Origin of the sequence: Bacteroides sp. NSJ-39, from assembly GCF_014287315.1 — a bacterium.
GTDB lineage: Bacteria > Bacteroidota > Bacteroidia > Bacteroidales > Bacteroidaceae > Bacteroides > Bacteroides finegoldii.
Genome location: NZ_JACOOB010000001.1, coordinates 402448 through 517790, shown reverse-complemented (window position 1 = coordinate 517790; position 115343 = coordinate 402448). Strand labels below are relative to the sequence as shown.

Below are 115343 nucleotides of genomic sequence, written 5' to 3'. Positions count from 1 at the left end.
GGAAAGTTGTATGTACGTTCTGGTCAGTCCTCCGTAGCGGGCGGTCGAAAGGCTGGGAACGGCACCTATCACCCTATATCCCGTCACCCGCAGGGTGCGGCTGGCGTCACGCAGTGTTCTGTCAAGCAATTCTACCAATACCAGCAAAGCTATGATAATCACGAAGATGGCAACACAGGCTGCTATGACGATCTGTTTCCGGTTGGTTGAGTTGGCTCCGATCGGATAGGTAGGCTCATTGAGGACTTTCAGCGTGGCGGAGGTCATCTCCAGATTCTTTTTCCTCAATAAAGCTTCGTTGTAACTTTGCAGGACGGTCAGGTAGCTGCGTTCCGTGAAGTTGATGCTACGTTCTTTCTGCTTGATGGTGGTACCCACAGGTGCGAAGAATACGTAACGGTTGTTCAAGTCGCGACGGGCGCTTTGTACGATTTTCAGTTCGGCTTTCGCCTTCTCGTAGAGCAATGTCTGTTCCAGCCATTGGTCGATGATATTGGTGCGCGACGCACCTTCTTTGGTATATTTGTGACCTACGTATGAGGTGGTCAGGGCGTTCAGTTCTTGTTTAAGCTCGTTCAACCGCTTTTTGTCTCCTTCCAGCGAATGGAGGTCTTTCTTGTTGGAATCGGTCATTGCTTCGGCTTCCGATATCTTGCCGGTGATGTTGGAGGCTTCGCGCAGCTTGTCTACGAATTCCATGTTTCTCAGTACTTGCCTGGCGTTGCTGTCCATGTGTTTTTCCAACTCTTTGAGCATGGACGCGGTGCTGTTGAATGCGAAAAGCGCATCCTGTTCTCTCAGCTCGAATTCCTTGCTGATGGCGGCTATTTCCTTGGTCTCGTCGAGGTAGTTGATAATGCGTTTTTGTACATTATACTTCGTCAGGTCTTCTTCTTCCGCCCTCAGTTGCTTGCCGATACGTTTCAGCTCTTCTTCGAAATACTTGATCACTTTGTCCGTCTCTCCGTAACGGATACGGCGGTATTCCTCGACAAACTCGTGCATCAGGATACTTACGGTGTTGTAGGCGATGCCCGGATCACCGGAAGTATAGCTGATGTCCAGCAGGTCACTGGTGAGGCGGCGCTGTACCTTTACGTTTTTCAGAGCACTGTAGCTGTAATAGGGATGGGAATAATAAAAGAGCCCGTAGATGTAATTGTCCTTGTGCGGGCGCATATATGCTTCCAGATTGGCTACTGTCTTATCTTCGCTCGATTTGTCGATCAGTTTCAGTATCTCGTCTCCCGGAGGGCTGTTTTTCAGATGGTTGTATGTGTAGTTGTAGCTGGCAGGGGTGATTCCGTCATTCTCTTTTTCAGGATTTCCTTTGATCAGTATGCGGGCGAACAATCGCAGACTGACTCTTTTCAGCGTACTTTCGGCCTGCATGATACTGATGAGGTTGTCCATGGAGTTCTGCACGGTTGCCCAATCGGTGCGTTTGTCACTTTCGAGGTTGTAGCCCGAAGCGACTCCTGTGTAAAGGGTTGCTTTCACATCATACCCGCCTCGCATATGGCGTGTGTAATAAATGACCAGTAATGTGAAGAGAGTGGTCCCTATCAGTATCAGCCAACGATGCCGAAATAGGGTCCGTATGATGGAAATGATGAGATTCATATCTTAGTCTTTTATTTTCGTATAATGGGCGTGCGTGAAATAATTTCAAGCATCATGAGACTCTTGGTTAACTCGAACTTGCTCTTCTCATATGCTTCACGGGCTTGCGACTGCCTTTCCTTGTCTGTCGCCAAGTCGGTGGATTCGATGGTTCCGTTAGCAAAATTCTTTTCGGAAATCTCATATTGCACGTTCGCCAGCACCAGACCCTCGCTTCGCATCTGAAGGACTTTGATCTGTGATGTGGCCATCGCGTACATTTCGATTATGTTCTTCTTGATCTCATCGTATTTGATTTCCCGCTCAAGCTCCGCGCTCTTCAGATTGAGCTTCTGACGGCTGACACGCGCCTTGAGGTCAAACAGGTCGTCCAATGGGATGCTGACTCCCGCTCCTACCGTATATCCGTTCTGGGCTTGGGTGGAGTAGGTGGGGTATGGCTCTACGTAAACGTCTGTATAGGTGGATTCATTGCCGAAAGTACCGTATTGGTAGCTTCCCCGCAGACTGAAGAATCCGAGAAATGCACGCTTTTCTTTCGCCAGCAGCTTGCGCTCTACCGCCGCTTTGACATCTGCCATCTCATAGATGGGATTGTCTTTGGCATTTTCAAACAGGACGGAGAGTGGGGGAAGAGTGATATTGCTGTAATCTTCTTCGCTTAATTGAGTATAATCACTGACCTCTTGCGCAACGATCGGTGTGTTGGAGGTGAATAAAAGGAGTAATCCTAAACAGCTATATATAATTTGTTTCATAAAATAACCCTGTTATTTGCTTCTGCTGTGTTCTGTTGTGACATAGCTTGCGCAAATATAAGGATTAATTTCATTTATGGACAGTCTTTTGTTGTCAATTTTGCATTCTTTCTTGTTAATTTGTGCTAGAAGGACCCTGACATTGGAACTAGAAGGCCTCCGTCACGTTGAACTAGAAGGCCTCCGTCATGTTGAAATAGAACAAATTCTGCTTGTTCACCATGTCTCTTCCCAAGTCGAGACGAACGTTCATGCGGGGCTGGACTTCAATACGCAGGCCGACTCCGAGATTAGGCAGGACGCCTTCTATCTTTCCCGGTGTGGGTCCCATGAATCCGCAGCCTCCCCAAGCCACATATCCTATGTGGCTCAACATCTTTTTGATCCATGTGCTTTTGTCTGTATTTATCATCTGGCGGTATTCAGCCATCATTACATGAGAGGACTTGTCGCGGAACTGTCCCATGTAATAGCCGCGAAGGTCGAAAGGGGTTCCGCTCAATACATATTTCGTCAAAGGAACGTCTCCGAATGCGTTTTTGCTCTGTACGGTCCAGGCGAGAACTTTCCGTTTTCCGACCGTTTTGTATTGACGGTAGTCTATCTCCAGACGGTAAAAATTGTCGTCACCTCCGAAAGCTTTGCTGTACATCATCCCCCGAAAGTCGAGGTAAGTGCCCCGATAGGCATTGGCGGGCACATCGCGTGTGTCGTAGGTCAGCAGGAATCCGAGTCCCGAACTGAAATTGGTGTATCCATGCTCCGTACCGCCTGCTGCGATATACGACGGTTGCTCAATCATTCCCGCCGCCGGTTTGGTAATCTTGTCGTAGTTCAAGTCAACCTGAGGACCTGCGAAGAGATCGCTTTCCCCCAACCGGAACAGAAACCACGGATTCACCTGAATACCGCTGTATCGGTATTCACTCGTATCTTCCCCTCGCGGATAGTCCTTGTTTGTGTTATATCCGATACCGTAGAAGTTTTCGATGGTGTTTTTGTAGGAGAAAGTGCCGAATATGCGGAAACGGTCGCCTTTGAAGAAGAGTTGCGGCTTTGTCATGAGATTGAGCCCTCCGTTGAATATCAACGCGATGGACATGGGTACGACGGAACGTCTCTGGGTGGTGTCGCTCGGATTCATCCGGAACGTCATCAACGCGCTACCGCCCACCAGAAAACCGAAATCGGGTGTGTAGCTGGGACCTCCCAGAATGTTGTAATGCAAATTCCGCTTCGCCACACGCTGGCGGCGTAACTCGCGTTTGGTATCTTTTACCGTCCTTGTACTGTCTGTCTGTGCCAGCATGACACCGATAGGCAACAACGCCATCCATATACCTATTATATATTTCTTCATCTTGTAGAGCTCCGGCTGTTTCATATTCTTTCTTAATTTCAGGATACAAAGAAAACGCTTTTATTCTGATTAGTTTTCATATTCATAGATAATAAATGTAAATTCGCTCTTTTTCTTTGCTTTCGGGAGAAAAGAAAGATGGGGTACGTGTGCGAACACGAAGATAATTACGGAAAAATCTCCGTAATTACTCCCTTTTTTCCTCCCGAATCCCAATCTTATTTATTACTTTTGCGGCAAATTTATGAAACCATTATTTTATATAGCATGGCAAATGTAATAAAGTTACGCAAAGGCCTTGACATAAACCTGAAAGGTAAAGCTGCTGAAACGTACACAACAGTGAAGGAGCCGGGTTTTTACGCCCTCGTGCCCGATGATTTTCCTGGTGTGACACCGAAGGTGGTCGTAAAGGAACAGGAATATGTGATGGCCGGTGGACCCTTGTTTATCGACAAGTATCATCCTGAAATTAAATTTGTTTCGCCCGTGAGCGGCGTAGTGACGAGTGTAGAGCGTGGAGCTCGTCGTAAGGTGTTGAACATCGTGGTAGAAGCTGCTACTGAGCAGGACTACGAGGAATTTGGCAAGAAGAATGTGGCAACGATGGATGCGGAGGCTGTAAAGAACGCTTTGCTGGAAGCCGGTCTTTTCGCATTTATCAGACAACGTCCTTATGACATTATCGCAGATCCGACGGTGACTCCGAAAGGTATCTTCGTTTCTGCTTTCGATACCAACCCGCTGGCACCCGATTTTGAGTTTGCGCTGAAAGGTGAAGAAGCAAATTTCCAGACAGGACTCGATGCGCTCGCCAAACTGGCAAAAACTTATCTGAGTATCAGCGTGAAACAGAATGCTGCCGCTCTGACACAGGTCAAGAACGTTACAATCACCGCATTCGACGGACCGAACCCCGCCGGTAACGTGGGCGTTCAGATCAACCATCTCGACCCTGTCTCTAAGGGAGAAACGGTATGGACTATTGATCCGCAAGCTGTTATCTTCATCGGCCGTCTTTTCAATACCGGTCGTGTGGATTTCACCCGTACGGTGGCAGTGACAGGTTCCGAAGTGCTGAAACCTGCTTACTGCAAACTTCAGGTAGGGGCGCTGCTCACCAACGTGTTTGCCGGCAATGTCACTAAGGACAAGGACTTGCGCTATATCAGCGGTAATGTGCTGACTGGAAAGCAAGTGTCTCCGAACGGATTCTTGGGAGCGTTCCATAGCCAGTTGACGGTGATTCCCGAAGGGGATGATATTCATGAAATGCTCGGATGGATCATGCCGCGTTTCAATCAGTTCAGCGCCAACCGCTCATATTTCAGTTGGCTGATGGGCAAGAAGGAGTATACATTGGATGCCCGCGTGAAAGGTGGCGAACGCCATATGATCATGTCCGGTGAGTACGACAAGGTATTACCGATGGATATCCTGCCCGAATTTCTGATTAAGGCTATCATCGCCGGTGATATCGACCGTATGGAAGCGCTTGGTATCTACGAAGTAGCACCCGAAGATTTCGCTCTCTGCGAATTCGTCTGCTCTTCGAAGATGGAGCTGCAACGCATCGTTCGTGCCGGACTCGATATGCTGCGAGCTGAAATGGCATAATCGCCCGACTGTCGGCAAATAGTAAATTGTAAATAGTAAAATAGTAAATATATTAATGAAAGCGTTAAGAAATTATCTCGATAAGATAAAGCCGAACTTTGAAGAAGGCGGCAAATTCCACGCATTCCAGTCGGTGTTCGACGGCTTCGAAACATTCCTGTTCGTGCCCAGCAAGACTGCGAAAACGGGAACGCACATACACGACGCGATCGATAGCAAACGCATCATGTCGATTGTGGTTATTTCGTTAATACCGGCTCTCTTGTTCGGTATGTACAACGTAGGTTATCAGCATTTCACTCACACGGGCGCTACCGGTGGTTTCTTTGAGATGTTTATCTACGGATTCCTGGCAGTGTTGCCGAAAATTATCGTATCATACGTGGTAGGTCTGGGTATTGAGTTCGTTGTGGCTCAATGGAAGAAGGAGGAGATTCAGGAAGGATTCCTCGTTTCCGGTATCCTGATCCCGATGATCGTTCCGGTGGACTGTCCGCTGTGGATTCTTGCCGTAGCTACCGCATTCTCTGTGATCTTCGCAAAAGAGGTTTTCGGTGGTACAGGTATGAATATCTTTAATGTGGCATTGATCACTCGCGCATTCCTGTTCTTCGCATATCCGACCAAGATGTCCGGTGATGCCGTTTGGGTATCGGGCGACAGTATCTTCGGTTTGGGACAGACGGTGGATGGATTGACGGTTGCCACTCCGCTCGGTGTGGCCGCTACGACAGGCGCTGCTCCTGAGTTCAGTATGGACATGGTGACAGGGCTGATTCCCGGTTCGATCGGTGAAACCAGTGTGATCGCTATTCTGATTGGTGCGGTTATCTTGCTTTGGACAGGCGTTGCTAGTTGGAAGACAATGATTTCCGTATTTGTAGGTGGCGCGTTCATGGCATGGGTATTCAACGCGATCGGCATGGAAGGCAATGCTATGGCAAATATGCCGTGGTACGAACATCTTGTGCTCGGCGGTTTCTGTTTCGGTGCCGTATTTATGGCTACCGACCCCGTAACGTCCGCACGTACTGAAAAAGGCAAGTATATCTTCGGATTCCTCATCGGTGTGATGGCTGTTGTCATCCGTGTGCTGAATCCGGGTTATCCGGAAGGTATGATGCTCGCCATCCTGTTGATGAACATCTTCGCTCCGTTGATCGACTACTGTGTGGTACAGGGCAATATCAGCCGTCGTGAAAAACGTGCTATCAAGTCTAACCAATAAATACCGAATGAAAATGAATACAAATAGTAACAGTTATACTATCATTTATGCTTCGGTAATGGTTATTATCGTTGCATTCCTTCTGGCATTCGTCAGCTCTTCGCTGAAGGCTACGCAAGACAAGAATGTACAGTTGGATACGAAGAAGCAGATTCTTGCCGCATTGAATATTAAGAATGTGGAGGATGCGGATGCTGAATATAAGAAATATGTGAAAGGCGATATGCTGATGAACGTTGACGGTACGTTGACCGAAAACACAGGAGACTTCGTTACGAACTACGAGAAAGAAGCGAAAGAGGAAAAACGTCTTCATGTGTTTGTTTGCGAAGTGGACGGACAGACGAAATATGTAGTTCCTGTTTACGGTGCAGGTCTTTGGGGCGCTATCTGGGGATATGTCGCACTGAATGAGGATAAGGATACTGTATACGGTACTTACTTCTCTCATGCGAGTGAGACTCCGGGTCTGGGCGCTGAGATCGCTACCGACTGGTTCCAACAGGAATTTGTAGGTAAGAAAACATTGGAGAATGGTACTGTTGCCTTAAGCGTGGTGAAACACGGCAAGGTAGAGAAAGCCGACTATCAGGTGGACGGTATCTCCGGTGGTACAATCACTTCGGTAGGTGTGGACACTATGCTGAAAGAGTGTTTGAAAGAGTACGTGAATTTTTTAACTAAATAATAAGGAGGAGAAAATAGAATATGGGACAATTGTTTTCAAAGAAGAATAAAGAAGTATTCTCTGCTCCGTTGGGAATAGATAACCCGGTAACCGTACAGGTGCTCGGTATCTGTTCCGCACTTGCCGTTACCGCAAAACTGGAGCCTGCTATTGTAATGGGACTTTCGGTTACGGTTATTACGGCGTTTTCTAACGTGGTGATTTCATTGTTGCGCAAAACCATTCCTAACCGTATCCGTATCATCGTTCAGTTGGTTGTGGTAGCTGCGTTGGTGACTATCGTAAGTGAGATTCTGAAAGCATTTGCATACGATGTAAGCGTGCAGCTTTCTGTATATGTAGGTCTGATCATTACCAACTGTATCCTGATGGGACGCCTGGAAGCATTTGCCATGCAGAACGGCCCGTGGGAATCTTTCCTGGATGGTGTAGGTAACGGATTGGGTTACGCCAAGATTCTTGTTATCGTCGCGTTCTTCCGCGAACTGCTGGGTTCGGGAACATTGCTCGGTTTCAACATCTTGAACTACGAGCCTATTCAGAAAATCGGATACGTGAACAACGGTCTGATGTTGATGCCTCCGATGGCGCTGATTATCGTCGCTTGCATTATCTGGTACCAACGTTCACGTCACAAAGAACTGCAGGAAGAAAGTAATTAATTCTTCATTCTTAATTCTTAATTAAAAGATATGGAACATTTATTAAGCTTATTCGTCCGCTCTATCTTTGTGGACAACATGATATTCGCGTTCTTCTTGGGTATGTGTTCATACCTGGCTGTATCGAAGAATGTGAAGACTGCCGTAGGACTGGGTATCGCCGTGACTTTCGTGTTGCTGGTGACGCTTCCGGTCAACTATCTGTTGCAGACTAAGGTGCTGGCTGCCAACGCTATTATCGAAGGTGTCGACCTTAGTTTCTTGAGTTTTATTCTTTTCATTGCCGTTATTGCCGGTATCGTGCAATTGGTGGAGATGGTGGTGGAACGTTTCAGCCCTTCGCTCTACGCTTCATTGGGTATCTTCCTCCCGCTGATTGCCGTTAACTGTGCTATCATGGGTGCTTCTCTGTTTATGCAACAACGTATCAACCTAGGTCCGAGCGATCCGAAATATATCGGTGACATCTGGGATGCTATCTCATACGCGCTGGGTTCGGGTATCGGTTGGTTGCTGGCTATCGTTGGTCTGGCTGCTATCCGTGAAAAGATGGCTTACTCTGATGTGCCTGCTCCGTTGAAGGGCTTGGGTATCACATTTATCACAGTAGGTCTGATGGCAATCGCATTTATGTGTTTCTCTGGTTTGAACATCTAAAAAGAAAGGAATAAGACAATGGATATGAATTTAATATTAGCGAGCATTGGGGTATTCCTTGTGGTTATTCTCTTGCTTGTGGTTATCCTGTTGGTTGCCAAGAACTTCCTGGTGCCTTCAGGTGACGTGAAACTGACAATTAATGGCGAAAAGGAACTGGAGGTGGCTTCCGGCTCTACTTTGCTGAATACGCTGTCTGTGAATGGTATATTCCTGTCATCCGCTTGTGGTGGTAAGGGGTCTTGCGGACAGTGCAAATGCCAGGTGCTCGAAGGTGGTGGAGAGATCCTTCCTTCGGAAATTCCTCACTTCAGCCGCAAACAGCAGCAAGATCATTGGCGTCTGGGCTGCCAGGTGAAAGTGAAAGGGGATATGTCTATCAAGATTGATGAGTCTATACTTGGCGTAAAAGAGTGGGAGTGCGAGGTTATCTCCAACAAGAACGTGGCTACATTTATCAAAGAGTTTATCGTTGCTTTGCCTAAGGGCGAACACATGGACTTTATTCCGGGTTCTTACGCGCAGATCAAGATTCCTAAATTCTCAATGGACTATGACAAGGATATTGATAAGAGTCTGATCGGTGACGAATACTTGCCTGCATGGGAGAAATTCGGCCTGATGGGATTGAAATGTAGAAATGACGAAGAGACGATTCGTGCCTATTCTATGGCGAACTATCCTGCCGAAGGTGACCGTATCATGTTGACAGTACGTATCGCTACTCCTCCGTTCAAACCGAAAGATCAGGGACCTGGATTTATGGATGTGATGCCGGGTATCGCTTCTTCTTATATCTTTACCCTGAAACCGGGTGACAAGGTAATCATGAGTGGTCCTTACGGAGACTTCCACCCGATCTTCAATTCCGACAAGGAAATGATGTGGATCGGTGGTGGTGCCGGTATGGCTCCGTTGCGTGCGCAAATCATGCACTTGACGAAGACGTTGCATACTACCGACCGCAAGATGTCTTACTTCTATGGTGCCCGTGCCTTGAACGAAGTGTTCTACTTGGAAGACTTCCTGCAAATCGAAAAGGATTTCCCGAACTTCTCATTCCATCTGGCACTTGACCGTCCGGATCCTGCTGCCGACGCCGCAGGTGTGAAGTATACCCCGGGATTCGTTCATAATGTGATTTATGAAACTTACTTGAAGAATCACGAAGCTCCTGAAGATATTGAATACTATATGTGTGGTCCTGGCCCGATGTCGAAAGCCGTTGAGAAAATGCTCGACGATCTCGGTGTTCCGGCACAGAACTTGATGTTCGATAACTTCGGAGGATAGTATCTGAGAAGTGTCAAACCGGTCGGCAGGACGATCGGCGGATAATATAAGACAGAGCGGGAAATCTGAAAAAGCCGATGTGCTTCTCAGATTTCCCGCTTCTTTTTCGTATCTTTGTCGCCATGTTAGAGAAAAATGAAATTATACAGTCAGCCCTTCACAACCTGAAGATTGAAGAGTTGAATCCGATGCAGGAAGCGTCACTGGAACAGGCTACCGGAAGGAAAGACGTTATCTTGTTGTCGCCGACCGGCTCGGGAAAGACACTTGCCTATTTGTTGCCTTTATTGCTCACACTGAAACCTGGCAATGACAATGTACAGGTTTTGATTCTGGTTCCTTCACGTGAGCTGGCTCTGCAGATTGATAGTGTATTTAAGGCAATGGGAACTGCTTGGAAGACCTGTTGTTGCTATGGCGGACATCCTATCGCGGAAGAAAAGAAGAGTATATCAGGCAATCATCCCGCTATTATTATCGGTACTCCGGGACGTATTACCGACCATCTGTCTAAAGGAAATTTCAATCCCGAAACGATTGAAACTTTGATCATCGATGAATTCGATAAATCATTAGAATTCGGTTTCCATGATGAGATGGCGGAGATTATCACGCAACTGCCCGGACTGAAAAAGCGGATGTTGCTTTCTGCAACCGACGCAGAAGAGATCCCGGAATTTACAGGGCTGAACCGTACAGTCAGACTGAACTTCTTGCCGGACGCTGCCGACGAACAGGAGTCCCGTTTGAAATTGATGAAAGTATTTTCTCCGGCAAAAGATAAAGTTGATACTTTATACAATCTGCTTTGCACATTGGGAAGCAGTTCGAGCATTGTTTTCTGCAATCATCGGGATGCGGTGGATCGTGTGCAAAAACTGCTGGCAGATAAGAAACTGTTTGCCGAGCGTTTTCATGGCGGTATGGAACAACCGGATCGTGAGCGGGCATTATATAAGTTCCGTAACGGCAGTTGCCACGTGTTGATATCTACCGACTTGGCTGCCCGTGGACTGGATATTCCGGAGATTGAGCACATCATCCACTATCACTTGCCCGTGAATGAGGAAGCCTTTACGCATCGGAACGGGCGTACGGCACGTTGGGACGCTACCGGAACTTCTTATTTGATTCTTCATGCCGAAGAGAAACTCCCTGCCTATATCCCGGAAGATATGGAAACCGTCGCACTGCCGGAAAATCCACCCCGTCCGCCCAAATCTGTTTGGAGTACTATATATATAGGTAAGGGCAAGAAGGAAAAACTAAGCAAAATGGACATTGCCGGATTCTTGTATAAGAAAGGTAATCTGACTCGTGAAGATGTAGGAGCGATAGATGTGAAAGAGCATTATGCTTTTGTCGCTGTCCGGCGTGCAAAGGTCAAACAACTCCTGAATCTGATTCAAGGCGAGAAGATAAAAGGTATGAAAACCATTATTGAGGAGGCAAAGTAGGATAGGTTGACATCTACGGATAACAATATGGTGTATATATCCTGTATAAACCAATAAAAAGAAAGGAAAATCTGCTTTAAAACAGTATTTTTATAAGGAAAGATTTGTGCGGCGGAAATAAATTCGTAAATTCGCAAGGTCAAAAGACAAAAGTAACGAAATTGTTAAACCAAAAACAAACTTCAAATGAAAAAGCATAATTTCAATGCAGGACCTTCCATTCTTCCGCGTGAGGTGATAGAGGATACAGCGAAGGCTATTTTAGATTTCAACGGCTCTGGTCTCTCTTTGATGGAAATCAGCCACCGCGCCAAAGACTTCCAACCTGTGGTTGACGAAGCAGAGGCATTATTCAAGGAATTACTTAATATCCCCGAAGGCTATTCGGTACTGTTCCTGGGTGGAGGTGCTAGTATGGAGTTCTGCATGGTTCCTTATAACTTCCTGGAAAAAAAGGCTGCTTATCTGAACACAGGCGTATGGGCTAAAAAAGCGATGAAAGAAGCTAAAGGATTTGGTGAAGTTGTAGAAGTTGCTTCCTCTGCTGAAGCTACATATACTTATATCCCCAAAGACTATACAATCCCGGCAGATGCAGATTATTTCCACATTACTACTAACAACACCATTTACGGTACGGAATTAAAGAAAGATCTTGATTCTCCGGTTCCTATGGTTGCCGATATGTCTTCTGACATTTTCTCACGTCCGATCGACGTTTCCAAATATATCTGTATTTATGGTGGTGCACAGAAGAACCTGGCTCCTGCCGGTGTGACATTCGTAATTGTGAAGAATGACGCTGTGGGAAAAGTTTCCCGCTACATCCCGACAATGTTGAATTATCAGACTCACATTGATGGCGGTTCTATGTTCAATACTCCTCCTGTTGTGCCTATCTACGCTGCATTGCTGACTTTGCGCTGGATCAAAGCACAGGGTGGTGTGAAAGAAATGGAACGTCGTGCTATCGAAAAAGCTGATATGTTGTATGCAGAAATCGACCGTAACAAAATGTTCGTGGGTACTGCCGCTAAGGAAGACCGTTCACGCATGAATATCTGTTTCGTAATGGCTCCCGAATACAAAGACCTCGAAGCCGACTTCTTGAAGTTTGCTACTGAAAAAGGTATGGTAGGTATCAAGGGACACCGTTCGGTAGGTGGTTTCCGCGCATCTTGCTATAACGCTATGCCGAAAGAAAGCGTGCAGGCATTGATCGATTGTATGCAGGAATTTGAGAAACTTCATTAATATATTATTTTCACCACAGATTACACGGATTGGCACAGATTTCTAAGGTTCTATAATCTGTGGAAATCTGCGTAATCTGTGGTGAGCCTTTATAAATAGAATCAGAATATGAAAGTACTTGTAGCTACTGAGAAACCGTTTGCTAAAGTGGCAGTAGACGGTATTCGTAAAGAAATAGAAGCAGCCGGATACGAGCTTGCTTTACTTGAGAAATATACAGATAAAGCCCAGTTGCTGGATGCAGTGAAAGATGCGAATGCCATTATTATCCGTAGTGATATCATTGACGCGGAAGTGCTTGATGCCGCTAAAGAACTGAAGATTGTAGTTCGTGCCGGTGCTGGCTACGATAACGTGGATTTGGCCGCTGCCACTGCCCACAATGTATGTGTGATGAACACTCCGGGACAGAACTCGAATGCTGTTGCCGAACTGGCTTTGGGTATGATGGTATATGCTGTCCGCAACTTCTACAACGGTACTTCCGGTACAGAATTGATGGGTAAGAAACTGGGTATTCACGCTTATGGAAACGTAGGCCGTAACGTAGCCCGCATTGCCAAAGGTTTTGGAATGGAAGTGTATGCTTACGATGCATTCTGCCCGAAAGAAGTAATCGAGAAAGACGGTGTGAAAGCGCTGGATTCTGCAGAAGAACTCTATAAGACTTGCCAAGTAGTGTCATTGCATATCCCTGCAACTGCCGAAACGAAGAATTCTATCAATTATGCTCTGTTGAAGGACATGCCGAAAGGTGCGATGTTGGTCAATACTGCCCGTAAGGAAGTTATCAATGAGGCTGAGCTGATTAAATTGATGGAGGAACGTGCCGACTTCAAATATATCACAGATATTATGCCTGCCGCTAATGCGGAATTTGCAGAGAAGTTTGCCGGACGTTATTTCTCTACTCCGAAGAAGATGGGAGCGCAGACGGCCGAAGCCAATATCAATGCCGGTATTGCTGCCGCTAAACAGATTGTAGGCTTCTTGAAGGACGGTTGCGAAAAATTCCGTGTGAATAAATAATATTTCATAGAAATAAATAGTATATTTGAGCCACAGATTTTAAATAAGTCTGTGGCTTTTATTTTTTACATCTAAAATACTAATATCATGGCAATAATTAAACCTTTTAAGGGCATTCGTCCTCCGCAAGACCTGGTAGAGCAGGTCGCTTCACGTCCTTACGACGTATTGAACTCCGAAGAGGCCCGCGTAGAAGCGGAAGGTAACGAAAAGTCTCTTTATCATATCATTAAACCGGAGATTGATTTCCCGATAGGTACAGACGAGCATGATGAGCGTGTGTATGCCAAAGCTGCAGAAAATTTCCAACTGTTCCAGGATAAAGGCTGGTTGGTGCAGGATGGCAAGGAAAACTATTATATTTACGCCCAGACCATGAACGGGAAAACCCAATACGGATTGGTAGTCGGCGCATACGTTCCCGATTATATGAATGGGGTGATTAAAAAGCATGAACTTACCCGCCGTGACAAAGAGGAAGACCGTATGAAGCACGTTCGTGTGAATAATGCCAACATCGAGCCTGTTTTCTTCGCTTATCCTGATAATGACAAGTTGGATGCAATCATCAAGAAGTATACGGCAGAAAAACCTGTCTACGACTTCATCGCTCCGGGTGACGGCTTCGGTCATACTTTCTGGATTGTTGACCGGGAGGAAGACATTGCCCTTATTACCGAAGAATTTGCTAAAATGCCGGCTCTTTATATTGCCGACGGTCATCATCGTTCTGCCGCCGCCGCATTGGTCGGTGCAGAAAAGGCGAAACAGAATCCTAACCATCGTGGCGACGAAGAGTACAACTACTTTATGGCTGTCTGTTTCCCTGCCAACCAACTGACCATTATAGATTACAATCGTGTAGTGAAAGATCTTAACGGGTTGACTCCCGGACAATTCCTTGATGCGTTAGGCAAAAACTTTATCGTAGAAGAAAAAGGGACAGATATCTACAAGCCTTCCGGTTTGCATAATTTCTCTCTTTATCTGGATAGCAAATGGTACAGCTTGACAGCTAAAGCAGGCACATATAATGACAATGATCCTATCGGTGTGCTGGACGTTACTATCTCTTCCAATTTGATTTTAGATGAGATTTTGGGAATCAAGGATTTACGCTCGGATAAACGCATCGACTTTGTGGGGGGTATCCGTGGCTTGGGAGAGCTCAAGAAGCGTGTGGATAGCGGTGAAATGAAAGTGGCTTTGGCGCTTTATCCCGTATCCATGAAACAGTTGATGGACATTGCCGATACTGGTAATATCATGCCGCCGAAAACCACTTGGTTTGAACCCAAACTCCGTTCGGGACTTGTGATTCATAAGTTGGATTAATAACTGTCATCTTATAACAAGAGCTGATATCTTATAAAATTGAGCGGTCGATCTGTTGCAATCATACGGTTAATTGCGTCAGACCGACCGCTTGTTTCGATGAAAAAGAGCGGTTGTTTATAGCGAAACGACTGCTCCTTTGTGTCACATTAACCGTATATTTGTGGCAAACGTATCATTTAATATTTCCAAACGACAGATGGTATTTTCCGTGTAAAGCCGTATCTTTGCAACATGACTGCTGAAGATACTTATAAAACCATCTCCGAACCCTCTGAAGGTATTTATACGGAAAAGCGAAGCAAGTTTATCGCTATCGCTCTTCCTGTGCGTAGCCTTGATGAAATAAAGGCGCATCTTGAAACGTATCAGAAGAAATACTATGATGCGCGCCATGTGTGTTATGCCTATATGCTCGGAGCAGCACGCAAGGATTTTCGGGCCAATGATAACGGAGAGCCTTCGGGCACTGCGGGAAAACCGATTCTCGGACAAATCAATTCGAACGAGTTGACAGATATATTGATCATTGTAGTCCGTTATTTCGGTGGAATCAAGTTGGGCACAAGCGGATTGATTGTAGCTTACAAGGCTGCTGCTGCCGAAGCCATTGCTGCCGCTACAATCATAGAAAAAACGGTGGACGAGGAAGTGACTGTTATGTTTGAGTATCCTTTTATGAATGATATAATGCGTATCGTGAAGGAAGAAGAACCGGAAATACTCAATCAGTCGTATGATATGGATTGCAGTATGACATTGCGCATTCGTCGTTCGATGATGGCGAAACTGCGTGCCCGGCTGGAAAAGGTAGAAACGGCTCGGATTTTGGATGAAGAAGAAAATCATTGAATGGAAAAGTGCCAGTTAATATACTGAAAGTAGAATAGGAGAGAAAGAGAAATTGAACCGGATGAGAAAGAAATACTACATGATATCGAGATTACTTTTGGTTTTTCTTGTGTGGAACGGTGTACAAGCCTATGCACAGGAAGCTCAAAAGTTCGCTCCCAACAACATTCCTGTTCCTTGGTATTCGCAGAAAATAGCGGGATACCCTTATTCGCATTGTTCTCTGGCTTCCTCGTTAATGGTCTTTGATTATTTTAAAGGGATGACAGCTGATACGCAACGCACAGCTCAGGATGCAGAACAGAAACTGATTGAATATCAGCGGAATTACTTTCTGAAAAAGCGTGCTCCTTTCCGTCGTCGCACTTCGATAGGGCAAGGAGGATACTATTCTTTTGAAATTGATTCTTTGGCACGCTATTATGAAAACATGATAAGTGCCGAACATTTCCAGCAGAAAGATTATCGGATATTGAAAGATTATATCGATCGTGGTATACCTGTGCTTGTGAATGTGAGATATACAGGTGCGGTTCGTGGTTTGCGTCCCGGTCCGAGAGGACATTGGATGGTACTTCGCGGTATTGATGACAAATATGTGTGGGTGAATGATCCCGGACGTTCACCGGAGATGCGGAGCAAAGGGGAAAACATCTGTTATCCTATTAAGAAACAGCCGGGCAATCCTTCTTATTTTGATGGTTGCTGGACGGGACGATTTATCGTAGTCACTCCCGGAGAATGGATACGGAACTCCCTGTTTGCACAAGTCGGCAAGCTCCCTCCGTTGGAAGAGGTGACTTATATCCTTCCTCCGGTTGTGCCGTCTGCAATTTTGCCGCAGGTTATCAATCAGTAGGAGTTGCTTATAGCCTATATATAATAAGGAAGATAGCAGTCGCAGAGATAGGATAAAATTAGATTAAGATAAAAACAGTTGTAGCAAAATAAAGAAAAAATATATGGCATTCGAAGCAACTAAAAAAGAATGGTGTGAACTTTATACTTTCTTCCGTTTGTTGGCGGACGGGAGAGTAGCGTTAGGCACGGCGGAAGCAAAGACAGGAGATATATTCTGGCCTGTTGCAATGATTCAGAGGGAAGAGCACGACGGGACACGTCGGTATTATATTGAGGAAGAGACGATTCGCATAGAAGGGGAAACAGGAGTTAAAACTATGTCTCGTGAAGATTTCGGTATCGTAGCGGACTTGATACTGAAAGCGGTTAAATCCTCTTCGGAAAACGATGTGACCTCTCCGGATGGGGTAGAGGAGTTTCTGGATGAAGCGGCTATCTTCGACTTGGAGGCAAAAACGGAGGATCGCACCGATTTCTCTATTGCATTCTGGCATTCGGAAGCGCCTTTGAGAGGATTTAATGTCCGTTCGCGGTTGAGTGCCATGAATCCATTGTTGGATGGAGGGCGTGCGGCGAATCTTAAGCTGGAGCAGACCGGGATTAAATTTGCCACTCCGACAGTAAACAAGATCAATGCTTTGCCGGAGAGCCCTAATGAAGTTGCCGAGCGTATGATGATGATCGAACGTTTGGGAGGAGTACTTAAATATTCGGATGTGGCCGACCGTGTATTTCGTAGCAATCTTTTGATGATTGATTTGCATTTCCCGCGTGTACTGACAGAGATGGTTCGTATTATGCACCTTGACGGCATATCGCGTGTGAGTGAGTTGACGGAGATTATCAAACAAATGAATCCGCTGAAGATCAAGGATGAGCTGATAAACAAGCATAAGTTCTATGAATTTAAAATAAAGCAATTTCTGATGGCACTGGCATTGGGAATGCGTCCTGCAAAGATTTATACCGGGCTGGATTCGGCAGTGGAAGGTATTCTGCTGGTAGATGGTAATGGAGATGTGCTTTGCTACCATAAATCCGAGAAACAAGTGATGGAAGATTTCTTGTTTCTGAATACTCGCTTCGAAAAAGGATCTTTGGAGAAGGATAAATACGGATTTTTGGAGAGGGAGAATGGGGTCTATTATTTCAAACTAAACGCAAAGATCGGATTGGTCAAACGGTAGGAAAAAGTACAAAGTATTGAGACTGTCAAACTAATAATGATGATATACTTATATAAAACACTTGTCGCCCATGAAAACAAATGAAGTTTTAGAAAACATCAAGGCGCGCCGTAGCGTGCGTGCTTATACGGAGCAACAAGTTCCGGAAGAAGATTTGCGGACAATCCTGGAGGCTGCAACGTATGCTCCGAGTGGAATGCATTTGGAAACATGGCATTTCACTGCTATTCAGAATGTCAGTAAACTGGCAGAACTAAATGAACGCATAAAAGGAGCTTTTGCTAAAAGTGATGATGTCCGTTTGCAGGAACGTGCCCGCAATAAGGCTTATTGCTGTTACTATCATGCCCCGACTTTGGTAATCGTTTCTAACGAACCTACTCAATGGTGGGCGGGTATGGATTGCGCTTGTGCAATAGAGAATATGTTTTTGGCTGCACAGTCTTTAGGTATCGGCTCTTGTTGGATCAATCAGTTAGGTACGACTTGTGATGATCCCGGAGTACGTGAATTTATCACTGCATTGGGAGTACCGGTTAGTCATAAAGTATACGGCTGTGTCGCGTTAGGATATGGCGATCCGAAGATTTCAATGAAAGAGAAGAAGGTAAAAGCGGATACCGTAACTATTGTTAAGTAGAAATCATACTTTCAGATTTACACTTGGACTTATCTTCTATGTCACAAAGCATAAGCCTTGGGGAAATCAATGTTTCTCCAAGGCTTCAGTTTGTTTGCCCCCTTGGCTTATAGAAATAAGCCCACGCCTCAAGGAATGTGAGCCCCGGGCTTACTCAAAGGTATCATAGCGAGTGGGTAGCAACTTACGGTCTCCCAATGTGTTGTCTACACGTGCTACATTTGCCCAGAATTTATTATCGCGTACACTCTCTATCGGATAAGCTGCCTTCTCACGTGTGTAGGAATGTTCCCAACAGTCATTCACAACCTCGTATTCCGGATGCGGCGCGTTAGCCAATACATTATCGTTCTTGTCCGCTTCGCCATTCTTCACTTCCTGAATCTCTTTCCAGATATTCAGCATGACAGCTACGAAGTTATCCAATTCCGCCAAACTCTCGCTTTCCGTAGGTTCAATCATCAATGTGCCGTGAACAGGGAATGAGAGGGTAGGGGCATGATAACCGTAGTCCATCAAACGCTTGGCGATGTCATTTTCGGAGATACCTGTCTCTTCGTACACTTTGCGGCATTCCAGAATCATCTCATGACCAACAAAACCATTTGCTCCACGATAGACAATGCCGTATGTATCTTTCAGACAGGCAGCCAGATAGTTGGCGTTCAAGATCGCTATTTTTGTAGCTTGGGTGAGTCCTTCCGTACCCATCATCCGGATATATCCGTATGTAATGGGGAGAATACCCGCACTACCGAACGGAGCGGACGATACCTGATTCTGTGTATTGCCGAAGATACCGTGTCCGGGCAGGAAAGGAACCAGATGTTCCGCTACACAGATAGGACCTACTCCCGGACCTCCGCCACCGTGTGGTGAGGCGAATGTCTTATGAAGATTCAAGTGGCAGACATCCGCACCGATGAATCCCGGATTAGTCAATCCCACTTGCGCGTTCATATTGGCTCCATCCATATATACTTGCGCTCCGCAAGCATGGATAATGTCGCAGATCTCTTTTATTTCCGTTTCAAATATACCGTGGGTGGAGGGATAAGTGATCATCAGCGCAGCCAATTCCTCCTTGTTCTCTTCGGCTTTGGTACGTAAGTCATCCATCTTCACATTTCCGTGCTCGTCGCACGCGCAGGTGATTGTTGTAAATCCCGCCTGGATAGCCGATGCAGGATTCGTTCCATGAGCCGATGCGGGTATCAATATCTTGTTCCGGTGTCCTTGACCTATACTTTCCAGATAGGCACGAATAACGCGAAGGCCCGTATATTCTCCCGCAGCCCCCGAATTCGGTTGTAGGCTGACACCGGCGAAGCCGGTAATAATCTTCAAGTCGTCACTCAAATTCCTTATAAGTTCACGATACCCTTCCGCCTGGTCTTCCGGAACTAACGGATGCATTCCCATAAACTCGGAACGGCTTAAAGGCAACATTTCTGCGGCTGCATTCAGCTTCATGGTGCATGATCCGAGAGAGATCATGGATTGCGCCAATGAGATATCCTTTCGATCCAAGCGTTTGATATAACGCATCATTTCCGTTTCCGTATGATATTTTCTGAACACTTCATGGGTAAGGAAAGGAGTCGTACGTTTCAAGGCTTTGCTGATCGTACTTCTTTCCGGGATGTCGTCTACCTTCTGATAGTCCTTTCCGGAGGCAATGGCGAAAATGGAAAGCAGCACATTAACGGCTGCAATGTCCGTTGTTTCGTCAATACTGAAACCTACGTCTCCGTTCTCGTAATACCTCAGATTAACTTCCTTGCTAAGAGCAATCGTGCGAATCTGTTGTGCGGAAACGTGTTCGGGCAATTCAAAACGCAGTGTGTCGAAATATTGTGCATTTACTTGCGTGTAACCGAATTTCTTCAGTTGCTTGTCGAGAAACACTGTGATACTGTGGATGCGGGAGGCAATGGTCGAAATTCCTTCCTGTCCGTGGTAGACTGCATAGAAGCCTGCCATTGTGGCCAGCAGAGCCTGTGCCGTGCATATATTTGAGGTCGCTTTTTCACGTTTGATGTGCTGTTCGCGAGTCTGCAATGCCATCCGGTAACAGAGTTTTCCATATTTATCTTTAGACCATCCGATGATTCGTCCCGGCATATTCCGCTTATACTCATCCCGTGTGGCGAAGTAGGCTGCAGACGGACCGCCATAGAACATGGGCGTACCTAAACGTTGCGTTGTTCCAAACACGATGTCCGCTCCCCATTCTCCCGGAGGAGTCAGCAGGGCAAGGCTCAGAATATCGGCAGCAACAGCCACTTTGCATTCTGCCGTATGCGCTTTCTCTGTGAATGCGGCATAGTCTTCCACATTTCCGTTGGAATTGGGATATTGCAAGAGGCAGGCGAATATTTCCGGTGAAGGTTCGAACTCTTTATATTTGCCGACACGCAGTTCGATACCTTGAGGAACGGCACGTGTTGTCATAACAGCCAATGTCTGCGGGAAAATATTTTCGTCCACAAAGACTACATTGGCGCCGGACTTTTGTTGTGCGCGTGAGCGGAGGGCATACATCATACTTACGGCTTCGGCAGCGGCAGTACCTTCGTCGAGCAATGAGCAGTTGGCTAGCGGCATGGCGGTGAGGTCACATACGGCAGTCTGAAAGTTCATCAGTGCTTCCAGACGTCCCTGTGATACTTCCGTCTGATAAGGAGTATAAGAGGTGTACCACACCGGATTCTCGAATACATTCCGTTGAATGACGGCAGGAGTAATCGTATTATACCAACCCAATCCAATATAGGTCGTATAAAGTTTGTTTTTACCAGCCAATGTGGCTATGTGTTTTCCAAATTCGTATTCCGTCAACGGACTAGTCAATGCAAGCGGTTCTTTCAGCCGGATATTGGCAGGAATTGTTTTGTCAATAAGTTCGTCTAATGATTCTACACCAATCTTGCGAAGCATTACGGCTGTGTCTTGTTCATTGATGCCGATGTGACGGCTAGCTAACAAATCGGTTTTCATAATTTGTGGGGGATTATATTTTATCTAAAAAAAGGGTTTTCTGCTTTTTCCATTCCGATGGTCGTAGGAGCACCGTGTCCCGGATATACGACGGTTTCGTTAGGGAGTACGAACAGACGGCTGCAAATGTGCTCTATCAGTTCGTCGAAGTTACCTCCTGTAAGGTCTGCACGTCCGATACTGCCTTGAAACAGGACATCACCGGAAAACATACAGTTCTCTTCTTTGCAATAGTACACCAGACTGCCGGGAGAATGGCCGGGCACATGGATTGCTTCCAGTTGGGTATGTCCGAAGGTGATAATATCTCCATCATGCAAGTATTTGCCCAATGGCACAGGGGCTTCCTGCAACTGAAAACCAAACATCCTACTTTGCTTCGGTGCTTCGTCGATCCAATATTCATCCGCTTTGTTTGCTTCTGCCGACAGACCGAACTCTTTGAGCATGAACGGGTTTCCGAAAATGTGATCCAAGTGTAGATGAGTATTCAGCAGATGTTTCACGTTCAGTTCATTTGATAGAATGAATTTTTTTAGTACCTGCTTTTCTTCTTCGTAAAAGCAGCCCGGATCGATTACAACCGCTTCCTTTGTTTCATCCCATAAAACATAACAGTTTACGGGAAACATATTAAACTCAAATCTCTTTATTTTCATGGTTCTCTATGATTTATCTTATCTATCAAGCATATAGTTTCTAAATCGGAACATATACTACTTTTTTGGTTTCAAAGAACTCTTCCTTAAAGTTGTCACTTAGGTTGTGAATGACCGTCTTATGTTTGAAAGGCATTGTTTCGTGTTCCAGCTCACCGCCTTTAAGGCAGATCAATCCGTTTGGCAACGCATTCTGCTGTTTGGAAGAAATGTTTTTCTTGATAATCTTTATCAGATCCGCCAGAGGCATGACTGCACGGCTGACAACGAAATCGAACATTCTCTTCTCTTCTTCGGCACGGGCATGGCGGAAAGTGACATTTTTCAATCCGATGGCATTTGCCACTTCAGTGGCTACGCGCACTTTCTTACCGATACTGTCAACCAGATGAAATTGGGTTTCCGGAAATAATATTGCTAAAGGAATGCCCGGAAAACCTCCGCCCGTACCTAAATCCATAACACTGGTGCCGGGACGGAATTGAATTACTTTTGCAATGCCTAACGAATGGAGCACATGATGTTCATATAAATTCTCGATATCCTTACGGGAGATAACGTTGATTTTTGAATTCCAGTCGATGTAGAGGTCATATAGAGCTGCAAATTGTTTACGCTGCTCTTCTGTCAGATCAGGAAAATATTTCAGTATGATTTCCACTGCTGTTTCGTTTTTTATGAAGTTTAATCTTTTAGTTCTCCCAGAATCGGGTTACTGCCTAATAAATGCTCCATCATCGGGAACGGCACGGTCACTTTCACAGGACCCATAGCGTATGGAGTGATATCGTAGACATTGTAATAGAAAGTTACCCCTTCTTTGCTTAAATAGAAATTTTCGGTTGGAGTGATGTCTCCGGTAGAAGCATAGCCCATGTCTTCCAATGCTTCGTGAGTCGTCACTTTATTATCAGCCATGAGCTGGTTCCATATTAAGTCGGTCAGCGCATCTTTATATTCTCCTACGAAGATGTCATCGAGACGGAGCGGACGCATCAGTGTGAGGTCCATATTCAGATAGGTAGTCATGTAAATGCCGTGTGCGCCTCCGGTATATTCGTTATAGTCGATGCGATATACAAGCAAGTCCTTTTCATATAGTTGTACATGGCTTTCTATACCTTTATAATATGAATACCAGGCACCGATGGTGGATTCGTCCTCTTTGTCTTTTTCGTCTTCGGCATACATCGGTTCCAGATCACGGCGATATTCGTTGACATAATTCTCTGTATATTGCTTTATAACCTCCTCCGGCTTTTCTCCGATATACTTGTCGCCGAAACAAGCGGATATGAAATAGGCATTCAGACTGTCTTTCAGCATATCATCCGTTGACTTGTCGGAATAGGTGAAATTGATGATGATGTTACATGCCGGTTTGGCTGTATCATTAAAGAGGTGTACCGTCTCATTTACCCGGATACTATCGAACTGTAACGCACCAGTGTTTTTGTTCATCTTGTCATGACAAGAAAAGAAAAAGCCGCTTACTGAAAGTATAATAGCAAGCAAACTGACATATTGTTTTTTCATACTCGTTTTTTCTATAAATTCTACATTTGTTCTATCATTCACTATTGACAAATATAGATGAAATTCATGAATCGGACGAATAAAAACAGAAAAATATTCAGGTATTCGCTCTTTCGGTAAGCTGCTTTTCTTGTAGAGTGCGGGAATTAGGCTTAGTGGTTGCAGACTTTACTTATGTCTACTGTAAACCCATTTTCTACCGGCATGAATTTTCCTTTCTTCTTCAGAAATTCGATGAGGGTATCCACATCCATATCTTCTGCCGAACAGGCATAGAAATGTTGTTGCTCACCGAACTTTTGAATGATTGCTTCCCGTAATGATGCTTCCGAGTAGCTATTGCCTTCCATCATGCGGAGGATTTCATGAGCATGTAATTGTTCCATAATCTTTTTTCTGCAAAGATAAGGCAGAGATTGCCCGGAGGTTGTAACATATGTGACAATGTTATATTAATATTCATTGAAAATTGAAAATAACCATTTCGCCATGTGTCCCTATTCTGAAGGGTGGTCCCCATAGAGACAATCCGGAAGATACATATATATACGTGTTTCCCCATTGGCGATAACCGTGGCTTTGCTCGAATATATAATCAGTCACCCAATTGATAGGCCATGTTTGTCCGTGGTGTGTATGCCCGCTGAATTGCAAGTCGATGCCGGCAGCTTCCGTTTCTTTCAGGTTAAAAGGTTGATGATCCAATAATATACCGGTACACGGGGCAAAAGGATATATCGGAATACGTTTTAATTTAGCTAGGAATAGTGAGTAAAAACAGGAAATAGCGAACAAAGAAACTTGAAAAAGAAAAAAAGAGAGGTAATCAAAAGACTGATAAGAAGTAATTGAACAAATACCTGTGTTAGCTTGTTTCTATAAATAAACAATGGTTCTTTCCCGACTCCTTTTAAGGAGTCGGGAAAGGCGTAAACTATAATTATATGGGTAACACAATAAAGAAGGCATTTCCTGTACTTAATATGCACTGTGCAGGATGTGCTAATAATGTAGAAAAAACAGTGAAAAAAATGCCGGGAGTTATCGAGGCTTCCGTTAATTTTGCTACCAATACGTTGACCGTTTCTTATGAGAAGGATCAGCTGACTCCCGGAGAAATCCGTGCGGCTGTGCTTGCGGCAGGTTATGACCTGATTGTGGAAGAAGCCCACAGGGAGGAACGCCGGGAAGAGGAGCAGCATAAACGCTACACTCGTTTGACGTGGAAAGTGATTGGGGCTTGGATTTTGGTAGTACCGTTGCTGGTATTTTCCATGATACTGATGCATGTACCATACTCTAATGAGATTCAGATGGTACTTGCTATCCCTGTCATGGTCTTTTTCGGAGGTGGTTTCTTTACCGGGGCTTGGAAACAGGCTAAACTGGGACGGAGCAATATGGATACACTGGTTGCACTTAGTACTTCCATTGCTTTTCTGTTCAGTCTGTTCAATACGTTCTTCCCCGAATTTTGGTATGCTCGTGGATTGGAACCGCACGTCTATTATGAGGCTTCTGCGGTGATTATCGCTTTCGTTCTTACCGGAAAATTGATGGAGGAGCGTGCTAAAGGCAATACCTCGACTGCTATTCGCAAGTTGATGGGAATGCAGCCTAAAGTTGCCCGGGTTCTGCGCAATGGAGCGGAAGAGGAGATTCTGATCGAGAACCTCCAGATAGGTGATATGGTTGTTGTACGTCCGGGAGAACAGATACCGGTGGACGGTCAGCTTTCCGAAGGCGATTCGTATGTTGACGAAAGTATGATTAGTGGTGAACCGGTTCCGGTAGAAAAGAAGAAAGGCGATAAAGTCTTGGCAGGAACGATCAACCAGCGTGGATCGTTCATCATATATGCCACACAGGTAGGTAGTGAAACGGTGCTTGCCCGCATCATTTCCATGGTGCAGGAAGCACAGGGCAGCAAAGCTCCCGTGCAACGTATTGTCGACCGCATTACCGGAATTTTCGTACCTGTCGTGTTGGGGATTGCTATCCTGACATTTGTTTTATGGGTTGCCATCGGTGGCAGTGAATATATCTCTTATGGTATTCTGTCGGCTGTTTCTGTCCTTGTCATTGCTTGTCCGTGTGCTTTGGGACTTGCTACGCCTACTGCATTGATGGTGGGAATAGGCAAAGCTGCCAGCCAGCATATTCTGATTAAAGACGCGGTAGCTTTGGAACAAATGCGTAAAGTGGATGTCGTTGTACTGGATAAAACCGGGACATTGACCGAAGGACACCCTACTGCTACCGGATGGTTATGGGCACAATCGCAGGAACCTCATTTCAAAGATGTGCTTTTAGCTGCGGAAATGAGATCGGAACATCCGCTTGCCGGTGCTATCGTGTCTGCTCTTCAGAACGAGGAGAAGGTAAAACCCGCTGCATTGGACAGCTTCGAGAGTATTACGGGAAAAGGAATCAAGGTCTCTTATGAGGGAGATACCTATTGGGTAGGTAGTCATAAACTCCTAAAAGATTTCAGTGCGACAGTAAATGATGTGATGGCTGAAATGCTGGTTCGCTATGAATCGGATGGCAATGGTATCATCTACTTTGGACGTGAAAATGAATTATTGGCTATCATTGCTGTTTCTGACCCGATAAAGGCTACTTCTGCCGAAGCGGTAAAAGAACTGAAACGTCAAGGTATTGACATCTGTATGTTGACGGGTGACGGGCAGCGGACGGCATTAGCTGTTTCTTCCCGTTTAGGGATTGAACGTTTTGTCGCTGACGCTTTGCCGGACGATAAGGCCGAGTTTGTGCGTGAGCTTCAAATGCAGGGAAAGAAAGTCGCTATGGTAGGAGATGGTGTCAACGATTCGCAGGCTTTGGCACTGGCTGACGTGAGCATTGCCATGGGGAAAGGAACTGATATTGCTATGGACGTAGCTATGGTAACTTTGATGACATCGGATTTATTGCTGCTTCCTAAAGCTTTTCAGTTGTCAAAGCAGACAGTCAAACTGATTCATCAGAATCTTTTCTGGGCGTTTATTTATAATCTGATCGGCATTCCTATTGCCGCCGGTATCTTGTTTCCATTGAACGGTTTGTTATTGAATCCGATGTTGGCAAGTGCTGCAATGGCCTTCTCCAGTGTGAGTGTAGTGCTCAATTCATTGAGCTTGGGAAGAAAATGAGTAAGCGACTGTAAAAAGAAAACAAACTGTAAGTAAATAATAAACGGTGAATACTTTACGGATCATGCGCAAACTTGTTCACCGTTCGTTTTTGGGGATTCGTTGTTTATAATTTTATCCTCTTATCGCTCTTCACAGGAATTATCTGTTTCTGAATTCTAGTGGTGTCATTCCTACGTACCGCCTGAAATACTTGCCAAAGAATGAGGCGCTGGGGAAATTTAGAGAATAAGCTATCTCTTGAATAGTCATATTAGTTCCTTTCAGTTTCGCTTTGGCGTCCATGACCACAATATACGCAATGGTATCCAACACGCTTTTGCCTGTCACTTGTTTTACGGTTGTACTTAGATGTTGAAGCGATATTCCTAGTTTATCTGCATAGAATTGTGCACGACGTTCATCTTTATAATTCTCGGTGATGGCTTGAATCAATTCCCGGCAAATTTCCTTTTTACGGTTCGAACTATTGTTTTCACCCGGAAATTTACGATATATCAACCGTATGCTTGTCAAGATAGTCTGAAGAGATAATTCAACCAATTCAGAATCCATTTCAAAGTTTTCATTACAACTGACACGCGATAATAGAGCAAAATAGTCTTTCAGATAGCTGGCTACTTCTTCATTGAGAGGGATTACCGGCTGTTCTATCAGTTTTGGATATTCATTACCGATGTTTTTCATCAGATTGATTCGTTCGGCACAATAGGCGGAGAAACCGGCAAAGCAGAGGCATACTTTTTCTGTTTTCTCCCGAAATTGGATGATTGTTCCCGGTAACAATGTTATCAGGTCATTAGGACGAATTTCATAATCAAGCAGATTGATGGAGGCTTTCATCGAACCTTCGGTGCAGATGGCAACAATACATGCCTGCAACCGACACGATTGCTTATAAATATTGAGAATGTCTTCCGTAACATTCGTCCATGCTAATACTTCGGTAGGCAAGTCTACCTGTGGGAAGTCCATTTTCATAGTTGTGTTTGTTATATTTACAGTGCAAAAGTACATATTTTCTTTTTATTTCTTACCTTTGTTTTTATGAAAACAACTTTTATCGATTGGAATTTAATACCGTATGCCGAAGCATGGCAACGGCAGGCGGAGTGGTTTGACGGTGTAGTTCGGGCAAAAGCCCAGAGTGAAGTCTATGAGAACCTCATTATTATGTGTGAGCATCCGCACGTTTATACATTGGGGCGCAGTGGAAAAGAAAATAATATGTTGCTGAGTGATGAGCAACTGAAGGCGATTGGCGCTACTCTTTATCATATAGATCGGGGAGGGGACATCACTTATCATGGTCCCGGACAGTTGGTGTGTTATCCGATATTGAATTTGGATGAATTTGCATTAGGACTAAAGGAATATGTTCATTTGTTGGAAGAAGCGGTGATACGTGTATGTGCATCTTATGACATTGAAGCGGGGAGGTTGGAGAAAGCTACAGGCGTATGGTTGGAAGGTGATACCCCTCGCGCCCGTAAGATTTGTGCGATAGGAGTAAGGAGCAGTCATTATGTTACAATGCACGGGTTGGCATTGAATGTAAATACGGATTTACGGTATTTCAGTTATATTCACCCTTGCGGGTTTATTGATAAAGGCGTCACTTCTCTTCGTCAGGAATTGAAACGTGAGATACCTATGGACGAAGTGAAGCAGCGCCTTGAAAATGAATTTAGAAAACTACTCCGAATCCCAGTTGCCAAGTTTGGTGCATAAGGCAATCCTTATCGGCCAGTGCATAAGAGAAATCGACGCGCATTGGCCAGAAATTAATTCCACAACCCAGCGTACCATAGTTACCTATTCCTTTATCATTGTCTCCGAAATGATATCCTGCGCGGACTACTCCATATTTCAGGAAGTTATATTCGGCTCCTATTCCTGCTTGCAAATGCCGGATTTCGGAAGGAAGAAGATAGTTGAAGTCAAGTGCTACTTGCAAACGATTCTCCACGCTGAATGGAAGGTCGACACTACCTCCCAATCCCAATCGTGCAGGCAATTTCTGACCATCCAGCTTTTTGCCCAAGTTGGCGGCTTGGAAACCGATAGACCAAGAAGCCATTCCATCCAGAAGATCCGTATTCCGATAATAGGTGGCACCAAAGTCAAGAGCGACACTGCTCTTGCTATCTGCTTCCTTTGCTACTTTTTCTTGCAGATATCTGAATGTCAATGACAGTGATAAGTTCTTGGCTACATTCCTGAAGTAGGCAGCTTCCAAATCCCATATACGGGGACGGTAATCCATTATTTTAGGATCCTTGAAGTGGCGGAATCCCAAAGCAAATCCATGAATACCTTCTCTTCCGATCCGATAGAAAAGAGATGCGCTGTGCAGCGCACAGTCCTTGTTGATATCAGCGTATGAATAACTAGCGCCCATTGCTTCCTGTGAGAAAGCGATTGTAGAGGCGTTATGAAAGATAGCTGTGCTACCGTTATCGGTGATAGCTAATCCTGTACCTGCCATACCTGCCGATTGGGCATCCGGAGTAAGTTCCAGAAAGTTGGCATTTGCCATTTCTTGTGCTCCCAGCAAAGCGGGGAATAAGCACGAGGCTAGAAGGAAATGTTTAACTCGTTTCATAATTCGTTATTTTTTTAGTGAGACATTCGGACAACACGTATACCTGTCCACGATTTATTATTGTTAAGCATATGATTGAGGGGATCATCACTGACAACTACTTTTCCTAGTGTAGAGGAAGCATGTAGCAGATGCAGTTTCCCTTTTATATATTGCGCTATCCCAACGTGAGCAATGTCCAGTCCGGGAAGTTTCGTTGTGATGGCGATAATATCTCCGTCCATAATCCAGGATAATCCATTTTCCGGTAATTCGCTTTTCGGCAGCCAATGTACGATTTTCCCGGATAATGCTTTCTCGTATTCGGTCATTCGGGTTACGTTTTCCGGAGAATTGGCTAGCTTTTTATATAGTTTTGGGTGAGCGGACATATAAGAGAGGCTTAATTGGAGAGTTTGTACGCTGTTCTCTGCCGTCACATCCGTAAGGAATCCTTGACGGATACCATTCTCGATCCAATCGGAGGTGTAATGCAAACGGGAAGGATATCCGTCGATAATTCCATCTCTGTAGCGTATCTTTTGCAGGTTCTCAGTAAAAGAAGAGCCGAGAGCTTGCGCCAGTGTGTATTCTACAAAAGTGAGGCAATCCACTGCATCGGTCCGGATAACCAACTCTTCTTCTCCATCCCGGTCTAGCGTATTGGCCACATATTTGGTTCCCAAATAAGACTTTCCTATTTGCAGCATCGTTCGAGAGTCCTGCGGAGTAAGCTCCGCAGGCTGTTGTTGGGCAAAAGTCATTGCACTTATAAACGATACTATGACGGATAAAAGTCTCCTCATGTTTGCTTATTTAATTTTCATTGAGGCTTTGATAAAATAGAGAATCAGTAGGGCGTATGCTCCTAATGCCAACACTTCCGACCAAGTATTGTTCAGCCATGCTTCGTTCACCAAGTTGATTCCACCGAAGCGCATCGCGGCACTGATAACTCCCATTAATGCGCCACCGGCAATGAAACCGGAAGCCAGCAATGTTCCTTTTTCTCCTCTTTCCGTATTGATAGTCGAATCTTTGCTGCGGCTGGTCACAAACCAATTGACAGCTCCGCCTACAACCAACGGCACATTCAGTTCCAATGGAATAAACATACCTAGTGCGAAAGCTAATGCAGGAATCTTGCAAAGAGTCAGAATAATCGCTAAGACAGCACCGATGCCATATAATAACCAGGGTGCGCCTACACCACTCATCAACGGTTCGATAACAGCAGCCATCGCATTTGCCTGTGGAGCAGCTAATGCTCCGCTCGTAAATCCATATGTCTTATTCAGGATAATCATTACACCGCCTACAGTTGCAGCCGATACAATTGTTCCCAAGAACTTCCAGGTCTCCTGTTTGGCAGGAGTACTTCCCAGCCAATAACCGATTTTCAAGTCGGTAATGAAACCTCCGGCCATTGAAAGCGCAGTACATACCACACCGCCCATCACTAATGCTGCAACCATGCCTGAAGGGCCTTTCAGTCCTACGGCTACCATCACTACAGAAGCCAGAATCAGTGTCATCAATGTCATACCCGATACGGGATTTGTACCGACAATTGCAATCGCATTGGCGGCTACCGTAGTGAACAGGAAAGAAATGCCGGCAACTAGAAGAATCGCTACCAATGTGTGTAGCAGATTTCCTTGCATTACATCAAAGTAGAAAAACAGTACGATGAGTATCAAAGTGATGATAGAACCGATTGCAATAATCTTCATCGAGAGATCCCGTTGTGTACGGATGATGTTTTTCTCTACATTGCCTTTACCGCCCATCTCTTTGGCAGCCAGCCCAACTGCGCTTTTAATGATTCCCCATGAACGGATGATACCAATGACACCTGCCATAGCAATACCGCCGATACCAATGCTCTTAGCGTAATATTTGAATATTTCTTCCGGACTCATCATTCCTACAGTGGATGTAATCTCCGGATTCCATGCATTCAGCACACTGTCTCCCCAAATAGCGGACATTCCCGGAATGATAATCCACCATACAGCCAATGAACCGGCGCAGATGATGGAAGCATATTTTAATCCGACTATATAACCTAATCCCAATACGGCAGCTCCGGTATTTACCTTGAATATCAGTTTGGCTTTTTCCGCCAGCATTTCTCCGGCACTGCACACACGGGTCGTAAAATTCTCATTCCACCAACCGAATGTGGCTACGATAAAGTCATATAGTCCACCAATCATTCCCGCTATCAGCAAGGGTTTGGCTTGGCTTCCGCCTTTTTCTCCGGAGATCAATACCTGTGTGGTAGCTGTCGCTTCAGGGAAAGGGTATTTGCCATGCATATCACTTACGAAATATTTCCGGAAAGGAATCAGGAACAGAATTCCCAGTACACCACCCAGCAGGGAACTGATGAATACCTGCATGAAGGTAACTGTCATCTCTGGATATTTTGCCTGAAGGATATAAAGAGCAGGAAGTGTGAAGATCGCTCCGGCCACAATCACTCCGGAACAAGCTCCGATAGACTGGATAATAACATTTTCTCCTAACGCATTTTTTCTTTTGGCAGCTCCGGAGACTCCTACAGCAATAATGGCGATAGGAATAGCCGCCTCGAATACTTGGCCTACCTTTAATCCCAGATAGGCTGCGGCGGCTGAGAAGAGGATTGCCATAGCAATACCCCATGCTACCGACCAGAAGTTAACTTCCGGATAGTTTTTTGAGGGACTCATCAACGGGTTGTATACTTCCCCCGGTTTCAATTCTCTAAACGCATTCTCGGGCAACCCGGTGAATTTGTCTTCTTCTTGTTTCATAGTTTTATAATTTGCTAATGTGTCAATTTACGTTTCCGTCTTCAAAGTAAACAAAAAAAAAGGAGAACCGAAAGATTCTCCTTTATGTAATAGCCTAAAATTTTTTATTTAGCGTCTTTTGCTACCATATCGCCCTCAATATACAATCTTACCATCTCTGTTTTGGCGTTGGTACGCAAAGTGATTGATTTCTTGAAATGTCCCGGATATTTGCCTGTTCCGTTATAAGTCACTTTGATTGTACCTTTTTTGCCCGGCATGATAGGTTCTTTCGTATATTCGGGTACAGTACATCCGCATGAAGCTACCGCCTGGTGGATTACCAAAGGAGCGTCACCGATATTAGTAAAGGTAAATGTACAACTAACTACCGGACTGTTTTCTGAGAACTTGCCGAAGTCGTGAGTTGTTTTGTCAAACTTAATATCTGCATTGGTTTGAGCAAATGCAAAACTTACCCCCATTACTAACAAAGTCATAAAAAAAAGTATCTTTTTCATTTTTCCTTCTCTTTTTTGATTACAAGTGCCAAAGGTAATGCTTTTTCCCTTAAAATATACTTTATAGAGTGCGAAATAGTATTAAACGGCTTGTATTTGCTATTTGGCAAGCTCGAATCCAAGCATCATTCCGTCATAGTTATCGGCCAGAGAACTAACGGTTTTGAGTGCGGTACTGTTGCTTTTACTACCGATAAACGCCATTAATTTTAGCAATTTATCCGAGTTGAATAACAATTCCAGTGAATTAGAACTGCAATTCACTTTAGCGTGCAGGTTCAGCAATCGCAAATATTTCAAGTCCACTTGTTTGGTGGAAGCATTGTAGGAGTAAGTTCCTTTCAATGTTTTCTTTCCCACTGTGCTGGTGAAAGTACTGTCTGCATTGAACGTGAAACTCATTTGCCCGTCCTTAATGCCAATCTTGCTCAACTGCTCGTTCAACTTGTTTTCCGCCATTGTCGCTGCGGCTGCACCTCCTGCTTTCATCAGCAGATTATCCGATTCGAACTCGATGGCTGAGCTTTTGTAACTCCATGTTCCGGCCATGTCGATCGTCTCAGTGTTTCCTGTAATGGCGTTCACAACTTTTGAGATGTTGTCCTTATTCAATAAGTCCGCCCATGATTGTGCCCGGCTGTTAGTTGCCGTCAGCATAAATACCACCATCAAGGTAGCAGATAAAAAATTCTTCTTCATTTTCATTTTATATTGAGATCTTTGTTTATGCTTTCTATATAATCAAGTATTTCTGTCCGTCCGGTGCGGCTTTCCGAAGAAGAAATAAAGTAGGGAGGGAGTTCTTCCCATTGTTTGCTCAGTTCACGGAGATAAGCATTGATATTCATCTTCAATCGTCCGGCTTTCAGTTTATCGGCTTTGGTGAAAATGATAGAAAAAGGAATGCCGTTTTCACCCAGCCATTCCATGAATTCGAGATCAATCTTTTGAGGTTCCAAGCGACTGTCTATTAATAAAAAAAGGTTTGTCATCTGCTCCCGTTCAAGAATATAATCCTCGATTATCGTGCGTATCTGGTCTTTCCCTTTCTGACCGCGACGGGCATAGCCATATCCCGGAAGATCGACAAGATACCAGTTTTTATTAATCAGGAAATGGTTGATAAGCATAGTTTTTCCCGGAGTGGCAGAAGTCATAGCCAATCCCTTGCGGGCGGTCAACATATTGATAAGACTCGATTTTCCTACATTAGAACGACCGATGAAAGCATATTCGGGAAAAGTGCCTGCCGGACATTTCTTCACGTCTGTGTTGCTAATCACAAATTCTGCGCTTGTTATTTCCATTTTCTAGTCATTTGTTTCTTTGACATCAATATTAGCCCTGCAAAGGTAAGTGTTCCATTTAACATTAGCAATTCATAACCGAATTTATATCCGGTTTCTTTTCCAATCCACCAATCGGCGAGGTAACAGAGTAGGGGTGAAAGGATAGCTATCAACGGAACCCACCGATCGTTGGTTTGTCTGCGGGTAAAAAGTCCGAAAGCAAACATTCCTAATAAGGGACCGTAAGTATAAGAGGCGATGATATAGATCGCGTCAATTACACTTTTATTGTTTAGAGTTTCTACGAGGCAGATGAAGAAAGCCAGTAAGACTGAAAGCGATAAATGTACCTTATTCCTTTTACGGCGTGCCGTTTCTTCACTGTCTTTTTCCGTATTCAGCAAATCCACGCATACGCTGGTTGTCATGGCCGTCAGTGCGGAGTCCGAGTTGCTGAAAGCGGCTGCGATAATACCGATTGTAAAAAGTATCAGAACGGGTTGTCCCAGATAGCCTTGCGCTGCAAACATGGGTAAAATATCATCATTCATAGCAGGTAATGCCAATTGCATTTGTCCGGCTAATGTAATCAGTAATATTCCCAGACACAAGAATAGAAAGTTTAGCGGAATAAATGAGAATCCGTAACAATACATATTCTTCTGTGCTTCGCGAAGATTACGGCAAGACAGATTCTTTTGCATCATGTCTTGATCGAGTCCGGTCATTACAATCACGATGAAGATACCGCTAAAGAACTGTTTAAAGAAATTTTGCCGGGATACCCAATCATCCATGACAAAAATTCTGCTGTGTTCATTGTGCTGAATGGTCTGGATAATGCCGTTAAAATCCAGTCCTAACTCTTGAATTGTAAAATAGATAATAAAAATCAGTGCTGCTATCAGACAGAAAGTCTGCAAAGTGTCTGTCCATACAATCGTTTTTATTCCGCTTTTGTGGGTATACACCCATACTAAGGCAACCGATCCGACAGCGATTATCCAAAAGGGAATATGCATCTCCTGAAATACATAAGTGTGGAGAATGAGACAAACCAGATAGAGTTTGGCTGCCGTCCCCAACATACGCGACAATAAAAAGAAAAACGAGCCGGTACGATAGGCGCGCGTTCCGATGCGTGTGCCGAGATAGCCGTATATACTTGTCAAGTTGAGTTTATAGTATAAGGGAAGCAATATATGCGCTACCACCATATATCCGAAGAAAAAGCCGAATACCGTCTGCATATATGTCATATCCATGCCACGCACCATGCCGGGAACAGAAACGAAGGTCACTCCGGAAATAGAGGCGCCGATCATGCCAAAAGAAACCACATACCAAGGAGATTTATTCTCTCCCTTGAAGAACGCTGCATTCGATCCGCCTTTATATCCGGTGATACGGGCTATTAATAATAATACCGCAAAGTAGCATATTATAGTGACAAGTATCATCATATCGACTGCAAAGGTAGTGTTTTTTGTAGGTATTATAACAATAATCTGTATCTTTGCGCCAAAATATCGATAGAACCGTAATTATTATCTATGAATCAACAATATCCTTCCATATTACTCGAAAAGGCGGTCGGTGAATTTTCCAAGTTGCCGGGTATAGGACGTAAAACGGCCATGAGGCTTGTTTTGCATCTGCTTCGTCAGGATACGGCCACCGTAGAGGCTTTCGGAAATTCCATCATGACATTGAAACGAGAGGTGAAGTACTGTAAGGTATGTCATAACATATCTGATACTGAAATTTGCCAGATCTGCGCCAATCCACAACGGGATGCTTCCACTATTTGCGTAGTGGAGAATATCCGCGACGTGATGGCGGTAGAAGCAACCCAGCAATATCGGGGGCTCTATCATGTTTTAGGAGGAGTCATTTCTCCAATGGACGGAGTGGGACCGAGCGACCTTCAGATTGAAAGTCTGGTGCGGCGGGTATCCGAAGGAGGAATTAAGGAGGTAATTCTGGCTTTGAGCACAACGATGGAAGGAGATACTACCAATTTCTATATCTATCGTAAATTGGATAGACTAGGGGTTAAACTGAGTGTGATTGCGCGTGGCATATCCGTTGGAGATGAATTGGAATATGCCGATGAAGTAACTTTGGGACGTAGTATTGTGAACCGGACTCTTTTCACCGGAACTGTATAGTTTAATATTTAGAAATTTAGAACGAACATGGAAGAACAGATAAAACGTGCTGTCAGGAATTTGAATATAGGTTATGTTTTCTTTTGGGTATTTCCGGCTTTTCTGCTTGGAGCAGGGGAGTTCGATCTCTTGCCCGTAGGAAATCTGGTAGATAATGTACAGGCTACTTATTATTTTGAGACTATCGGCATTCTGTTGACGGCACTTTGCGTACCTCTTTCTTTGAAGCTATTCAGCTTGGTGCTCAAAAAGAAAATAGACAATATGACTATCACGCTAGCACTGAAACGTTATGTGCAATGGAGCATTGTCCGATTGGGAATACTTGAAGTCGCCATTGTAGCCAACATCCTATGTTACTATTTGACATTAAGCAGTACCGGCAATCTTTGTATGCTCATTGGCTTGACGGCTTCTCTTTTCTGTCTGCCCAGTGAGAAAAGATTGCGTAACGAACTTCACATCACAAAAGACTAAAGCGCATGAAACAATCTTATCTGACAAACGAGCGCATCTATCTTCGTGCAGTAGAGCCGGAAGATATGGATATTATGTACGAGATGGAGAATGATCCTTCTATGTGGGATATCAGCAATTTCACAGTCCCTTATTCCCGTTATGTACTGCGCCAATATATAGAAGGCTCACAATGTGATGTCTTTGCAGACAAGCAATTACGCTTGATGATTGTGAGTAAATCCGATCATGACATACTAGGCACTATTGATATTACTGATTTTGTTCCGCTCCATTCGCGTGGAGAGGTCGGTATTGCCGTGCATAAAGACTATCGTCGGCAAGGCTATGCAACCGATGCGCTGAAGCTACTTTGCGAATATGCTTTCGGTTTTCTGTCCTTGAAGCAGCTCTATGCACACGTGGCAGTGGACAACGAGGTCTGTCTGAAACTATTTGCATCGTGTGGCTTTACCCAATGCGGACTCTTAAAGAACTGGTTACAGGTAGAGGGATGCTATAAAGATGCCGTACTTCTTCAATGTCTGAATCCCCGAAAATAACTGAATTCCTATAAGATAGGTGATGAAAGCCTAAATGTCAGTTCAGCGTAGGCACTTGTGGGAAACGTGACCACGTTTCATACTTGCTGCCTAGCTTTTCCAAAGCCTCTTTCCACATATCTTTGGTGTCGTTTCTCATCAGATATGAGTTCTCTTCTTCGGATACCAGCCATGTGTTTTCCTTTATCTCACTATGTAACTGATTGCTTTCCCAACCGGAATATCCCAAGAAAAAGCGGATACATTCACTCACTTTATTCCCTTGCAATATATATTTCTTTATTTCTTCAAAATCACCGTTTAGGAAAAGCCCCTTACTGACAGGGATAGAACCGGGAATTTTCTCTAGAGTATGGAGGTAGAATAAAGTATCAGTCGCTACAGGACCACCCTTGTAGAGAGGTATTTCATCCAAATACTTAAATTCCATGATAACATCGTTGAGAAGCAGTGGCAATTGTTTATTGATGACCAATCCCATAGTTCCTTCCTCCGTATGATCGACCAGTAGAATTACGGATCTGCCAAACGTCGCATCGCGTAAAAAAGGTTCGGATATCAAAATCTTTCCTCTTGACGGCAACACATTATTCGATTGAATCTTAAATATGTCCAGGTCGATATTCATGCCCCTAAATTAATAAAAAAAACGGAAATAACGATAGTTATTCCGTTTTTTTTGATTTAGCAGGGTGCTTTTATGAATATCTTACCGCAAACGTCAGGCTACCGGATGATTTTCTGCAAATAATCTCATTCTTTCATCAAGTTGTGCATATTGATGGTCTTTAATAAAAGAGGTACACGCGCGCAAACCTTCCTGATGGCTTCCGGTAGTCACTAATGAGATAGCGCTTACACCGTAGTACATCAGCTCCTTGGCAAGCTCACCGCTAGTCATTCCCGGATATCCGATTGTGAAATAAAATCCGTCTGCAATAGGATCACCCAAGTCATTGTCATATACCAAATGGAACCCGTGATGCAGGAAGATATCTTTCAACTTCTTCGCTCTTTCACCATATATTTTCACTTCATTGAGGAAATTGTATTGTCCTTCATTAGCTGCTTTCAGCATGGCAGCCATAGCGAACTGTGCAGAATGACTCGTCCCGGAAGAAAGTGCATAGAGCACCCGATGAATGAAGACGGTCCCGAAAGTTCCGCCGCCGTACCGTTTTGTCAGTCCCGGATAACTTCTGTGATATAACTTGTCGGAAATACAACTTACACCGATACGTTGTCCGGCATAGCTGAACGCTTTCGAACCGGAAATCAACAAGACATAATTATCCGTATAATGAGCTACCGACGGCTGGTAAGGAGCCTGATACGGCTTGCTCAAATCCTGACGGAAGTCCATTGCGAAATAGGCCAGATCTTCCAGTACAATCACATCATATTGTGTAGCCAGTTCACCGATAATCCTCAACTCTTCATCTTTCAAGCAGATCCAACTAGGATTATTGGGATTTGAGTAGATGATTGCAGATATATTGCCTTTCTTCAAATAACTCTCCAATTTTTCTTTCAATTTGTCGCCTCGGTAATCGTATACATCGAATGTCTCGTATTTCTGCCCCATCACAACCAACTGCTGCTTCTGCACCGGAAAACCGGGATCGATAAACAGAATCGTATCTTTCTTTTCATCACATTGGCTGCAAGTGAGGAAAGAAGCGAATGTGCCTTGCATAGAACCGGTAACAGGCACACAGCCTTCCGGGCTTAAATCCACATTAATAAATGCCTTGATAAAGTTAGAAGCCTCCTTTTTCAATTCGGGCAGTCCGTTAATGTCCGGATATAGGCTGGCTATCCCTTTTTGTAGCGCTTCAACCTCTGCTTTCACCCCAACGGCAGAAGGAGGAAGTCCCGGAACACCCATTTCCATCTTAATAAACTCAACCCCTGATGCGGCTTCCGCTTTTGAAGCAATAGCTTTCACTTCACGAATGGTTGCCTTAGAAAAATCGACAATTTGAAACTCATTTATTGTTTCATCAATCAGATGTCGTTCAATTGGTGTATTTTTCATTCTATTTTCTATTTTATGTAATAGCTGCAAATGTACACGATAATTCTTAATAAACCCACTTTTTCAGAAAAAAGATATGAAAGCTATTGTAGGTTTCAAAAAAATATCTACCTTTGCATCCGCAATCAAGAGGATTGTGATTGTCAAATGATATTTTGGTGCGTTAGTTCAGTTGGTTAGAATACATGCCTGTCACGCATGGGGTCACGGGTTCGAGTCCCGTACGCACCGCAATAAATACTGATTATCAGTAAATTACAAAAACACGCCCGATTTTACCCCCCCCCGTAAGTAAAATCGGGTGTTTTGTTTTACTTATCTCGCCATTTGTTTGAAACAAGATAATCTATGACTTCTTGGCATAAGTATAAATCTTGCAAGAACCATTTGTCGTCTTCGGTTTTAACCCAAACTTTTGCATATTTTTCTCCTTTGTCAGATGTATGTATTCCCGCATAAGAATTTTCTCCGCAAGAAAGTGACTTATAAATATACTTTTCGCCTATATGTTTTTCATCCGGTGTTTTGATTGATACGGAATAATTGTTTTTGCCATAGAGAAAACTTTTCTTGAGTGTCAGTGTTAAATCTCCGTTGTTTTCCTGGCAAGAGTAAACATTCCAATATAATTCTCCCTCTCCATCCAATGCATTTGAATAAAAGTCTATAATAAATCCGTTACCTTTATAGATAGTGGTGACATCGTCTGTTGCTTTATCTACAGGGTCGCAATAAGCATCGGGGGCGGCATAGAAACCGATGTACATTTGAGTAGTTTGTTCATCGTATAAGTTATGCTTCTTCAGCTTTGCCATAGCTTCTGAAGATGCGTGGAAGAATTGATACATATTATTGATATACGTACTGTCCTTCAAGTAATCTGTTTTTTGGTCAAAATAAGATTCCACTCCTTTCCAACCTTGAAAATGGTTTAAAAAGCTATCACGTGCCATTGTTAATATGGAGTGGTTGATTTCAATAAATTGCTCCTTGTTCAGCCTTTTATTTTTAATGATGTCTTCTCGCATACGCACGATGTCATTGCTTATATTCATTTTAGATCGTAGGCTGTTTTGTAAGTTACTTAATGCAGTGACAATTTCTTCCGGAATTTTTGCTTCTTCTTTTTTGACATCATCATCCGCAAATAACATCATCATTCCGCTTACAATTCCAAAAATAGAAGTTGGATTATTAGCAAGGGAAATCAGTTCTTCACTTTTTTCCTTTAACACTTGCTGCAACTCTTGTTTGGCTGAAATGACCCATTCATCGTTAATATTGATGGTGGAAATTTCTTTAGATAGTTGCCTGCACCCCCGTATTCCGGTTTCCAAATCATTGACAAATTCAATAACGGTGGTTCCTTCCGGATACCAATAGTCATAAATGTCAATGGATAACACCCAATTGTATTGCTCTATCATGCTGATTGTATTGTCAAAATAGGCATGGTACTCTTTTTGCATTTCAACTTTGGCTTCTTCAACCGGATCGGGCGTACAAGATAACAACAAGCATAGCATAGCCATGCTTATGAGCTGGAATTTACAGATATGGTTCATCATATTATTATAGATATGTGGATATGTATTCTTGCATATTAAAATCAGAAAGCGAGGTATAACCCACTCTGGAAAGGTGTCGAGGATTTCCGTTTTTAGTCAATGTCCCTACATTTTTCCATTGAGGATTATTGGGAGCAAGCATATCAATGATTTCTTTAAGACACCTTTTCAGATAGGGGCGCAAATTAATAGTATCACCAAATCCAAGTAATACGATGGGCTCTTTCATATCGCCTACAGACAGGCGGATTGCTTCCAAATTTTTGCGTTGCAATTCTTCATCAATCTCTTTGTCCAAGCTTCTCGGATTGGTACAGCGTTGTGGGTAGAGATTTAGCATGATAAAGCCGTCAAAGCCATTCCGCTCTGCAAACCCCATTACTTTTGTGATTGTCAAATCGGCAATTTGTTCGTTAGCAGTACTTGGATTTACACCAAATACGACTAACTTTCTATTACCTTCTTTAGTTAGCGAAAAGCGAAACTCATTCGCATTTCCTTTCATTGTTACATTTTCGTACTTCATGACAGTAATCTTTATTTAGGATAAAAATTTTGATTAACGTAATTGAAAATAGAAAGTTATTGTCCCCACTTGATTGTCTGTACCGTCTATGGCATTGAAACGAGCCTTTTGGGCGGCTTCCATTGCTGCATTACGCAAGTCGGTACTCGGTGTATTCGTTCGAGCATTAATGCTGGCAGCTATTACATAGCCGGCAGGATTTACGGTGATATCAACAACAACGCGCCCTTCTTCTGTTACATTGCAACTTGGGAGTGGCAATCCTCCTACCAATGAACGCCTGGAAAGATCAAAAGCACCATAGCCACCTCTTCCTTTTCCTTCTACATTATTTATTGGGCGTGGTAATGCTCCTTCTGCTGATGAGCCCTTACTAAAAGCCTCTTGTATTCTATGTCGTATTGCATTTTCCGCATCGCTAACAGAAGATTTTTGTCCTATTTCATAATCATATCTGTTCCAACGGCTATGTCCACGACTAACCTCTCCTTCTATTGTTTCTAAATTATCTATAATAATGGAATGTAAATCAATTTTAATTGCACCTTCAGCAATGTCTCCGGTTGTTATGTCTTCACGATAACATTTCCGGCAAACCCCATGTTCGTATGTTGCGTGGAAGACATATATACTGTCGTCATCTTCTTTAAAAGTCCAATCACCATCCATGTAGCCATTCTCGTCAAACTGTCCACTAAAAGAACCCCTATAATGAGATAATCTGTTCCAAGTATAACCAATGTCTGTCCCTTTTGCAGAACCTACAAATTTTCCATCCTTAATGGTTAAAAGAAGCGCACGAATATTATTACCTCCCCTGATGAATTGATACATACCATCCAAAACTCCATCTTTATATGATAATTTCAGGGATTGCTTATATCCTTCGTAAATCCATTGTCCATTCTTTTTATTATTCTTGAATTGTCCAGCAATTTTACAATGAGGAGCAGTATAAACAAAGTCTCCTTCATAAATTCGTCCTCCCGCAGGATTGTCATTGTATGAATAAGTCGCAGTTCCTTTTTGATACTTGCCGGAATAAGTCTTTAGAGACTGGGCAATAGATACATTCCATACACTTAAGAATGTAATTAAAAATAAAATGTTTAATTTCATTATTGCTTATAAATTAGATTTCCCCCAGTTCCAAAAGGAGATTTATATACAGAAAAAGCGTGGAACTGCATGCCACGTCTTAGATGAAGGTCGTAGGAAAATACCTTGAGTACAGATATGGATATAGCAGCCCACGCCTATAGCGTGAGAACCACTATGCTACCCTTGTACTCTTTGAAAGTTTCCTACGTTTTCATCTACAAGATAAGCATAACGCTTCTAAAAATTCTAATATGTCTTGGAAAGAACACACTCAATCCAATGCAAAAATATGAGAAACAGCTGAATAAATAAAACCAAAGCCCCTTATTTTTTTATTACGCTTTACATTCTCAAGGCACATTCTCCACGATTGGTACGCCGTTCTTCTTCCGGCTCTCCAAAGAAAAGATGATGTTTCTCTTGATATTCATATTCGGGTGTAATTAAATTAACGTGAGTTCGATATAAGAATAAATATATTTCACTTATAATTAGAAACATAGCGATAAAAGTATTAAATTTATAGTGCTGAATTATAACATTTAAACGATTACCGCTATGTTTCCAGAGTCTAAAGTTACAGAGATTTATTGTATGGCCGATGATTTTTGCAAGGAATTTACATTTCAACAGGAAAAATATATGATTAAGGATAAGAAGACCAGGCATCGTAACAACCCCAACCGTATGAGTGATGCTGAGATTATGGTTATTCTCATCCTGTTTCACTCCGGTGGTTTCCGCTGTTTCAAGCATTACTATAAGGAATATGTCTGTAAACATCTGAAACACCTTTTTCCGCGTCAGGTTTCTTATAACCGTTTTATGGAACTGGAGAAGGAAGTACTGCTTCCACTGACTATCTTCATCAAGAAAGTCCTGCTGGGAACCTGTACCGGCATCAGTTTTGTTGACTCTACTCCTTTACGTATATGCCGTAACCAAAGAATCTTGATTCATAAGACATTTGAAGGGTTTGCCGAGCGTGGAAGATGTTCAATGAGATGGTTCTTCGGATTCAAGTTGCATCTGATAATCAATGACAAGGGTGAGATCCTCAATTTCATGTTCACGCCTGGAAACGTGGATGACCGGGAACCGTTGAAGCAAGGTAAGTTTCTGGAGAACATCAAAGGAAAACTATGTGCAGACAAGGGATATATCGGTCAGGCTCTGTTTGAGAACCTTTTCCTGAATGGCATACAGCTTGTCACTAAAGTTAAAAACAATATGAGGAATTCACTGATGAGTATTGCCGACAAGATTTTGCTCAGAAAAAGAGCCCTGATCGAAACAGTCAATGACGAATTGAAGAACATTGCGCAGATAGAACACTCCAGACATCGTTCATTCAATAACTTTATAGCCAACTCCTTGTCGGCTATCGCGCCATACTGTTTTTTTTGAAAAGAAGCCCGCCATTGACGTAAATTTTGTCAATGACGGACAACTGTCTATTTTCTAATTTTATTTCGAACTCACGTTAAATTAACACCCAAATATACACCCAATTATTGAGATGGCAAAAGATTTTGAGTGATATTTTACGATATACACTAATCACAACAAGCTGTTTATTAGTAGATAGTTACGAGTTTGTGATGTTTTGTAAAATTGTAGGTTAAAGTCCCGTACGCACCGCTTCTCAAGAAAGCAAAATTAGGAAAAACTCTGATTCTCAACGGAATTAGGGCTTTTTTGTTTGTTTGAGGTGAAGCAGAATATAGCGTTTCTACGAAGTATGTCAGGTGCAAATTCAGGGTCTTTTTTAAGGCCATATAAAAAGCCCCTGGCACACATCATACTTCATTGATTTTCATATTTTTGAGTAGGATTTGTCTGACAAACAGCCATTGGTTAAAACCAACCCCACAAAGGGCGCAAACAAGAAGCGTTACCAAATCTTTCGGCAATACTTTCTCCTTTGGTATGAAAAAAAGATACGAGCCAAGACATCATGCAGGCGAAGCCCGCCCGCATGATAGTGATTGCTTCCGGAGGAATATTAGATGTCAACAAATATTTGAAGACAGGCATACTAATGCCGAATAAAATATTGGCTGTCAATATCAGGATATGTCCTTTCATTTTTGAGATTACCAAATATTGAGATGTATTCTGTCCTTTATCCGAATTTCTTTCTGTTTACAGATATGCGCATTCTCCGCTGCATAGCCAATGGCAAGAAAACAAGTGAACTCATATTCTTCGGGAGCATTAACAAGGTGTTTTACATATTCCGGTTCGTTGCTGATGGGAATACGAAACGCACATGCCAGTCCTTCTGCAGTTGCTGCCAGTAAGATGTTTTCTACTGCCGCCCATGCCGAAGCGAAATAATTAAGTGAACTTTGGTCTGTCGGGTGACACAGAGAACATTCCTTTTGTCGGAAAAACGGTAGAACAAGGCAATTACTTTGCATAAGCATACGTTGTTGTTTGGGTAACGCATCAACAAACATAGCATATCCGTCTTTGTCCATTACGCCTGCGGCAGCTTCAAGTCCGGCCTGTTGAATGTTTTTGGTGTTTTCTGCCACTGGCGATATAAGTCGGGCAATGTTTTCCTGCCCTCTCACGACAATGAACTCAAACTGTCGCAGATGGTCGTTGGTCGGAGCTTTAAAGGCTGCCGATAATACTTTTTCCAACACTTCATCCGTTACTTCCTTATCGGAAAAGTCGCGGATGGTTCTTCTTTTCTCTAATACTTGATAGAAATCCATAACAATACATTTTAATAGTTATACTTGTTGTTTTCGGCAGCAAAGTTATAGCTGTTTATTGTTGAATATTTGTGTTATTATATCATATAATTGTCGTATATTTGTATTAAACCAATTTATATAGTAATATGGAAGAAATAATTATCCCTTATGAATTGCCCGAAGCGGAAAATCACTCATTCTTCTTTATAGACCAACGAGTTGAAACTCATATAGAAGCCAAATTACATCAGCACGACGCATGGGAGTTATATTATGTGTTACATGGATATGGAACCCGAATGGCAGGTGATACGTTACAATCTTTTTCGGCAGGAGATGTGGCATTGATACCACCATCCATGCATCATTATTGGGAATATACGCCTTTATCGGCAGACAATGACGGATGTATTCATTACTTGATGGTTGCTTTTAACCACTCCCTTGTAGTGAGGTGCATGGAGATATTTCCCGAATTGCGAAACCGCTTAGCAGGTCTTAAATTTCCTGTTAATGCATTAAAGTTTGGATTGGAAAGTTCTCGTATCATTCGCAAAATATTATCGCAAATGAACAATATGGACGAATTGGGGCGATTATGCGAAATGTTCCGCTTATTACCTATCATATTCACTTCATCCGACCATACGCTTGCAGGTAAACCTATAAATATAGAACGTGATGTAAGACGTATGCAGCAAATTTGTTCCTATGTGATGGCTCATTATGTTCATACCATTTCTTTAGATGATATTTCCGCTGAAGTGGGTATGAACCGTTCTGCGTTTTGTTCATACTTCAAACGCTGCAAAGGAATGACATTCTCACAATTTGTTACCCAATATCGCTTGAATACAGCTTGCGAACTTCTAAAACGCTCGCAAAAGCAGATTTCTGAAATCTGTTTTGCAGTAGGATTTAATGATGTTCCACATTTTAATCGGATTTTTAAAAAATTAAAAGGAGTAACGCCACAAGAATACAGAAAACAAGATTGCTTAGCAAAAGATATTTTAGACTGACAATCAATAACTATTTCATTTGTTGTAAACGCCTGCATTACAGTATAATAAACTGCAATGCAATAGTAGTGGCAAAACTATAATAGGAAATTTCCTACATACAAAATGGGTCTTATAGATATTTAAGTTTTATAGAAATGAATAATCAGAAATTTAAAGAAAAATTCATCTTCCGTACGCACCGCTTCTCAACCAATAAAAAATCCCTCTGATTCATTGAGAATCAGAGGGATTTTTTATTACTCTCTTCTATTATTCTTTATTTCCGTTATACCCCCATTTTACATAAATGGCTCCCCAAGCGAATCCGGCTCCAAATGCTGTGAAAATCAGGTTATCTCCCTTTTTGAACTTATTCTCAAAGTCCCAGAGGCAGAGCGGAAGTGTACCGGCACTTGTGTTGCCATACCGTTCGATGTTCACCATGACTTTCTCCGGCGGTATTCCCAGCCGTTGTGTGACTGCCGCGATAATGCGTTGATTAGCTTGATGGGGAATCACCCAATCGATCTCCTCCTTGCTAAGATGATTCCTTTCGATCAGAGCCTCGCAAGCATCGGACATATTGGCTACTGCATATTTGAACACGGTGCGTCCTTCCTGATAAATATAATGCATCTTGTTATCCAACGTATAGTAGGAGGGAGGACATACCGAACCACCTGCTTTTATATGTAAGAAAGGCAACCCTTTACCATCCGTTCTCAATACCGCGTCCATGATCCCCACATTCTCCGTTGTTGCCTCCAACATGACAGCACCACCACCGTCACCGAAGATAGGACAAGTAGCACGATCAGTATAATCTATGATGGACGACATCTTCTCGGCTCCTATTACGATTACCTTCTTATAGTTTCCCGAACGGATAAAATTAGCCCCCGTCTCCAATGCATATAAGAATCCGCTGCACACAGCCTGCATATCGAAGGCAAAAGCATTTTTCAATCCCAACCTTTCGCATACGATTGAGGCGGTTGAAGGGAAGCGATAGTCAGGTGTGGTGGTAGCGGCGATAACCAGATCGATGTCGTCCGGATTGGCTTTTGTGCGTTGTATCAACTGTTTGGCCGCTTTACGCGCTATGTATGAAGTACCGAGTCCCTCTTCTTTTAAGATACGCCTTTCCTTAATGCCGATACGTCCCATAATCCATTCGTCGGTGGTATCCACCATCTTGGAAATTTCATCATTGGTCAGGATGTAATCGGGCACATATCCCCCGACTCCTGTAATTACTGCGTTTATACTCTCCATTGTTTTAAATTGATTTTGCTGTTTTTTTTTAGAATGAGGTAATTAATCCCAAATGATAAATGCGGGCGCAAATATATAGAAAAGAGAATAAAATCCAATAACTGTCTATGTCACAGCCACCTTTTTAAATAATAAAAAGGAATATTATGCCAAATTTTTCCAAAAGCGATAAACGTTTTCTTGTGTTTGCAGGAAGATGTGCGTGGACGGTTTTTAGTAATAAGTAAAAAGTTTTTTGAATTCTTTATTGAGTCTGTATTTTTTTATCTATCTTTGCGGCAAAATTATCCGGTAGCTCTTTGGGCGACGGGGTGATCTTTATAAATAATGAAACTTACTTCTGAACGCGTAACGACTAAGGTTTTACCTGCACATGTGACAGGTAACGGCGTAGCCTTGTCTAAAAAGCGTTGGTTGGTTGCTCAAGTTCGTATTTATCACGAGAAAAAGACAAGCGAGCGGCTAACAAAAATGGGCATAGAAAACTATGTTCCGGTTCAAAGAAAGACCCATCTGTGGAGTGATCGTCGCAAGCAGATCGATCACATCGTAATTCCGATGAAAATATTTGTACGTGTTGATGCACAAGAACAGAAAGACGTTCTTATGCTATCGGCCGTCAGCCGTTATATGGTGCTTCATGGTGAGAGCGCTCCGGCTGTTATACCCGATACCCAAATGGAGAAGTTCAAATTCATGTTAGACTATTCGGAGGAAGCGGTCAATATGAGTAATACTCCATTGAGTCCGGGTGAAAAAGTACGTGTCATAAAAGGCCCGTTGAGAGGACTGGAAGGTGAGCTGGTTACTTTGAACGGGAAGACAAAAATTGCCGTCCGGCTGGATATGCTCGGATGTGCCAGTGTCGATATGCCTGTGGGATATATCGAACGGGTGGTGTAGTAATTTATTAATTGGGGTATATATGAAGAACTTATGTGAGCGCTCTGCCGCATAAGTTTGTAACAATCAATGTAATTTTATTGGGGAAATCATGATTATTGCTTATCTAGCAGGCATATTCTTACTATCCATACTGCTTGCCACTGTAATTATTCCGCGTATTTTATTCATCTCCTACAAGAAACGTCTTTTTGATGTTCCTGATAGCCGGAAAGTCCATAAAACTCCGATCCCTCGTCTGGGCGGTCTTTCTTTTCTTCCTGTCATCCTGATAGCCTTATGTTCTGTCACGGGGATCCGTTATTATACCTATCATCCGGTCGATATGCTATGGGCTTCCGATCTGTTCATACAATATTTATTCTTAATAGTAGGCCTCACCCTTTTGTACCTGGTAGGAGTTGCCGACGACCTTGTCGGAGTAGGCTACCGCTATAAGTTTGTCATACAGATTCTGGCAGCTCTTCTTTTCCCGTTGTCCGGTTTGTGGATTAACGATTTGGGCGGATTGCTGGGACTGCATGAGATACCGGCTTATATCGGAATGCCATTGACAGTCTTTCTTACTGTATACATCACGAATGCCATCAATCTGATTGACGGTATCGACGGTCTGGCTTCCGGTCTGAGCTGCATTGCACTGGGACTGCTTATTATCGTTTGTGCGCTCGTCGGCCAATGGACTCATGCTTTTCTGGCGGCAGCGACATTGGGAGTCGTCATTACCTTCTATTATTATAATGTATTCAGCGTTTCCGGCAGGAAACTATTCATGGGCGATGCAGGAAGTCTGACGTTAGGTTATATACTCAGCTTTCTAGTCCTGCATTTCTGGCAGAAGACACAGCTTTGGGACCCGTTTACGATGAACCTGAATATGGTGACCGTCTCCACACTGCTGATTCCCCTGCTCGATGTCGTGCGTGTGTTCTATTCCCGTGTCAGTGAGGGACGCAATCCCTTTACACCGGACAAGAACCACATCCACCATCGCCTGTTGCGTACAGGCATGAAAGTACGTACCGTGATGATAACCCTGCTCATGCTGTCACTGTTTTTCGTTGTCTCCAACTTTATATTATCATTCTATATCAATACCACTTTCATGCTTTTACTGGATTTGGCTTTCTGGCTGACTACTCATTTCATCATCCGTTATTTCATCATGAAACATGAAACTGCCACAGGCAGGAAATGGTATAAGACATATCGGAATTTCTTTTGGTAATCAAACACATACTTACTTTATACATACATCAACAAATAATGAAAAAGATAAACTTCGGACTTTTATTATTTATCCTACTGACAGGAACTTCCTGCATCTCTTCCAAGAAGATGATCTACCTGCAAGGAGTTGATTCATTGGCAAATCCCGCTCAGGTGATACAGCAGGACTATGAATTACGTATCAAACCGGACGACCAGCTCTATATCATGGTGAGCAGTAAGGAACCGGAACTGCTTGCTCCCTTTGCCAATACGCAGATACTAGGCTCATCCACATCCGGTGGAGGCACGAATATCCAGGAAACCACCGGAGTCCAGGTAGACAAGAACGGAAAGATAGACGTACCTGTTTTGGGTGAGATACAGGCAGCGGGACTGACCCGTCTCCAATTGGCGGACGAAATCAAAAAACGTCTGGAAGAAGGACAATACATCAAAGACCCCGCTGTGAGTGTCCGCATCAAAGGACTGAAAATATCGGTAATGGGCGAGGTAAGCAATCCCGGCGTGCATGAGATGGCTGGCGACCGCATCACACTGCTCGAAGCGCTTAGCATGGCAGGCGACCTGACACCCACGGCCAAACGTACCAATATCCTCGTACTTCGTGAAGAAGAAGGGAAAAGACACACCTATACGGTCGATCTTACTTCCGGTCGGGATGTACTTGAGTCTCCCTGTTATTATCTTCAGCAGAACGATGTGGTATATGTAGAACCCAACAAATCCATCAACGTGAAAGGAAGCTCCGCATTGTCATATTTGGGAGCGGGAGCAAGTATCATTTCCGTATTAGCCTCCATTGTATCCCTGATTGTCGTACTAAGCAAGTAAAAAGAAAATATGGAATATATTCAGGAAAACGAGAGAACACTCAAGAAAGACGAAGGAGGAATCAATCTTCGTGATGTCGTCGAACTGATCATAGCCAACTGGTACTGGTTTGTCCTGTCCGTTTTAGTATGCGTGGGATCAGCTTATTTTTATGTACTGACCATTCAGCCGGTCTATCAGCGCCAGGCAGTGATGTTGGTGAAAGATAAAGAAAAATCCGCTTCGGACATGTCCGCCATGCTCGAAGTGAGCGGAGGCATAACAGGAACCAGTGTCGATAATGAAATCTATATCCTGCGTTCCCACCAGTTGCTTCGTGAAGTAGTCAATCGCCTTCATCTGGACGTGGGTTATGCCAAAGACGGCATACTGCGTGACGCTCCCCTTTATGCGGAATCACCGGTAGAAGTTCATTTTATCGACCCTTACAATCAGCCAGTGTCATTCAATATTACTCCCCTCAACACGACAAAGTTCCGTATATCCGACTGGAAAGTGGCGGGAGAAAAGGGCCGAATGCAGGAGCAGGACCTAACGTACAATGACACCATCCGGACAGAAGCGGGAAGAATCGTCGTGCAGTTGCGCCCGGAAAACTTGTCCGCCTATCTTTCCCAACCGATATCAGTCAGCCGTATCAGTCCGGAGATAGCAACAAACATTTACCAGTCCAAGATAGCGACCTCATTGGCAGGCGAACGCACCACGTTGGTACAGATAACCTGTTCCGATACCAATATATCCCGTGCCGACGCTATTCTGGCCGCTTTGGTGAAAGTATACAGCGAGACGATCATAGAAGATAAAAACCGCATTGCGGCCAACACAGCTAAATTCATTGACGAACGTATCTCCATTATCAGCCGTGAACTAAGTGACGTAGAAGAAGACCTCACCGATTTCAAGCAACGCAATCAGATTGTAGATATGAGTGCCAATGCCACGCAATACTTGGCTGAGAGCAGTAAAATAAAAGAAGAAAGCGCACAATTGGAGACAGAGTTGTCTATTGCGCGGTCCATCAAGACCTACCTGGCGGATGTTACCCGCAAAGACCAGCTGATTCCGAACGTGACAGGAGTGGGAGATGTCAGTATGCAGAGCCAGATTACCGCCTATAACGAACTTATGTTGCAACGCAACCGCCTGAAAGAAAGTTCGGGCGAGAAGAATCCCGTAGTTCAGGCAGCGGATAAGAATCTGGAAGGAATGCGTGCGACAATTTCAGGCTCTATGGACAATTATATGAAAACCTTGCGTCTTCGTCTGGATAAGGCAAAAGCAGTGGAGAACCGCCTGGCGTCAAGCATTCAGGCAGTACCCAAGCAGGAAAAGATGGCGTTGAGCATTATGCGCCAGCAATCTATTAAAGAGACCCTCTATACCTTCCTGCTCAACAAACGTGAAGAGAACGCCTTGCAACTGGCCATTACCGAAGCCAATATCCGGGTGGTTGAAGAACCTTTCGGCTCCTATTCACCGGTATCTCCCGCACGTTCTTCCATACTGGCTGCTGCCTTTATAGTAGGGCTGCTGATACCATTGGGAGTACAGGTCATCATCCTGCTGTTGAACACATCCGTCCGCGGACGTAAGGATATTGAAGAATACACTACCATTCCGATTGTCGGTGAGATTCCGGCACGCAAAGATTCGGAAGGAGACGATGCGATTGTAGTAAGTGACAGCAGAAACGACCGTATCTCCGAAGCTTTCCGTATGCTCCGTGTCGATCTGAACTTCATAGCGAAAGAAGCCCGTGTCCTGATGTTCACCTCTACCTTGTCCGGCGAAGGAAAATCATTTGTCTCCCGCAATCTGGCGGTTGCTTTAGCCATTTCCGGAAAGAAAGTCATATTACTCGACACAGACCTGCGCAAACACACTCAAAGTAAATTGGCGGGAGTAAACAGGAAAGAAGGGTTAAGCACCTATCTGTCCGGTCTGAATTCAAATCCGGACACTCTGATAACCGTCGGAGCTTTCCATCCTCAAGTCGATACCATCTTTGCGGGAATCATTCCTCCCAATCCGGCAGAACTGCTGATGAATGAACGTTTTGATCAGCTGATCGACGAACTGAAGAAACGGTATGATTACATCATCTTGGATAATGTCCCCGCTTTGGTGGTGGCAGATGCGGCCATCGTCAGCCGTGTGACAGATCTCACAATCTATGTCATTCGTGACGGAGTGTTAGACCGCCGTTACTTGCCCGAACTGGAACGCCTGCACCAGGACGGCAAATTCAAGAATATGTGTATCGTCTTGAATGACAGTCAGGTAGAAAAGAAGAAGTACGGCTACGGGCAAGGTTATGGATATGGCTACGGTTATGGCTACGGCTATGGACATATAAGTGGATATTATTCAGAGGAAAATAAAGATAAAAAGTAGATAAAGTTAGGAAATCCAAGAAAGAATTAGTTCTTTTGTAGGACGAAACGATAGCTATATAAAATGAGGTTAATACAGTTTACATATAGAGGAGACGATTGGAGGTTAGCTTTGCCTGTTAATTTGCAGGAAGTCAATCTGTTGGTTGGCAAAAATGCGGTAGGCAAATCTAAGACTGTTCGTGCTTTGGGGAATGTGTTGCTTTATTTGATGCAGTTGTCCGAACGAATTTCTGTATCAGATATATTCCGGTGTAAGCTTCTTTTTGAAGACAAGGACGGTTTTATTAGCTATGAGTTTCAGCTGAGCAAGTCAAATGTTGTTTACGAGTCACTGACAGCAAATGGTGAAACCCGGTTGTACCGGAATGAGAGTGAGACTCATTTATGTGGTGAACCCATTAATCCTCCTTCCAACAAACTCACGCTTCATGTTCGTCGTGATGTATTGCAATATCCATTCATTGAAAAGATAATGCTATGGGCGGAACATGCATGTGGATTGTGTTTCAATGAGATAGAAATAGGTGGCGACAATGATATGCCTTTTTATATATTAGGTCAGAGACAGACTCTTTTTGAAATGGTAAAGTCCCTGCCCGAAGAATCAATTCAGCAAGTTGTCAGTCAGGCACATGGTCTTGGTTATCCTATTCTGCAAATCGAACTGTTGGAGCATGGAAGTAATCTGAAAATGGTATTGTTCCACGAAGAAAATGTGAAGAGTCCGATTTTTGGTTCATTGATGTCCAAAGGAATGTATCGTGCTCTCTATCTTCTTATCTATGCGCAATATATGTCTGTTCGTGAATATCCTTCTTTATTGTTGATTGATGATTTGTGTGAAGGACTCGATTATGAACGTTCAACAAAGTTGGGTAAATACCTTTTTGATTTCTGTGCAAAGCATGATATACAGTTGATAGCTACATCTAATGATACATTTCTGATGGATGTAGTCGATTTGAAATATTGGAATATACTTCAGCGTGAAGGAAGTGAAGTCACTTCCATTGATATCATAAAGAATCCGGAACTGTTCAACGATTTTGCATTTACAGGTCTGAGCAATTTTGATTTCTTTTCTTCCGATTATATTGCTCGGAAGATGAAAGGGCATAATGAATAAACGTAAAGTTGCCGTATTTGTAGAAGGACAGGCAGAATATGTCTTTGTCCGTAATTTTTTGTGCAGATGGTACGATTATGATTCTACTCTTTTGGGAATAGAATGTTTTTCTCTTCGTTCCGATCGTTATAATTCAGAACCATACCCATTTGGTGATCGTAAAAGCGTCAATTACTATCAGATAGTAAATGTAGGCAATGACAGGAGTGTACTCAGCAAAATGTTGAAAGAAGCTCCTCGTTTGCAAAATGCCGGTTTTCATCAAATCATAGGATTAAGTGATATGTACAGCGATCTTTATCATGTACAAACAAAGGAAAGATGCATTGATGTTGCTGTGAATCAGAAATTGATAGATGAATGTCAAAATAGCCTTAATGCGTCTTCACAGAGGGATTTATTAAGTTATCATTTTGCTATAATGGAGGTTGAAGCATGGATCTTAGGGATGTATCAGTTTCTTCAACAGATTGATTCAAGTCTGACTCCGCAATTCATCATGTCAAGATTACAAATTGATATTACTGCCGATCCGGAAATATCCTTTTATCATCCGGCTAAAGTCCTGGATGAGATATATCGTCTGGCAGGGAGACAATACGGTAAACACCTTAACGAAATAGCTTCCATAACTTCGCAGTTCAGTAAAGATGATTATGCCCGTTTGCTTGCATCCGGTCATTGCAAATCATTTAACGAATTTATAAAAGACCTTGTTGCTGAATAGCGAACCAACTATCAATTATATTTTTATTTATGTCACAAGAATCTCGCGTAAGGAAATCCTTGCTTAACGCGCGTGTCAATCTTATTTTTTATTTCCTGACTCTAGCATTATCTTTCTTTTCTCGAAAGATATTTCTTGATACATTAGGAGCGGATTTTGTCGGATTGACAGGCACATTGCAAAATCTGTTAGGTTTCCTCAATCTGGCAGAATTGGGTATTGGCAGTGCTATTGGTTACGTACTTTATAAGCCGTTATTCGATCACGATGAAACAAAGATCAATGAAATTATTTCTGTATTTGGCTACTTATACCGTTGGATAGGAAAAATTATATTGATAGCCGGATGTATATTGGCTTGTTTTCTTCCGCTTATATTCCCCAATACAGAGTTTGATTTAGGACTTATTTTCTTTGCTTATTTTTCTTTTCTCGCTTCTTCTTTAATTGGTTACTTTGCTAACTATAAACAGACTTTGTTGGGAGCTGACCAGAAGAATTATGTAGTTACTGCTTATTTTCAGACGGCCGCTATTATAAAAACAATCATTCAAATGGCTTTAGCCTATTATACAGGGAACTACTATTTGTGGGTGATTGTTGAACTCTCTTTTGGTATTATTTATTCCTTTATATTGAATTGGAAAATAAATCAGGTATATCCGTGGTTGAAATCAGAAGTCAGTCAGGGAAGGATTCTTTTTAAGAAGTATCCGGAGGTGATGAAATACACGAAGCAATTGTTTGTACATAAGATTAGTGCTTTTGTGCAGTTTCAAATTTCTCCTTTTTTAATATATTTATTTGTTTCATTACAAACTGTAGCTTTCTACGGTAACTATACTTTGATTATTGATAAGATGAACCAACTGCTGAATAATTTATTTGGAAGTGTAAGTGCTGGTATTGGAAATTTGATTGCAGAAGGAAACTCTCAAAAAGTGATACAAATCTTTTGGGAATTAATGGCAATGCGTTTTTTTATTGTTGGAATCGCAATTTTTGGTTTTTATCAGTTAATGTCTCCGTTTATATTATTGTGGTTAGGGGAAGAATATGTGCTTCCCAAATCAATCTTGATTCTTTTAATAATTAATTTCTTTATCAGTCTATCTAAAGGAACTGATTCTTTTTTATATGGCTATGGATTATTTAATGATACTTGGGCTCCGGTTTCAGAATCCATAATTTATATTATTGTAGCTTTAATTGGCGGGTATTATTGTGGATTGATAGGAGTGATCTGGGGTAGTACAATAAGTCTTTTTATTATAGTAGGTATGTGGAAACCTTACTTTCTATTTGTAAAAGGGTTTAAACAGAATGTGTGTTTGTATTGGGTGGAATGGATTAAATACGTAGCAATACTTGTAGTATCAATTACTTTATGTACAGAAGTTATTCAAAAGGATGTTAGTATCCGGACAACTTCTTGGTTTGATTTTATTCAAGATTCTCTACTGATTATGTTTCTGTTTTCGACAACATATGCCATATTTATGTATGTACTATCTAAAAGTTTTCGTCATATTTTAAAGCGTTTATTGTTTAAACAAAATTTTTGAAAGAATGATTCCTAAAGTTATACATTATTGCTGGTTTAGTGGAGATAAAAAATCTCGTTTTATAAAAAGATGCATAAAAAGTTGGAAAAAATGTATGCCAGACTATCAAATAAAATGTTGGGATGCTAATAGCTTTGATTTTGATAGTGTTCCATTTGTTAAACAAGCATATGATGAGAAGAAATGGGCTTTTGTGGCTGACTATGTAAGACTGTATGCATTGTATACGGAAGGAGGAGTATATTTGGATAGTGATGTGAAAACATTTAAATCTTTTAATACTTTTCTTCATAATGATTTTTTTATAGGAACAGAACCATTACCGAACAATTGTGTTGAATTGGAATCTGCAATAATGGGTGCTATTAAAGGACATCCCTATGTAAAAGAGTGTCTTGATTATTATAGACAAATTAATTTTAGGAAAGAAAACGGACAAATTATTGCTAGTTGTCCAATGATAATGACATTAATCGCAGAAAAATATGGTTACGTGGCAAAAGATGAAAGTCAATTGTTAGATGCCAATATACAAGTTTATTCTCGTGATTATTTTGGTCATTTATGGGGTACCAATCCAGGAAAATTGTATGCAATACATTATTTTAATGCTTCTTGGTTAGAAAATAAGCATGGCTGGTTGTATCGTTATTGTAAAGAAAACGATTTCATGAAATTCTATTTAATGATTAGCAAATGTTTGAGGAAATTCAAAATGAAGAAATATTAGAAGTACATCTTGTATGAATATATATTCGCAAGAGTGCATTAGACGAAGAAGTTTTTATATCCTCAAATAGATAATAGTAAATACATACAATGTGGGCATACGAGACGGTATCCAGTTCTTCATAAAGAATATTAAGAATTCCTATAAAAAAGTTGTGTTGCTAAGACTAGAATGAGAATGTTCGTATGAAAAGTTTATCGGGAGTGATGGAAGAATCTTTCTCAAATAAACGTTATGGAAATATTCAATTTTGTATGATAGATGGATTAAAATTACTATAAGATGAAGAAATTGTCAATAATAACAATAAATTATAATAATGCTCAAGGGCTGGAGAGGACCATAAAAAGTGTTGCCTGTCAATATTGTAAAAGTGATATTGAATACATTGTGGTTGATGGAGGAAGCACAGATGGGAGCTTGGAAGTAATAAAAAAATTAGAAAGAGAGATAGACTATTACATCAGTGAGCCTGATAAAGGTATTTATAATGCAATGAATAAAGGAATTAAATTTTCTCATGGAGAATTTTGCTTGTTTCTTAATTCTGGAGATTGTTTATTATCCTCTACCTCTATTAGTCAAGTATTTCCATTAATTCCTAGAAATATAGATATATTTTCTTTCAAAAATCCTAATTTGAAACATTCATGGTGCTTTCAAGAAAATGCTATATCATTTTACTATGTATACAGGTATAGTCTTTGGCATAGTAATACTTTTATCAAAAGAGAGCTTTTAGTTAGATTAGGGGGGTATAACGAATCTTTTAGAATTGTATCTGATTGGGAATTCTTTTTAAAGGCTTTATTTATTGAGGGTTGTACTATTGCTTTTTTTTCAACTCAAATAGCGCAGAATGAACCGGATGGAATATCGGCTCATGAGATGAAATTACATATGGCAGAACGCAAAAAAGTAACAGATATGTATTTCTCGGGAATTTCGATAGACTGCATGGAACTTGCAAAATACAAGAATTCGAGATTGATATCTTTATATGATAGAATAATAAAGGTAATCAAGTGTGTTTAACATATTATTATAATATTGGTTTAGTGAAAATCCTTCAAGTAGCTTCTGGTAATTTCTTTTCTACATATGGTGGTGGACAGGTTTATGTAAAAAATATTGTTGATGAAATGATGCGTCAACAGTGCTCCTTAATTATATTTTCTTTTTTAGATGATAGTAATGGAATTGAAAAGAGAAATTACAGAGGTATTGATTTATACGAAATAAAGAATGTTGAAAGGAGCGAACTACAACAATTGATACAAGCTATCCAACCTGATATCATTCATGCTCATAGTCAGAAAGCTTTAATGTGTACCATTGGACAAGCCTTGCATATACCTGTTATTGTAACGTCCCATCATGGTGGAATAGTTTGTCCTGCGGGAACATTGTTAAACTTCAAGGACGAAATTTGTAATGTTTCAGTATCTCATACAAACTGCCTGCCATGTGTATTACGGAATATTCGGAGTGGGAAGTATTGGTATCCATTTATGAAACAGTTATCAATGGAGCAATATATTTCTTTAGGGGAGAAATTGCAGGCTAAGCCTTTTATCCCTTTTATTACCCCTATTGGACAGTCTGCGTTATATATAAATTGTAAACAAAAAGAATGGCAAAGCATTGTAGAAGGATGTACCCGCATGATAGCTCCTTGTCATGCAATTAAAGAAGCGATGATACGCAATGGGTTGGATAAAAAAAAGATTATAGTAATTCCACACGGTATTCCTCTACCTTCCAATGTCTCTTCTCTCTCTTCTATCGGAAATGAGTGTGTTAAGTTTTTCTATGTAGGACGTATTTGTTATGTAAAAGGTATTCATGTCTTACTGCAAGCTTTTAACAGCTTGCAGCAAGATAACGTGGAATTACATTTGATAGGTGGTGCGGGTAATAAGGGAGAACGCAGATATATGGCTCAATTACAGAGAAAATATAAAAAAGATTCCCGTATTATTTGGCATGGAAAAGTTGAACCAGAACAAGTGTTTGATGAGATAAAAAATCTGCATGTTTTAGTATTACCCTCTATTTGTTTAGAAATCTTTGGGTTAAATATCTCCGAATCATTAGCTATGGGAAAACCTGTGTTAGCAACAAGATGCGGAGGTGCGGAAATGCAAATTGAAGATGGAGTGAACGGATGGTTGGTGGAGCCTAATGATGCGAAAGCCTTAAAAGCTAAGATGGAAGATATCATCAATGACGTTTCAATTATTCCTTCAATGGAGATGTCAGGAAGAAAAAGTGTAATATCCATTGAAGAACATTGCAAGATTTTAGTAAACTTATATAAAGAGAGTAAATTGTGAAAAAGAAGAAACTTCTCATTGATGTAAATTCCATAGTTCCTTATTATGTGTCAGGCAAGGTAAATGGCATAGGGCGTACTACATTGGAATTGCTACAAGCATTGGCAGATATAGATAATTTACCTTTTGAGATAGAACTGTATTCACAAAACATGAAAGGCATTGGTGGACGTAATACAGGATTACATTTTGAATGTTCTCATTTCTATTTACCACATCGGGAGAAATGGAATAAAATTCTGACAAAGTTTCCAATACGCGAATGGTTCACCGGATATGATATAATGCACATACCTCACAACTTTGAATATGTGCATTGTCCGGAAAAATGTATAGTAACATTGCATGATGCATTATTTATGCATATCCAGGAAAAAGCTTTCTCACATGAAAAAATGAAAGAAATTGTTCCTCCTTTTATTAATCAATGTAAACATATTATTACTTGCTCGGAATATTCAAAAAGGGATATTGTAGAAACAATGAAAGTTGATCCTCAGAAGATATCTGTCATTTATTGGGGGGTGAAACATGAAATATTTTTCCCTATGCAGGTATCCAAAGAAATACTAGTAAATGAATTGCCATTTCCTTTACGTAATACTGGCTATTTCCTGAGTGTATCATGTAATAATGAGAGAAAAAGGACAAATGTATTAGTCGAAAGTTACTTGCAATATAGTGAATGCGCATCTCCTGTGAACGATTTAGTTTTAGTATGGAGTAATCCTCCTGAAGAGTTGACAGAAAAGATTTCACATAGCAAAGTAAAAGATCATATTCATTTCTTATCTAACATATCAGATAAACAATTATCCCTTCTGTACAATGGAGCGACTGCCTTATTTTTTCCTTCCATGTTTGAAGGGTTCGGATTACCTCTATTAGAAGGAATGGCGTGTGGAACGCCAATAGTAACTTGCCGCAATTCCTCTTTGGATGAAATAGGGGGGGAAGTCGTTTTTTATCTGTCTGACCCCATAGATAAAAGCATTATTGAAATGATGAAAATGTTTGATACTGATAGTGTAGATTGTCGTCAAAAAGTAGAAGCAGGAATAAAACGTGCTTCTTTGTTTACATGGGAACGTACGGCAGAACAGACAGTGGAAGTATATAATTCATGTCTAACGGATTCTATCCGCAAAATATGTTAAAATACAACGCTTGCTATATTTTCTTGCTATATTCGCACAATAGTTTATCTAAAGACTAAGTGATGGCAACAATACAGATTAAAAATATAGGTCCGATTACTGATACAGGGATAATACCTTTGACTTCAGTTATGTTAGTGATTGGTAAACAAAGTTCCGGTAAAAGTACATTTCTGAAGATTTTATGTTTTTGTAGATGGATGGAAAAACTGATTATGGTATCTGATGAAGAAGCTATATCTCAATATACACATAATCTGAAATTCCTGAAAAGCATGAAACAGTTTCATCGGTTTAATGACTCTTATTTTTCATCTGCAAGTTCTATCCGTTATGAAGGCGATACAATCACAATCACGATGGAGAATATTCTCAGTGATGTGAAGATTCTGCGGAAACCGGAGTTTGAAACAGTCAGGTATAATACTAAACTAAGTTTCATTCCTTCGGAACGTAATTTGGTGTCTGTAATTAGAAATATAGATCAATCGTATCGGTCTGCGGAAAGTGATGTGCTGTTCAATTATATTTTTGAATGGGGGGAAGCGAAAGATTCCTATACGGCAGAACATCCTAAGCGATTGTCGTTTACAGACAATATAGAATATATCAATGATGGTGGAAACGATTTGGTCCGACTGATTAATGAGAATAAGATGATACCGGCTTATTATGCTTCCAGTGGCGTGCAGTCTGCCATGCCGTTAGATGTAATGGCTGATTATTTCACCGGTCTTGTGGGTAAAAATGCAAGTGTCAGTAAACACGACTTGGCAAACACATTGGCAAGGTATTTGGGCAAAGATAAGGAACTGACTAATGAAATGCTTAAAAGCATATCAAATAAGATGAAATATCAGTCGGTTCAATTATTTATTGAAGAACCGGAGCAGAATCTTTATCCGGATTCGCAGAGGAATCTTACTATCAATCTGGTTTGTGCTTTGAAACAGGCCATGCCTAAAGGTAGGGGAGATAGTCTGTTGGTTATGACTACACACAGCCCTTATATACTTTCCACTTTGAATGTTCTTATAGCCGAGGCGTATGCGATGGACGCGAAGCCAAAGTCTGACAAATTGCGGAATATAGTAAATAAAGAGTGTCTATTCCCTTTATCTGCTTATTCTGCCTATTATATTCAGGAAGATGGCAAGTTTGCGGATATTATAGACAAGGATATTACGATGATTAGCGGAAATGAATTGGACGGGGTTTCCGATTGGGTGGATGACAAGATAGCTCGGATAAATGAAGTGCTTTATGGTACAAAAAGATAAAATATAACTTCATACAATAATCTTATTTTTTAGGATAGCGTTCCTGCATTTAATTATTCATCTTTTGTGAAAATTTTAATAACTATACCGTGCCTTCTTACCGGAGGCACGGAGATACAAACATTGAATCTTGTACGTGCATTAGTACAGGGGGGACATCAAGTTATAGTAACCTGTTACTTTGAGTATACTCCGGCAATGGTACAAAGTTATCAGGATAATGGTAGCAAAGTAATTTGTTTGAGTCCAAACGGTATGCGAATAGGCGGATGGAAAGGTATATTATTCTTATTTAAGGGGCTGAAAAAAGTAATAAGAAATGAACGGCCGGATATTGCCCATGTACAATATATGGCTCCGGGAGCTATCCCCATTTTTCTTTTACGGTTGTTGGGCATGAAGAATATTATTGCCACCACACATACGGCAGCAGATATTTATCCCAATCTTCGTTTGATACACTTTGTTCAAAAGTACTGTGTGCGTGTGTTCACCTGTATCACTATGCGTGCGGAAAAGTCTTTTTTCGGAAGTGCAGAACTCTATAACTCAAGCACAATATTGAAAAAACGAAATCATTTCACCATTTACAATGCCTTGCCACCTTATATTCATATTCGCGAGGAACAGAAACCTTTTTCTGACGGACAAATCACATTAGGAGTAGTTAGCCGTTTGGAACGAATTAAAGGGATGGATTTGGTTGTCCCCGCATTTGCCAAATTGAAAAAACAATATACGGACATTCAGCTATTAGTGGTGGGGGACGGTTCACAAAGGAGTATAATGCAAGAACAGGCGATAGAACTGGGAGTGAATGATAGTGTTGAATGGATGGGACGACAGGAACAGCCTTGCCTGCAATCATTGTATGACCGGATTGATATTCTCTTAATGCCATCACGTAGTGAGGGATTTGGACTGACTGCTATTGAAGGTATGGCTCGCGGTTGCGTGGTAGTGGCTTCAGATACCGGAGGATTGCCGGAAGTTGTAAAAGATGGAGAAACAGGACTTTTGCATCAGGTAGAAGATGTCGAAGATATGACTGCCAAAATACAATCCTTATTGGAGAGCAGGATGAGGATTATCCAGCTTTCCCGAAATTCAGTTTCGTATGTATCACAATTCAGTTTTGCAAAATATGCTGCGGCATTTTGTAACTTATACGAACGTATAAAACATATAAATTGATTTATCCGGATGTATCTATTGAATTATCTTTATTTCATTATTATCACAGGCTTTGGCATTAAGTTTCTGTTTCAGCGTGCAGGAAAAGTGCGCCACCCTTTGAATAAGGAACAGATGCTTAGTTTCGACGGTCCGGAGTTGTTTTGGACGTTAACTTTCTCTACCGGCTTGTTAGCGCTTTCTGCTCCGGGAGCACTCGACTTGATGGCTATCCGGCTTTTAGTACTTGAATGCCTTTGTTTGATAGGTTTGTTTGTGGTGAAACGGAAACCGGTATGGAGTGCGGTGAGTATTTTCTATTTGCTTTATATCGCTTGGTTACTGATAGGACTTTCTTATTCTCCTGCTCCTTCCTATGGCTTCCGGATTATTCTGAAATATTTGTATCCATTATGTATTATGCTGTTTGCCTCGGCTGTGGTACGTGACGAAGAAGTGTTTCTAAAAGCGGGATTGTGTGCTCGATGGGTAGCGGTAGTTTGCCTTATTTTTGCTGTGGTTCCAGGAATAGGTATTCTCGTACCCGGTGTGTTCTGGTATAGTACCGCTTGTGCTATTCACTTCATTTCTATGTGTATATTTTCGTTGGCTCTTTTTTACCATAGTGGACATAAGAAGATCAATTTCTATTTAGCTATATTATTTATGATTCCATGTATACTATGGGTATTTCGTACAAGTATTATGGGAACTACATTGGCTTTGATGGTCTTTTTCTTTTTTCGGTATAAACTGAAGTCTATACCTGTCATTGTTGGTTGTCTGTTTTTATTCATTATTACTATTTTCTTTATTCCAAGTATCAAAGAAAAGATGTTTTATAAAGATGATAATAAAAGTATCCAAACATTACGAAGTGGAGAGATTAGTATGGATGATATAAATAGTAATGGACGTTTTGCTATGTGGGAGTGGTCATTGAATAAGTTTTATCAGAATAGAGAGTTGTACGGAACAGGGACCGGAAATTTGCAAGAGACATTTTATGCATTAAGACATCCGTTTGGTACTATTAGAATATGTCATAATGATTATGTACAGATTTTATGTGATAATGGGATAATAGGAATTGCTCTTTTTGGGGGGAGTTTTTTGTTTCTGATTTTCCATTGTTTTAGCGTTTATCAAGATAAACGTTACGGAATAGCCGTGCATATCTGCGCTATTACAGCAGGAGCTTCTTCTGCCGGAACATTATTGACTATGTATACAGATAATGTGATTAATTATACAATGGCTACACTTTCTTATCCTTGCGGCTTTTATGGAATGATGTTGGGATTGATTGTAGGTACTAAAATGAAAAAAGATGTTGTTTAATACTCCTCAATATTTATTGTTTCTCCTGGTGATATTAGTTATGCTGTGGATAACTAATAAGTGGGCGGGGTTACTTTTTAGAAATACCTTGCTCTTAGTAGCATCCTATTATTTTTATGCCAATTTACATATAGGATTTGTTGGATTATTAGTTTATATCACTTTAGTTAATTATTTTGGGGGAATATGGATTATTAGTGAGCAGAAAAGAGGATTAAGTGGTAAAAAAGCAGTTGCGGTCAGTATTTTGCTATCATTATTGGTTTTGATTTTTTTCAAATATGCTTATTTCTTTAATGATTCTATTTTATTGCCGATAGGACTGTCTTTTTTCACTTTTCAAGCCCTGTCATATAGCATTGATATTTATCGTGGAAAAATAAAACCTGAAACTAGTTTTATTAATGTGGCATTATTTGTTGCATTTTTCCCAACATTACTTTCCGGTCCTATCGAAAGGGCAAGGAATCTGTTACCACAATTGCGAGAGAGGCTATTATTTAATGAAGATAATATTATAGCAGGAGCAAAATTATTTATATGGGGGCTTTTCAAGAAAGTTGTTATTGCAGACAGACTTGCAGAATATGTGAATATGATTTACGGTAATCCGGAGGCTCATACTGGAAGTACGCTAGCTATAACTGCTGTTTTTTACAGTTTTCAGATTTATGCTGATTTCAGTGGTTATGCCGATATGGCAATTGGTTCAGGTCGGATGATGGGGATTAAATTGATGGAGAACTTTAATTTTCCTTATTGCGTCAATTCTTTTAAAGAATTTTGGAGAAGATGGCATATTTCTTTAACCTCTTGGTTTACCGAATATGTATATATATCGATGGGAGGAAATCGCGTCAATAAAGCACGTTGGATCTTAAATATTTCTACGGTCTTTCTTTTAAGCGGAGTTTGGCATGGAGCTACCTATTCTTTCATTTTATGGGGAATGATTCATGCGTTACTCTATTTATTGGAGTATTATTGTGGTCCTAAACGTCCGAATATTATTTACCATTTGTATGTATTTATAATGATAACATTTGCCTGGATATTCTTCCGTATCGAAGATAGTGGTACTGCTTGGAATACGGTTGTGCATATCTGTACAAATTTAATCTCTCCTTTTTATTGGGGAAGTTCTATGTTTACTACTATGTTGACTATGGCTCTATTGCTTATTTTTATTTTGCGGGAGTATTTGTCTTATAAAGAAATAGGTAAGGAGAAGAGCAATTATGAAGTTATAATTCTATTATTGAGTATTGCTCTGTTTGGGGTAAGTAGTGAACAATTTGTTTATTTCCAATTTTGATACAAATGAAGAAAATTCTATTATGTTTTTGGTATATAATAGCGTTTATTGCCGTTGATAGGGGTTTGGGAATATTTATAAATGAAGGTTTGAATCGCTATTTTGGTCTCAATCAACATTCGGAAGTGCTGTTGATAGGGCATTCACATCTAATGTTAGCCACTGATAAAGCAAAATTAGAAACTGCATTGAATTGTAGAATTTCAAAATATTGTAGGGAAGGTGTTAATGTAGCTGACCGTTACCAGATGGTGAAACAATATCTTGAATCCCCTTATAGTGATTCTTTGAAAATAGTACTTTATGGCGTTGACCAGTTTATGTTTACAGGAACAGGATTAAGTAGCAATTCCTATAAATTATTTTATCCTTTTATGGACGAAAAAAATATTGATCAATATATTTATGATAGTACAGACCGATACGACTATTGGCTACACAAGTTGTTTTGTTCCACTCGCTATTCAGATGCACTTCTTAATAGTTCGATAAGGGGATGGCGGCATGATTGGAGTAATTATAAAAGTGGATTCTTAAAGGTAGAGGATTTGAGAGAACAGATAACGAAAGGGCAACAAAGGCATATAGCTTTTGAACCGGAATTGATGGAAACTTTTGAACGAACTTTGCAATTATTGGTTGAAAAAAATATAAAAGTGATATTGGTGAATACTCCTATTGCGAATTTATTAAATCAATATGAACCAGAACAATATGAAAAGATAATAAGCTATTTCCATGATAAAGCGAAGAGTTCTCCTTTTATTTATTATTGGGATATGAATCCGGAGTATTCAGAGCGATATGAATTATTCTTTGATCCTATCCATTTAAATCCTCAAGGTCAAAAAGTGGCTAATGACAAAATTATAGAATTGTTTGAATGTGATTTATGATATCAGTAGTAATACCTCTTTATAATAAAGAAAAACAAATAGCAAATACACTACATTCTGTATTGCGGCAGACTTTCCAAAATTTTGAAATTGTAGTAGTAAATGATGGTAGTACGGATAACAGTGTACAGGAAGTCGAGAAAGTGAACGACATCCGTATTCGAATTGTTCATCAAAATAATGCAGGAGTCTCTGCTGCTCGTAATAAGGGAATTGAAGAAGCACGATATGATATAATTGCTTTCCTTGATGCGGATGATGAGTGGAAAGCGGAATATTTGGAAACCCAATACTATTTATTTCAGAAATATCCGCAATGCAGTGTGTTTGCTTGCGGATATGAGTTTTCAGATAGTAATGGAAATGTTTCAGGTACAATTATTCGTAAACTTCCGTTTCAGGAGGAAGATGGAGTTTTGACCAATTATTTTGAGGTGGCAAGTAATTCACATCCTCCGATATGGACTTCTGCAATAATGGTCAAAAAAGAAGCAATTCAAGCTATTGGTGGTTTCCCGGTGGGCATTAAATCTGGAGAAGATTTATTGACTTGGGCACGATTAGCTGTTCATAATGAAATAGCATATTCCAGAAAAATAATGGCTATATTCCACGTAGAGGGGTATAATGTTTCGGAAAAGCCAAAGCGGATACCGGCAGAACAAGACTTGGTGGGAAATGAATTATCCGCCTTGTGGTACCTTTACCATCCGTCTTATATGAAACAATATATTTCTCATTGGCACAAAATGCGTAGTTCCATTTATATGCGGCTCAATATGAGAAGAAAGAGTATGAATGAGGCTCTGAAAGGATTGCAATACTCTCCCTTGAATTATAAACTTTATCTATATATATTGTTGGATTTATTGCCAACTAAAATTAGACCTTTTTAAAAATGCCTGCACCTATTGTAATTTTTGCCTTTAACCGTCCCGAAGCTTTATTAAAACTTAAAGAAACATTAGAAAGAAATACGCTTTATGAAGAATCGGAAAAGTATGTTTTTGTAGATGGAGCACGTAATGAAGGAGAATGTGCCAAAGTGGAGGAAGTTGTCTCTATAGCTCGGAAAATAACTTCAAATGTCACAGTGGCAGAAAAAAATAAAGGACTGGGAAGTTCTATCATCGAAGGAGTAACCACGGTAATTAATCAATATCATAAAGTGATTGTTCTTGAAGATGATCTGATATGTTCTGAAAATTTTCTGTCATACATGAATCAGGCACTTGATTTTTATCAGAATAATTCACGGATTTTCTCTATTTGCGGGTATGGGTTGAAGATAAAACGTCCAATGGGATATATTGGAGACGTTTATTTGTCCGGTCGCTCTTCTTCGTGGGGATGGGGCACTTGGAAAGACCGATGGGAACAAGTGGATTGGGAAATGAAGGACTGGAAAGAATTGAGCTCAAACAGGAAAATGCAGAAAGCATTCAATAAAAATGGCAGTGATATGTTTACCATGTTGAAAGGATATATGGAAGGAAGAAACCGTTCATGGGCAATACGTTTCTGTTATAGTCAATTTAAGTTGGGTAAATATTCTGTTCATCCTTTTCTTTCTAAAATAGACAATAAAGGTTTTGGAGAGGATGCAACAAATTGCAGACAGACTTATTCGCGATTTAAGGTAAATATAGATAAAGAACTTAGTAATAGTTTTTCTTTTGATAAGAATATTGTACCGAATAGTGATATTGAGCGACAATGTCGTAAGTATCATTCCATATTGATAAGACTATATAGTAAAATACGGAGAATATTACATATATAAATGGCTGACTTTTAGTGTCCGCTATCCGTTGATATTTGCTATTATTCTGCAATTGTTGGAACCGCTCTTTCCGTTAATGAGAAAAATATATCTATCGTCTAAATAAATAAAAACATGAATATAGCAATCGTAGGAACCGGTTATGTCGGTTTGGTTTCCGGCACGTGCTTTGCCGAGATGGGAGTGAATGTGACGTGCGTTGATGTTAATAATGAAAAAATAGAAAAGCTGAAGAAAGGGGAGATTCCCATCTATGAACCCGGATTGGAAGAAATGGTATTGCGTAACCATCGGGAAGGCAGACTGAAGTTTACAACAGACATTACTACGTGTCTGGATGATGTAGAACTTGTATTTAGTGCCGTAGGAACTCCACCGGATGAGGATGGCAGTGCAGATTTGACGTATGTACTCGAAGTAGCCCGGACTGTGGGACGCAACATGAACAAATATCTGGTATTGGTAACAAAATCTACCGTTCCGGTAGGAACGGCACAGAAAGTAAGAGCGGTCATTCAAGAAGAACTGGATAAACGGGGAGTGCAGATTCCGTTTGATGTGGCTTCCAACCCCGAGTTTCTGAAAGAGGGAGCAGCTATTAAAGATTTTATGAGTCCCGATCGTGTAGTGGTAGGAGTCGATTCTGAACGTTCGAAGGAGCTGATGACTAAATTGTACCGTCCATTCTTGTTGAATAATTTTCGGGTTATTTTTACGGATATTCCATCAGCGGAAATGATAAAGTATGCGGCCAATTCAATGCTTGCCACTCGTATCAGTTTTATGAATGATATTGCTAATCTTTGCGAATTGGTAGGTGCGGATGTCAACATGGTACGAAAGGGCATTGGAAGCGATAGCCGTATAGGAAGCAAGTTTCTTTATCCAGGTTGTGGCTATGGAGGTTCATGTTTCCCGAAAGATGTGAAAGCGTTGGTGAAAACAGCAGAAAAGAAAGGCTATGTAATGAAAGTGCTGAAAGCTGTGGAAGAAGTGAATGAGCACCAGAAAGAACTCCTTTTTCATAAGCTTGAGAAATATTATGGAGGTGCGTTGAAAGGAAAGACGATTGCTATCTGGGGATTAGCCTTTAAACCCGAAACGGATGATATGCGGGAAGCTACCTCTTTAGTAATTATCCGTCTGTTGAAAGATGCAGGTTGCAAAATACGTGTGTATGATCCGGTAGCAATGGATGAATGTCATCGGCGTATAGGGAATGATGTGGAGTATGCTGTCGATATGTACGATGCGGTGTTGAATGCTGACGCTTTACTACTGTTGACGGAATGGAAACCTTTCCGTTTACCGAGCTGGGGAGTGTTACAAAAGTCTATGAACCGGTCTGTTATTATAGATGGACGAAACATTTATGATGGCAAAGAATTGAGGCAATTAGGCTTTGATTATTACTGTATTGGTCAATAGAGATGAAAATTCTTCTCGTCCACAACAACTACGGTAAATATAGCGGTGAAGAGGCTGTGGTTGATAAAATGGCTTCAATGTTCCGTGAGCATGGACACGAAGTGTGTTTCTATCGCTTAACCACAGAAAGGAGTCGTGAGAGCTTATCCGGGAAGATAAAAGGTTTCCTTTGTGGCATTTATTCCCCATCAGGGGTGAAGGGCTTGCGGGAGATATTGGAACGGGAAAAGCCGGATGTTGTGAATGTACACAATCTCTACCCTTTCATTAGTCCTGCCGCTTTATTTGAATGTAAGAAGGCGAAAGTACCGGTAGTAATGACGGTTCACAATTTCCGTTTAATTTGTCCGACGGGGCTATTTATGCGTAATGGCAAGCCTTGTGAGGTTTGTCTAAAAAAGAGAAATGAGTGGAGCTGTATCCGATATAACTGTGAGCATTCCTATCTCAAATCTGTGGGATATACGTTACGAAATGTATACGCTCGCTGGACGGGGGCATATAAAGATAATGTAAATACATTTGCTTGTATTACGGAGTTTCAGGAAGAGAAACTGATGGAAGCCGGATTTGATAAAAACAAAATAGTTGTGATTCCCAATTCGATAGATGCACCATCGGGGTATGAAGCAACATTGGGAAGCTACATAGCATATATCGGCAGGTTAAGTTACGAAAAGGGATATGACTTGTTGGTGGAAACAGCTCGCAAACATCCGGAAATTCAATTCTGTTTAGCAGGGGCAAAGAGAGAAGATACTAATATCGCTTTCCCTGAGAACGTGCGATTAATGGGGTATTTGAAAGGGAAGGAGTTGGAATCTTTTATAAAGAACGCCCGTTTGGTGGTGATACCGAGTAGATGTTATGAAGGTTTTCCTATGGCTATTTTGGAGGCGGCACAGTTTGGCAAACCTTGTATCGGTCCCGATCATGGTGGATTTACTGAAATTATAGGCAAAGGAGAGAGTGCTATCGGACGATTGTTTAAACCGAATAATCTGAATGACTTGGAAAAACAAGTCCTGACTTTGTGGAATCAACCTGTATTAACAGAGGAACTTGGACGTAAAGCCTATGAAAAGCTCCGGAAAGAATACTCATCGGAAGTCGTTTATAGGAAATGGGATGAATTGTTTACTAAGATACTTTATGGATAATATGCCCTTAGATTTAGATATTAGTGAGCTTTTGCCAATGGATATACACGAATGGGATAATTTGCGTAATACTCCATTGCCTTATTGTTTTTCTGACGAAGAATTTGAAAAAGAAATTGAAGAATCAGAAAAGAGTGGATGGGCAGAAGACAATGATGTGAATACATTTATAATTAAGTGGAAGAACTTAAAATAAAATCCCTAATAAATCAATGAATAATGAAAATGAAAACACAAACCTCTGTAACTTTGAGAGGGGGGGGGACAAAAAGCGTGCCAAACTACGTATTCTTGGTCTTGATATTATTAGAAGTCTGGCAATCTTATTTGTAATAGCCGGACACTTTTTTGTCTTACATACTCCGTTTCGCTCTACTAATTTTGAAGGCTTATCCTTGTTCCTACAAGCAGGGATTATCCCTTTGTTTCAAACGGGAGTTCCATTGTTCATCATGCTGACCGGATACCTGAATACAAATAAAGTATCAGAGAAAAAATACTATCGGGGAATGTGGAAGGTGCTGATTGCCTACGTTTTCTTTTCAATATTGACCCTTGTTTTTAGAAAATATTATTTGCATGAGGATCTTTCATTATTCAAATCAGGACTCAAGATTCTTGATTTCTCGGCAATCCCTTATGCGTGGTATATTGAGATGTGGATTGGTCTATTTCTTTTCACTCCATTTTTAAATCTTTTATATAAGGCTATTCCCACTCAAAAACAGAAAATGGTGTGGATAGGGATATTGTTTGCGATGACAGCTATTCCTGATTTGTTTAATCGTTATGGCTTTCATCTGGTTCCCGGATTCTGGCAGACTTGTTATCCTTTGATGTTTTTCTTTATTGGGAGTTATGTAAAAGAATATCAGCCTAAAATTAATCCATTATGTGGATGGGGAATAATTATAATATGCTGTTTGATTAATCCCGTTTTCAATATATTGTTCGTCCATAATCATTTATTGATTCAAATAGCGGGAGGATCTTCCGGTGTGTTTGGGGCCATCATAGCCGTTATCTTCTTTTTGTTAGTTTATCAGCGAGATATTCAAGTTCCGCTGATGAGGAAAATATTTACCAAAGTTTCTTTATTGTCACTGGACGTTTATTTGTGTTGTTATATATTCGATGCAATTTATTATCCGTGGTTTAAGGAACATTATTTTATCAACCAGTCTCAATTCGGAATGTTCTTTTTTGTGATTGTTCCTTTGGTATTTATCTCATCGTTGATATTAGCACAGGTAAAGGAATGGTTATTTCAAATATTCAAAGTGAATCATTTTTGGTCATAAAAATATGAAAGAAAGGGATTTTTTTATTGATGTGTTGAAAGGCTGGGGAATTATATTAGTGATTTGGGGACATTCTAGCCAATTCCTATTTAACGAAATATATTCTTTTCATATGCCTTTATTCTTTTTTCTGTCGGGATGTTTTTTTAATTGGAAGATGAGTTCTAAGGATTTTGTGAAGAAGAAAGTACGCCAATTACTTATTCCTTATTTTATATTCTTTTTATTAAGCTGTCTCTATTATATGATATTATTAGCCTTAACAGGAAGATTTAGTCTGGAAACATTATTTATGCTAGAGGGGATATTTCCGATAAACAATGAAATAATAAATACTCCTTTATGGTTTTTATATGCATTATTCTGGATGTCTTTACTATATTATATCATAAGAAGATATTTTCAGAATGATTTACTTATTATTTTAATTTGTCTGCTTATAAATGTATTGCACTATATCTTGAAAGAGAATAATATATTGCAACCTTGTTTTATTGGAAGAGCAATGCAAGGTTTACTGTTTATTCATTTGGGATATTGCTGGTATTCATTTTATAATAACACAAAAAGGGCTACCTCAAATAAAAGTATTGATATGATCTGTTTTGCAATTTCATTCATTTTATTTATAATATTATTTATAGGGAAGGGACATCTTACTGGTATAGCTCTAGAGTTTTATACTTTACTCCTCGCAGTTACAGGTATTGTTTTTACGATATGTTTATTTGCTCTGCTGTATAATAAAATGAAAATGACAGATCGAATTCTGACTTATTTAGGTTCCCGTACTTTATGCCTATTTGCCTTACATCTTCCTTTATTTGAAATTGCTAGACCTATAGCCCGATATCTTTTTGGAGCAGATAATTTTGGGTATGATATTACTGTTTTTACGATTTCATTAATATCGTCAATTGTTATAGGTGAATTTTTAATGTTGTTATTTCCTAGATATTTAGGAAAAAGCATTATCCTGAAATATATTTAATAATATTTTTTATGGAACAATACTTCAACATCAACTACGAATTTGACAAACAAAGCGTTTTCTCTTCCATCGACCGCCAACTGCAAACTTCCTCTCCCGGCTACATCTGTGTGGCGGACGGGGTTATACTGAACACGGCCAACAGGAAGCCGGACTATCTGGAAGTGGTGAACGGCAGTATGTTCTCTATTTGCGACAGCAGTTATGTGCCGCTTTATCTGCGCTGGCTCTATGGAATTGAGCGGAAGCAGTATTGCGGAAGTGAAATCTTTATGGACATCATCCGGCAGAAAAAGTACCGGATGTTTTTCATGGGGACTTCACAGGGCACTTTGCAAGGGCTTAGCTATCATCTTTCACAGATTGACGAACGTATCAATGGGATGACTTTTTATGAACTTCCGTTTTGTAATGTAGAAGACTTCGATTATCCCGGAATTGCACGGATGATAGATGAAGATGGTGCGGACATCATCTGGGTGGCTCTGGGTGCTCCGAAACAGGAGATATTCATGAGCCGTCTGAAGCCTTATCTGAAAAGGGGAGTGATGATTGCCGTCGGAGCCGCCTTTAAGTTTTATAGCGGGACGGATGTGAAGCGCGCTCCCCATTGGATGGTTAAGATGCATCTTGAATTTGCCTATCGCATCTTTAGCGAACCCAAGAAACAGTTGAAACGCTGCGCCTGGATTGTGTATACACTTCCCGGATTGTTGTATCGGGAATGGAGAAAAAAGAAACTTGCTACCAATTTCATTCGATAATCACCCAACACCCTGATTTATTACTCCCTTCACGCCTTATATAACCTGCGTCACGAAGTTCCTTGATTTTCTTTTCAATAGCACGGCGTGTCACAGAAAGAGTGTCAGCTATTTCGTCAAGTGTTATGCTTGAGTTATGACGAATCAACTCAATAATTTGTCCCGAACTTATCCCGAATTTAACCCGAACTTTATCCCGAACTTCAGAGTATTCGCTCTGGGGCAGGGGACTTCCTTGATGATTTTTTAAAGCATCCAGAATCTCTTGCAGCATAAAGTCAATGAAAGGTCCGGAATTGGCTGCTGCTGTGCTGGCTTGAATAGCGTTATAATAAGCCTCTTGGTTGGCATACACCATATTTTCCACAGGGAGATGTTCAAATAGAGGGTGTAATTTCCCTAATATGAGTGATTGCCATAATCTGCCGGTTCTTCCATTACCATCACTAAATGGATGTATAAACTCAAATTCATAATGGAATACACAACTGCGAATGAGCAAATGATCTTTTGCCTCTTTAAGCCATTCGAACAAATTGATTATCAATTCCGGAACTCTATTGGCAGGAGGCGCCATATGGACCAATCCTTTCTCAGAGAATACACCAACGCCACCACGTCGGAATCTGCCTGCATCATCGGTAAGCGCCATCATCATCGTACCATGTGCTTTTAATAAATCGTCTACACTGAATGGATTCAAGCTGCTATATAACTCATACGTCTTTATCGCATTCTTTACCTCTTGAATCTGGCGTAGTGGCGCTATAACAGTCTTGCCTTCTATGATATCCTTCACTTCATCTTCGGATAAAGTATTTCCTTCTATGGCCAACGAACTGTGAATTGTTCTTATCCGATTAGCTTTTCGCAATTTCATCGCATCACTCTGTTCCAAACGGATGGCATAACGTTCTATCTGTCCGGATATTTCCGCAATCAGATTAATGGCATGAGCAGATATGGTGAAAGGAGGTGTATACATATATCAGTTGAATGATTCGGTTCATAATAGATGGAACAAAAATACGAAAAAATATCAGTTTATACAAAATAAAAAGGCGGTTCATCCATCCGAACCGCCTTTATTATCCACATACCTCTTATTTTAAGAGGAACCGCTATTCCTACAAATCTTCATACTCTTTCCTCGCATCGAAGCATGGGCACGCTTTATGAACATTCGCGCTCAACTGATAATGCCCTACAATCTTAGCTTCGGGATACAGTCCTTTCAACTCACCCAATACCCGGCGGAGCGTTTCTTTTTGCGAAGCGGTTCTGGTATCCGTCGGCTTACCCAATTCATCCAGTCCACCTTCATAGCAAATCGATAAACTGTGCAGGTTGAATCCGAGCGCGTGTGCGCCAATCTCACTCATTGGGCGGGTGTGGTGCAGCGCGCCATCCTTCGTCACATAAAAATGATACCCGATACATTTGAAGCCACGTTTCAGATGGCATTGGAGCAACTGCCCCTCCGTGAAGGGAATATTCGCACGGGTAGCACTGCAATGCACAACGATATACAGAATGCTGCGCGGCACATATTCCTCCTTCAACGAGAACTCTTTCAACTCTTTCATTCGATCCGGCCGTTTAGATATGTCCCATACAAGACGTTACACCCAGAGCAGATACGATTGAAGTAGCTACTGTAATAATGATCTGTAAAATTTGTTTCCAAATAGACTTTTTCATAATTCTTGAATTTTTAAATTAATACCACCAAACATCCTAGATCTTATTCTGCCGGATCCGGAGCTTCTCCATTATTGCCGTCGTCCGGGTTTCCACTGCCACCGTTTCCGCCATCCGGCTTCCCGTCCGGATCGGGGACAACCGCTTCATCGCTTTCCCCTTTCTTGACCAGCGTATACTTCATCGCCTTACACATATCCAGCAGCATATTGCCCGGACGGAAGCGGACACGCGAGGTCTTGATACAGGTGGCCGCCTTAAATTTCTCTGCCGTTTCCGTTGCATTGCCGGTGGCAATCGTTACACGGAAACTGCCCATATCGCCCAGAAGGACAATATTACCCAACGCCAACTGATTCTTCATCTCCAACAAAAACTCCGTAATGCAACCCTTCAACTCACCGATAGAATAGGAGGAACGCTCCGACACACGGCTGATTACTTCGTCCGTATCCACTCTGCGGTTGCTGCGTGCCATCGCATAAAACTTAGCTGCTTCTTGTGGTTTCAACGGATTCTTACGCTCTACCACTACATACTTTTGTGCCATAAACTTAATTTTTTAATTGATAATTTTTAATTGTTCTGTAATCGATTACACTGCAAAGATAGCACATCCGAAAGGGGGAGTGGACGACACCGAACGACACTGAACGATGGTTATTGTTTTTGACTGAACATTTGCTTCATTGCATAAAAAAGAGTACCTTTATAGCATTAACCAAAGAATAACTCAATAGAAAATGGAAGAAGAAAAATTTCGTGTGAGATGTTACGATAAGAATGAGTTGGCGAAGATGTATTTCCCCAAACTGAGCGATCATGTGTCTGTGGCGAAACTCCGCCGCTGGATGCGCAACTGTACCCCTCTGATGGAAGAGCTCGCAACGGGAGATTTTCATCCCAAACTGAAAATGTTCAGCGCACGGGAAGTACGCCTGATCGCGCGCTATCTGGGCGAGCCGGATGGATATGTACCGGCACAGGGACATCCGGACATCAATTGACTGCATTTTCAGAATAAAACGACTGCTTCTTCCGGATAAGACAACGGTACTTCCCGGACGATACGACCGCTCTTTTCACTTGAAAGGAGCGGTCGATTTGTTAGATAAATACGGTTGATTTCATGCAGGCAACCGCTCGATCAGACACAAAGATACGGTCGTTTGCGCATAGTTGATTTCCCGGCTGGCCGACACCTAACGGGTGGTATTTTTCTTCATCCATTCCAAGTCGGGCTCGTAATCCACCAGCTTCGTCATACTCTTGTCGTGGCGGAAGTAAATCTCACCGGTAGGTCCGTTACGATGTTTGGCAATATCGATTACTCCCAATCCTTCAGTCGGGTAACCGCTTCTACGGTCTGTCTCACGACCGGACAGGCTGGGACGGGAAAGCATCAGTACGAGATCGGCGTCCTGTTCGATAGCCCCGCTCTCACGAAGGTCGCTCAGAGCGGGACGGCCGTCGGGATGTCCCTCCACGTTACGGTTCAACTGGCTGAGAAGTATCACGGGGATATGCAACTCTTTAGCTATCATTTTCGCTTTCCGGCTCGCTTGAGCCACCTCCTGTTCGCGGTTACGGTTGTGCTGGTCGCTCTTCATGTCGCAGAGTTGCAGATAGTCGATGAAAAGACAATCGCAATCCCCCTTACTTTGCAGCAGTTTGGCGGACGTGCGGACATAATCCATGCTCACCGACGGATTATCGTCGATGTAAATAGGGAGGCGCGACAGCTCCGTCGATGCCTCATGGACCTCCCGGAGTTCGGACGGAGTAAGCGCCCCGCTCAGCAAGTGGGCGGGAGAAACCTCCTTCGTAGCCGCCAGCAGCCAGCGGTCTCCCAAGCGTTCCCCTTGCATTTCGAGACTGTACACGGCAATGTGATAACCGGCGGAAGCGGCGGCACGTGCCAGATGCAGCGCAAAAGCCGTCTTTCCCACCGACGGACGGGCGGCGATGATTATCAGGTCGCCCGGTTGCCAGCCGCACGTCAGGCGGTTCAGCTCGTTGAATCCCGTCGGCAAGCCGGTAACTCCGTTCTTGTTCGAGGCGACACGTGTCTCTATCAGTTCCACAGTATCCTCCATCAATTGCAGCATGGAACGGAGATGTTCGGACATCCCGCATTCCTTTTCCAATTGGTCGAGAAGGGTATGCGCATCCGCCAGCGTGTCGGCTATGTCCGTTGTCTCGTCGGCAGCCTGTGCCAGCAGTTTATGGAATCCCAAGATCGCTTCACGGCGGATATACTTCTGTTGCAGGATACGGGCATGGTACTCCAGATGCGCGCTGGACGCTACGCGTGTGGTAATGCTTACCAATGCATAAGGACCTCCGATGAAGTCGAGTTTGCCCCTTCGTGTGAGTTCTTCCTTTACGGTCATGAGGTCTATGACCTGCCCTGCACGGTACATACTCTGCAGGGCGGCATAGATTTCACGGTTCTTCTCAATGTAGAACACTTCCGGGCGCAATATTCCGGCAACCAATGTGATCGCCTTGCTCTCTATAAGGCAGGCGCCGAGTACGATTTCCTCGAGCTCGGTGTCCTGCGGGTTTACAATGTCATCCATGAATCGTTTCAATAATCATATTCATCCAGAAACGCTTTGTCCGACAGATAAGTGCTTGCCTGCATACAGTATTTCGTATCCGTCAGATGATCGTAATACTCGTCAATCTGCCGTATGCTCATACTGCGTTCGCGGGGAGAAAGTTTCTTCCATTCCCGTCTGGCACGGCCGATATTGACCCTTTGCTTTTGGGTTACCTCGTGATATTTCTCCCAGAAAACCTCGAAGGTGACACCACCCGTTTCTTCACGTGCCGCCTCACGGTGTCTCTGTCCGATCAGCAAGTCATAGTCGGGGATACGGATGTGCGTGATGTACGGATTGACCACTCTTTCAATGATCCCTTCTTCGTACATCCTATCGAAGAAACGGCGTGTGCGGCTGAGTTTCCATCCGAACACTTTCGCCCAGTGGGTGAGGGAGATCACCGATTCTCCCCTCCGGCATTCGAAGGTCTGACCGTTGACGCGACACGTCACAGTGCTGTAATTGACATGGGTTAATACCAAGATGAACGCTTCGAAACTGCCCGTTGCGTTTTTAGTCATCTTCATTTGTTCCTCGAATAAGACTTTAGGGAAGAGGATGTAGCCCTTTTTCAGCATTTCTGCTATTGATTTGTTCATAACTGAATATTATTAATTCGGCTCAAAGGTATACCGTTTATTTGAACCGGGCAATTGTGCGGTTCATTCCGGTTCAAAGTGATGTTTTCGGCTCACGCCCGGAGGGGCTTTAATGCCATACGCGGGAGGGGTTTTCGGGGCCATATTTAGCGGCACCCCTCGCGGCACCCCTTGAAAATCTCTCAAACGCCTTGTAGGAAGGGGAAGCCGGACACACGTTTTTTGCGTTCCGGCACCCCATCCGGCAACTAATATATATAATAAATAAAGAATGTATTAAAATACATTATATCTTTTTCCTCATTTTGGGGATGGCAAGATAGGGATTTTCTTTAATCATTTCATATACCAGCGCAGGCGTTCCCCAACATCTCACGATGGCGGCAATCTGTTGGGGAGTAAGTGTCTGGGTGTGCGGGGTGAATCCCGCTTCCGTCAGTTGTTGCGGCAATGCCGGGTGTTCTGTTATCGTCCGGCGAAAAGCTCGCACCGCTGAACTGTTGTACTGAAAGTTCGGAAAATAAGCGATTGCCACTTCGGACAACGCATGGCAGCCACAAAGCAGCCAGTCATAGGATTTAATTTTCATGTTCCTTTATTCATTTAATTACGGCGCAAAAGTATGCTTTCTCCGAATGATGGGATAAACTGTTATTTTTATTGTCGGTAATTTCAAGATGAAATTAGTTGGAAAATATTTAAATAAAAATCTAATTATTTAAACAATCTTTTCTATATTTGCACCCGGTATTAGATTTTATATGGCATTTCTGTTCTCTTATAGACAGTAGTGCCCAGTTTAAATAAAAATAAAGAAATTAGGATGTCGAAAAGAACAAAAGAAGCACAAAAACATTTACAACAGAAAAGGGAACAATATCATCGTCAGGAAGAGAAGATAGAGGAAATGAAATGTACAATGCAACATACGGAAGAGGAGATCAAGCAATTGGAATATGTGCTGGAAGTAATGAAAAGCGCGGAAAAAGGCCGCAAGCGGAGAGTGATCACTCATGATAAGATAAAGGAGTACTTTGCTTCTTTCAGCCGTTTCTTCGACTTTCTGCAGCACCGCTTGAATCTGTTCGTGCATTATGAACTGGTGTGCGAGATCATCTTTGCGCGCTACCGGTTCCGAAGCAGGTCGCGCACTCCCGGAAGGGAATATCTCAGTTTCGCTACCGTACTGACTTACTTTAAAAATGAAAGGAGTATGGTGAGCTGATAGTACGAATAAAATAGAAATCTAAAGATAAAAGCATGAAAAACAAATGTTTTAGGAACAGAAATGACTAAATTGATATTTTTTCCTTATTTTTGTATGTCCATTTTTGAATGATATGATACAGATAATACAATTAAAAGGAAAAGACAAACGTTTATATCGGCTGCTGGCACCTCTGGTTATGGATCCTGACGTGATACGTGCCAACAACAATTATCCGTTCAAAACGGGTGAAGACTACGTCTGGTATATTGCGGTCGATGGAAAAGAAGTGAAGGGATTTATCCCGGTGGAACAGAAAAGCAAGAAAAAGGCTGTAATAAACAATTATTATATAGGAGCTGAAAATACGGAGCGGGAAGAGATCTTGTCTGATCTGCTGCCTGCTATAATAAAAGATTTCGGCCCTGAGAGCTGGCTGCTTCATTCCATCACACTTGTACAAGACAAAGAAATATTCGAAAAGTTCGATTTTACATCCATGGATAAGAAATGGACACGTTACGTTAAAATGTATAGATAGGAGGCTTATGGGGAAAAAAGTTGCAGGCGCTAAAAATGTATATGAGCTGGCACAAGAACGATTGAAAGTAATATTTAGCGAGTTTGATAATATATATGTATCATTTTCCGGAGGTAAGGATAGTGGGGTATTGCTGAATATGTGTATTGATTATATCCGGAAAAATAATTTGAAAATACGTTTGGGGGTCTTCCACATGGATTACGAGATCCAGTATAAGATGACCATCGACTATGTAGACCGGATATTGGAGGCCAATAAGGATATTCTGGATGTTTACCGAGTATGCATTCCTTTCCGGGTGTCGACCTGCACATCTATGTATCAGTCTTTCTGGCGTCCGTGGGAGGACAGCAAGAAGAATATATGGGTACGCTCCATGCCCAAGAAGGCGATGACAAAGGAGGATTTCCCTTTTTATAATACGTCAATGTGGGACTACGAGTTCCAGATGCGTTTTGCGCAATGGCTGCATAATAAGAAGGACGCGGTGCGCACCTGCTGCCTGATCGGAATCCGTACCCAAGAGAGTTTCAACCGCTGGAGATGCATCTACATGAGCCGCAAATTCCAGATGTATCATAAGTATAAATGGACTTCAAAAGTAGGCAACGATATTTACAACGCGTACCCTATTTATGATTGGAAGACGACGGATGTATGGACGGCCAACGGAAAGTTCCAATGGGATTACAATACGTTGTATGATCTGTATTATCGGGCAGGGGTCAATCTGGAGCGCCAGCGCGTGGCGAGTCCTTTCATCAATGAGGCACAGGAGAGCCTGCAACTCTACCGGGTGCTCGATCCCAACACTTGGGGCAAGATGGTCGGGCGGGTGAACGGAGTCAACTTCACCGGTATGTATGGCGGTACCCACGCTATGGGATGGCAGTCGGTGAAACTTCCTGAAGGATACACATGGCGGGAGTTTATGTATTTCCTTCTGTCCACGTTGCCGGAGCGGGCACGGAAGAATTATCTCCGGAAACTGTCGGTAAGTGTGAATTTCTGGCGGACGAAAGGAGGCTGCCTGAGCGACTCGACCATCCAGAAACTGATTGACGCCAAAGTGCCGATTGTCGTGATGGACAACAGCAACTATAAAACGTTGAAGAAACCCGTGCGCATGGAATATCAGGATGACATCGACATCCCGGAATTCAAGGAGATACCTACCTACAAGCGGATGTGCATCTGCATCCTGAAGAACGACCATGCCTGCAAATATATGGGATTCTCGCCTACAAAGGAGGAAATGAGCAAAAGGAGTCAAATAATGGAACAATATAGAATCATAGTATCATGAGTGTAGATAAAAGCCCTGTTTATGAGGTAAAGGCGGTGCCTGTGGAAAAAGTGTATGCCAACGATTATAACCCGAATGTGGTGGCTCCGCCTGAAATGAAGTTGCTCGAACTGTCTATCTGGGAGGATGGATTTACGATGCCCTGCGTGTGTTATTATGATAAGGAGGCCGACCGCTATATCCTGGTGGACGGTTACCACCGCTATACGGTACTGAAGACATCGAAACGGATTTACAAACGCGAGAACGGGCTGCTTCCGATTGTCGTGATAGACAAGGACCTGTCCAACCGTATGAGCTCGACCATCCGCCACAACCGTGCGAGAGGTATGCACAACATCGAATTGATGTGCAACATTGTTGCCGAACTTGACAAGGCGGGGATGTCGGATCAGTGGATTATGAAGAATATCGGTATGGACCGAGACGAATTGTTGCGTTTGAAACAAATTTCCGGGCTTGCCGACCTGTTTGCCAATCATGAGTTCAGTATTCCGGACGAAGTTGCTCCGACGGAAACGGAGCGTAAAGTATTGTAATCGGGCAATTAGATATGTATGCTATTGTTAATTTGTCTTTTTTAGAAAATAACCTTTCTGAAAATTGTATATATTAATCAAATCGGTTACATTTGTAACCATAAACAAAACGGAGACAGCGTCTCTTTAAGTAAACAATAGAATACATAAAATGAAAAGAATACTGGTAAGTGGAGGGGCCGGCTTTATTGGTTCTCATCTTTGTACGCGGCTAATAAACGACGGTCACGAAGTGATATGCCTGGATAATTTTTTTACGGGGTCGAAAGACAATATCGCTCATCTGATGGGCAATCACCATTTTGAAGTGGTGAGGCATGATGTCACTTACCCATATTCTGCAGAGGTGGATGAAATATACAATTTGGCTTGTCCCGCGTCTCCCATTCATTATCAGCATGACCCTATACAAACGGCCAAGACGTCGGTGATGGGGGCTATCAATATGCTGGGATTGGCGATGAGACTGGATGCAAAGGTGTTGCAGGCTTCTACGAGCGAGGTATACGGCGACCCGATTGTGCATCCGCAGCCGGAGCATTATTGGGGGAACGTAAATCCTGTGGGTTACCGTTCCTGTTACGATGAGGGGAAACGCTGTGCGGAGACATTGTTTATGGATTATCATCGACAGAATGATGTACGTGTGAAGATTATCCGCATATTCAATACGTATGGTCCGCGTATGCTGCCGAACGATGGGAGGGTAGTTTCAAACTTCGTTCTGCAGGCATTGAACAATGAAGACATCACGATATATGGAGACGGAACGCAGACGCGCAGTTTCCAGTATATCGATGATCTGATAGAGGGAATGATAAGGATGATGGAGACGGAGGACGATTTTACCGGTCCTGTGAATCTCGGCAATCCGAATGAGTTCTCGATACAGGAGTTGGCGGAAAAGATAATCGCCATGACGGGTTCTTCTTCGAAGATAGTGTTCAAGTCATTGCCGAACGATGATCCCAAGCAACGACAGCCGGATATAACGCTGGCAAAGAAAAAACTTGGTTGGGAGCCTACCATCGAACTGGAAGATGGGCTGAGCCGCATGATTGAGTATTTTAAGGGATCTAAAACGAATAAATAAGGAGATAATTATGAATGTGGAAATTAATCCTTCCGAATATAAAGTCCTCATTGTGGACGATGTCATTTCAAATGTACTTTTATTGAAGGTGCTATTGAACAATGAAAAATTTCAGATTGTAACCGCCGGCAACGGTACGGAGGCTTTGGCGCAGGTGAAGAAAGAGAAACCGGATCTTGTGCTGTTGGATGTCATGATGCCGGACATCAGTGGGTTTGACGTGGCGAAGCAGATGAAAGCTGATCCCGAAATGTCTGATATTCCTATCATTTTCCTGACTGCGCTGAATAGTACGGCGGATATAGTGAAGGGATTCCAGGTGGGAGGTAATGACTTTATCTCCAAGCCGTTCAATAAGGAGGAACTGATCATCCGTGTGACGCACCAGATTTCGCTGGTTGCCGCCAAACGGATCATCGTGGCGCAGACGGAGGAGTTGCGTAAGACGATCATGGGACGTGACAAACTGTATTCTGTGATTGCGCACGACTTGCGTTCGCCGATGGGTTCTATCAAGATGGTGCTGAATATGCTGATTCTGAATCTGCCCAGCGAGACAATCGGTGGGGAGATGTATGAGTTGCTGACAATGGCGAACCAGACCACTGAGGATGTGTTCTCACTGCTCGATAATTTGCTGAAATGGACGAAGAGCCAGATCGGTAAGCTGAAGGTGGTTTATCAGGAGCTCAATATGGTGGAAGTCGTAGAGGGTGTAAGTGAGATCTTTACGATGGTGGCCGGTCTGAAGAACATTAAAATTGTGCAGGATATGCCTGTGGTGCCCGTGGTTGTCCGTGCGGATATAGATATGCTTAAGACGGTGATCCGTAACCTGATAAGTAATGCAATCAAGTTTAGCAATGAGGGTTCGGAAGTGCTGGTGTCACTGACTGAGGAGGACGGTATGGCTATCGTCAGCGTGAAGGATAGTGGCTGCGGCATTGATGAGGAGAACCAAAAGAAACTGCTGCATACGGATACGCATTTCAGTACCTTCGGCACTAACAACGAGGAAGGTTCGGGACTGGGATTGCTGCTGTGCCAGGATTTCATCGTCAAGAATGGAGGCAAACTCTGGTTTACTTCGAAGAAGGGAGAGGGATCTACATTCAGTTTCTCGGTGCCGCTGCTGGAGAAGTAAGTGTTATAATTATACAGACTAAAAATAATAAACAGGGCATAATTTGCATAGATATGTAAATCATGCCCTGTTTTATTGGTATATTCTACTTTCGTCTATCGCTTACAGATTGCCTTGAAGTCGCAATACGCACATTTCTTTATGTCCTCTGTCTGCGTGAAAGGTTCTTTCTCGTCAAATATTTCTTCTAATAAAGCTTGCAGACGTTCACGGAACTCGTCTTCAAAGAAAGCGAAGTTGTTCACCGGTATCTTCGGTTTGCGGGGTTCTCCCATTTCGATAACAGGCGAATAGCTTTCTGAGGCGGCACGATGAATATAAAGCAAGGCGGGAGCTACCATTAAAGGCTGTTTCCGGCTCATGATGGCGGCATACAGGAACGTCTGGAAGATATAATTGGGACGCGTTTCCGAAGGAGTGAACAGTTGCTCGATATTGGCAGGAATCTTCGGGCTTCCTCCTGTTTTATAGTCTACGATACGTAATGTACCTTCTTTGGCGTCCATGCGGTCGATTGTTCCACCGAGACGGAGCGTTAAAGGGCCTAAGGCAGTCTGTATGGTTATCTTCTCCGATACCTTTTTCTCCATAGCGACCATCTCGAAAGGAGTGTATTGCAGGTCGTTACGAAGCAACTGTTTCAAGTAAGAAACGATTACTTTGGAATTGATGAGCTGCACACCGTTGTATTCGGGCTTCTCTTCCGGTGCGACTTTGAACAGTTCCTGCTTGAAGGCTTGGTCTACATAACCTTGCAGCTTTATTTCGTCACGCAGCAGACGTTCCAAGTCCTCTCTCTGAATCATTTTTCCGTTGGCTGTCAGGTCAGTGTAAGCCAGTTGGGCGGAGAGGTGGAAGATCGTTCCGAACAGGGCGGAATCGATTTCCGCACTTACTTCATCCGGTGTTTTCAGTCCGGCAACGTATCGGTAATAGAACCTCAGCCGACAATCAAGATAAGTGTTGAGGGCAGAAGGAGAAAGGATGACGGATTCGGGCTGGGCAGTATCGTAGGCACGGTAAAGCCGTCTCAGTATTTCCGGAGTTTTTTCTATTTGTATCTCCAGCGTGTTTTGCGGAGATTGTCCGGCTTCCAGATACTCGCGGGTGATCTCGTGCGGACCTTCCACCAGCAGTTGCAGCATGAAACGGGACTCTTCGCCACGATTCAGTCCGTCCGAAGAGGTGTTGTAGAGCAGCGTGATATTCTCTGCCCGTTGAATCAGACGGTAGAAGTAGTAAGCGTATACTGCGTTTTTATGTTCGATGGTCGTCATACCGAAGGCTTTGCGGAGGTTGTAGGGGATGAAGGAGGACTCTCCACCGGCTTTCGGAAGTTGCCCCTCGTTGAGCGACAACATGATAAGATTGCGGAAATCGAGGTTACGTGTCTCCAGCACTCCCATGATTTGCAGTCCGATAGCCGGTTCTCCGTGGAAGGGGATATTGGAAGCGGTCAGCACCTTAGTAATAAGACGTTTCAGGGTATCGGTACGTACGCTTAATTCTCCGCTTTCTATCAGGCTGTATAATCTGTTTATTTTCAGGTGACTCTGGAAGATGGATTCCCGATATAGCTGGTTGAAAATATCGTCATATTCCCCTTCTTTGCGATAGAGGATGGATATGCTTTTGATTAATCGGAGCAGGTAGTCGCATAACTCCCTGATATTGCTTTGCGGAGTGAAAAGGATAGTCAGAAAATCATCTTTTTTCAGTTCCGACGGGAGCGGATAGAAACGGTTGGTCTTTGTCAGCTCGCGTTCCAGACGGGTGGCATGATCCGATAGTTGCCGGGTGTAGGGGTGTTTTAATATTTTTGATACGGCTTCGTAGGTGAAACGTCCGGTATCCGGTCGATAGCCGTTGGTCTGTAATTCCATAGCTGCGTTGATGAAGCTGTACACCGGAGTTTGCGCCAATGGGAATCCCATAGTGATATTTACGTTTTGCACATCCTGTGGGATGGAGTGAAGCACGGGGAGGAGCAGGGCTTCGTTGCAGAGCACGATGGCATTTTCCTTTTCGCTGACTATCTGCGTTGTGTGAGTCTGGGTTGCTTTTACCCATTCGGGCAGGAAGCGGGCTTGTGCATTTTCGGTGGAAGCGGAGATATAACGTATCTTTTTCGGCTTCCGGAAGATGTCGAAATAACTTTCCGGCAGTTCGTTGGGGAAGTCGATGAGGTTGCGTTTGATAAATTCTCCGGCTTCGTGCTTGGAGATTCGTTGGGTATAGAAGAGGTCGTAATCCCAATAAAACATGGCTTTCCCGGCTTTTTGCAGCTTTTGGAAGAATTCTTTCTCTACTTTGTTCAGTACGTTGAAACCGACGAATACGTATTTATCGTATTTGAGCCGGTCGGTATCGAGTTGTTCGATAACGTTCCGGTAGAGCATACCTTCGTAGGCAATGCCCAGTTCGGCAAGGTTCTCCCGATAACGATGATAGATAATACCCAGTTTGTCCCAGAGGGATATGAATTTTTCCTTGAGTTCGGTACGCCGTTCGATGGAGAAGTTCTGAAAGAATTGCCGGATGGCTTCTTCCTGTTCTTCATCGAGGAATTCGTAGTCGTCCATCAGGTTCTTCAGGTCTTGCAGATTGCTGAACAGTTTGTCTGCATCCACCATATTTTTGTCTACGTCGTCGAAATCGCTAATCAGCAGTTCACCCCAGAAGTAGAAATCGTCCAGCGTCTCCCGACTTTCGGTTTCTTCTTTGAATACTTTATAAAGCTCACAGACCAAACGGATCGGATCCCCTGTCTTTTGTACGGATAGTTTCTGCAACAGGTCACTGATACTCATGGCGGCAGGCGACCAGATAGGTTGGTCGGATTCTTCTGCCAGGTATTCGTTAAAAAACAGGTTAGCGCGTTTGTTGGGGAAAACGAGCACGGTGCGCGACAGGTCGTTTCCTATTTTCGTATATAAGTCATGGGCGACTAGTTGGAGAAATGGTTGCATATCGGATAATCATTTTTAGTCTGTGACAAAGATACGATATAGAAGTGAAAGAATAAGCGGAATATAGGAAATTAGCTTCTTTAAGATATCTCGATCGGCAGAAAGTTGCTTAATTGATCAACTTTTGCTATCTTTGCCGTATGAATAGAAAAGTAATAGCATACGAAAACTACTATAAAGATTTTTTTGACACCTTAGATAAAGGTACACAAGAAAAAGTCTTGTATGGCTTGCTCTTATTAAAGACTCAAGATAAACTGCCTGCAAAGTATGTGAAATTTCTCAAAGATGGTTTATATGAGTTAAGAATAGAATGGCAAGGTAATATTTATCGGATTTTCTTTTGTTATGATGAAGGACGCATTGTTATATTATTCAATGGTTTTCAAAAGAAAACGCAGAAAACTCCCGATAGAGAAATTGATAAAGCATTAAAACTAAAGAAAGAATATTATGAGCGAAAAAGAACTGAAGATGTTTGATGTCGATGCACAGTTGGACGCTGTGTTTGGCAAAGAAGGAACTCCGGAGCGTAAGGCTGCCGAAGATAGAGCCAATGCTTTCTTTACCGGGCAGATAATTGAAGAGGCTAGGAAGAAAGCTAAAATGACACAAGAGGAACTTGCTAAAAAGATTGGGACAAACAAATCTTATATTTCCCGTGTTGAAACAGGAAAAACAGAGCCTAAAGTCTCTACTTTTTATCGTATTGCTTCAGCCTTAGGTATGACGGTTGAATTGACCCCTGCTATGTGAAAGCTAAGATAAAATAATATGAATTTTCCTAATGTCTTTACTAATGAGGGGATGTCATAATGAATAATAAAACGCAGATTAACGCAAATCATCGCAGAAGTTTTTATAAGTCGTAACTGAAATAATCTGCGATAATTTCAGTTAATCCTGCGTTTTTCCCCCTTCTATACTTTTTCTATCCTCTCCTCATCCACATACCACAGATAACCGGTAATATTCTCGTACCCCATTTTAGAAAGTAACTGCATATATCCCTTCACCTGCTTGTTATATTTAGGATTCTCCTTGCCAAACTTAAAGTCTACTACAACCACCTGATTCTCTTTCATCATCACACGGTCCGGACGGCGGGTTTGCAGCACACCTTTCTCCTTGTAGATGATGGCACATTCGCTGAATAACGTCCATTCTCCTGAGTACCAATCCTGTATTTCGGGGGAAGAGAAAGCCTTTTGCACCACTTCGCGCACCATTCCCTCTTTTTCATCATCCCGGATAACCCCTTCAAAGACAAGGCGGTCGATAGCGGAATCGATGTCTTCTTCCGTATCAATGGCGGAGAATAAGGTATGCAACAAACGCCCGCGATTGATAAAACGATCGTCGGAATCTTCCTCCTCAATGCCCTGAATAAAGTCCGCAGAACGGTTGGATTGGCGGAACTCGATGTCGTGCCGCATGGATTCCATACGGATAGGACGTTTCTCCGGTTTTTGAGTGAGTTTGTTGGTCGAAGTCTTGGCCTTTTCTTCTTCCGAAGAACAAAGTTCACCCTGCTCGTAACACTCTTCGTCCCATTCTATATCCTCTTTCAGCGCCACTACCGGAAGAACATTCGCCAATAATTCCGACATTGTACCCTTTTGGCCTTTCTTGCTCCAGATGATGAGATTCTTTCCTGCACGGGTGAAGGCAACATAGAGCAGATTCAGGTTATCCACCCAAAGTTGCAGACGTTCGTTCAAGTAATCATCCCCGTAGATAGATTCCGCCATTTGTGTGGAATAATTAATGGGAAGGATATCCAGCCCATCGAACGGAGCCACCTGCGGGGTACACCACACAAGCTGACCGTTCGTCTCGTTCTCCAACTTCCAGTCGCAGAAAGGAAGAAGTACCGTATGGAACTCCAGTCCTTTGGATTTGTGTATGGAGAAGATGCGGATACCCTCAACCTCACCGCTTGGAATCGTCTTGCCGCACAACGTTTCGTCCCAATAACGGATGAATCCGTCGAGCTCGGAAGAGTTACTTTGCAGATAATCCGTCACTGCATCGAAAAAGGCGAACAGGTAAGCGTCCTGATCGCTGATGCGGTTCATCTCGAAGATACTGAAAAGTTCCTCCAAAAGTTCGTAAAGAGGCATTAACCGCAGTTCTTCCAGCTTCTCAAGGAATGCGGCAGGAAGATAATTCTCTACGGGAAGAAGTAGGAGCGTGTTCCAGTCCAGTCCTTTCCGCAACACTTCGTTCTGATAAGCCACAGCAAGTTGGGCACGCGCTATCTTGTTGTTCCCGTCGGAGAGATAACGCAAGGCGTCCAACATCATGCAGATAGCGAGCGAGGCGTCAAGGCGGAAAGCTTCGTCCGACACGATCTTATAATGCAGCTCCTTGTCAAAGTAATCGGCAATGCGGGGAATGTTCTTATTCTTCCGCACGAGAATCGCTATATCATTCAGCCGTATACCGGAGGAGAGAAGACGGTTCACCTCTTCACCTAAGCTGATCAATGTCTGTTCGGTATAGTCATGTTCCTCATCGGGTTCGAGGAACGAAACCTTCACGTAACCCTTTTCCGTTTTCTTGGAAGATTCCTGCACGACATCAGCGTAGGCTTTCTGCAAATCCTTGCAGTCTTCGCCCAACTGACTGCGGTATATCCCGTTCAGATAATCGGCGGCGGCAGTAAAAACACGGTTGTTGAAACGGATGATATTGGTTTCGCTCCGTCGGTTGGTAGCCAATGTCCTTACATGGATGGGGAAATGCTCAATGCGGTCGTTCAGACTATTCAGAATCCCCCAGTCACCATTCCGCCAACGGTAAATGGACTGTTTGACATCTCCCACAATCAAGCTGTCCGCTCCTTGCGAAAGCCCTTCGAGCAAAAGCAGTTTGAAATTCCCCCATTGCATTCGGCTGGTATCCTGAAACTCGTCTATCATCACGTTGCGGATATTGGTTCCTATCTTTTCGAATACAAAAGAGGAATCACCGTCTTTCACCAATTGATGAAGCAGGGCATTGGTGTCCGACAATAAGAAACGGTTGTTATCGTGGTTCAGTTGGCGCACTTCCTCGTCGATATTGGCAAGAAGCTGCACTTTATTGAGATGTTGCAGAGACAGTCGGCAACTGTTCAGCAACAGGTTATTTTTTGAACGGAGCTTTTCCGCATCCTCCAGGATATGTATCAGACTGGAATCTGCCAAAGCGATGATGTCCGCGTAGCGGGAAGAACTTTTTGCCGCCCAGTTCTTTGCATCTTCCAGACACTTCTCCACAGTCGCATTGCGGATATCGTTTCCTAAGATACCATTATTCAGTTTACGGAAATAACTGCCGATTCCGCGTGAACCGTTTTTCAGATCGTCGGCGGTTAGCGCATGGCCTTCCAATTCCTCCTCAAAATGATCATAGAAACCTTTCATTTCTTCCAGCACTTCGGTTTCCAGCTCTTTCAGTTGCTTGCGGTATTCCTTGATGGTGTCCGGATTGCGCAACCGCTTCCGAAGTCCTTCTCCTTTTTCAATATAGCCCTCGTCAAAGATATTGCGACCGAAACTTTTCACCTCATCCGATACATTCCAACGCTTGTCGTCGGCAATCCGTTCGTTGATATAGTCCAGCAGCCACGCGAGGACAGGGGAGGTGGGACCGAGTTTCTCAATCATGCTGTCTACCGCATCGCTGAGCACTTCGGTATTGTTCAGCTCGATATTCAGATTCGGGCTGAGTTCCAGTTCCCGCGCCAGGTTACGCATGACGGATTGGAAGAACGAGTCGATGGTTTCCACCCGGAAACGGCTGTAATCGTGCAACATATAGCCGAGAGCGACTCCCGCCGCTTCCCGTATTTCCTGCTCCGTCCTTCCGGTTTCTTCTTTTATCCGGTCGAGATAGGCTTGGGAATCTTTGTCACCTATCTGAATGCCGTATAGCTGGCTGAGAATACGCTCTTTCATTTCAGCCGTCGCCTTATTGGTAAAGGTAACGGCCAGAATCTGACGGTAGGCACGCGGATTGAGGATTAATAATTTAATGTATTCCACTGCAAGGGTAAACGTTTTACCCGAACCGGCGGAAGCCTTATATACTAAAAGTTCACTCATGCTTATTGTAAATCTGTTAATAGAATTTTTTCATAAAGTCCGGTCCGAAATAGAATAGGAATAAATGTAAGACAAAAATAAGGAAAAGAAGTAGAGAAAAGAAATAAAAACACGAGATTTTTTTAGGAGGATTAATCTTACATCGTGAAAAGATATGGTTGAAATGATAATAAATGAAAAAAACAAGGGGGAGACGTTAGTAGTTTTCTCCCTTTAGTTGTATTATATATAGATGGGTCAGAAAAATGAGTTTATTCATCTATATACTATGATTTATGCAACAGAATAAAACTGCTTCTCAACGAAAGAATATTAACCCGGCTTGCTGGGTTCCTACCGCTTACTTTGCAATGGGACTTCCCTTTATTGCCATTAATCTGGTTTCCGTATTTATGTTTAAGGATCTGGGAGTGTCGGATACACAAATCGCATTCTGGACTTCCCTTATTATGATGCCTTGGACGCTGAAATTCTTGTGGAGCCCTTTTCTTGAGATGTTCCGGACAAAGAAATTCTTCGTATTGGTGACCGAATTGTTGAGCGGAGTGTTGTTTGGAGTGGTGGCCTTTTCTTTATTCTTCGACTATTTCTTCGCTATCAGTATTTCGACGATGGCGGTGATTGCTTTTAGCGGCGCGACACATGATATTGCTTGCGACGGTGTATATATGGCGGAACTGAACAAAAAGGATCAGGCGAAATATATCGGTGTGCAAGGTGCTTTCTATAATGTAGCCAAACTGGTGGCTAACGGTGGACTGGTCGCTATGGCAGGTGCATTGGCGGAACATTTCGGGGCGATAGAGGGAGCTTCAATCGATGCCAATAAAGGTGCGTATTCGTCTGCATGGATGATTATTTTCGCAGTAATCGCAGTGATAATGGTATTGATAGGTATCTATCATATAAAGGTGCTGCCTTCTACACAGATTCCCTCAACAACGAAAAAAACGACTTCGGAAGTGGGACGGGAATTGGTAGGTGTGATTGCTAACTTCTTTACTAAAAAGCATATTCTTTATTATATCTGTTTCATCATCCTCTACCGTTTGGCGGAAGGATTCATAATGAAGATTGCTCCGCTGTTTCTGCGTGCGTCGAGAGAAGCGGGCGGGTTGGGACTGTCTTTGAAGGAGATTGGTACATTGAACGGAATTTTTGGTTCTGCCGCTTTCGTGTTAGGTTCACTGTTGGCAGGCATTTATGTATCTAAGTTCGGATTGAAGAAGACTTTGTTCACTCTCTGCTGCATCTTCAATCTTCCGTTTGTGGCTTATACTTTCCTTGCGGTGGTGCAGCCTACCGATGTGTATCTGATAGGAACGTGCATTACGATGGAGTATTTTGGCTATGGCTTCGGGTTTGTCGGATTGACGTTGTTTATGATGCAACAGATTGCTCCGGGAAAACACCAGATGTCGCATTATGCTTTTGCATCAGGAATCATGAATCTGGGAGTCATGCTCCCGGGAATGGTCAGCGGTTATCTGAGTGACCTGCTGGGCTACCGGAACTTCTTTATTTATGTTCTGATAGCGACTATACCGGCTTTTCTGATTACTTATTTCATACCTTTCACGTATGATGACTCAAAAAATAAATAATATAAAATCAACGATTATGAATAAAATTCAAATTCCTTGGGAAGATCGTCCTGTCGGATGTACGGACGTTATGTGGCGTTACTCACAAAATCCAGTTATCGGACGTTATCATATTCCTTCATCCAATAGTATTTTCAATAGTGCCGTCGTTCCTTTTGAGGATGGTTTTGCAGGCGTATTCCGTTGTGATAACAAAGCTGTACAGATGAATATCTTTGCAGGTTTTAGTAAGGACGGAATTCATTGGGATATCAATCATGAACCTATTCAGTTTAAAGCCGGCAACACGGAGATGATCGAATCGGAATATAAATACGACCCTCGTGTGACGTGGATTGAAGACCGTTATTGGGTGACTTGGTGCAACGGTTATCATGGTCCTACCATTGGCATTGCTTATACTTTCGACTTTAAGGAGTTCTTCCAATGCGAGAATGCTTTCCTGCCTTTCAACCGTAACGGTGTGCTTTTCCCGCAGAAGATAGACGGTAAATATGCCATGCTGAGTCGTCCCAGTGATAACGGGCATACTCCGTTCGGTGATATATATATCAGTTATAGCCCGGATATGAAGTACTGGGGAGAACATCGTTGCGTGATGAAAGTGACTCCTTTCCCGGAAAGCGCCTGGCAGTGTACGAAGATCGGAGCAGGTTCAGTTCCTTTCCTTACGGATGAAGGCTGGTTGCTGTTCTATCACGGTGTGATTACTACCTGCAACGGTTTCCGCTATGCAATGGGAGCTGCCATACTCGATAAGGATCATCCGGAAAAAGTGCTGTATCGTACCCGCGAATATTTGTTAGGTCCGGCTGCCCCGTACGAACTGCAGGGAGATGTGCCGAATGTAGTATTCCCTTGTGCCGCATTGCAGGATGGCGAACGTGTAGCTGTTTATTATGGCGCCGCCGACACTGTTGTGGGCATGGCCTTCGGATATATTAAAGAGATTATCGACTTTACTAAACGGACAAGTATCATTTAATAAAGCCATGAAACGTATTCTATTAACTTACACACTTGCTTTCGCCCTTCTTCCCGTATCAGCGGGGGAGGGCGGAAGTCCCCCCGCTGATAAGAGTCTTCCGGTTGATTATGTAGATCCTTTTATCGGAACGACCAATTTCGGCACGACCAATCCCGGAGCGGTGTGTCCGAACGGAATGATGTCCGTAGTTCCTTTTAATGTGATGGGGTCTTCGGAAAACACGTATGATAAAGATGCACGATGGTGGTCTACTCCATACGAATATACCAATTGTTTCTTTACAGGATATGCTCATGTCAATCTGAGCGGAGTAGGTTGTCCGGAATTGGGGTCTTTACTTTTAATGCCCACTACCGGAGAGCTGAATGTGGATTATAAAGAATACGGAAGTAAATATAAGGATGAGCAGGCTTCACCGGGTTATTATTCCAATTATCTGACAAAATATAACGTCAAGACAGAGGTTTCCGCTACTCCACGTACAAGTATCGCCCGTTTTACTTTTCCAAAAGGTAAAAGCCATATATTGCTGAATTTAGGAGAGGGACTGACGAACGAAAGTGGCGCTATGCTCCGCCGTGTCAGTGATTGCGAGGTGGAAGGCATGAAACTGCTCGGTACGTTCTGTTATAATCCTCAAGCTGTTTTCCCTATTTACTTTGTGATGCGGGTTAAAAAGGTTCCTTCTGCAACCGGCTACTGGAAGAAGCAACGTCCGATGACGGGTGTGGAAGCCGAATGGGATGCGGATCAGGGGAAGTATAAACTCTATACCCGCTATGGAAAAGAAATAGCCGGTGATGACATCGGGACTTATTTTTCTTTTGAAACGGAAGAGGGAGAACAGGTGGAAGTGCAGATGGGAGTTTCCTTTGTGAGCATTGAAAATGCCCGGTTGAACCTGAACCGTGAGCAGGAAGGAAAGAATTTTGAGCAGATTCTTGCCGAAGCGCATGCTAAATGGAATGACGACTTGTCACGTATCACTGTAGAGGGCGGAACGGATGCGCAGAAGACTGTGTTTTATACGGCACTCTATCATCTGCTGATTCATCCTAATATCTTGCAGGATGTCAACGGAGAATATCCGGCAATGGAAAGCGATAAGATTATGACGACAAAGGGAGACCGCTATACGGTATTTTCTCTTTGGGATACGTATCGCAATGTTCACCAATTGTTGACACTGGTTTATCCGGAACGCCAGATGGAGATGGTACGCACCATGTTGGATATGTATCGTGAACATGGGTGGTTGCCGAAATGGGAATTGTATGGGAGAGAGACATTGACGATGGAAGGCGACCCAAGCATTCCGGTGATTGTAGATACATGGATGAAGGGTTTGCGCGACTTTGATGTGGAGCTGGCATACGAAGCGATGTATAAATCGGCCACACTGCCGGGAGCGGACAATCTGATGCGTCCTGACAATGACGATTATCTGTCGAAAGGATACGTGCCCCTCCGCGAACAGTATGACAATTCGGTATCTCACGCTTTGGAGTATTATATTGCAGATTTTGCACTTTCCCGTTTTGCAGAGGCTTTGGGTAAGAAAAAGGATGCGGAACTGTTCTATAAGCGGTCTTTAGGGTATAAACATTATTATAGCAAGGAGTTCGGAACGTTCCGTCCGATATTGCCTGACGGTACTTTTTATAGTCCGTTTAATCCGAGACAGGGAGAGAACTTCGAGCCGAATCCCGGTTTTCATGAAGGCAGCTCCTGGAATTATACATTTTATGTGCCGCATGATGTATATGGACTGGCAAAGTTGATGGGGGGCAAGAAACGTTTCATTGACAAGTTGCAGATGGTGTTTGATGAAGGACTTTATGATCCTGCCAACGAACCGGATATTGCATATCCTTATTTGTTCTCTTATTTTAAAGGAGAGGAATGGCGCACGCAGAAAGAAACGCAACGGTTGTTGGATAAGTATTTTACAACGAAGCCGGATGGTATCCCCGGAAATGATGATACGGGAACGATGTCTTCATGGGCTATTTTCAATATGATAGGTTTCTATCCGGATTGTCCGGGATTGCCGGAATATACATTGACGGCTCCGGTATTCGACAAGGTGACTATTCGCCTGGATCCGAAATGGTATAAAGAAAAGGAATTAGTGATTGAAAGTAATCGCGCCCAACCGGGAACTCTTTATATCAATAAGGTGTTACTGAATGGAAAGAAGTTCAATAAATATCGTATCACACATGATGAACTTGTTCATGGTCAACACATATATTTTGATTTGAAATGACGCACAGTGTTTCATAGGTATCGTTTTTGGGTTGACAGGGCTGTCGGACATTTCAGGGTCCGGCAGCCCATTTTTCTTCTCATTTTTTCTCTTCTTCTCTCTTTCCTTCTTTTATTTTCTTCTTTGTGTTATAAGCGATTACAAAATTCTCTTTCATTCGTCTAGTACATAAATCGTGTATAAAATAGAATGATAATGAAAAGGAATTTGTTGAAGTGTATCCTATGGGTATTACTGCTTGCCGGATGTTTCCCTCTATTGGCCGTTGCCGGAGCGCAACAAAAAGAACAGCGTTATAAGATTGCCGTATGCGACTGGATGATTCTGAAACGTCAGAAGATCGGCTCTTTTCAATTGGTGCATGAATTGAAAGGGGATGGTGTGGAACTGGATATGGGCGGTCTTGGCAAAAGAGAAAGATTTGATAATAAGCTCCGTGAACCTCATTTCCAGCAACTGTTTCGGGAAACTGCACAGAAATTCCAAGTAGAAGTTTCATCTATTGCCATGTCCGGATTTTATGGGCAGTCTTTTTTAGAACGGACTAATTACAAAGAATTGGTCCGGGAATGTTTGGACGCCATGCAAGTGATGGAGGCTAAGGTCGCTTTTCTTCCATTAGGAGGTATTAAGGCCGGATGGGAGAATGAACCGGAACTTAGAATGGCAGTAGTAAAACGTTTGAAAGAGGTAGGAGATATGGCAGCTTCCGAAGGTCTGGTCATCGGTATAGAAACTCAGCTTGATGCAAAAGGGGAGGTGAAACTGCTGAAAGAGATAAATTCTCCCGGTATCAAGATCTATTTCAAATTTCAGAATGCATTGGAGAATGGACGGGATTTGTGCAAAGAGCTTAAGATTCTGGGGAAAAAGAGAATTTGTCAGATTCATTGCACAGATACGGACGGAGTTACCCTGCCGTTCAACAAGCGGCTGGACATGAATAAGGTAAAAAAGACGCTCGATAAGATGGGATGGAGCGGATGGCTGGTCGTGGAACGCTCGCGAGATAAGGAGGATGTAAGGAATGTGAAGAAGAATTATGGAACGAATATCGAGTACTTAAAGAAGGTGTTTCAAGAGTGATAGGGTTGGGGAGATGTGTAGTCCTTAATTTGAATGAAAAGATTTTTTCATTTTACTCTTTTTAAGTGATTACAACTTTCTTAGTTATACGTCTTAATATTGAATATATTATATATTAATTTAAATATTTTACGTGATGAAAAACAATTTAAAATTCTTGCGTAGGAAGAGTATAGGCATGGCTTTAATTGGGGTGCTGACTTTTTTTACAGCTTGTGACAAAGGGATTGATGCCGATGAAGTTTTTGTCCCGAATGTAACAAACTCGACTTTGGAGTCACCTAAGGCTGATGATGTTACGATAACACTATCTCCGGATGGGACTAAACTAGTAGTAGCATGGCCGGTAGTAGACGGTGCCGGTGGCTATGAATTTACACTTTACAATGTGGATAATAATGAAAATCCGATTGTGGTAGGTATTGAAAAGGAAATAGTAGATGGTTGCAGTGTGAGCAGAATAGTAGAGTCGGATACTCAATATAAGGCTGTGATTCGTACTTTAGGCAATGCCAAATATAACAATAAAGAGGCTGAAGTTGCATCTGAAGTACCTTACTCCACTTTAGCACTTTCTGATGCCACTATAGAGAGCGGTAGCATTAACGAATGGTTGAAAGCCAATCCTATTCCTGAGGATAAGATCGGTCAGGAGTATACTATCGACCTCGTGGGCGGACAGGAATATACACTGGACGATGTTATTGATTTTGCTGATCAGCAGGTTACTATTCGTGGTAGCAAAGTGAATCATGCCAAAATTAAGATGACCGGCAATGCGTCGTTTCTTACGAACAATGGTTTCAAACTGAAGTTTGCAGATATTGATTGTGAGAATTTAGAGAGTGAGACGTTGTTGGGCACCAGCACTACTCCTGATGAAGGATCGCAGGTGGCGACAGGAGAATATGTTGTAAGCAATCCTATTATGCTGCAAGGATGCAATGTGACCGGTTTGAATCGTTATTTGTTTTATGATATGAATAAGGTAAAGTATTGTATCGATTATTTGGGTTTCAGTGATTGTAATATTCAGGTGCAGCAAAATGATATATTGGTACGTGCAGCTAAGAGCTCTATTATCCGTATGGATATAGTAAAATCTACCTTGTGGAGTACACAGCAAGCCGGTAAGCATTTTATGCAAATCAGCGGTCAACGTCCAAATAAAATATCCGGTCGCACGGGTGCCGAGTTTAATTTCCTCAATACTACATTCTATAATATAGCTTACAGTAAGGATTTTGTTAATTGGAATTATTATCGCGGACAATCTTGCGTATTTTTGAATTTCCAGAATACCCTTTTTGTAGATTGCGGTAATAATGATATTACTAACAAGATGCAGGGTAATGCTAACATGAAGCATGATTACAAGAATAATGCTTATTGGTATAATAATGCGGAAGGTAAGGATAAATACGATACTACAGCTACCTTTAGCGATCCTCAGATGAAAAATCCGAAGAAAGGCGACTTTACTTTGAGTAGTACTGAACACATAGCCAAGCGAATTGGTGATCCCCGTTGGCTTCCTGAAGAAATAGTAGAATAATGACTCATATTAGAATTTATACTAATGAATAAAAAACAATTTATAAAAAGACTGTGTTTGGGCGCAATGCTTTCGATAGCTACGTTTACAGTTTTTGCGCAGGAGCGTGTGGTAAAAGGACAAGTAGTCGATGAAACCGGTGAGCCGGTAATGGGTGCCACAGTTGTGGTGGAAGGTTCGACTAGCAATGGTGTGATTACCGATATTGATGGAAACTATACTATTACGATATCGGGTAAAAAGAATCTGGTGATTTCATTCATCGGATATACTACGCAGGTTATCAGTGATTTGAACCAAAAGAAAATAGTGCTGAAAGAGGATGCCCAACAGCTCGACGAGGTGGTAGTAGTAGGGTATGGTGTGCAGAAGAAAGCTCATCTGACAGGTGCTATTGCTACTGTGACTATGGATGATATTCAGGATTTGTCGGACTCGGGGCTGGCTTCTTCACTGAGCGGTATGGTTAATGGTATGAGCGTGAGTGGCGGACAAAGCCGTCCGGGCGAGAATGCTAAAATCTATATACGTGATACAAACTCATTTGGTGAAGTGGGTAGCACGGCGCAAGAGCCTTTGTATGTAATAGACGGTTACATCTATCCCGATGATATCAAGGTAGGTAACACACGTGAAAATCTAGGTGCGCAAGCATTCAATAATCTCGATCCTTCGGTTATTGAAAGTATCTCTGTATTGAAAGATGCGGCAGCTGCTGTTTATGGTGCGCGTGCGGCTAATGGTGTAATTTTAGTAACTACTAAAAAGGGTAAAGCCGGTGCTCCTCAAATTTCTTATAGTGGCAGCTTTGGATTTACCGATGAACTTTCGCGTCCTAAGATGTTGAGCGCCTATGATTACGGACGACTTTATAACACTTGGGCAGCCGGTGATCCTGCCAATACTTCGCTTAACCTGAAGACTGATCTCTATCAAGCAGATGAACTGGAAGCTATGAAAGGGCTGAATTTCGACTTGCTCGACAAATATTGGAAGACCGGTTTCACTCAGAAACATAGCGTTAATATCAGTGGCGGTTCAGAAAAAGCCAATTACTTTGCCGGTGTTTCGTATTTTGACCAAGACGGTAACTTAGGTGACCTCGAGTACAATCGTTGGAACTATCGTGCCGGTGTAGATGTAAAGATTAGCAAGTGGGTGAAAGCGAATCTTACTGTATCGGGTGATTATGGCAAGAAGAACAAACCGAATGTAAAAGTGGGCGGTTCGAGCGATGAAAAAGACTACAACCTGTTACTCACTCGTCCGACTTATATTCCCGAAACCGTGAACGGACTGCCTATCTCGGCTTTGGGTATCACCAACTCCGTACAAAATGATGACCAGACTTATTCTTTCTCAGTGCTTCAGAACAACGGTGACTATAATCGTAGCATGAATTCGAATATGACTGTTAACGGTAGTTTGAGCTTAGATATGGGATTTGTAAAAGTCTTGAAAGGCTTGGAACTGAAATTTAATTATGGCAAGAGTATCAGTACTGATAAGAATAATCAATACGGATCCAGCTATTCTATCTATCGCATGGTCAATCGTACCGGTAGCGGTAACCACCTCTATACTCCTGTGGATGGTCAGGATTATAATGACTTTTTGGCGGAAGATAATTTTATTCTCTCTACAATTGCTAATGGAAGCCCTTCTTACTTGCAACGTAGCACTACTCGTTCGGACAGTTATCAGATGAACTTTACCATGAACTACTCTCGCTCTTTCGGTGAGCATACCGTAGGTGGCTTATTCTCTATCGAACGTTCGGAGGCTGAAAGTGAATATCTTATGGGAAAGGTGAATGAGCCTTATGAATTTACTACCGGACAGTCCAATTCGGCTACCGGTGACAAAAATACTGTATTCTCCCGTTCTGAGTCTGGCTCCTTGTCATACATCGGTCGTGTGAACTATGCTTATCAGGATAAGTATTTGGCGGAGGTACTGTTCCGTAGTGACTCTTCTACCAAGTTCGCTCCTGAAAACTATTGGGGATTTTTCCCTTCCATATCCTTGGGTTGGATTGTGTCACAAGAGAAATTCATGCGCCTAAAGTGGGTAGAATATCTGAAAATTCGCGGTTCATTCGGTTTGACCGGTCGTGACAATACCGCTCCTTGGCAGTGGATGCAGATTTACTCTACCGAGTCGGGCAAGGGTCCTGTATTTGGTACTACCGGTAATATTAATGCTTCGAAGCCCATCTCTATTAACAAATATAATTCAGCGGTAAACCGTGATGTGCATTGGGACAAGTCGTATAAAGCAAATTTTGGTATTGATTTTACTACACTTAACAGCCGATTGGCTTTCAATGTAGACGCTTATTATACTTGGAATAGAGAAATGTTGATGAATATCGAACAGACTGTTCCTACTACTGTCGGTACACAATCGGCCGCTGTCAATCTGGGTGAGATGGACAACTATGGTATTGAAATCTCGGCAACCTGGCGCGACCGCATCGGCAAGGATTTCAAATATAAAATCGGTATCAATACCGGTTATAGCGATAACAAAGTACTGATGATGGACTTTGAAGAAGAATATCTATATCGTCAAATCACTAAGGGAGACCGTTCCGACATCGGTACTTGGGGAATGCAATGTATGGGTATGTTCCGTAGCTTCCAAGATATCGAAGAATACTTCAATACATATCATATTACCGATTATATGGGGTTGACTAAAGACGAAGTTCGTCCGGGTATGTTGATTTATAAAGATGTGCGTGGAGCACAGCAGCCTGATGGTACTTATGCAGCTCCTGATGGTATAGTAGATAAAGATAATGACCAAGTGCATCTCTCTAACCGTAGCAATCCTTGGGGATTCACTACCAACCTTAGTGCTGAATGGAAAGGGATCTCAATTGCAGCTCAGCTTAGTGCTAGTTGGGGAGGCTATAGTATCATTCCCGGTCAGGCATTGAAACCCGGCAAAAGTATCGAGTACACCAATATGCCTTCGTTCTGGAAGCCCGACAATGTATATGTGTACAATGATATTTATGATGCTTCCGGCAATTTGCTAATGCCTCAAAACAGAGAAGGCTCACTACCTAACTTGAAATATTCAGATATAAATGCTGTCACTTCTTCTTTTTGGAGAGTCAATGGCACACGTGTAAGTTTGAATCGTATCACTTTGGCTTATGCATTGCCCAAGCATTGGATAAAGAAGGTCGGTTTGAGTAGCTGCCGTTTCAATATCACAGGTCAGAACTTGCTGAGTCTTTACAATCCTTATCCAGACCACTTTATGGATCCTCAATGTAGCTACGGTTCATATCCTCGACTGAGAAAGTTCACTATTGGTGTGAATGTAGGTTTCTAAGTTTTATAATGCTAAATGAAAAGAAAAGAATGAAAAGAATAATATTTAGCGCTGCATTAATGGCAGCATTAGGTCTCTCTTCTTGCAGCGACCAGTTCCTGGAGGATAAGCAGAATTTTGATAATGTAACTAGTGAAGTATACAACGACTATGCAGGTGCTAGTGGCCGTGTACTCGACCTTTATTGGTGGATTTTACCTGATCCCAATTCGGATGCAAATTGGAAGTACCCGTGTACCGGTAAAGCTGATGGGATTTCTAAATCAACCGAAGAGTATAGTGGATTTGGCTTGTTTGTAAATCCACAGGCTGAACTTACGGTTTTGGGTAGTAACAAAGTACCCGATTATTTTCATAATCAGAGTAACAACATCCGTGAGTCGGTATGGGGGCGAATCCGCAATTGCAATGATGTGATTGCCGGTATCAGTGGCAGCAGCCTTACCGAAGAACAAAAAAACGAACTGTTAGGTCAGGCGTATTTCCTGCGTGCATGGTGCTATTATAGTATGGTGAAGTGGTATGGTGGTGTGCCTATAGTCACTAAGGTACAAGATCCTGTTGAAAGTTCTTTCGTTCCTCGCTCTACAACGAAGGCATGCATTGAATTTATTTGCAACGATTTAGATATCGCTGCCGATATGTTACGTGCAAAGACCACCAATGGTGGATGGAATGGCGACAACTACGGTCGTGTTACTACTGCTTCGGCTATGGCGTTAAAGGGGCGTGTGTTACTGTTGTGGGCAAGTCCGCTTTTCAATCGTGCCAACGATGAGAGTCGTTGGGCTGCTGCTTACGAATATATCAAAGAATCTATCAAAGATATCAATGCTTGCGGTAACCATCTTTATACTACAGGCAATAATATCAATGGTTCGGACTTTGCCAAGATGTTTACTGTTATTCAGAATCCGGAGATGGTATTTGGCACCTTGCACAATATGAAGCAAGACGATGATACAAAGAAGAATAATAACTGGGAACGTTTCATCCGACCGAAGAATACCACAGGACAGGGCTTAGAGGCATCGGCTATGTTTGTAGATATGTTCCCCATGAAGGATGGTAAACGTCCGCGCGGTTTGAATACCTATAAAAAGCTGAATGAGAGCGAAGACGAGGCGAATATAAAAGACTATCCTTTCATGAATCGTGATCCGCGTTTTTACCGTACCTTTGCCATGCCTGGTTTCCGTTGGGCTTACACAGGCGATCCTGTTCCGGCGGATGCGTTCAACCCTAGCTATAACAGTGGTAAGGATTATGTATTGTGGAACTATGTGTGGTATGCCGATCCGGAAGATGTGAATGATCCGGAAAGTGGTAACGCTTATGGCGCTGATAATCTGTTGAAAAATAGAAAGGGTGTATATGTACGAAAACGTAGTAACGATGGTGACATTTCTGAGCCCCTTTATTCATTTAATGCTACTTATGATAATGGTGGCTTTGCATATTCTGCAGCTCCTTGGATGGAAATTCGTTATGCGGAAGTATTGCTCAACTACGCCGAAGCCGCTTGCGGTGCAGGGCACATGGGTGAAGCGGTAGAGCAACTGAAACTGATTCGTCAGCGTGTCGGTTACTCAGGCGATTGTGGCTTGCAGGAAAACCTTTCTACCGATCAGGCTGCTTGTATGTCCGCCGTACTCTATGAACGTCAGATTGAGCTGGCTTACGAAGGCAAACGTTTTGATGATCTTCGTCGTTGGATGCTTTTTGATGGTGGTACGGATAAAGTAGATGGTGCGCCGGCATCATGGACGCTTACCGGTTGGGGTGGTAACACTTGCACATGGCTCGGTTTTACCGAACTCAATAAAAATCAGCGTCGTGATAATATGGAGTTCCGTCTTAATGATACTAAGTATGGTGTAGGTGGTACTACCGGTGATACAGATAGTGATCCCTTGTTGAAAGCAGGTGTAGAACGTCCGAAAGGTATCGACTTCCGTAAAGAAATCAGCGATGAAGAAGGAAACCAATTAACTCAGCTTCAAGAATTTTACAACGAACATTTTGTTCGTAAGGAGAAGAAAGGTGACGCTTATGCAACAAACAAAGACCCCTTATATATAAAGTTCTTGCCTCGCTACTACTTTCTCGGTTTCAGTCAAAGTGCTTTAAATAATTGTAAAGGTATTGAGCAATGTATTGGTTGGGAAGATTCGAACAACGGAGGTAGTAACGGAACATTTGATCCGTTAGCCGAGTAATAGTTTCTCTACTTCTTTTTTGAAGTGGCATAAATGAGAAAGTCACCACTTCCTAAGTCTTTCTTTTGAAAGATGATAGGAAATGGTGACTTTCTCATTTACGTACCAAATAAAACAAAACCATATGAAAATGCTAGAATCAGTAGTAACTGATAAAAACTATTTGATTAATTACAAACAAGAATATACAGGAATGAGATGGAGGAGATTGTTAGGCGTTATCCGATAGGTGTACTGAATTTTGAAGATTTACGTAATACAAATTATGTCTATGTAGATAAGACTGATTTAGTTTACAAATTGGTACATTCTAAATAAAGTATATTTTCTTAGCCGCCCCCGACGTTTCGGCAAGAGTTTGCTTGTGTCCACATTAGAAGCTTATTTCAATGGGGAAAAAGAACTGTTCAATGGTTTGGCAATGGAACGTCTAGAAAAGGAATGGAATGTTTATCCGGTGTTACACATGGATTTCAGCATCAGCAAATTCAGCCAAATGAGCATATTCAGTGAGTTAAATAATTTACAGAATATCAGTTTGCGGGATGAATATAGTGCTATATGCGGAATTACCGAGAAAGAATTACGTAGCGAATTGAAAACGGATATTGAGATTATTACCCAAGCAAATGAAGAAACGTATGAAGAGGCTTGTGCTCATTTGATATTACAGTATGACGGTTATCATTTTAGTAAAAGATGTGAGGATATTTACAATCCGTTTAGTTTGTTCAATGCTTTTGTCGGCAAAAATTATGAAAACTTCTGGTTCTCTACAGGTACACCCACCTTTTTGATAGAACTATTAAAACAAAGTCAATTTGATATTCGTGAATTGGATAATACGACAGCAACTGCGGAACAGTTCGATGCACCTACCAACGTTATTACTGACCCCATTCCCGTACTCTATCAAAGTGCTTATTTGACTATCAAAGGATATGATCCTGATTTTGAACTTTATACACTTGCATACCCTAATAAAGAAGTTCGTAAAGGCTTTATCGAATCGCTTATGCCAGCTTATGTACATTTGCCAGCCCGTGAGAATACTTTTTATGTGGTGTCTTTTATCAAAGACCTGCGTGTCGGGAATATAGGTAGCTGTTTGGAACGTATGAGAAGTTTCTTTGCTTCTATACCCAATCAGAACAATAAGGAGGAAAAACATTATCAGACTATTTTCTATTTGTTGTTCCGTTTAATGGGGCAGAATGTGGATGTGGAAGTGAATACTGCTATAGGACGGGCGGATGCGGTTGTAAAGATGCAGAATGCCATTTTATGTTTTCGAATTTAAAGTGGACGATACGCCGGATGATGTTTTTGCACAGATAAGCAGTAAGGGATATAGTATTTCATATCAGGCAGATCATCGGGCGGTTGTTAATATTGGTGTAAATTTCGATAGCACTACACGGACCATTGGAGGTTGGAAAATAGTTTCTGCCCCCACATCTAATAAAAAATCACCATTACTGATTACAAATCTTTTTCTTTTTCGTCTTATTATTGTATTTTTGAATTAACAACTTCACAAAACCCAATAAAAAATGAAGAAGAAATATGTACTTTTAGCAGCTTTTGCTGCGGCAATGTTGACTCCGAGCGTTGTATGGGCACAATACCCACAGATAACAGACGAAGCCAAAGAAAATTATAAAAAGATGATGACTGAAGAACGGAAGCGTTCTGATGAAGCATGGGCAAAAGCGTTGCCAATCGTTCTGAAAGAAGCCAAAGAAGGTCGTCCGTATATACCTTGGGCCGGTCGTCCGTATGATTTGCCCCAAGCTGATATTCCTGCATTTCCTGGTGCAGAAGGTGGTGGAATGTATAGCTTCGGTGGCCGTGGAGGTAAAGTGATTACCGTTACCAATCTGAATGACCGTGGTCCCGGTTCTTTCCGTGAGGCTTGTGAAACAGGAGGTGCACGCATTATCGTATTTAATGTTGCAGGTATCATTCGTTTGGAATCTCCGATCATTGTACGCGCTCCTTATGTAACTATCGCCGGACAGACAGCTCCGGGAGATGGTGTCTGCATTGCCGGAGAATCATTCTGGGTAGATACGCATGATGTGGTTGTACGTCATATGCGTTTCCGTCGCGGTGAGACAAAGGTCTGGCATCGTGATGACTCTTTTGGAGGAAATCCGGTAGGAAATATTATGATTGACCACTGTTCATGTACTTGGGGGTTGGATGAAAATATATCTTTCTATCGTCATATGTATGATCCGAGCGAAGGACAGTATGAAAGCAAAGATTTGAAACTCCCTACTGTAAATGTAACTATTCAGAATACTATTTCCGCAAAAGCACTGGATACTTATAACCATGCATTCGGAAGTACGTTGGGAGGAGAAAACTGTGCGTTTGCCCGTAATCTGTGGGCTAGCAACTCAGGCCGTAACCCTTCTATCGGTTGGAACGGTATATTCAATTTCGTTAATAATATAGTGTTCAACTGGGTACACCGTTCTTCCGATGGAGGTGATTATACAGCGATGTTCAATATGATTAATAACTACTACAAGCCGGGACCTGCCACACCTAAAGATTCCAATGTAGGACACCGTATCTTAAAACCGGAAGCCGGACGTAGCAAGCTGGATCATAAAGTATACGGACGGGTATACGCCGACGGAAATATCATGGAAGGTTATCCCGAGATTACAAAAGATAACTGGAACGGCGGTATTCAGATTGAGACTCAGCCGAATACCGACGGATATACAGAGTATATGAGAAGCTACCAACCGTTCGAAATGCCATATATTAATATTATGAGTGCAAAGGACGCATACGATTATGTATTGAAACATGTAGGTGCAAATATCCCTTGCCGTGACATTGTAGACGAACGCGTTATCGAAGAAGTAAGAACCGGTATTCCTTATTACGAAAAGAAACTTCCGAAAGATGCATACGGTGATTTGACAGGATTGGCTCCAAAGTCAATGGGTGAAGACGGACAGTTTAAATATCGCCGTCTGCCGAAAGATTCATACAAACAAGGAATCATCACAGATATTCGCCAGATGGGCGGTTATCCCGAATACAAAGGTACTCCATACGTAGATACAGATGGCGACGGTATGCCGGATGAGTGGGAAAAAGCGAATGGATTGAATCCGAACGATCCGAGTGACGCCAATAAGGACTGTACCGGTGACGGATACACTAATATCGAAAAGTATATCAATGGTATCAGCACTAAGTACAAAGTAGATTGGAGAGACTTGAAAAACAACTATGATACTTTGGAGGAAAAAGGGAAGTTAATGTAAATGATGAAGTTAACGTAAACTAAGGTGCTGAAATGTCATTATTATACTAAAAAATAATATCAATGAAAAAGATACTGATAATTTCTCTGTTACTGCTCTCTACTTGGATGTCCGCCGGAGCAGTTGACCTGAACAAAGAGAACCGTGATCCGAAATATGTGGAGTCTATTGTCAACCGTTCTCAGAAGATTGTAGATAAGTTGGGACTCACAGATAAACAGGTTGCTGAGGATGTCCGGAATATCATTGCCAACCGTTATTTCGAATTGAATGATATTTATGAGATACGCGATGCGAAAGTCAAGAAGGTAAAAGAATCCGGATTGACGGGTGAGGCTAAGAATGAAGCATTGAAAGCAGCCGAGAATGAAAAAGATGCGGCTTTATACCGTTCCCATTTCGCATTTCCCGCCAATTTATCTCTTTTCCTTGACGAGAAGCAGATAGAAGCGGTGAAGGACGGAATGACTTACGGGGTTGTGAAGGTGACCTACGATTCTCACCTCGACATGATTCCGACACTTAAAGAAGAAGAAAAAGCGCAAATATACGCTTGGTTGGTGGAAGCTCGTGAATTTGCTTTGGACGCTGAAAATTCAAATAAAAAACACGCTGCTTTTGGAAAATATAAAGGACGTATCAATAATTATCTGGCTAAACGCGGGTATGACTTGAAAAAAGAACGTGAAGAATGGTACAAACGTGTGAAAGCACGTGGAGGATCCTTATAAGATTCTCTTCCCATAATAAAAATGGTTAGTTTGTTTGATGACGGAAAGGGTGGCTCGGAGAGTCGCCCTTTTATCGTATATAAAATTCAATCGGAAGATGAAGATTCTTCGTTTATATTTGAGTACAAATTAGTCCTTTTATCGTCTCCTTTGTATAAAGGATACAATTTATAGATTATAATAGCAATGAAAAGGTTAAAAGATACATTAGCGGCAATAGGTATTTTATTTTTTGTTTCTTGCGGAGGAAGCAAGGACTATTATATGTTTACTTCGTTTCATGAACCTGCTGATGAGGGCTTAAGATATTTATATAGTGAAGACGGAATGCATTGGGACAGTATTCCCGGTGTCTGGCTGAAGCCCGGATTAGGACAACATCAACTGTTGCGGGACCCTTCGATGGTACGTACTCCCGACGGAACTTTTCATCTGGTCTGGACGACAAGCTGGAAAGGCGATCTAGGGTTCGGCTATGCAAACTCCAAAGACCTGATTCATTGGTCAAAGCAACAGATGATACCTGTCATGACAGAAGAACCGACCACGGTCAATGTATGGGCTCCGGAGATTTTCTATGATGAAGATAGTGAACAGTTCATGGTAGTATGGGCTTCCTGCATTCCCGGCCGTTTTGAGAGAGGAATAGAAGAGGAAAACAATAATCATCGTTTGTATTATATCACTACGAAAGACTTTAAGACTATTTCTAAAGCGAAAGTCTTGTATGATCCGGGATTCAGTTCGATTGATGCAGTCCTTGTAAAACGGGATAAGAACGACTATGTGATGGTACTTAAGGATAATACCCGCCCGGAACGCAATCTGAAAATCGCTTTTGCCGATTCCCTGACAGGACCTTACTCACCTGCGTCGCAACCATTTACCGAATCGTTTGTAGAAGGTCCGACTGTAGAAAAGATAGGAGAGGAGTATCTTGTTTACTTTGATGTCTATCAGAAAAAGATATACGGTGCTATGCGCACAAAAGATTTTATAAATTTTACCGATGTGACGAGTGAAGTAAGTGTACCTGCCGGACATAAACACGGAACAATATTCAAAGCTCCCGAATCGGTAGTAAAAGCGTTGTTGGCACATACCCGCCTTAATCACTAATCATTCACCGATAATCACTAAATAACATGAATAACTCTACAAAGATTCTCTTTGCATTGGCTGCCGGATGGTTGACATCTACGGTTGCAGCGCAAGACAGAATTCATTACACAGGAACAGAATTATCGAACCCTACTTATCACGACGGACAGTTGTCGCCGGTGGTAGGAGTGCATAATATCCAATTGGTACGCGCCAACCGGGAACATCCCGATCCGTCGAACGGCAATGGATGGACATATAACCATCAACCGATGTTGGCCTATTGGAACGGCCAGTTTTATTATCAATATCTGGCTGATCCTTCGGACGAACATGTACCGCCTTCCCAAACATTTCTGATGACATCAAAGGATGGCTATCAATGGACGAACCCGGAAATAGTATTTCCGCCTTATAAAGTTCCGGACGGATATACCAAGGAATCTCGTCCGGGTATGCAAGCCAAAGATCTGATTGCTATTATGCACCAACGTGTAGGTTTCTATGTCTCCAAGTCCGGCCGATTAATAACAATGGGAAATTACGGAGTTGCCTTAGATAAGAAAGACGATCCGAACGATGGAAACGGTATCGGTCGGGTAGTACGCGAAATAAAAAAGGACGGTTCGTTCGGTCCTATTTATTTTATTTATTACAATCACGGATTTAACGAGAAGAACACCGATTATCCGTATTTCAAGAAAAGTAAAGACCGCGAGTTTGTGAAAGCCTGCCAAGAGATTCTTGACAATCCGCTGTATATGATGCAATGGGTAGAAGAGGCAGACCGTGAAGATCCTATTATCCCCTTAAAGAAAGGATATAAGGCATTTAACTGTTACACACTTCCCGACGGAAGAATTGCCAGCCTTTGGAAGCACGCGCTCACTTCTATCAGCGAAGACGGAGGATATACTTGGGAACAACCGGTACTCCGTGCTAAGGGATTTGTCAATAGTAATGCGAAAATCTGGGGACAACGTTTGAGTGACGGCACATACGCGACGGTATATAATCCTTCGGAATTCCGTTGGCCGTTGGCTATCTCATTGAGTAAGGACGGACTGGAGTATACAACGCTGAATCTGGTGCATGGCGAAATCACGCCGATGCGTTACGGTGGTAATTATAAATCATACGGTCCTCAGTATCCTCGTGGCATACAGGAAGGGAACGGGATACCTGCAGATGGCGATTTATGGGTTTCTTATAGTGTGAACAAGGAAGATATGTGGATCTCCCGCATTCCTGTGCCGGTGGAACTCAATGCTTCTGCACATGCCAACGATGACTTTTCAAAATCGAAAGCAATATCGGAATTGACTGATTGGAATATTTACTCTCCGGTTTGGGCTCCGGTTTCCCTGGATGGACAATGGTTGAAACTGCAAGATAAAGATCCTTTTGACTATGCAAAAGTGGAACGGAAAATTCCTGCTTCTAAAGAATTGAATGTCTCCTTTGATTTGCAAGCCGGACAGAATGATAAAGGTACGCTTCAGATTGAATTTCTGGATGAGAATGGAATTGCCTGCTCCCGTTTGGAACTGACACAGGATGGTGTTTTTCGTGCAAAAGGTGGTTCCCGGTTTGCGAATATGATGAAGTATGAAGCAGGAAAAAACTATCATGTAGAAGCTGTCCTTTCAACGGCTGACCGTAATATTCAAGTATATGTAGATGGCAAGAGGGTAGGGCTGAGGATGTTCTATGCTCCGGTGGCAAGTATCGAAAGAATAGCTTTCCGTACAGGCATGCCACGTACATTCCCGACAGTGGATACTCCGGCCGACCAGACATACGATTTGCCCGGTGCCGGTGAACAGGAGCCGATGGCCGAATATCGTATAGCTAATGTAAAAACGTCTTCCGCAGACAAGGATGCATCTTCCGCTTTCTTGAAGTATAAGGATTTCAGCCATTATGCGGATTATTTTAATGGAATGGAAGATGAGAATATCGTTCAAGCGATTCCTAATGCAAAAGCTTCGGAGTGGATGGAAGACAACATTCCTTTGTTTGAATGCCCGCAACGTAATTTTGAAGAGATGTATTATTATCGTTGGTGGTCGTTGCGCAAGCATATCAAGGAAACTCCGGTTGGATACGGTATGACGGAATTTCTGGTTCAGCGTTCTTATTCGGATAAATATAACCTGATTGCCTGTGCAATCGGACATCATATTTACGAAAGCCGTTGGCTGCGTGATCCCAAATACCTGGATCAGATTATTCATACTTGGTATCGCGGTAATGATGGAGGACCGATGAAGAAAATGAATAAGTTCAGTTCATGGAACGCAGATGCTGTTTTGGCTCGTTACATGGTAGATGGTGATAAGGACTATCTGCTGGATATGAAGAAAGATCTGGAAACCGAATATCAGCGTTGGGAACGTACAAACCGTTTGAAGAACGGATTGTATTGGCAGGGTGACGTACAGGATGGTATGGAAGAATCAATCAGTGGCGGACGGAGGAAGAAATATGCCCGGCCGACAATCAATAGCTATATGTATGGCAATGCCAAAGCACTTTCATGTATAGGAATTCTTTCCGGTGATGAGGGGATGGCTATGAAATATGGCATGAGAGCAGATACTTTGAAAAATCTGGTAGAAAATGAATTGTGGAATACACGTCATCAGTTTTTTGAAACGATGCGTACGGACTCTTCTGCGAACGTGCGTGAAGCAATCGGATATATTCCCTGGTATTTCAACCTGCCGGATACCACCCAAAAGTATGAAATTGCCTGGAAAGAAATTATGGATGAAAAAGGCTTCTCTGCTCCTTATGGACTGACAACCGCAGAACGTCGTCATCCGGAATTCCGTACACGCGGAGTAGGCAAGTGTGAGTGGGACGGTGCTATCTGGCCGTTTGCTTCCGCACAGACATTGACAGCAATGGCTAACTTTATGAATAATTATCCGCAGACTGTATTGTCTGACAGTGTATATTTCCGTCAGATGGAATTGTATGTGGAATCACAGTATCATCGTGGTCGTCCCTATATTGGTGAATATTTGGATGAGGTGACCGGTTATTGGCTGAAAGGAGATCAGGAACGTAGCCGTTATTATAACCATTCCACTTTCAACGACCTGATAATTACAGGATTGATCGGACTTCGTCCACGTTTGGATAATACGATTGAAGTGAACCCCTTAATTCCTGCCGGCAAGTGGGAGTGGTTCTGCCTGGATAATGTATTATATCATGGCCATAATCTGACGATTCTTTGGGATAAGAATGGTGATCGTTATCATTGCGGAAAAGGATTACACATTTTTGTGGATGGTAAGGAAGTAGGACAGGCGGATACATTGACAAAAATCGTTTGTGAAAATGCACTCAAATGATAAGTTCACCACAGAGGACACGGAGGACGCAGAGTTCTTCTCTCTCTTTCCGTAAGTAAAACAGAGCGACAAATACGATTATAAATACGTGAGACTCGGTGTTACTTATAGTGAATAAAAAAGATTAAACCTCTGTGTCCTCCGTGTCCTCTGTCGTGAACTTACCATTTATCGAACAAATAAAAGATACTTGAAAAATGAAATTCAAAAAGATTCTTCTTTCATTGCTAATTTGTTTGTCTTGTTTTGTACAGGCGAAGAATATAACCATCAGTCGTCTTACCTGTGAGATGCAGGAGGGACTGGTAGTGGTCGAAGGTTCACCCCGTTTGGGCTGGGTGATGGAATCGCCGGAGAATGGGACACGACAATCTGCCTATGAGATTGATATTCGGGAAGCTTTTACAGGGCGTTCCGTTTGGAATAGTGGGAAGGTTTATTCTTCGCAGAGCCAGTTAGTTTCTACAAAGGGGGCAGATATACGTCCTGATAACTCATTTAATTATAGTTGGCGCGTTCGTGTTTGGGATGAAACAGATACACCTTCAGAGTGGAGCAGTGAAGCGAAATTCCGGACAGTACCCGAAAGGTTATCTTCGGGGCAATGGATTGGAGCTATTACCCGACAAAATGCTCGTTTACCGGAAGGGCGTAAGTTCCACGGTGGAGAGCTGAAGAAGCCGGAAGTGAAAGCAGCTTGGGAAGCAGTGGACACTTTGGCAAAGAAAAGTATTTGTTTGAGAAGAACATTCCAGGTGGGAGATGCGAAAGAAGGGGGTGCAAACCGTAAACCGGGCAAGAAAATAGTGGAGGCAACGGCATACGTTTGTGGTCTGGGATTCTATGAGTTTTCTTTGAATGGCAAAAAGGTGGGTAACAGTGAGTTTGCCCCATTGTGGAGTGATTATGATAAAACTGTTTACTATAACACATACGATGTGACGGAACAATTGCGGCATGGTGAAAATGTCGTAGGAATCTTATTGGGGAATGGATTCTATAATGTGCAGGGGGGGCGTTATCGCAAATTACAGATCAGCTTTGGTCCTCCCACACTTTTATTTGAGCTGGTTATTAACTACGAAGATGGAACATGTACGACGGTTCATTCCGATAATAATTGGAAATATGATTTCAGTCCGGTAACCTTCAATTGCATATATGGAGGAGAAGATTATGATGCGCGTCGTGAACAGAAAGGATGGAATCAGATTGGCTTTGATGACAGTCATTGGCGTCCGGTAGTTGTACAGGAAGCTCCTAAAGGAATACTTCGTCCACAGATGGCAGCTCCGGTGAAAATCATGGAACGGTATGATATTCAAAAGGTAACTAAACTAAATGCAGAACAAGTTGCATCAGCTTCTGTATTAACTAAGAGAACAGTCGATCCTTCTGCTTTTGTATTGGATATGGGACAGAATCTGGCTGGCTTTCCGGAAATAACAGTACGTGGCAAACGTGGACAGAAAGTGACTTTGATTGTAGCCGAAGCATTAACGGATGAAGGTGCTTGCAATCAGCGTCAGACAGGGCGTCAACACTATTACGAATACACTCTGAAAGGGGAAGGCGATGAAACCTGGCATCCTCGTTTCTCTTATTACGGTTTTAGATATATTCAGGTAGAGGGTGCTGTCTTAAAAGGACAGAAGAATCCGCAGAAATTGCCTGTATTAAAGAATATTCAATCCTGTTTCGTATATAATTCAGCCAGGAAAGTTTCCACTTTCGAATCATCCAACCGGATATTTAATGCTGCCCATCGATTGATCGAGAAAGCGGTTCGCAGCAATATGCAGTCTGTGTTTACGGATTGTCCGCATCGTGAGAAACTTGGGTGGCTGGAACAGGTACATCTGAATGGTCCGGGTTTGTTGTATAACTATGATTTGACAGCATACGCTCCGCAGATTATGCAGAATATGGCAGATGCACAACATTCCAACGGGGCCATGCCGACAACTGCTCCGGAATACGTGATTTTTGAAGGTCCGGGTATGGATGCTTTTGCCGAATCTCCGGAGTGGGGTGGCTCTTTGGTTATTTTCCCTTTTATGTACTATGAGACTTATGGAGACGATTCATTGATTAAGAAATATTATCCG

General features: G+C 42.4%; 97 protein-coding genes, 1 tRNA gene and 4 pseudogenes (2 of these 102 only partly in view). 68 read left to right on the top strand and 34 right to left on the bottom strand.

The window, feature by feature from the left end; translation table 11 throughout:
* From H8S63_RS02335 to H8S63_RS02325, 3 genes are all read right to left on the bottom strand, one after another.
* On the bottom strand, positions 1–1623 hold the 5' portion of the coding sequence (locus H8S63_RS02335) for a hypothetical protein (protein ID WP_186925613.1). It extends 603 nt beyond the left edge of the window; only the first 1623 of its 2226 coding nucleotides appear in the window; its start codon is at positions 1621–1623; the stop codon falls past the left edge of the window.
* A gap of 11 nt (positions 1624–1634) precedes the next feature.
* On the bottom strand, positions 1635–2381 hold the full coding sequence (locus H8S63_RS02330) for a TolC family protein (protein WP_186925612.1): 747 nt from the start codon (positions 2379–2381) through the stop codon (positions 1635–1637).
* Positions 2382–2553: 172 nt separating this feature from the next.
* Entirely contained in the window at positions 2554–3741 is a 1188-nt protein-coding gene (locus H8S63_RS02325; RefSeq protein WP_186925685.1) for a BamA/TamA family outer membrane protein, read from the bottom strand.
* A gap of 267 nt (positions 3742–4008) precedes the next feature.
* On the opposite strand from H8S63_RS02325, the gene H8S63_RS02320 reads away from it, so the two are divergent.
* From H8S63_RS02320 to H8S63_RS02255, 14 genes are all read left to right on the top strand, one after another.
* The gene (locus tag H8S63_RS02320; RefSeq protein WP_186925611.1) at positions 4009–5358 is read left to right on the top strand and encodes a Na(+)-translocating NADH-quinone reductase subunit A; all 1350 of its coding nucleotides are present in this window, start codon (positions 4009–4011) and stop codon (positions 5356–5358) included.
* A gap of 55 nt (positions 5359–5413) precedes the next feature.
* Positions 5414–6586: an NADH:ubiquinone reductase (Na(+)-transporting) subunit B gene (locus H8S63_RS02315; RefSeq protein ID WP_186925610.1), complete on the top strand. Its 1173-nt coding sequence runs from the start codon at positions 5414–5416 to the stop codon at positions 6584–6586.
* 13 nt (positions 6587–6599) lie between these two features.
* Complete coding sequence (locus tag H8S63_RS02310) at positions 6600–7274, top strand: Na(+)-translocating NADH-quinone reductase subunit C (protein ID WP_186925609.1); 675 nt, start codon at positions 6600–6602, stop codon at positions 7272–7274.
* 20 nt (positions 7275–7294) lie between these two features.
* Complete coding sequence (locus H8S63_RS02305) at positions 7295–7936, top strand: NADH:ubiquinone reductase (Na(+)-transporting) subunit D (protein ID WP_007753212.1); 642 nt, start codon at positions 7295–7297, stop codon at positions 7934–7936.
* A gap of 30 nt (positions 7937–7966) precedes the next feature.
* Positions 7967–8593, top strand: coding sequence for an NADH:ubiquinone reductase (Na(+)-transporting) subunit E (nqrE, locus tag H8S63_RS02300; protein WP_007753211.1), 627 nt, complete (start codon positions 7967–7969; stop codon positions 8591–8593).
* 18 nt (positions 8594–8611) lie between these two features.
* Complete coding sequence (gene nqrF, locus H8S63_RS02295) at positions 8612–9886, top strand: NADH:ubiquinone reductase (Na(+)-transporting) subunit F (protein WP_007759870.1); 1275 nt, start codon at positions 8612–8614, stop codon at positions 9884–9886.
* Between the two features lie 122 nt (positions 9887–10008).
* Positions 10009–11343 (top strand): DEAD/DEAH box helicase, encoded by a 1335-nt coding sequence (locus H8S63_RS02290; protein WP_032839586.1) that lies wholly within the window; start codon positions 10009–10011, stop codon positions 11341–11343.
* 186 nt (positions 11344–11529) lie between these two features.
* Positions 11530–12597, top strand: coding sequence for a 3-phosphoserine/phosphohydroxythreonine transaminase (gene serC / locus H8S63_RS02285; RefSeq protein WP_007753195.1), 1068 nt, complete (start codon positions 11530–11532; stop codon positions 12595–12597).
* A gap of 108 nt (positions 12598–12705) precedes the next feature.
* Positions 12706–13626, top strand: a complete 921-nt coding sequence (locus H8S63_RS02280; protein ID WP_007753186.1) for an NAD(P)-dependent oxidoreductase — start codon at positions 12706–12708, stop codon at positions 13624–13626.
* A gap of 87 nt (positions 13627–13713) precedes the next feature.
* Positions 13714–14961 carry a DUF1015 domain-containing protein gene (locus H8S63_RS02275; RefSeq protein WP_186925608.1) on the top strand — a complete coding sequence of 416 codons (1248 nt, stop codon included), beginning with the start codon at positions 13714–13716 and terminating at the stop codon, positions 14959–14961.
* Between the two features lie 234 nt (positions 14962–15195).
* Entirely contained in the window at positions 15196–15813 is a 618-nt protein-coding gene (locus H8S63_RS02270; RefSeq protein ID WP_007753183.1) for a YigZ family protein, read from the top strand.
* A 79-nt stretch (positions 15814–15892) separates the two neighbouring features.
* Positions 15893–16672, top strand: a complete 780-nt coding sequence (locus H8S63_RS02265) for a C39 family peptidase (RefSeq protein WP_370527594.1) — start codon at positions 15893–15895, stop codon at positions 16670–16672.
* A gap of 103 nt (positions 16673–16775) precedes the next feature.
* Positions 16776–17861, top strand: coding sequence for an HpaII family restriction endonuclease (locus H8S63_RS02260; RefSeq protein WP_186925606.1), 1086 nt, complete (start codon positions 16776–16778; stop codon positions 17859–17861).
* Between the two features lie 70 nt (positions 17862–17931).
* The gene (locus H8S63_RS02255; protein ID WP_186925605.1) at positions 17932–18501 is read left to right on the top strand and encodes a nitroreductase; all 570 of its coding nucleotides are present in this window, start codon (positions 17932–17934) and stop codon (positions 18499–18501) included.
* Between the two features lie 150 nt (positions 18502–18651).
* Here H8S63_RS02255 and gcvP read toward each other — a convergent pair whose 3' ends face one another.
* The 6 genes and pseudogenes from gcvP to H8S63_RS02225 form a co-directional block, all read right to left on the bottom strand.
* The gene (gene gcvP / locus H8S63_RS02250) at positions 18652–21501 is read right to left on the bottom strand and encodes an aminomethyl-transferring glycine dehydrogenase (RefSeq protein ID WP_186925604.1); all 2850 of its coding nucleotides are present in this window, start codon (positions 21499–21501) and stop codon (positions 18652–18654) included.
* Positions 21502–21521: 20 nt separating this feature from the next.
* Positions 21522–22160 (bottom strand): MBL fold metallo-hydrolase, encoded by a 639-nt coding sequence (locus H8S63_RS02245; protein ID WP_055279521.1) that lies wholly within the window; start codon positions 22158–22160, stop codon positions 21522–21524.
* Positions 22161–22200: 40 nt separating this feature from the next.
* A complete protein-coding gene (rsmG, locus tag H8S63_RS02240; protein WP_007753169.1) occupies positions 22201–22821 on the bottom strand; it encodes a 16S rRNA (guanine(527)-N(7))-methyltransferase RsmG in 621 nt (206 codons plus the stop codon).
* A gap of 23 nt (positions 22822–22844) precedes the next feature.
* Complete coding sequence (locus H8S63_RS02235; RefSeq protein WP_186925603.1) at positions 22845–23696, bottom strand: DUF3298 and DUF4163 domain-containing protein; 852 nt, start codon at positions 23694–23696, stop codon at positions 22845–22847.
* A 152-nt stretch (positions 23697–23848) separates the two neighbouring features.
* Positions 23849–24082 carry a YecH family metal-binding protein gene (locus tag H8S63_RS02230; protein ID WP_186925602.1) on the bottom strand — a complete coding sequence of 78 codons (234 nt, stop codon included), beginning with the start codon at positions 24080–24082 and terminating at the stop codon, positions 23849–23851.
* Positions 24083–24155: 73 nt separating this feature from the next.
* A pseudogene (locus tag H8S63_RS02225) lies at positions 24156–24407 on the bottom strand (phosphohydrolase); the annotation flags it as partial.
* A gap of 233 nt (positions 24408–24640) precedes the next feature.
* Here H8S63_RS02225 and H8S63_RS02220 point away from each other — a divergent pair.
* A complete protein-coding gene (locus H8S63_RS02220; RefSeq protein WP_186925601.1) occupies positions 24641–26851 on the top strand; it encodes a heavy metal translocating P-type ATPase in 2211 nt (736 codons plus the stop codon).
* 141 nt (positions 26852–26992) lie between these two features.
* Here the strand turns inward: H8S63_RS02220 and H8S63_RS02215 are convergent, their stop codons facing one another.
* Positions 26993–27832: a helix-turn-helix domain-containing protein gene (locus H8S63_RS02215; protein WP_017142190.1), complete on the bottom strand. Its 840-nt coding sequence runs from the start codon at positions 27830–27832 to the stop codon at positions 26993–26995.
* 66 nt (positions 27833–27898) lie between these two features.
* Between H8S63_RS02215 and lipB the strand changes: the two genes are divergently transcribed.
* Positions 27899–28582 carry a lipoyl(octanoyl) transferase LipB gene (lipB, locus tag H8S63_RS02210; RefSeq protein WP_007753155.1) on the top strand — a complete coding sequence of 228 codons (684 nt, stop codon included), beginning with the start codon at positions 27899–27901 and terminating at the stop codon, positions 28580–28582.
* Here lipB and H8S63_RS02205 read toward each other — a convergent pair.
* The 7 genes from H8S63_RS02205 to H8S63_RS02175 all read right to left on the bottom strand — a co-directional run bounded on the left by H8S63_RS02205 (position 28539) and on the right by H8S63_RS02175 (position 35488).
* Positions 28539–29456, bottom strand: coding sequence for a PorV/PorQ family protein (locus tag H8S63_RS02205; protein ID WP_186925600.1), 918 nt, complete (start codon positions 29454–29456; stop codon positions 28539–28541). The two genes, lipB and H8S63_RS02205, sit on opposite strands and share 44 nt — an antisense overlap.
* Before the next feature lie 14 nt (positions 29457–29470).
* The gene (locus tag H8S63_RS02200) at positions 29471–30241 is read right to left on the bottom strand and encodes an N-acetylmuramoyl-L-alanine amidase-like domain-containing protein (RefSeq protein WP_007759909.1); all 771 of its coding nucleotides are present in this window, start codon (positions 30239–30241) and stop codon (positions 29471–29473) included.
* Between the two features lie 6 nt (positions 30242–30247).
* A complete protein-coding gene (locus H8S63_RS02195) occupies positions 30248–32236 on the bottom strand; it encodes an OPT family oligopeptide transporter (RefSeq protein ID WP_022276448.1) in 1989 nt (662 codons plus the stop codon).
* A gap of 104 nt (positions 32237–32340) precedes the next feature.
* The gene (locus tag H8S63_RS02190) at positions 32341–32736 is read right to left on the bottom strand and encodes a DUF1573 domain-containing protein (protein ID WP_007759913.1); all 396 of its coding nucleotides are present in this window, start codon (positions 32734–32736) and stop codon (positions 32341–32343) included.
* Between the two features lie 99 nt (positions 32737–32835).
* Positions 32836–33435, bottom strand: coding sequence for a DUF4923 family protein (locus tag H8S63_RS02185; RefSeq protein ID WP_186925599.1), 600 nt, complete (start codon positions 33433–33435; stop codon positions 32836–32838).
* Between the two features lie 2 nt (positions 33436–33437).
* Entirely contained in the window at positions 33438–34043 is a 606-nt protein-coding gene (yihA, locus tag H8S63_RS02180; protein WP_186925598.1) for a ribosome biogenesis GTP-binding protein YihA/YsxC, read from the bottom strand.
* A complete protein-coding gene (locus H8S63_RS02175; RefSeq protein WP_186925597.1) occupies positions 34034–35488 on the bottom strand; it encodes a sodium:solute symporter in 1455 nt (484 codons plus the stop codon). Before H8S63_RS02175 ends, yihA begins: the two co-directional genes overlap by 10 nt.
* A gap of 90 nt (positions 35489–35578) precedes the next feature.
* On the opposite strand from H8S63_RS02175, the gene recR reads away from it, so the two are divergent.
* The 3 genes from recR to H8S63_RS02160 are packed head-to-tail and all read left to right on the top strand — an operon-like array spanning position 35579 to position 37215.
* Positions 35579–36196 carry a recombination mediator RecR gene (recR, locus tag H8S63_RS02170; protein ID WP_007753134.1) on the top strand — a complete coding sequence of 206 codons (618 nt, stop codon included), beginning with the start codon at positions 35579–35581 and terminating at the stop codon, positions 36194–36196.
* Positions 36197–36223: 27 nt separating this feature from the next.
* Positions 36224–36673: a hypothetical protein gene (locus H8S63_RS02165; protein WP_007753131.1), complete on the top strand. Its 450-nt coding sequence runs from the start codon at positions 36224–36226 to the stop codon at positions 36671–36673.
* 5 nt (positions 36674–36678) lie between these two features.
* The gene (locus H8S63_RS02160; RefSeq protein ID WP_007759923.1) at positions 36679–37215 is read left to right on the top strand and encodes a GNAT family N-acetyltransferase; all 537 of its coding nucleotides are present in this window, start codon (positions 36679–36681) and stop codon (positions 37213–37215) included.
* Between the two features lie 37 nt (positions 37216–37252).
* On the opposite strand, the gene H8S63_RS02155 is transcribed toward H8S63_RS02160, so the two are convergent.
* Together H8S63_RS02155 and H8S63_RS02150 are read right to left on the bottom strand one after the other, a co-directional pair.
* Complete coding sequence (locus H8S63_RS02155) at positions 37253–37843, bottom strand: YqgE/AlgH family protein (protein ID WP_186925596.1); 591 nt, start codon at positions 37841–37843, stop codon at positions 37253–37255.
* Positions 37844–37936: 93 nt separating this feature from the next.
* On the bottom strand, positions 37937–39253 hold the full coding sequence (locus H8S63_RS02150; protein ID WP_007753128.1) for a pyridoxal phosphate-dependent aminotransferase: 1317 nt from the start codon (positions 39251–39253) through the stop codon (positions 37937–37939).
* A gap of 157 nt (positions 39254–39410) precedes the next feature.
* Here H8S63_RS02150 and H8S63_RS02145 point away from each other — a divergent pair.
* Positions 39411–39484: transfer RNA gene (locus H8S63_RS02145), tRNA-Asp, on the top strand.
* Positions 39485–39564: 80 nt separating this feature from the next.
* On the opposite strand, the gene H8S63_RS02140 is transcribed toward H8S63_RS02145, so the two are convergent.
* The 3 genes from H8S63_RS02140 to H8S63_RS02130 form a co-directional block, all read right to left on the bottom strand.
* A complete protein-coding gene (locus H8S63_RS02140) occupies positions 39565–40722 on the bottom strand; it encodes a hypothetical protein (RefSeq protein ID WP_186925595.1) in 1158 nt (385 codons plus the stop codon).
* Between the two features lie 103 nt (positions 40723–40825).
* The gene (locus tag H8S63_RS02135; protein ID WP_186925594.1) at positions 40826–41347 is read right to left on the bottom strand and encodes a DUF1643 domain-containing protein; all 522 of its coding nucleotides are present in this window, start codon (positions 41345–41347) and stop codon (positions 40826–40828) included.
* A gap of 33 nt (positions 41348–41380) precedes the next feature.
* Entirely contained in the window at positions 41381–42466 is a 1086-nt protein-coding gene (locus tag H8S63_RS02130) for an energy transducer TonB (protein WP_255467618.1), read from the bottom strand.
* A 540-nt stretch (positions 42467–43006) separates the two neighbouring features.
* Between H8S63_RS02130 and H8S63_RS02125 the strand changes: the two are divergent.
* A pseudogene (locus tag H8S63_RS02125) lies at positions 43007–43913 on the top strand (IS982 family transposase).
* A gap of 376 nt (positions 43914–44289) precedes the next feature.
* On the opposite strand, the pseudogene H8S63_RS02120 reads toward H8S63_RS02125, so the two are convergent.
* Together H8S63_RS02120 and H8S63_RS02115 are read right to left on the bottom strand one after the other, a co-directional pair.
* Positions 44290–44536, bottom strand: a pseudogene (locus tag H8S63_RS02120) (EamA family transporter); the annotation flags it as partial.
* Between the two features lie 8 nt (positions 44537–44544).
* Positions 44545–45174, bottom strand: coding sequence for a nitroreductase family protein (locus H8S63_RS02115; protein WP_186925592.1), 630 nt, complete (start codon positions 45172–45174; stop codon positions 44545–44547).
* Between the two features lie 128 nt (positions 45175–45302).
* Here H8S63_RS02115 and H8S63_RS02110 point away from each other — a divergent pair, with 128 nt between their 5' ends.
* Positions 45303–46178, top strand: coding sequence for an AraC family transcriptional regulator (locus H8S63_RS02110; protein WP_186925591.1), 876 nt, complete (start codon positions 45303–45305; stop codon positions 46176–46178).
* A 252-nt stretch (positions 46179–46430) separates the two neighbouring features.
* Here H8S63_RS02110 and H8S63_RS02105 read toward each other — a convergent pair whose 3' ends face one another.
* Complete coding sequence (locus H8S63_RS02105; protein WP_022276453.1) at positions 46431–47435, bottom strand: beta-ketoacyl-ACP synthase III; 1005 nt, start codon at positions 47433–47435, stop codon at positions 46431–46433.
* Between the two features lie 327 nt (positions 47436–47762).
* Between H8S63_RS02105 and H8S63_RS02100 the strand changes: the two genes are divergently transcribed.
* The 24 genes from H8S63_RS02100 (at position 47763) to H8S63_RS01985 (ending at position 73874) form a co-directional block, all read left to right on the top strand.
* Entirely contained in the window at positions 47763–48338 is a 576-nt protein-coding gene (locus H8S63_RS02100; protein WP_007753125.1) for a UpxY family transcription antiterminator, read from the top strand.
* Between the two features lie 91 nt (positions 48339–48429).
* Complete coding sequence (locus tag H8S63_RS02095) at positions 48430–49566, top strand: MraY family glycosyltransferase (protein ID WP_022276455.1); 1137 nt, start codon at positions 48430–48432, stop codon at positions 49564–49566.
* 38 nt (positions 49567–49604) lie between these two features.
* Positions 49605–50402 (top strand): polysaccharide biosynthesis/export family protein, encoded by a 798-nt coding sequence (locus tag H8S63_RS02090; protein ID WP_022276456.1) that lies wholly within the window; start codon positions 49605–49607, stop codon positions 50400–50402.
* 9 nt (positions 50403–50411) lie between these two features.
* Positions 50412–52799: a tyrosine-protein kinase gene (locus H8S63_RS02085; protein WP_186925590.1), complete on the top strand. Its 2388-nt coding sequence runs from the start codon at positions 50412–50414 to the stop codon at positions 52797–52799.
* 63 nt (positions 52800–52862) lie between these two features.
* A complete protein-coding gene (locus tag H8S63_RS02080) occupies positions 52863–53927 on the top strand; it encodes an ATP-binding protein (protein ID WP_186925589.1) in 1065 nt (354 codons plus the stop codon).
* Entirely contained in the window at positions 53920–54654 is a 735-nt protein-coding gene (locus tag H8S63_RS02075; RefSeq protein ID WP_055279113.1) for a hypothetical protein, read from the top strand. Before H8S63_RS02080 ends, H8S63_RS02075 begins: the two co-directional genes overlap by 8 nt.
* Positions 54655–54683: 29 nt before the next feature.
* Positions 54684–56219, top strand: a complete 1536-nt coding sequence (locus tag H8S63_RS02070) for a lipopolysaccharide biosynthesis protein (RefSeq protein ID WP_186925588.1) — start codon at positions 54684–54686, stop codon at positions 56217–56219.
* Between the two features lie 4 nt (positions 56220–56223).
* Entirely contained in the window at positions 56224–56949 is a 726-nt protein-coding gene (locus H8S63_RS02065; RefSeq protein ID WP_186925587.1) for a glycosyltransferase family 32 protein, read from the top strand.
* 282 nt (positions 56950–57231) lie between these two features.
* The gene (locus tag H8S63_RS02060; RefSeq protein ID WP_186925586.1) at positions 57232–57984 is read left to right on the top strand and encodes a glycosyltransferase family 2 protein; all 753 of its coding nucleotides are present in this window, start codon (positions 57232–57234) and stop codon (positions 57982–57984) included.
* Positions 57985–58007: 23 nt separating this feature from the next.
* Positions 58008–59285, top strand: coding sequence for a glycosyltransferase (locus H8S63_RS20275; protein WP_186925585.1), 1278 nt, complete (start codon positions 58008–58010; stop codon positions 59283–59285).
* On the top strand, positions 59282–60442 hold the full coding sequence (locus tag H8S63_RS20270) for a glycosyltransferase family 1 protein (protein ID WP_186925584.1): 1161 nt from the start codon (positions 59282–59284) through the stop codon (positions 60440–60442). The genes H8S63_RS20275 and H8S63_RS20270 overlap by 4 nt, the downstream gene beginning before the upstream one ends.
* A 200-nt stretch (positions 60443–60642) precedes the next feature.
* Positions 60643–61722 (top strand): ATP-binding protein, encoded by a 1080-nt coding sequence (locus H8S63_RS02045; RefSeq protein WP_255467616.1) that lies wholly within the window; start codon positions 60643–60645, stop codon positions 61720–61722.
* 66 nt (positions 61723–61788) lie between these two features.
* Entirely contained in the window at positions 61789–62916 is a 1128-nt protein-coding gene (locus tag H8S63_RS02040; protein WP_186925582.1) for a glycosyltransferase family 4 protein, read from the top strand.
* 9 nt (positions 62917–62925) lie between these two features.
* Entirely contained in the window at positions 62926–64236 is a 1311-nt protein-coding gene (locus tag H8S63_RS02035; protein ID WP_186925581.1) for an O-antigen ligase, read from the top strand.
* Complete coding sequence (locus H8S63_RS02030; RefSeq protein ID WP_186925580.1) at positions 64226–65551, top strand: MBOAT family protein; 1326 nt, start codon at positions 64226–64228, stop codon at positions 65549–65551. Before H8S63_RS02035 ends, H8S63_RS02030 begins: the two co-directional genes overlap by 11 nt.
* A gap of 5 nt (positions 65552–65556) precedes the next feature.
* Entirely contained in the window at positions 65557–66447 is an 891-nt protein-coding gene (locus tag H8S63_RS02025; protein ID WP_186925579.1) for an SGNH/GDSL hydrolase family protein, read from the top strand.
* On the top strand, positions 66444–67343 hold the full coding sequence (locus H8S63_RS02020) for a glycosyltransferase family A protein (RefSeq protein WP_186925578.1): 900 nt from the start codon (positions 66444–66446) through the stop codon (positions 67341–67343). Before H8S63_RS02025 ends, H8S63_RS02020 begins: the two co-directional genes overlap by 4 nt.
* Positions 67344–67345: 2 nt before the next feature.
* Positions 67346–68230: a hypothetical protein gene (locus H8S63_RS02015; RefSeq protein WP_186925577.1), complete on the top strand. Its 885-nt coding sequence runs from the start codon at positions 67346–67348 to the stop codon at positions 68228–68230.
* 114 nt (positions 68231–68344) lie between these two features.
* Positions 68345–69658, top strand: a complete 1314-nt coding sequence (locus H8S63_RS02010; RefSeq protein ID WP_186925576.1) for a UDP-glucose/GDP-mannose dehydrogenase family protein — start codon at positions 68345–68347, stop codon at positions 69656–69658.
* 2 nt (positions 69659–69660) lie between these two features.
* On the top strand, positions 69661–70818 hold the full coding sequence (locus H8S63_RS02005; RefSeq protein WP_186925575.1) for a glycosyltransferase family 4 protein: 1158 nt from the start codon (positions 69661–69663) through the stop codon (positions 70816–70818).
* Positions 70811–71014, top strand: coding sequence for a hypothetical protein (locus tag H8S63_RS02000; protein ID WP_007753066.1), 204 nt, complete (start codon positions 70811–70813; stop codon positions 71012–71014). The genes H8S63_RS02005 and H8S63_RS02000 overlap by 8 nt, the downstream gene beginning before the upstream one ends.
* Before the next feature lie 16 nt (positions 71015–71030).
* Entirely contained in the window at positions 71031–72119 is a 1089-nt protein-coding gene (locus H8S63_RS01995; protein WP_222619534.1) for an acyltransferase, read from the top strand.
* Between the two features lie 4 nt (positions 72120–72123).
* On the top strand, positions 72124–73110 hold the full coding sequence (locus H8S63_RS01990; protein WP_186925574.1) for an acyltransferase family protein: 987 nt from the start codon (positions 72124–72126) through the stop codon (positions 73108–73110).
* 11 nt (positions 73111–73121) lie between these two features.
* Positions 73122–73874: a WecB/TagA/CpsF family glycosyltransferase gene (locus H8S63_RS01985; protein ID WP_186925573.1), complete on the top strand. Its 753-nt coding sequence runs from the start codon at positions 73122–73124 to the stop codon at positions 73872–73874.
* Here the strand turns inward: H8S63_RS01985 and H8S63_RS01980 are convergent.
* The 4 genes from H8S63_RS01980 to H8S63_RS01965 form a co-directional block, all read right to left on the bottom strand.
* Positions 73864–74859 carry a Fic family protein gene (locus tag H8S63_RS01980; RefSeq protein ID WP_007753057.1) on the bottom strand — a complete coding sequence of 332 codons (996 nt, stop codon included), beginning with the start codon at positions 74857–74859 and terminating at the stop codon, positions 73864–73866. The genes H8S63_RS01985 and H8S63_RS01980 overlap by 11 nt on opposite strands.
* A gap of 142 nt (positions 74860–75001) precedes the next feature.
* Positions 75002–75460, bottom strand: a complete 459-nt coding sequence (locus H8S63_RS01975; protein WP_186925572.1) for an N-acetylmuramoyl-L-alanine amidase — start codon at positions 75458–75460, stop codon at positions 75002–75004.
* Positions 75461–75473: 13 nt separating this feature from the next.
* Complete coding sequence (locus H8S63_RS01970; protein ID WP_007760013.1) at positions 75474–75575, bottom strand: smalltalk protein; 102 nt, start codon at positions 75573–75575, stop codon at positions 75474–75476.
* Between the two features lie 43 nt (positions 75576–75618).
* On the bottom strand, positions 75619–76125 hold the full coding sequence (locus tag H8S63_RS01965) for an HU family DNA-binding protein (RefSeq protein ID WP_007753046.1): 507 nt from the start codon (positions 76123–76125) through the stop codon (positions 75619–75621).
* A 193-nt stretch (positions 76126–76318) separates the two neighbouring features.
* Here H8S63_RS01965 and H8S63_RS01960 point away from each other — a divergent pair, with 193 nt between their 5' ends.
* Positions 76319–76582 (top strand): DUF4248 domain-containing protein, encoded by a 264-nt coding sequence (locus tag H8S63_RS01960; RefSeq protein WP_007753044.1) that lies wholly within the window; start codon positions 76319–76321, stop codon positions 76580–76582.
* Between the two features lie 195 nt (positions 76583–76777).
* Here the strand turns inward: H8S63_RS01960 and dnaB are convergent, their stop codons facing one another.
* The 3 genes from dnaB to H8S63_RS01945 form a co-directional block, all read right to left on the bottom strand.
* Positions 76778–78157 (bottom strand): replicative DNA helicase, encoded by a 1380-nt coding sequence (dnaB, locus tag H8S63_RS01955; protein ID WP_186925571.1) that lies wholly within the window; start codon positions 78155–78157, stop codon positions 76778–76780.
* Between the two features lie 8 nt (positions 78158–78165).
* Positions 78166–78783: a hypothetical protein gene (locus tag H8S63_RS01950; protein WP_186925570.1), complete on the bottom strand. Its 618-nt coding sequence runs from the start codon at positions 78781–78783 to the stop codon at positions 78166–78168.
* 286 nt (positions 78784–79069) lie between these two features.
* The gene (locus H8S63_RS01945) at positions 79070–79372 is read right to left on the bottom strand and encodes a DUF4248 domain-containing protein (protein WP_007753036.1); all 303 of its coding nucleotides are present in this window, start codon (positions 79370–79372) and stop codon (positions 79070–79072) included.
* A 234-nt stretch (positions 79373–79606) separates the two neighbouring features.
* Here H8S63_RS01945 and H8S63_RS01940 point away from each other — a divergent pair, with 234 nt between their 5' ends.
* The 6 genes from H8S63_RS01940 to H8S63_RS01915 all read left to right on the top strand — a co-directional run bounded on the left by H8S63_RS01940 (position 79607) and on the right by H8S63_RS01915 (position 84616).
* Positions 79607–80008: a hypothetical protein gene (locus H8S63_RS01940; protein ID WP_007753033.1), complete on the top strand. Its 402-nt coding sequence runs from the start codon at positions 79607–79609 to the stop codon at positions 80006–80008.
* Positions 80009–80123: 115 nt separating this feature from the next.
* Entirely contained in the window at positions 80124–80531 is a 408-nt protein-coding gene (locus tag H8S63_RS01935) for a hypothetical protein (protein ID WP_186925569.1), read from the top strand.
* A gap of 7 nt (positions 80532–80538) precedes the next feature.
* Positions 80539–81840, top strand: coding sequence for a DUF3440 domain-containing protein (locus H8S63_RS01930; RefSeq protein ID WP_007753028.1), 1302 nt, complete (start codon positions 80539–80541; stop codon positions 81838–81840).
* A complete protein-coding gene (locus H8S63_RS01925; protein ID WP_007753026.1) occupies positions 81837–82379 on the top strand; it encodes a ParB/RepB/Spo0J family partition protein in 543 nt (180 codons plus the stop codon). Before H8S63_RS01930 ends, H8S63_RS01925 begins: the two co-directional genes overlap by 4 nt.
* 151 nt (positions 82380–82530) lie before the next feature.
* Positions 82531–83472 (top strand): UDP-glucuronic acid decarboxylase family protein, encoded by a 942-nt coding sequence (locus tag H8S63_RS01920; protein ID WP_186925568.1) that lies wholly within the window; start codon positions 82531–82533, stop codon positions 83470–83472.
* A gap of 10 nt (positions 83473–83482) precedes the next feature.
* The gene (locus H8S63_RS01915) at positions 83483–84616 is read left to right on the top strand and encodes a hybrid sensor histidine kinase/response regulator (protein ID WP_186925567.1); all 1134 of its coding nucleotides are present in this window, start codon (positions 83483–83485) and stop codon (positions 84614–84616) included.
* 95 nt (positions 84617–84711) lie between these two features.
* On the opposite strand, the gene H8S63_RS01910 is transcribed toward H8S63_RS01915, so the two are convergent.
* Positions 84712–87585: a PD-(D/E)XK nuclease family protein gene (locus H8S63_RS01910; protein ID WP_186925566.1), complete on the bottom strand. Its 2874-nt coding sequence runs from the start codon at positions 87583–87585 to the stop codon at positions 84712–84714.
* A gap of 140 nt (positions 87586–87725) precedes the next feature.
* Between H8S63_RS01910 and H8S63_RS01905 the strand changes: the two genes are divergently transcribed.
* Together H8S63_RS01905 and H8S63_RS01900 are read left to right on the top strand one after the other, a co-directional pair.
* Positions 87726–88067, top strand: coding sequence for a type II toxin-antitoxin system RelE/ParE family toxin (locus H8S63_RS01905; protein WP_022276480.1), 342 nt, complete (start codon positions 87726–87728; stop codon positions 88065–88067).
* On the top strand, positions 88039–88341 hold the full coding sequence (locus H8S63_RS01900; protein ID WP_007760060.1) for a helix-turn-helix transcriptional regulator: 303 nt from the start codon (positions 88039–88041) through the stop codon (positions 88339–88341). The genes H8S63_RS01905 and H8S63_RS01900 overlap by 29 nt, the downstream gene beginning before the upstream one ends.
* A gap of 164 nt (positions 88342–88505) precedes the next feature.
* On the opposite strand, the gene H8S63_RS01895 is transcribed toward H8S63_RS01900, so the two are convergent.
* Entirely contained in the window at positions 88506–91676 is a 3171-nt protein-coding gene (locus tag H8S63_RS01895; protein ID WP_186925565.1) for an exodeoxyribonuclease V subunit beta, read from the bottom strand.
* Between the two features lie 275 nt (positions 91677–91951).
* Here H8S63_RS01895 and H8S63_RS01890 point away from each other — a divergent pair, with 275 nt between their 5' ends.
* The 13 genes and pseudogenes from H8S63_RS01890 to H8S63_RS01830 form a co-directional block, all read left to right on the top strand.
* Positions 91952–93280, top strand: coding sequence for an MFS transporter (locus H8S63_RS01890; protein ID WP_186925564.1), 1329 nt, complete (start codon positions 91952–91954; stop codon positions 93278–93280).
* 16 nt (positions 93281–93296) lie between these two features.
* A complete protein-coding gene (locus H8S63_RS01885; RefSeq protein WP_004306232.1) occupies positions 93297–94265 on the top strand; it encodes a 1,4-beta-mannosyl-N-acetylglucosamine phosphorylase in 969 nt (322 codons plus the stop codon).
* Between the two features lie 7 nt (positions 94266–94272).
* Positions 94273–96537, top strand: coding sequence for a GH92 family glycosyl hydrolase (locus H8S63_RS01880; protein ID WP_186925563.1), 2265 nt, complete (start codon positions 94273–94275; stop codon positions 96535–96537).
* A 195-nt stretch (positions 96538–96732) separates the two neighbouring features.
* On the top strand, positions 96733–97623 hold the full coding sequence (locus H8S63_RS01875; RefSeq protein WP_186925562.1) for a sugar phosphate isomerase/epimerase: 891 nt from the start codon (positions 96733–96735) through the stop codon (positions 97621–97623).
* Between the two features lie 136 nt (positions 97624–97759).
* Positions 97760–99178 (top strand): DUF4992 family lipoprotein, encoded by a 1419-nt coding sequence (locus tag H8S63_RS01870; protein ID WP_186925561.1) that lies wholly within the window; start codon positions 97760–97762, stop codon positions 99176–99178.
* 24 nt (positions 99179–99202) lie between these two features.
* Positions 99203–102526, top strand: a complete 3324-nt coding sequence (locus H8S63_RS01865; protein WP_186925560.1) for a TonB-dependent receptor — start codon at positions 99203–99205, stop codon at positions 102524–102526.
* 29 nt (positions 102527–102555) lie between these two features.
* Positions 102556–104745, top strand: a complete 2190-nt coding sequence (locus H8S63_RS01860; RefSeq protein WP_186925559.1) for a RagB/SusD family nutrient uptake outer membrane protein — start codon at positions 102556–102558, stop codon at positions 104743–104745.
* A 198-nt stretch (positions 104746–104943) separates the two neighbouring features.
* Positions 104944–106190: pseudogene (locus tag H8S63_RS01855) on the top strand (AAA family ATPase); the annotation flags it as partial.
* A gap of 108 nt (positions 106191–106298) precedes the next feature.
* Positions 106299–108038 carry a polysaccharide lyase gene (locus H8S63_RS01850; protein ID WP_186925558.1) on the top strand — a complete coding sequence of 580 codons (1740 nt, stop codon included), beginning with the start codon at positions 106299–106301 and terminating at the stop codon, positions 108036–108038.
* Between the two features lie 62 nt (positions 108039–108100).
* On the top strand, positions 108101–108769 hold the full coding sequence (locus H8S63_RS01845) for a DUF3826 domain-containing protein (protein WP_055279091.1): 669 nt from the start codon (positions 108101–108103) through the stop codon (positions 108767–108769).
* Positions 108770–108955: 186 nt separating this feature from the next.
* A complete protein-coding gene (locus tag H8S63_RS01840) occupies positions 108956–109888 on the top strand; it encodes a glycoside hydrolase family 43 protein (RefSeq protein ID WP_186925557.1) in 933 nt (310 codons plus the stop codon).
* Between the two features lie 26 nt (positions 109889–109914).
* Positions 109915–113235 carry a glycosyl hydrolase family 65 protein gene (locus H8S63_RS01835; protein WP_186925556.1) on the top strand — a complete coding sequence of 1107 codons (3321 nt, stop codon included), beginning with the start codon at positions 109915–109917 and terminating at the stop codon, positions 113233–113235.
* Positions 113236–113432: 197 nt separating this feature from the next.
* A protein-coding gene (locus tag H8S63_RS01830; protein WP_186925555.1) for a glycoside hydrolase family 78 protein crosses the window boundary here: on the top strand, positions 113433–115343 show its 5' portion. Its footprint extends 924 nt past the window's final position; the window shows 1911 of its 2835 coding nt (coding positions 1–1911); it begins with the start codon at positions 113433–113435; its stop codon lies beyond the right edge, outside the window.

What these genes read in the sequence shown, in the direction of transcription:
- H8S63_RS02330 (WP_186925612.1), bottom strand. Translation starts at nt 2,381, where the DNA reads ATGAAACAAATTATATATAGCTGTTTAGGATTACTCCTTTTATTCACC.
- H8S63_RS02325 (WP_186925685.1), bottom strand. Translation starts at nt 3,741, where the DNA reads ATGAAGAAATATATAATAGGTATATGGATGGCGTTGTTGCCTATCGGT.
- H8S63_RS02320 (WP_186925611.1), top strand. Translation starts at nt 4,009, where the DNA reads ATGGCAAATGTAATAAAGTTACGCAAAGGCCTTGACATAAACCTGAAA.
- H8S63_RS02315 (WP_186925610.1), top strand. Translation starts at nt 5,414, where the DNA reads ATGAAAGCGTTAAGAAATTATCTCGATAAGATAAAGCCGAACTTTGAA.
- H8S63_RS02310 (WP_186925609.1), top strand. Translation starts at nt 6,600, where the DNA reads ATGAATACAAATAGTAACAGTTATACTATCATTTATGCTTCGGTAATG.
- H8S63_RS02305 (WP_007753212.1), top strand. Translation starts at nt 7,295, where the DNA reads ATGGGACAATTGTTTTCAAAGAAGAATAAAGAAGTATTCTCTGCTCCG.
- nqrE (WP_007753211.1), top strand. Translation starts at nt 7,967, where the DNA reads ATGGAACATTTATTAAGCTTATTCGTCCGCTCTATCTTTGTGGACAAC.
- nqrF (WP_007759870.1), top strand. Translation starts at nt 8,612, where the DNA reads ATGGATATGAATTTAATATTAGCGAGCATTGGGGTATTCCTTGTGGTT.
- H8S63_RS02290 (WP_032839586.1), top strand. Translation starts at nt 10,009, where the DNA reads ATGTTAGAGAAAAATGAAATTATACAGTCAGCCCTTCACAACCTGAAG.
- serC (WP_007753195.1), top strand. Translation starts at nt 11,530, where the DNA reads ATGAAAAAGCATAATTTCAATGCAGGACCTTCCATTCTTCCGCGTGAG.
- H8S63_RS02280 (WP_007753186.1), top strand. Translation starts at nt 12,706, where the DNA reads ATGAAAGTACTTGTAGCTACTGAGAAACCGTTTGCTAAAGTGGCAGTA.
- H8S63_RS02275 (WP_186925608.1), top strand. Translation starts at nt 13,714, where the DNA reads ATGGCAATAATTAAACCTTTTAAGGGCATTCGTCCTCCGCAAGACCTG.
- H8S63_RS02270 (WP_007753183.1), top strand. Translation starts at nt 15,196, where the DNA reads ATGACTGCTGAAGATACTTATAAAACCATCTCCGAACCCTCTGAAGGT.
- H8S63_RS02265 (WP_370527594.1), top strand. Translation starts at nt 15,893, where the DNA reads ATGATATCGAGATTACTTTTGGTTTTTCTTGTGTGGAACGGTGTACAA.
- H8S63_RS02260 (WP_186925606.1), top strand. Translation starts at nt 16,776, where the DNA reads ATGGCATTCGAAGCAACTAAAAAAGAATGGTGTGAACTTTATACTTTC.
- H8S63_RS02255 (WP_186925605.1), top strand. Translation starts at nt 17,932, where the DNA reads ATGAAAACAAATGAAGTTTTAGAAAACATCAAGGCGCGCCGTAGCGTG.
- gcvP (WP_186925604.1), bottom strand. Translation starts at nt 21,501, where the DNA reads ATGAAAACCGATTTGTTAGCTAGCCGTCACATCGGCATCAATGAACAA.
- H8S63_RS02245 (WP_055279521.1), bottom strand. Translation starts at nt 22,160, where the DNA reads ATGAAAATAAAGAGATTTGAGTTTAATATGTTTCCCGTAAACTGTTAT.
- H8S63_RS02235 (WP_186925603.1), bottom strand. Translation starts at nt 23,696, where the DNA reads ATGAAAAAACAATATGTCAGTTTGCTTGCTATTATACTTTCAGTAAGC.
- H8S63_RS02230 (WP_186925602.1), bottom strand. Translation starts at nt 24,082, where the DNA reads ATGGAACAATTACATGCTCATGAAATCCTCCGCATGATGGAAGGCAAT.
- H8S63_RS02220 (WP_186925601.1), top strand. Translation starts at nt 24,641, where the DNA reads ATGGGTAACACAATAAAGAAGGCATTTCCTGTACTTAATATGCACTGT.
- H8S63_RS02215 (WP_017142190.1), bottom strand. Translation starts at nt 27,832, where the DNA reads ATGAAAATGGACTTCCCACAGGTAGACTTGCCTACCGAAGTATTAGCA.
- lipB (WP_007753155.1), top strand. Translation starts at nt 27,899, where the DNA reads ATGAAAACAACTTTTATCGATTGGAATTTAATACCGTATGCCGAAGCA.
- H8S63_RS02205 (WP_186925600.1), bottom strand. Translation starts at nt 29,456, where the DNA reads ATGAAACGAGTTAAACATTTCCTTCTAGCCTCGTGCTTATTCCCCGCT.
- H8S63_RS02200 (WP_007759909.1), bottom strand. Translation starts at nt 30,241, where the DNA reads ATGAGGAGACTTTTATCCGTCATAGTATCGTTTATAAGTGCAATGACT.
- H8S63_RS02195 (WP_022276448.1), bottom strand. Translation starts at nt 32,236, where the DNA reads ATGAAACAAGAAGAAGACAAATTCACCGGGTTGCCCGAGAATGCGTTT.
- H8S63_RS02190 (WP_007759913.1), bottom strand. Translation starts at nt 32,736, where the DNA reads ATGAAAAAGATACTTTTTTTTATGACTTTGTTAGTAATGGGGGTAAGT.
- H8S63_RS02185 (WP_186925599.1), bottom strand. Translation starts at nt 33,435, where the DNA reads ATGAAGAAGAATTTTTTATCTGCTACCTTGATGGTGGTATTTATGCTG.
- yihA (WP_186925598.1), bottom strand. Translation starts at nt 34,043, where the DNA reads ATGGAAATAACAAGCGCAGAATTTGTGATTAGCAACACAGACGTGAAG.
- H8S63_RS02175 (WP_186925597.1), bottom strand. Translation starts at nt 35,488, where the DNA reads ATGATGATACTTGTCACTATAATATGCTACTTTGCGGTATTATTATTA.
- recR (WP_007753134.1), top strand. Translation starts at nt 35,579, where the DNA reads ATGAATCAACAATATCCTTCCATATTACTCGAAAAGGCGGTCGGTGAA.
- H8S63_RS02165 (WP_007753131.1), top strand. Translation starts at nt 36,224, where the DNA reads ATGGAAGAACAGATAAAACGTGCTGTCAGGAATTTGAATATAGGTTAT.
- H8S63_RS02160 (WP_007759923.1), top strand. Translation starts at nt 36,679, where the DNA reads ATGAAACAATCTTATCTGACAAACGAGCGCATCTATCTTCGTGCAGTA.
- H8S63_RS02155 (WP_186925596.1), bottom strand. Translation starts at nt 37,843, where the DNA reads ATGAATATCGACCTGGACATATTTAAGATTCAATCGAATAATGTGTTG.
- H8S63_RS02150 (WP_007753128.1), bottom strand. Translation starts at nt 39,253, where the DNA reads ATGAAAAATACACCAATTGAACGACATCTGATTGATGAAACAATAAAT.
- H8S63_RS02140 (WP_186925595.1), bottom strand. Translation starts at nt 40,722, where the DNA reads ATGCAAAAAGAGTACCATGCCTATTTTGACAATACAATCAGCATGATA.
- H8S63_RS02135 (WP_186925594.1), bottom strand. Translation starts at nt 41,347, where the DNA reads ATGAAGTACGAAAATGTAACAATGAAAGGAAATGCGAATGAGTTTCGC.
- H8S63_RS02130 (WP_255467618.1), bottom strand. Translation starts at nt 42,466, where the DNA reads ATGAAATTAAACATTTTATTTTTAATTACATTCTTAAGTGTATGGAAT.
- H8S63_RS02115 (WP_186925592.1), bottom strand. Translation starts at nt 45,174, where the DNA reads ATGGATTTCTATCAAGTATTAGAGAAAAGAAGAACCATCCGCGACTTT.
- H8S63_RS02110 (WP_186925591.1), top strand. Translation starts at nt 45,303, where the DNA reads ATGGAAGAAATAATTATCCCTTATGAATTGCCCGAAGCGGAAAATCAC.
- H8S63_RS02105 (WP_022276453.1), bottom strand. Translation starts at nt 47,435, where the DNA reads ATGGAGAGTATAAACGCAGTAATTACAGGAGTCGGGGGATATGTGCCC.
- H8S63_RS02100 (WP_007753125.1), top strand. Translation starts at nt 47,763, where the DNA reads ATGAAACTTACTTCTGAACGCGTAACGACTAAGGTTTTACCTGCACAT.
- H8S63_RS02095 (WP_022276455.1), top strand. Translation starts at nt 48,430, where the DNA reads ATGATTATTGCTTATCTAGCAGGCATATTCTTACTATCCATACTGCTT.
- H8S63_RS02090 (WP_022276456.1), top strand. Translation starts at nt 49,605, where the DNA reads ATGAAAAAGATAAACTTCGGACTTTTATTATTTATCCTACTGACAGGA.
- H8S63_RS02085 (WP_186925590.1), top strand. Translation starts at nt 50,412, where the DNA reads ATGGAATATATTCAGGAAAACGAGAGAACACTCAAGAAAGACGAAGGA.
- H8S63_RS02080 (WP_186925589.1), top strand. Translation starts at nt 52,863, where the DNA reads ATGAGGTTAATACAGTTTACATATAGAGGAGACGATTGGAGGTTAGCT.
- H8S63_RS02075 (WP_055279113.1), top strand. Translation starts at nt 53,920, where the DNA reads ATGAATAAACGTAAAGTTGCCGTATTTGTAGAAGGACAGGCAGAATAT.
- H8S63_RS02070 (WP_186925588.1), top strand. Translation starts at nt 54,684, where the DNA reads ATGTCACAAGAATCTCGCGTAAGGAAATCCTTGCTTAACGCGCGTGTC.
- H8S63_RS02065 (WP_186925587.1), top strand. Translation starts at nt 56,224, where the DNA reads ATGATTCCTAAAGTTATACATTATTGCTGGTTTAGTGGAGATAAAAAA.
- H8S63_RS02060 (WP_186925586.1), top strand. Translation starts at nt 57,232, where the DNA reads ATGAAGAAATTGTCAATAATAACAATAAATTATAATAATGCTCAAGGG.
- H8S63_RS02045 (WP_255467616.1), top strand. Translation starts at nt 60,643, where the DNA reads ATGGAAAAACTGATTATGGTATCTGATGAAGAAGCTATATCTCAATAT.
- H8S63_RS02035 (WP_186925581.1), top strand. Translation starts at nt 62,926, where the DNA reads ATGTATCTATTGAATTATCTTTATTTCATTATTATCACAGGCTTTGGC.
- H8S63_RS02030 (WP_186925580.1), top strand. Translation starts at nt 64,226, where the DNA reads ATGTTGTTTAATACTCCTCAATATTTATTGTTTCTCCTGGTGATATTA.
- H8S63_RS02025 (WP_186925579.1), top strand. Translation starts at nt 65,557, where the DNA reads ATGAAGAAAATTCTATTATGTTTTTGGTATATAATAGCGTTTATTGCC.
- H8S63_RS02020 (WP_186925578.1), top strand. Translation starts at nt 66,444, where the DNA reads ATGATATCAGTAGTAATACCTCTTTATAATAAAGAAAAACAAATAGCA.
- H8S63_RS02015 (WP_186925577.1), top strand. Translation starts at nt 67,346, where the DNA reads ATGCCTGCACCTATTGTAATTTTTGCCTTTAACCGTCCCGAAGCTTTA.
- H8S63_RS02010 (WP_186925576.1), top strand. Translation starts at nt 68,345, where the DNA reads ATGAATATAGCAATCGTAGGAACCGGTTATGTCGGTTTGGTTTCCGGC.
- H8S63_RS02005 (WP_186925575.1), top strand. Translation starts at nt 69,661, where the DNA reads ATGAAAATTCTTCTCGTCCACAACAACTACGGTAAATATAGCGGTGAA.
- H8S63_RS02000 (WP_007753066.1), top strand. Translation starts at nt 70,811, where the DNA reads ATGGATAATATGCCCTTAGATTTAGATATTAGTGAGCTTTTGCCAATG.
- H8S63_RS01995 (WP_222619534.1), top strand. Translation starts at nt 71,031, where the DNA reads ATGAATAATGAAAATGAAAACACAAACCTCTGTAACTTTGAGAGGGGG.
- H8S63_RS01990 (WP_186925574.1), top strand. Translation starts at nt 72,124, where the DNA reads ATGAAAGAAAGGGATTTTTTTATTGATGTGTTGAAAGGCTGGGGAATT.
- H8S63_RS01985 (WP_186925573.1), top strand. Translation starts at nt 73,122, where the DNA reads ATGGAACAATACTTCAACATCAACTACGAATTTGACAAACAAAGCGTT.
- H8S63_RS01980 (WP_007753057.1), bottom strand. Translation starts at nt 74,859, where the DNA reads ATGTATACACCTCCTTTCACCATATCTGCTCATGCCATTAATCTGATT.
- H8S63_RS01975 (WP_186925572.1), bottom strand. Translation starts at nt 75,460, where the DNA reads ATGAAAGAGTTGAAAGAGTTCTCGTTGAAGGAGGAATATGTGCCGCGC.
- H8S63_RS01970 (WP_007760013.1), bottom strand. Translation starts at nt 75,575, where the DNA reads ATGAAAAAGTCTATTTGGAAACAAATTTTACAGATCATTATTACAGTA.
- H8S63_RS01965 (WP_007753046.1), bottom strand. Translation starts at nt 76,125, where the DNA reads ATGGCACAAAAGTATGTAGTGGTAGAGCGTAAGAATCCGTTGAAACCA.
- H8S63_RS01960 (WP_007753044.1), top strand. Translation starts at nt 76,319, where the DNA reads ATGGAAGAAGAAAAATTTCGTGTGAGATGTTACGATAAGAATGAGTTG.
- dnaB (WP_186925571.1), bottom strand. Translation starts at nt 78,157, where the DNA reads ATGGATGACATTGTAAACCCGCAGGACACCGAGCTCGAGGAAATCGTA.
- H8S63_RS01950 (WP_186925570.1), bottom strand. Translation starts at nt 78,783, where the DNA reads ATGAACAAATCAATAGCAGAAATGCTGAAAAAGGGCTACATCCTCTTC.
- H8S63_RS01945 (WP_007753036.1), bottom strand. Translation starts at nt 79,372, where the DNA reads ATGAAAATTAAATCCTATGACTGGCTGCTTTGTGGCTGCCATGCGTTG.
- H8S63_RS01940 (WP_007753033.1), top strand. Translation starts at nt 79,607, where the DNA reads ATGTCGAAAAGAACAAAAGAAGCACAAAAACATTTACAACAGAAAAGG.
- H8S63_RS01935 (WP_186925569.1), top strand. Translation starts at nt 80,124, where the DNA reads ATGATACAGATAATACAATTAAAAGGAAAAGACAAACGTTTATATCGG.
- H8S63_RS01930 (WP_007753028.1), top strand. Translation starts at nt 80,539, where the DNA reads ATGGGGAAAAAAGTTGCAGGCGCTAAAAATGTATATGAGCTGGCACAA.
- H8S63_RS01925 (WP_007753026.1), top strand. Translation starts at nt 81,837, where the DNA reads ATGAGTGTAGATAAAAGCCCTGTTTATGAGGTAAAGGCGGTGCCTGTG.
- H8S63_RS01920 (WP_186925568.1), top strand. Translation starts at nt 82,531, where the DNA reads ATGAAAAGAATACTGGTAAGTGGAGGGGCCGGCTTTATTGGTTCTCAT.
- H8S63_RS01915 (WP_186925567.1), top strand. Translation starts at nt 83,483, where the DNA reads ATGAATGTGGAAATTAATCCTTCCGAATATAAAGTCCTCATTGTGGAC.
- H8S63_RS01910 (WP_186925566.1), bottom strand. Translation starts at nt 87,585, where the DNA reads ATGCAACCATTTCTCCAACTAGTCGCCCATGACTTATATACGAAAATA.
- H8S63_RS01905 (WP_022276480.1), top strand. Translation starts at nt 87,726, where the DNA reads ATGAATAGAAAAGTAATAGCATACGAAAACTACTATAAAGATTTTTTT.
- H8S63_RS01900 (WP_007760060.1), top strand. Translation starts at nt 88,039, where the DNA reads ATGAGCGAAAAAGAACTGAAGATGTTTGATGTCGATGCACAGTTGGAC.
- H8S63_RS01895 (WP_186925565.1), bottom strand. Translation starts at nt 91,676, where the DNA reads ATGAGTGAACTTTTAGTATATAAGGCTTCCGCCGGTTCGGGTAAAACG.
- H8S63_RS01890 (WP_186925564.1), top strand. Translation starts at nt 91,952, where the DNA reads ATGCAACAGAATAAAACTGCTTCTCAACGAAAGAATATTAACCCGGCT.
- H8S63_RS01885 (WP_004306232.1), top strand. Translation starts at nt 93,297, where the DNA reads ATGAATAAAATTCAAATTCCTTGGGAAGATCGTCCTGTCGGATGTACG.
- H8S63_RS01880 (WP_186925563.1), top strand. Translation starts at nt 94,273, where the DNA reads ATGAAACGTATTCTATTAACTTACACACTTGCTTTCGCCCTTCTTCCC.
- H8S63_RS01875 (WP_186925562.1), top strand. Translation starts at nt 96,733, where the DNA reads ATGAAAAGGAATTTGTTGAAGTGTATCCTATGGGTATTACTGCTTGCC.
- H8S63_RS01870 (WP_186925561.1), top strand. Translation starts at nt 97,760, where the DNA reads ATGAAAAACAATTTAAAATTCTTGCGTAGGAAGAGTATAGGCATGGCT.
- H8S63_RS01865 (WP_186925560.1), top strand. Translation starts at nt 99,203, where the DNA reads ATGAATAAAAAACAATTTATAAAAAGACTGTGTTTGGGCGCAATGCTT.
- H8S63_RS01860 (WP_186925559.1), top strand. Translation starts at nt 102,556, where the DNA reads ATGAAAAGAATAATATTTAGCGCTGCATTAATGGCAGCATTAGGTCTC.
- H8S63_RS01850 (WP_186925558.1), top strand. Translation starts at nt 106,299, where the DNA reads ATGAAGAAGAAATATGTACTTTTAGCAGCTTTTGCTGCGGCAATGTTG.
- H8S63_RS01845 (WP_055279091.1), top strand. Translation starts at nt 108,101, where the DNA reads ATGAAAAAGATACTGATAATTTCTCTGTTACTGCTCTCTACTTGGATG.
- H8S63_RS01840 (WP_186925557.1), top strand. Translation starts at nt 108,956, where the DNA reads ATGAAAAGGTTAAAAGATACATTAGCGGCAATAGGTATTTTATTTTTT.
- H8S63_RS01835 (WP_186925556.1), top strand. Translation starts at nt 109,915, where the DNA reads ATGAATAACTCTACAAAGATTCTCTTTGCATTGGCTGCCGGATGGTTG.